The 115,343-nt window shown below is 54.3% G+C and carries 86 protein-coding genes, 1 other RNA gene and 1 pseudogene (2 of these 88 cut by a window edge); 51 read left to right on the top strand and 37 right to left on the bottom strand.

Annotated features, from left to right (window positions below):
* The 3 genes from uxuA to FCN45_RS15835 form a co-directional block, all read right to left on the bottom strand.
* On the bottom strand, window positions 1–414 hold the 5' portion of the coding sequence (gene uxuA / locus FCN45_RS15845; RefSeq protein ID WP_137386444.1) for a mannonate dehydratase. It extends 651 nt beyond the left edge of the window; the window shows 414 of its 1,065 coding nt (coding positions 1–414); the start codon lies at window positions 412–414; its stop codon lies beyond the left edge, outside the window.
* Window positions 415–532: 118 nt separating this feature from the next.
* Complete coding sequence (locus FCN45_RS15840) at window positions 533–1,237, bottom strand: response regulator transcription factor (RefSeq protein ID WP_137386443.1); 705 nt, start codon at window positions 1,235–1,237, stop codon at window positions 533–535.
* Window positions 1,234–4,458: a transporter substrate-binding domain-containing protein gene (locus FCN45_RS15835; RefSeq protein ID WP_246862533.1), complete on the bottom strand. Its 3,225-nt coding sequence runs from the start codon at window positions 4,456–4,458 to the stop codon at window positions 1,234–1,236. Before FCN45_RS15835 ends, FCN45_RS15840 begins: the two co-directional genes overlap by 4 nt.
* Before the next feature lie 350 nt (window positions 4,459–4,808).
* On the opposite strand from FCN45_RS15835, the gene FCN45_RS15830 reads away from it, so the two are divergent.
* Complete coding sequence (locus tag FCN45_RS15830) at window positions 4,809–5,756, top strand: sensor domain-containing diguanylate cyclase (protein ID WP_137386441.1); 948 nt, start codon at window positions 4,809–4,811, stop codon at window positions 5,754–5,756.
* A gap of 123 nt (window positions 5,757–5,879) precedes the next feature.
* On the opposite strand, the gene treF is transcribed toward FCN45_RS15830, so the two are convergent.
* Window positions 5,880–7,538 (bottom strand): alpha,alpha-trehalase TreF, encoded by a 1,659-nt coding sequence (gene treF, locus FCN45_RS15825; RefSeq protein ID WP_210421284.1) that lies wholly within the window; start codon window positions 7,536–7,538, stop codon window positions 5,880–5,882.
* A 464-nt stretch (window positions 7,539–8,002) separates the two neighbouring features.
* A complete protein-coding gene (locus FCN45_RS15820; protein ID WP_137386439.1) occupies window positions 8,003–8,857 on the bottom strand; it encodes an SDR family oxidoreductase in 855 nt (284 codons plus the stop codon).
* Window positions 8,858–8,954: 97 nt separating this feature from the next.
* Here FCN45_RS15820 and FCN45_RS15815 point away from each other — a divergent pair, with 97 nt between their 5' ends.
* Window positions 8,955–9,317 carry a helix-turn-helix domain-containing protein gene (locus FCN45_RS15815; protein ID WP_101761882.1) on the top strand — a complete coding sequence of 121 codons (363 nt, stop codon included), beginning with the start codon at window positions 8,955–8,957 and terminating at the stop codon, window positions 9,315–9,317.
* A gap of 33 nt (window positions 9,318–9,350) precedes the next feature.
* On the opposite strand, the gene yghX is transcribed toward FCN45_RS15815, so the two are convergent.
* On the bottom strand, window positions 9,351–10,241 hold the full coding sequence (gene yghX, locus FCN45_RS15810) for a YghX family hydrolase (RefSeq protein WP_137386438.1): 891 nt from the start codon (window positions 10,239–10,241) through the stop codon (window positions 9,351–9,353).
* A 565-nt stretch (window positions 10,242–10,806) separates the two neighbouring features.
* Between yghX and FCN45_RS15805 the strand changes: the two genes are divergently transcribed.
* From FCN45_RS15805 to FCN45_RS15790, 4 genes are all read left to right on the top strand, one after another.
* The gene (locus FCN45_RS15805) at window positions 10,807–12,228 is read left to right on the top strand and encodes a cytochrome ubiquinol oxidase subunit I (protein WP_101761884.1); all 1,422 of its coding nucleotides are present in this window, start codon (window positions 10,807–10,809) and stop codon (window positions 12,226–12,228) included.
* A gap of 1 nt (window position 12,229) precedes the next feature.
* The gene (gene cydB / locus FCN45_RS15800; RefSeq protein WP_064738586.1) at window positions 12,230–13,234 is read left to right on the top strand and encodes a cytochrome d ubiquinol oxidase subunit II; all 1,005 of its coding nucleotides are present in this window, start codon (window positions 12,230–12,232) and stop codon (window positions 13,232–13,234) included.
* A 1-nt stretch (window position 13,235) separates the two neighbouring features.
* Window positions 13,236–13,403, top strand: coding sequence for a DUF2474 domain-containing protein (locus tag FCN45_RS15795; RefSeq protein ID WP_101761885.1), 168 nt, complete (start codon window positions 13,236–13,238; stop codon window positions 13,401–13,403).
* Between the two features lie 223 nt (window positions 13,404–13,626).
* Entirely contained in the window at window positions 13,627–14,493 is an 867-nt protein-coding gene (locus FCN45_RS15790; RefSeq protein ID WP_101761886.1) for a helix-turn-helix domain-containing protein, read from the top strand.
* A gap of 195 nt (window positions 14,494–14,688) precedes the next feature.
* Here the strand turns inward: FCN45_RS15790 and FCN45_RS23895 are convergent, their stop codons facing one another.
* Window positions 14,689–14,745: an SEC-C metal-binding domain-containing protein gene (locus tag FCN45_RS23895; RefSeq protein ID WP_137386906.1), complete on the bottom strand. Its 57-nt coding sequence runs from the start codon at window positions 14,743–14,745 to the stop codon at window positions 14,689–14,691.
* On the opposite strand from FCN45_RS23895, the gene FCN45_RS23635 reads away from it, so the two are divergent.
* The 3 genes from FCN45_RS23635 (at window position 14,746) to FCN45_RS15775 (ending at window position 16,575) form a co-directional block, all read left to right on the top strand.
* Window positions 14,746–14,889 carry a hypothetical protein gene (locus FCN45_RS23635; protein ID WP_167391184.1) on the top strand — a complete coding sequence of 48 codons (144 nt, stop codon included), beginning with the start codon at window positions 14,746–14,748 and terminating at the stop codon, window positions 14,887–14,889.
* Window positions 14,890–15,163: 274 nt separating this feature from the next.
* Entirely contained in the window at window positions 15,164–15,946 is a 783-nt protein-coding gene (locus FCN45_RS15780; protein ID WP_137386437.1) for a siderophore-interacting protein, read from the top strand.
* Window positions 15,947–16,035: 89 nt separating this feature from the next.
* A complete protein-coding gene (locus FCN45_RS15775; RefSeq protein ID WP_137386436.1) occupies window positions 16,036–16,575 on the top strand; it encodes a PadR family transcriptional regulator in 540 nt (179 codons plus the stop codon).
* A gap of 69 nt (window positions 16,576–16,644) precedes the next feature.
* Here the strand turns inward: FCN45_RS15775 and FCN45_RS15770 are convergent, their stop codons facing one another.
* Window positions 16,645–16,932 (bottom strand): SelT/SelW/SelH family protein, encoded by a 288-nt coding sequence (locus FCN45_RS15770; RefSeq protein WP_101761890.1) that lies wholly within the window; start codon window positions 16,930–16,932, stop codon window positions 16,645–16,647.
* Between the two features lie 331 nt (window positions 16,933–17,263).
* Between FCN45_RS15770 and FCN45_RS15765 the strand changes: the two are divergent.
* From FCN45_RS15765 to FCN45_RS15745, 5 genes and pseudogenes are all read left to right on the top strand, one after another.
* Window positions 17,264–19,486 (top strand): annotated as a pseudogene (locus FCN45_RS15765) (TonB-dependent receptor domain-containing protein); the annotation flags it as partial.
* 48 nt (window positions 19,487–19,534) lie between these two features.
* On the top strand, window positions 19,535–20,557 hold the full coding sequence (locus tag FCN45_RS15760) for a hemin-degrading factor (RefSeq protein ID WP_137386434.1): 1,023 nt from the start codon (window positions 19,535–19,537) through the stop codon (window positions 20,555–20,557).
* On the top strand, window positions 20,554–21,396 hold the full coding sequence (locus tag FCN45_RS15755; RefSeq protein ID WP_137386433.1) for a hemin ABC transporter substrate-binding protein: 843 nt from the start codon (window positions 20,554–20,556) through the stop codon (window positions 21,394–21,396). The genes FCN45_RS15760 and FCN45_RS15755 overlap by 4 nt, the downstream gene beginning before the upstream one ends.
* A gap of 95 nt (window positions 21,397–21,491) precedes the next feature.
* Window positions 21,492–22,493, top strand: a complete 1,002-nt coding sequence (locus tag FCN45_RS15750; protein WP_101761894.1) for an iron ABC transporter permease — start codon at window positions 21,492–21,494, stop codon at window positions 22,491–22,493.
* Window positions 22,486–23,265, top strand: a complete 780-nt coding sequence (locus FCN45_RS15745; RefSeq protein ID WP_137386432.1) for a heme ABC transporter ATP-binding protein — start codon at window positions 22,486–22,488, stop codon at window positions 23,263–23,265. The genes FCN45_RS15750 and FCN45_RS15745 overlap by 8 nt, the downstream gene beginning before the upstream one ends.
* Window positions 23,266–23,337: 72 nt before the next feature.
* On the opposite strand, the gene FCN45_RS15740 is transcribed toward FCN45_RS15745, so the two are convergent.
* The gene (locus tag FCN45_RS15740) at window positions 23,338–24,321 is read right to left on the bottom strand and encodes an MDR family oxidoreductase (RefSeq protein ID WP_137386431.1); all 984 of its coding nucleotides are present in this window, start codon (window positions 24,319–24,321) and stop codon (window positions 23,338–23,340) included.
* 303 nt (window positions 24,322–24,624) lie between these two features.
* Here FCN45_RS15740 and FCN45_RS15735 point away from each other — a divergent pair, with 303 nt between their 5' ends.
* Window positions 24,625–26,775, top strand: coding sequence for an ornithine decarboxylase (locus tag FCN45_RS15735; protein WP_137386430.1), 2,151 nt, complete (start codon window positions 24,625–24,627; stop codon window positions 26,773–26,775).
* 140 nt (window positions 26,776–26,915) lie between these two features.
* On the opposite strand, the gene mltC is transcribed toward FCN45_RS15735, so the two are convergent.
* The 3 genes from mltC to mutY are packed head-to-tail and all read right to left on the bottom strand — an operon-like array spanning window position 26,916 to window position 29,407.
* Window positions 26,916–27,995 (bottom strand): membrane-bound lytic murein transglycosylase MltC, encoded by a 1,080-nt coding sequence (gene mltC, locus FCN45_RS15730; RefSeq protein ID WP_101761898.1) that lies wholly within the window; start codon window positions 27,993–27,995, stop codon window positions 26,916–26,918.
* 54 nt (window positions 27,996–28,049) lie between these two features.
* A complete protein-coding gene (locus tag FCN45_RS15725; RefSeq protein WP_007890330.1) occupies window positions 28,050–28,322 on the bottom strand; it encodes an oxidative damage protection protein in 273 nt (90 codons plus the stop codon).
* Window positions 28,322–29,407 (bottom strand): A/G-specific adenine glycosylase, encoded by a 1,086-nt coding sequence (gene mutY / locus FCN45_RS15720; protein ID WP_137386429.1) that lies wholly within the window; start codon window positions 29,405–29,407, stop codon window positions 28,322–28,324. Before mutY ends, FCN45_RS15725 begins: the two co-directional genes overlap by 1 nt.
* Before the next feature lie 154 nt (window positions 29,408–29,561).
* On the opposite strand from mutY, the gene trmB reads away from it, so the two are divergent.
* The 4 genes from trmB to FCN45_RS15700 all read left to right on the top strand — a co-directional run bounded on the left by trmB (window position 29,562) and on the right by FCN45_RS15700 (window position 33,418).
* On the top strand, window positions 29,562–30,281 hold the full coding sequence (gene trmB, locus FCN45_RS15715; protein WP_137386428.1) for a tRNA (guanosine(46)-N7)-methyltransferase TrmB: 720 nt from the start codon (window positions 29,562–29,564) through the stop codon (window positions 30,279–30,281).
* Window positions 30,281–30,607, top strand: a complete 327-nt coding sequence (locus FCN45_RS15710) for a YggL family protein (protein WP_008107231.1) — start codon at window positions 30,281–30,283, stop codon at window positions 30,605–30,607. Before trmB ends, FCN45_RS15710 begins: the two co-directional genes overlap by 1 nt.
* A 156-nt stretch (window positions 30,608–30,763) precedes the next feature.
* Complete coding sequence (locus FCN45_RS15705; RefSeq protein WP_137386427.1) at window positions 30,764–31,480, top strand: DUF2884 domain-containing protein; 717 nt, start codon at window positions 30,764–30,766, stop codon at window positions 31,478–31,480.
* A 174-nt stretch (window positions 31,481–31,654) separates the two neighbouring features.
* Window positions 31,655–33,418, top strand: a complete 1,764-nt coding sequence (locus FCN45_RS15700) for an Ig-like domain-containing protein (protein ID WP_137386426.1) — start codon at window positions 31,655–31,657, stop codon at window positions 33,416–33,418.
* A 40-nt stretch (window positions 33,419–33,458) separates the two neighbouring features.
* On the opposite strand, the gene hemW is transcribed toward FCN45_RS15700, so the two are convergent.
* The 4 genes from hemW to FCN45_RS15680 are packed head-to-tail and all read right to left on the bottom strand — an operon-like array spanning window position 33,459 to window position 36,491.
* Entirely contained in the window at window positions 33,459–34,610 is a 1,152-nt protein-coding gene (gene hemW, locus FCN45_RS15695; RefSeq protein WP_101761903.1) for a radical SAM family heme chaperone HemW, read from the bottom strand.
* Window positions 34,603–35,196 (bottom strand): XTP/dITP diphosphatase, encoded by a 594-nt coding sequence (locus FCN45_RS15690; RefSeq protein WP_137386425.1) that lies wholly within the window; start codon window positions 35,194–35,196, stop codon window positions 34,603–34,605. The genes hemW and FCN45_RS15690 overlap by 8 nt, the downstream gene beginning before the upstream one ends.
* 20 nt (window positions 35,197–35,216) lie before the next feature.
* Complete coding sequence (locus FCN45_RS15685) at window positions 35,217–35,771, bottom strand: YggT family protein (protein ID WP_008107240.1); 555 nt, start codon at window positions 35,769–35,771, stop codon at window positions 35,217–35,219.
* Between the two features lie 12 nt (window positions 35,772–35,783).
* Entirely contained in the window at window positions 35,784–36,491 is a 708-nt protein-coding gene (locus FCN45_RS15680; protein ID WP_137386424.1) for a YggS family pyridoxal phosphate-dependent enzyme, read from the bottom strand.
* 16 nt (window positions 36,492–36,507) lie between these two features.
* On the opposite strand from FCN45_RS15680, the gene FCN45_RS15675 reads away from it, so the two are divergent.
* Entirely contained in the window at window positions 36,508–37,500 is a 993-nt protein-coding gene (locus tag FCN45_RS15675; RefSeq protein WP_137386423.1) for a type IV pilus twitching motility protein PilT, read from the top strand.
* Between the two features lie 145 nt (window positions 37,501–37,645).
* Here FCN45_RS15675 and ruvX read toward each other — a convergent pair whose 3' ends face one another.
* The 8 genes from ruvX to metK all read right to left on the bottom strand — a co-directional run bounded on the left by ruvX (window position 37,646) and on the right by metK (window position 44,945).
* Window positions 37,646–38,062, bottom strand: a complete 417-nt coding sequence (ruvX, locus tag FCN45_RS15670) for a Holliday junction resolvase RuvX (protein ID WP_101761907.1) — start codon at window positions 38,060–38,062, stop codon at window positions 37,646–37,648.
* Window positions 38,062–38,625, bottom strand: coding sequence for a YqgE/AlgH family protein (locus tag FCN45_RS15665; protein ID WP_137386422.1), 564 nt, complete (start codon window positions 38,623–38,625; stop codon window positions 38,062–38,064). Before FCN45_RS15665 ends, ruvX begins: the two co-directional genes overlap by 1 nt.
* 82 nt (window positions 38,626–38,707) lie before the next feature.
* Window positions 38,708–39,652, bottom strand: a complete 945-nt coding sequence (gshB, locus tag FCN45_RS15660) for a glutathione synthase (RefSeq protein WP_101761909.1) — start codon at window positions 39,650–39,652, stop codon at window positions 38,708–38,710.
* A gap of 77 nt (window positions 39,653–39,729) precedes the next feature.
* A complete protein-coding gene (rsmE, locus tag FCN45_RS15655) occupies window positions 39,730–40,461 on the bottom strand; it encodes a 16S rRNA (uracil(1498)-N(3))-methyltransferase (protein ID WP_008107252.1) in 732 nt (243 codons plus the stop codon).
* A gap of 73 nt (window positions 40,462–40,534) precedes the next feature.
* Window positions 40,535–41,242, bottom strand: a complete 708-nt coding sequence (gene endA / locus FCN45_RS15650; protein WP_137386421.1) for a deoxyribonuclease I — start codon at window positions 41,240–41,242, stop codon at window positions 40,535–40,537.
* An 88-nt stretch (window positions 41,243–41,330) separates the two neighbouring features.
* Window positions 41,331–41,843 (bottom strand): SprT family zinc-dependent metalloprotease, encoded by a 513-nt coding sequence (locus tag FCN45_RS15645; RefSeq protein ID WP_137386420.1) that lies wholly within the window; start codon window positions 41,841–41,843, stop codon window positions 41,331–41,333.
* 82 nt (window positions 41,844–41,925) lie between these two features.
* On the bottom strand, window positions 41,926–43,320 hold the full coding sequence (locus FCN45_RS15640) for a sugar porter family MFS transporter (RefSeq protein WP_110868021.1): 1,395 nt from the start codon (window positions 43,318–43,320) through the stop codon (window positions 41,926–41,928).
* 470 nt (window positions 43,321–43,790) lie between these two features.
* Window positions 43,791–44,945 carry a methionine adenosyltransferase gene (gene metK, locus FCN45_RS15635; protein WP_137386419.1) on the bottom strand — a complete coding sequence of 385 codons (1,155 nt, stop codon included), beginning with the start codon at window positions 44,943–44,945 and terminating at the stop codon, window positions 43,791–43,793.
* A 782-nt stretch (window positions 44,946–45,727) separates the two neighbouring features.
* Between metK and speA the strand changes: the two genes are divergently transcribed.
* The 10 genes from speA to FCN45_RS15580 all read left to right on the top strand — a co-directional run bounded on the left by speA (window position 45,728) and on the right by FCN45_RS15580 (window position 77,041).
* Window positions 45,728–47,707 carry a biosynthetic arginine decarboxylase gene (speA, locus tag FCN45_RS15630; RefSeq protein ID WP_101761914.1) on the top strand — a complete coding sequence of 660 codons (1,980 nt, stop codon included), beginning with the start codon at window positions 45,728–45,730 and terminating at the stop codon, window positions 47,705–47,707.
* Window positions 47,708–48,421: 714 nt separating this feature from the next.
* The gene (locus FCN45_RS15625) at window positions 48,422–49,111 is read left to right on the top strand and encodes an EAL domain-containing protein (protein ID WP_137386418.1); all 690 of its coding nucleotides are present in this window, start codon (window positions 48,422–48,424) and stop codon (window positions 49,109–49,111) included.
* A gap of 307 nt (window positions 49,112–49,418) precedes the next feature.
* Window positions 49,419–65,513: an Ig-like domain-containing protein gene (locus FCN45_RS15615; protein ID WP_137386417.1), complete on the top strand. Its 16,095-nt coding sequence runs from the start codon at window positions 49,419–49,421 to the stop codon at window positions 65,511–65,513.
* A gap of 74 nt (window positions 65,514–65,587) precedes the next feature.
* Window positions 65,588–67,039 carry a TolC family outer membrane protein gene (locus tag FCN45_RS15610; RefSeq protein ID WP_137386416.1) on the top strand — a complete coding sequence of 484 codons (1,452 nt, stop codon included), beginning with the start codon at window positions 65,588–65,590 and terminating at the stop codon, window positions 67,037–67,039.
* Window positions 67,036–69,207 (top strand): type I secretion system permease/ATPase, encoded by a 2,172-nt coding sequence (locus FCN45_RS15605; RefSeq protein ID WP_137386415.1) that lies wholly within the window; start codon window positions 67,036–67,038, stop codon window positions 69,205–69,207. Before FCN45_RS15610 ends, FCN45_RS15605 begins: the two co-directional genes overlap by 4 nt.
* Window positions 69,204–70,430, top strand: coding sequence for an HlyD family type I secretion periplasmic adaptor subunit (locus tag FCN45_RS15600; RefSeq protein WP_137386414.1), 1,227 nt, complete (start codon window positions 69,204–69,206; stop codon window positions 70,428–70,430). Before FCN45_RS15605 ends, FCN45_RS15600 begins: the two co-directional genes overlap by 4 nt.
* A gap of 489 nt (window positions 70,431–70,919) precedes the next feature.
* Window positions 70,920–72,068 (top strand): capsule biosynthesis protein, encoded by a 1,149-nt coding sequence (locus FCN45_RS15595; RefSeq protein WP_137386413.1) that lies wholly within the window; start codon window positions 70,920–70,922, stop codon window positions 72,066–72,068.
* A 23-nt stretch (window positions 72,069–72,091) separates the two neighbouring features.
* Complete coding sequence (locus FCN45_RS15590; RefSeq protein WP_110868012.1) at window positions 72,092–73,768, top strand: polysaccharide biosynthesis/export family protein; 1,677 nt, start codon at window positions 72,092–72,094, stop codon at window positions 73,766–73,768.
* A 12-nt stretch (window positions 73,769–73,780) separates the two neighbouring features.
* A complete protein-coding gene (locus FCN45_RS15585) occupies window positions 73,781–75,811 on the top strand; it encodes a capsular polysaccharide biosynthesis protein (protein WP_137386905.1) in 2,031 nt (676 codons plus the stop codon).
* A 3-nt stretch (window positions 75,812–75,814) separates the two neighbouring features.
* Complete coding sequence (locus tag FCN45_RS15580) at window positions 75,815–77,041, top strand: capsule biosynthesis protein (RefSeq protein WP_137386412.1); 1,227 nt, start codon at window positions 75,815–75,817, stop codon at window positions 77,039–77,041.
* Between the two features lie 96 nt (window positions 77,042–77,137).
* On the opposite strand, the gene FCN45_RS15575 is transcribed toward FCN45_RS15580, so the two are convergent.
* The 6 genes from FCN45_RS15575 to FCN45_RS15550 all read right to left on the bottom strand — a co-directional run bounded on the left by FCN45_RS15575 (window position 77,138) and on the right by FCN45_RS15550 (window position 83,861).
* Window positions 77,138–77,779, bottom strand: a complete 642-nt coding sequence (locus FCN45_RS15575; protein ID WP_168197467.1) for an acyltransferase — start codon at window positions 77,777–77,779, stop codon at window positions 77,138–77,140.
* A gap of 83 nt (window positions 77,780–77,862) precedes the next feature.
* Window positions 77,863–78,981 carry a Stealth CR1 domain-containing protein gene (locus FCN45_RS15570; RefSeq protein ID WP_246862532.1) on the bottom strand — a complete coding sequence of 373 codons (1,119 nt, stop codon included), beginning with the start codon at window positions 78,979–78,981 and terminating at the stop codon, window positions 77,863–77,865.
* 57 nt (window positions 78,982–79,038) lie between these two features.
* Window positions 79,039–79,959, bottom strand: a complete 921-nt coding sequence (locus tag FCN45_RS15565) for a hypothetical protein (protein WP_137386410.1) — start codon at window positions 79,957–79,959, stop codon at window positions 79,039–79,041.
* Window positions 79,956–82,358, bottom strand: coding sequence for a glycosyltransferase (locus FCN45_RS15560; RefSeq protein WP_137386409.1), 2,403 nt, complete (start codon window positions 82,356–82,358; stop codon window positions 79,956–79,958). The genes FCN45_RS15565 and FCN45_RS15560 overlap by 4 nt, the downstream gene beginning before the upstream one ends.
* Window positions 82,359–82,404: 46 nt before the next feature.
* Window positions 82,405–83,088, bottom strand: a complete 684-nt coding sequence (locus FCN45_RS15555) for an ABC transporter ATP-binding protein (protein WP_137386408.1) — start codon at window positions 83,086–83,088, stop codon at window positions 82,405–82,407.
* Window positions 83,085–83,861 carry an ABC transporter permease gene (locus tag FCN45_RS15550; RefSeq protein ID WP_137386407.1) on the bottom strand — a complete coding sequence of 259 codons (777 nt, stop codon included), beginning with the start codon at window positions 83,859–83,861 and terminating at the stop codon, window positions 83,085–83,087. The genes FCN45_RS15555 and FCN45_RS15550 overlap by 4 nt, the downstream gene beginning before the upstream one ends.
* Window positions 83,862–84,344: 483 nt before the next feature.
* On the opposite strand from FCN45_RS15550, the gene speB reads away from it, so the two are divergent.
* The gene (gene speB / locus FCN45_RS15545; protein ID WP_137386406.1) at window positions 84,345–85,265 is read left to right on the top strand and encodes an agmatinase; all 921 of its coding nucleotides are present in this window, start codon (window positions 84,345–84,347) and stop codon (window positions 85,263–85,265) included.
* A gap of 54 nt (window positions 85,266–85,319) precedes the next feature.
* Window positions 85,320–85,724, top strand: a complete 405-nt coding sequence (locus FCN45_RS15540; RefSeq protein ID WP_137386405.1) for a YidB family protein — start codon at window positions 85,320–85,322, stop codon at window positions 85,722–85,724.
* Window positions 85,725–85,885: 161 nt separating this feature from the next.
* Here FCN45_RS15540 and FCN45_RS15535 read toward each other — a convergent pair whose 3' ends face one another.
* A complete protein-coding gene (locus FCN45_RS15535) occupies window positions 85,886–86,638 on the bottom strand; it encodes a M48 family metallopeptidase (protein ID WP_101761934.1) in 753 nt (250 codons plus the stop codon).
* A gap of 273 nt (window positions 86,639–86,911) precedes the next feature.
* Between FCN45_RS15535 and tkt the strand changes: the two genes are divergently transcribed.
* The 6 genes from tkt (at window position 86,912) to argO (ending at window position 94,481) form a co-directional block, all read left to right on the top strand.
* Window positions 86,912–88,903 (top strand): transketolase, encoded by a 1,992-nt coding sequence (gene tkt / locus FCN45_RS15530; protein WP_137386404.1) that lies wholly within the window; start codon window positions 86,912–86,914, stop codon window positions 88,901–88,903.
* 343 nt (window positions 88,904–89,246) lie between these two features.
* A complete protein-coding gene (epd, locus tag FCN45_RS15525) occupies window positions 89,247–90,266 on the top strand; it encodes an erythrose-4-phosphate dehydrogenase (RefSeq protein ID WP_137386403.1) in 1,020 nt (339 codons plus the stop codon).
* A gap of 51 nt (window positions 90,267–90,317) precedes the next feature.
* Window positions 90,318–91,481: a phosphoglycerate kinase gene (gene pgk, locus FCN45_RS15520; RefSeq protein ID WP_101761937.1), complete on the top strand. Its 1,164-nt coding sequence runs from the start codon at window positions 90,318–90,320 to the stop codon at window positions 91,479–91,481.
* Between the two features lie 104 nt (window positions 91,482–91,585).
* Entirely contained in the window at window positions 91,586–92,665 is a 1,080-nt protein-coding gene (fbaA, locus tag FCN45_RS15515; protein ID WP_110868001.1) for a class II fructose-bisphosphate aldolase, read from the top strand.
* 188 nt (window positions 92,666–92,853) lie between these two features.
* On the top strand, window positions 92,854–93,729 hold the full coding sequence (gene mscS, locus FCN45_RS15510; protein ID WP_101761939.1) for a small-conductance mechanosensitive channel MscS: 876 nt from the start codon (window positions 92,854–92,856) through the stop codon (window positions 93,727–93,729).
* Between the two features lie 128 nt (window positions 93,730–93,857).
* A complete protein-coding gene (gene argO, locus FCN45_RS15505; protein WP_137386402.1) occupies window positions 93,858–94,481 on the top strand; it encodes an arginine exporter ArgO in 624 nt (207 codons plus the stop codon).
* Here argO and FCN45_RS15500 read toward each other — a convergent pair.
* A complete protein-coding gene (locus tag FCN45_RS15500) occupies window positions 94,478–96,736 on the bottom strand; it encodes an FAD-dependent oxidoreductase (RefSeq protein WP_371419604.1) in 2,259 nt (752 codons plus the stop codon). The genes argO and FCN45_RS15500 overlap by 4 nt on opposite strands.
* Before the next feature lie 57 nt (window positions 96,737–96,793).
* Here FCN45_RS15500 and FCN45_RS15495 point away from each other — a divergent pair, with 57 nt between their 5' ends.
* Window positions 96,794–97,492 carry an IclR family transcriptional regulator gene (locus tag FCN45_RS15495; protein ID WP_137386400.1) on the top strand — a complete coding sequence of 233 codons (699 nt, stop codon included), beginning with the start codon at window positions 96,794–96,796 and terminating at the stop codon, window positions 97,490–97,492.
* On the opposite strand, the gene FCN45_RS15490 is transcribed toward FCN45_RS15495, so the two are convergent.
* Window positions 97,479–98,786 carry an MFS transporter gene (locus FCN45_RS15490; protein ID WP_137386399.1) on the bottom strand — a complete coding sequence of 436 codons (1,308 nt, stop codon included), beginning with the start codon at window positions 98,784–98,786 and terminating at the stop codon, window positions 97,479–97,481. The genes FCN45_RS15495 and FCN45_RS15490 overlap by 14 nt on opposite strands.
* A 216-nt stretch (window positions 98,787–99,002) precedes the next feature.
* Here FCN45_RS15490 and FCN45_RS15485 point away from each other — a divergent pair, with 216 nt between their 5' ends.
* A complete protein-coding gene (locus FCN45_RS15485; protein ID WP_101761944.1) occupies window positions 99,003–99,731 on the top strand; it encodes an oxidative stress defense protein in 729 nt (242 codons plus the stop codon).
* A gap of 38 nt (window positions 99,732–99,769) precedes the next feature.
* On the opposite strand, the gene FCN45_RS15480 is transcribed toward FCN45_RS15485, so the two are convergent.
* On the bottom strand, window positions 99,770–100,675 hold the full coding sequence (locus tag FCN45_RS15480; protein ID WP_007890292.1) for a LysR family transcriptional regulator ArgP: 906 nt from the start codon (window positions 100,673–100,675) through the stop codon (window positions 99,770–99,772).
* A gap of 182 nt (window positions 100,676–100,857) precedes the next feature.
* Here FCN45_RS15480 and rpiA point away from each other — a divergent pair, with 182 nt between their 5' ends.
* On the top strand, window positions 100,858–101,517 hold the full coding sequence (rpiA, locus tag FCN45_RS15475; protein ID WP_137386398.1) for a ribose-5-phosphate isomerase RpiA: 660 nt from the start codon (window positions 100,858–100,860) through the stop codon (window positions 101,515–101,517).
* 279 nt (window positions 101,518–101,796) lie between these two features.
* A complete protein-coding gene (gene serA / locus FCN45_RS15470; RefSeq protein WP_137386397.1) occupies window positions 101,797–103,035 on the top strand; it encodes a phosphoglycerate dehydrogenase in 1,239 nt (412 codons plus the stop codon).
* A 38-nt stretch (window positions 103,036–103,073) separates the two neighbouring features.
* Here serA and FCN45_RS15465 read toward each other — a convergent pair whose 3' ends face one another.
* The 3 genes from FCN45_RS15465 to zapA form a co-directional block, all read right to left on the bottom strand.
* Complete coding sequence (locus FCN45_RS15465) at window positions 103,074–103,670, bottom strand: 5-formyltetrahydrofolate cyclo-ligase (RefSeq protein ID WP_137386396.1); 597 nt, start codon at window positions 103,668–103,670, stop codon at window positions 103,074–103,076.
* Window positions 103,671–103,750: 80 nt separating this feature from the next.
* Window positions 103,751–103,934, bottom strand: a non-coding RNA gene (ssrS, locus tag FCN45_RS15460) — 6S RNA.
* Window positions 103,935–103,974: 40 nt separating this feature from the next.
* The gene (gene zapA / locus FCN45_RS15455; RefSeq protein ID WP_007890288.1) at window positions 103,975–104,304 is read right to left on the bottom strand and encodes a cell division protein ZapA; all 330 of its coding nucleotides are present in this window, start codon (window positions 104,302–104,304) and stop codon (window positions 103,975–103,977) included.
* Between the two features lie 170 nt (window positions 104,305–104,474).
* Between zapA and FCN45_RS15450 the strand changes: the two genes are divergently transcribed.
* The 9 genes from FCN45_RS15450 to FCN45_RS15410 form a co-directional block, all read left to right on the top strand.
* A complete protein-coding gene (locus tag FCN45_RS15450) occupies window positions 104,475–105,056 on the top strand; it encodes a YecA family protein (protein ID WP_137386395.1) in 582 nt (193 codons plus the stop codon).
* Window positions 105,057–105,106: 50 nt separating this feature from the next.
* Window positions 105,107–106,429: a Xaa-Pro aminopeptidase gene (gene pepP / locus FCN45_RS15445; protein WP_137386394.1), complete on the top strand. Its 1,323-nt coding sequence runs from the start codon at window positions 105,107–105,109 to the stop codon at window positions 106,427–106,429.
* Window positions 106,426–107,604: a 2-octaprenyl-6-methoxyphenyl hydroxylase gene (gene ubiH / locus FCN45_RS15440; protein WP_137386393.1), complete on the top strand. Its 1,179-nt coding sequence runs from the start codon at window positions 106,426–106,428 to the stop codon at window positions 107,602–107,604. Before pepP ends, ubiH begins: the two co-directional genes overlap by 4 nt.
* A 20-nt stretch (window positions 107,605–107,624) precedes the next feature.
* Complete coding sequence (gene ubiI, locus FCN45_RS15435) at window positions 107,625–108,827, top strand: FAD-dependent 2-octaprenylphenol hydroxylase (RefSeq protein ID WP_101761951.1); 1,203 nt, start codon at window positions 107,625–107,627, stop codon at window positions 108,825–108,827.
* 422 nt (window positions 108,828–109,249) lie between these two features.
* Window positions 109,250–110,347, top strand: a complete 1,098-nt coding sequence (gcvT, locus tag FCN45_RS15430) for a glycine cleavage system aminomethyltransferase GcvT (protein WP_137386392.1) — start codon at window positions 109,250–109,252, stop codon at window positions 110,345–110,347.
* 24 nt (window positions 110,348–110,371) lie between these two features.
* Window positions 110,372–110,758, top strand: a complete 387-nt coding sequence (gcvH, locus tag FCN45_RS15425; protein ID WP_137386391.1) for a glycine cleavage system protein GcvH — start codon at window positions 110,372–110,374, stop codon at window positions 110,756–110,758.
* 99 nt (window positions 110,759–110,857) lie between these two features.
* Window positions 110,858–113,731, top strand: coding sequence for an aminomethyl-transferring glycine dehydrogenase (gene gcvP / locus FCN45_RS15420; RefSeq protein ID WP_137386390.1), 2,874 nt, complete (start codon window positions 110,858–110,860; stop codon window positions 113,729–113,731).
* A gap of 185 nt (window positions 113,732–113,916) precedes the next feature.
* Entirely contained in the window at window positions 113,917–114,660 is a 744-nt protein-coding gene (locus tag FCN45_RS15415) for an SDR family oxidoreductase (protein WP_137386389.1), read from the top strand.
* Between the two features lie 207 nt (window positions 114,661–114,867).
* On the top strand, window positions 114,868–115,343 hold the 5' portion of the coding sequence (locus FCN45_RS15410) for a hemolysin III family protein (protein ID WP_110867988.1). 178 nt of this gene lie beyond the right edge of the window; only the first 476 of its 654 coding nucleotides appear in the window; its start codon is at window positions 114,868–114,870; its stop codon lies beyond the right edge, outside the window.

Below are 115,343 nucleotides of genomic sequence, written 5' to 3'. Positions count from 1 at the left end.
GCTCTTATCAATGCCTTTCTTCTCGAACGCCATGGTGAGCGAGCCGTCTGGCAGCACGTAGTTCATGTCGGTCTTCATCCAGTCAAACACCGGCATGAAGTTGTAGCAAATCACTTTCACACCCGCTTCGGCCAGGTTACGGATGCTCTGCTGATAATTTTCGATGTAACGATCGCGGCTTGGCAGACCGATTTTGATGTCGTCGTGAATGTTGACGCTTTCGATCACTTCCACGGTCAGCCCGGCGGCATGCACCTGCTCAACCAGCGCGTTAATTTTCTCTTTCGGCCAGGTTTCACCTACCGGCACGTCATACAGCGCGCCCACGACGCCGCGCACGCCCGGCACCTGACGAATATATTCCAGCGAAACTTTATCTTCTTTCGGACCAAACCAACGCATTGTCAGCTGCATAATGTCATCCACCGTTATCGTGTCTGTGATAACTGATAAACTACCATTCTAGTAAACATCATGACAGCGCAGCGCGGCCAATAAGCCTTGATCCGCGTCACAGAACACAATTTATGCATCAGTGATGCAGCACAATTTCACCGAAATGCTCTTTGTATTTGAATAATTCCAAATCAGATCGCAGACCCAATTTACGCAGTGCAGTCTGTTTTTGCCCGCTGATGGTTTTACGGCTGCGCGCATATTTTCCGGCGATTTGCGTAATGCTTAATCCATCCAGATAGCAACGGATCACCTCGATCTCACGTGGGCTGAGATTGCGCAGCAGCAGCGTGATATCTTCGCCAGTTTGACGCGGCAATAAATAGTCATGCATTTCCCGATCGCTTTCCTGGAACTTATCCATCTCCAGCAGCATATCGGCGGTGAGAAAACGCTTGTTACGGCATACCTGATGCAGGGCGGTAATCAGCACTTCCTGATCTTCACTTTTACCCACAAAGCCATGCACACCCGCTTTTAACAGCAGTTGCACTATTGCCGGTTTTTCTACTGCCGAGGAGATCAGGATTTTTAAATCGGGATATCGCGCGCGCAGCTGTTTCACCATCTGCAGGCCGTCGAGTTCGTCTTCGCCAAGCATGTAGTCCAGCACCAGCACGTCCACTGAATGACGCTGTAAAAATGCCATCAGCTGCTGGCGTTGCGAAAAGGCGCCAGCCAGCTCCAGCAGCGCTTCCTGCGCCAGACGATACTGAATTGCTTTGCCGATCAGTGGATGATCGTCTAATACGGCAACCTGCCAGATTGCATCTTGTTTCATGGTTTCACCTCATTATCAGGATTATTTTTTAGTGCGTGAAGGAAGATCGCTTCCAGTTCGGCCACTGCTGTAGCGACTGCGGGAATCAGCTGCTGCAGAAACGCACTCTCTCGTTGTTCGGCTGCCTGCTCGGCGGCAAGGCAACTCTGTTGTAAGCTTTCAGCGCGCAGTAATTTGGCGCTGCCAAGTAATTGATGTGCAGCGTGGTGTGCGCTTGAGAAGTCCTCCGCCATGGCCGCTTGCTCCAGTTGTGCAAGATCGCGCGCATTTTGCTGCTGAGCGGTGGTGACCAGATCGCGCCAGGCTTGCGGATCATTGGCTGCGAGGTTTTCCAGGGTAAGCAGGGTTTCATTACGCATGCTGCTGGCAGCGCTGCCGGTGACCACTCGCAGCAGCTGGGTGCGCTCCAGCGGTTTAAACAGGCAACCATCCATGCCAGCCTGCGTCGCGAGTTGTGCAACGCGCTCTTCTGCCATCGCCGTCAGGCCATAAATCGGGACTGCGCGGCGATTCATTAGCTTCTCCTCAATACGTAACTGGCGGGTAAATTCAAAGCCATCCATGCCTGGCATATTGCAATCGGTGATCACACGATCAACGTCATGTTCGCGCCACAGTGCCAGCGCCGTTTCACCGTCTTCTGCCACCAACACATGATGCCCGGCGTAACGCAACTGTTGTGCCAGCAGCAGGCGATTGGTGGCGTTGTCATCCACAACCAGCATTCTTAAGGATGCGTGCACAACGTCATCAACTGGCTCAGCTTCTGCTTCAGTCAGCGTGGCGGGCTGGGCGATGAAGCGCAGCATAAACACGCTGCCCTCATCGGGCTCGCTCTCTACATGCAGCTCGGTTCCCAGCATCACCGCCAGACGGCGACAGATATTGAGACCCAGTCCGGTGCCACTGACGCGATTAGTGCCCTGATCCACCTGAACAAAGGGCTCGAAAATCGCCTTTTGCTGTTCTGGTGTGAGACCAACCCCACTGTCGCAGACTTCCAGTACGTATTCGGGTTTAGTGATATCTGCCTGGTAAAGCGCCACTTCAACTTCACCCCGCGCGGTAAACTTAATGGCATTGCTGACCAGGTTCGCCAGGATCTGCTTCAACGCCACGGGATCAAACAGCACGCTGTCCTGATCGATATCCAGCATGACATTGAGCGCCAGCCCTTTATTTAGCGCCACCTGACGGAATAGCGCTTCAGTGTCGTAAACCACATCGCTCAGTGACATCGGCATGTGGCGAATGCTGAAATGACCGGATTCGATTTTCGCCAGGTCGAGAATATCGCCGACCAGCGAGAGCAGTGAACGGGAAGATTCCCACGCCAAATCGATATTCTTTTGCCGCTGCGCTTCGTCGCTCTGACCTAAATGTTCAATCTCCAACAGGCCAATCAGTGCCGCCAACGGCGTGCGGATTTCATGGCTCATATGTGAAAGGAAAGTACTTTTCGCCTCGCTGGAGCGCAGTGCCGCACGCTTCGCTTTACGCACGTCCTCTAACAAGGTTTCGATCGTGTGCAGTTGGTTGCTGATTTCGCGCTCGTGCTGGCGCTGCCTCGCCAGCGACGATTTCAGCAGATGGTTGCGCCACAGGAAAAACAGCAGGCAAATGCCGGCCACCGCAGCAATACGCAGCACGTAACTGCGATAGCTCTGCCAGGACGTGCTGGTGGCGGGCGGCGTGTACTTGATCCAGCGCTCCATCAGTGACTGCATGGTTGGCTGCGGAATATCTGACAGCGCTTTATTCAGGATTGAATTCAGATGCTCATCCGCCAAATTGGTGGCCATCGCCATGCGAAACATCGGCAACGGTGCGACAAACGCCACTTTGAAGCGATCGTTGAAGTGGTTATTCAGCAAATATTGCGCCGATTCGTAGGGCACGATAAAGCCGTCAACCTCTTTGTCCTGCAGCTGCCCGAGGGAGTCGAGCGAAACCGCATTTTCACTAAAATCGATGGTTGGCCAGCGGCGACGCAGATCAAAGCGATAATAAGAACGCTCGTAGATGCCGATGCGTTTCCCTGTCATCTCATCGAAACTGTGCCAGTTACTGTCGCTGCGGGTCATCACCACCCAAGGCGAATAGACATAAGATCGCGTGTATTGAATCTGCGGGCTCTGCTTTGACGCGCCGTCACTCACCACAATCAGGGAATCGCGTTGATTAACCAGCGCATCGCGCATATTGCTCAAGCCCCGCATTGGATTGTAATGAAAACGAATACCGGTGCGTTGCGAGATGAGATTTAACAAATCGACGCTGAGTCCGGCGACACGCTGTTTGCTGTCGAGAAAGGTGAAAGGCAGATGTGTAGGGTCGTAATTCACCGTGATGTCGCGGTGCTCCGCCAGCCATTTTGCTTCGGCTTCGCTAAGGTCCAAAGGATGATTCTTCACCACCGACCGGTAATCAAGCCCCCAGGCTTCGGCAATTTGTACGGCATTACGTAGCGGGATATTTTTAAGAATTTCATTAATGGCGTCGATTAGCTCAGCATTGTCCGCGCGGGCGGCAAAGCGTGCATCCACATCGTTCGTGTAAGGCGTGCTATGGCCTTCAATGATGTTCTGCAAGCCGCGCTGCGACAAATAGCGCTGCGTGGCGGAGTTACTCCAGAACACCATGTCCTCATTGAAAGCGGTATCGGTATAGGCCCAGAGCGGCGGTGAGGCGGGCGCTAATGTGGCTTCGGGATAGCGTTTATGCAGCAGCGCTTTCAGTTCGTCGTCACCGTAGTACATCAGGCGATAGCGGTTGTCATTGAGCTGACGATCAAATTTTGCCTGGCGGCGGCTAATCAACACGCTTTGCGCCAGCGAATAGGGAATACTCAGCGCCAGTTTGGTTTCATGATTAGCAGCCTGCGGGTAGTAAGGAATTAAATCGACTTGCTTGTTATCGAGCGCGGTAACCAGATCGAGACGGGTGTTATAGCGTTTAACTTCGACCGGAAGATTCAGTGTTTTCGCGATGATGGCCAGATAATCGGCGGACAGTCCTTCAAAGGTGTCCTCTTCAAATTCAACCGAATAGGGCGGTAACGTATGGCTCCATACGCCAACGCGCAGCACCGAATGACGTTTTAGCCACTGTTGGCTCTCTGCATTTAGCGTCACTTCAGGGGAAACCAGACCGTAACGCGGCGTGAATTTTAAGGTGGTGGCGCTCCAGGCCGACAGGCAAAAGCCCAACAAAAAAATCATGCTAAAAATGCGTTTGACCACGAATTGATTCTCAGTTTTCTTTGCTGCTTTAAGCACTGCCGTGCGGCGGTGCGGTTCTCTGGCTGCGCTTTAATACGCCAGTGACCCTTCACAGCGGCACGAAACTCAACGGTTATTAAATGCTTTTTAAGAAATTTCTTACGTCTGTAGGCGAGGCTTACTACAGGCTGGTACTTAAGTAAGTTAAGTCAGCTGTTTTGACAGGAAACTTTCGACGTAACTCCTGAAGTTTCTCCAATTTGCCGCTGCTAATCGGCTTTTCATTTGTTTTATTTACAGAAACTTCCCGGCAGGCAAAATAGCGCTTATTTCCTCTCCTTCAGCCAACCATGTCAGAAGAAGCGCTGCGTCAGCAGATTCAGAACCTGAAAAAGCATAATGCGCGGTTAAAGCGTATAGCGCATGACGCGCGTAATAAGCTGAGTGCCGCGCTGGATGGAACCGGTTTATGTTTGTGGCAGCTGGATATTCCCAGCGGCAAGCTGGTGATTTTTAATCGTCGCTGGGGTGCGATGCTGGGTTTTCAGCCGAAAGAGACCAAAGCGCAGTTCGATGTGTGGCGCGAACGCCTGCATCCGGATGACGCCGACGAAGTGCTCAAAGCTTTTTACGATCACATTGAAGGGCGCGCGCCTTATTACGAAGCGCTGCACCGTATGCTGGGCAAAAACGACAACATTAAATGGGTGCTGGATCGCGGACGCGTTACCGAATGGGACGCAGCGGGCAATCCGCTCAAAGTCACCGGCACGCACATCGATATGACCAAAGAGAAGCAGTACGAAGCGCAGCTCTCATCGCTGGCGCATCACGATCCGCTAACCGGACTGACTAATCGTCATGCGCTCAATACGCAGTTCAGCAGGATGAAAGCGCTTGGCCCGCTGTGCGTGGCGTTTATCGATCTCGACAACTTCAAACACGTCAACGATACCTTGGGACATCGCAGTGGTGATGAGGTGTTGATTCAACTGAGCCAGCGCATCATCGACGTGGTGCCGCCAAACGTGGTGATTGGCCGACTCGGCGGCGACGAGTTTGTGCTGCTAATGCCGTTCCTGATCGACTATCCGAAAGTGCGCATTATGATGCAGGCGGTGCTGGATGCCGCGCTGACGCCGTTTGATATTGAGAATGGACATGCGCAGATTGGTGCGTCAATTGGCATTGCGCAGGTGCAGGAACGCGACAGCTTCGATGAAGCGCTGACGCGGGCCGATGAGGCGATGTATCAGATTAAGAAGAATGGTAAGCAGGGTTTTGGGTTGGCGGGGTAGTTTTTACCCTCACCTTAACCCTCTCCCGCAGGCGGGAGAGGGGACTGATCGAGCTTACATATGGCAGCGTTTCCCTCTCCCAGTGAGAGAGGGCCAGGGTGAAGGCATCAAGCCGCCCCAATCTCAATCCGCCAGCAAATGCCCATACATGGTCATCAATCTGCGGGTGACGCCATTAGTCCAGCCGAAGCCGTCCTGCAGCGGATACTCGCCACCACCACCCGGACGGGCGCGATCGCCGCTGATGTCATACTTCTCCACCAGCTTATGATGCAGTGAATAGAAATTATTCACCGTATTCAGCCAGTTAACGGCAATTTCTGTCGCCAGCGTCTCTTCACCGTAGTGATTTAAACCGACCACCGCCATCCACTGCAACGGTGCCCAGGCATTGGGTTTATCCCATTGTTCGCCGCTCTCCACCATCGAGGTTAACAAACCGCCTTGCGTCAGTAACAGATGACGCAGCGCAACGGCCTGCAGGTGCGCCTGCTCGGGCGAGGCGAGGCCGAGGAACAGCGGCACTACCGCAGCAGCGGTGAAGGCGCCAAAGCGTTCGCGACGCCAGTCGTAATCGCGGTACACCCCGGCAGTGTTATCCCACAGATAGCGATGAATCGCCTGCTTACGCGCATCGGCTTTTTTCTGCCACGCCAGCGCCGTGAGCTCTTCACCTTTGGCATGTGACAGCGTCGAAATCATCAGCTCCAGCTTGTAGAGGAACGCGTTGAGATCGATCGGAATAAATTGCGTGGTGCGGATACTCGCCAGACGCTGCGGATCGCGCAGCCAGCGTGAAGAGTAATCCCAGCCCGATGCAGCACCGGCACGCAGATCGCGATAAACCTCGTTGGCCGGACGACCTGATTTCTTCGCAGTTTCAATATCTTCCAGCCACGACTCATCGCGCGGCGTGTCGCGATCGTCCCAGTAACGGTTGAGCAGCGAACCATCTGGCATGCGCACCACGTGGCGATAGGCCTGATGCGGCATCAGCTCACCCGCGCCGTCCATCCAGAACTGGTACTCTTTCATCAGCTGATCGAGATAGCGTTTCGCGCCGCGAATGCCATCCTCTTCAAACAGTTCTACCATCAGCGCAAACACCGGCGGCTGCGAACGGCTGAGGTAGTAAGTACGGTTGCCGTTCGGCACGTGACCGTAGTTATCAATCAACCAAGCGAAGTTATCCGCCATATGACGCAGCAGGTCGTCGCGGCCTGCATCGGCGAGGCCGAGCATGCTGAAGTAGGAGTCCCAGTAATAGGTTTCTCCAAATCGGCCGCCGGGCACCACGTAAGGTTTCGGCAACGGCAGCAGCGATGAGTGTGCTAAATGTTGCTGTGGCATTTTGGTTAACACCGGCCACAGATCGTCAATATGTTCGGTTAAGGTTTTATCTGGATTAGAAACATAAAAACTCTCATTCACCTGAGGTGAATAAAAATGTTCGTGCACGAATGCTTCCAGATCAAAACCCGCTGCGCGTTTACGGCGACGAAAACGGATTAAAATATCCAGCGGATCGAATTTTGGTGCGCAGTCCGGAAACGTTTTGCTGTCAGCAAATATGTGCGATGTCTGTACCTGCTCAAACAGTTCCATGTAGCGATCGGCAGGCGTCAGCGCATCCGGCGCGGGCAAACCTTCAATCAGCTCGGGTTCCGGCTCCGAATCATGCATACCTTCGCGAACGAACTCGTGAGGATTATATTGATACTCCAGTTCAGCATCAGCGCGTCGATCCTCGAAAGCGTTATATTGCTGTTGGTTAGTATTAATAGCAGCCTCCTGGTAAATTCTTGAATGCGTAAAGAACAAATTATAGAGCTCTGAACGGGCGAAACAACAATGCGATTTATCTATGAACGTAATAAATCATGTCGATGGATCCGGTTTTTTTATGATTTTTCAGTGATTACAACGGACTATATTTCAGGAAATGAAAGCGGCTTTTAAGATGGATGTTTAAATAGCTGCACAGAAATATCTGTATTTAAGAAAATCGCTAAAATTTGCGCAAAAAAGCGTGGAATGGCTTGATCAATTTATGGCAAACGCAGCGGAAATAGAGCTGTATTTCCCTCACCCTAACCCTCTCCCGCAGGCGGGAGAGGGAACCGATCGAGTTAACATGTGGCAGCGCCTCACTCTCCCACAGGGAGAGTGAATCGATCGAGCTAACATGTGGCAGCGTCTCCCTTTCTTTATGGGAGAGGGTCGGGGTGAGGGCATCAGGCCGCACCTTACTTCTGCAACGCCGCCTTTATCACGTCCGCATACGGCGTGGTGGGGCGGCCAATCAGTTTGCTTAGCGTATGGCTATCGTCAAACAAACCGCCTTTTTCGGCGCCGGCATCTGAATCTGCCAGCATCTCTGACAAGCCATCTGGCAAACCGGCACCTTTCAGCGCGGCGGCAAATTCGGCTTGTGGCAGATTGATGTAATCCACTTGCTCGCCAGACTGTTTAGCAATCTCGGCGCTGAACTGCGCCAGCGTGTAGCTGTCGTCGCCAGCCAGTTCATACACCTTGCCCGCCTGATCGTCACGGCTGATCACTTCGGCCGCTGCCGCCGCATAGTCAGCGCGCGCCGCGGAAGCGATGCGACCTTCGCCGACCGCACCAATAAAGGCATGATGCGCCAGCGCGGGCGCAATACTCGCCGCGTAGTTTTCGGTGTACCAGCCGTTACGCAGCAGCGCGAAAGGAATGCCCGAGGCTTTCAGCTGGGCTTCAGTCGCACGATGCTCAACGCCTAAACCCAACGGCGAGGTATCGGCATGCAGTAAGCTGGTGTAGGCGATAAAGCCAACGCCAGCGGCTTTTGCCGCATCGATCACCGCCTTGTGCTGCGCTTCACGCTGGCCGACTTCACTGGAAGAGATCAGCAGCAGTTTATCGACACCGGCAAAGGCGCTTTGCAGCGTTTCCGGTTGGCTGTAATCCGCCGCTCGCAGCGTTACGCCCAGCGCCTGCAGATCGGCCGCTTTCTCGGGCGAACGCACCGCCGCAATGATTTCGCTAGCCGGCACTTTTTTCAATAACGCATTAATCACCAGACGGCCCAGTTGGCCTGTGGCACCTGTAATCGCAATCATGTTGTTCTCCTTTTGAACTGGTATGAAAACAGCCTAAGCGATAAACTAACTTTTAGTAAGTACTTACAGATTGGTTAGTTTGGAGAAGCTGAGTTAAATGTCTGAAAAGTTGAGTGAAAAATTTACGCGCGGTGAGTTGCTTAACGTGAATTGCCCGTCACGCGACGTGTTGAAGCGCATTACCAGCCGCTGGAGCGTACTGATTTTGCTGGCGCTACGTGAAGAAACCCTGCGTTTTAGCGAGCTGCGCCGCAAGATTGGCGGCGTCAGCGAACGTATGCTGGCGCAGACGCTGCGCTATATGGAAGAGGATGGTTTTGTTGAACGCATTGCCTATGACGTGGTGCCACCGCACGTTGAGTATCGTTTGACGTCGTTAGGCCGCGAAGTGGAAGGGCAGGTGACCGGACTGGCGGATTGGCTGGAGAGCAATGTGCATCGGATTTTGAAGGCGCATTGAGAAGGGCCGCCATTTATGGCGACCGCCGCACCCTCAAGCGCGTAAATACTTCTCAAACCAACCCAGCGTGCGGCTCCATGCTAATTCGGCGGCGGCTTTGTCGTAACGCGGCGTCGAATCATTATGGAAGCCATGATTCACACCGGGATAAACATAGCCTTCATAGATTTTGTGATTGGCTTTCAACGCCTCTTCATAGGCTGGCCAACCTTCGTTGATGCCTTTATCCAGCGCGGCGTAGTGCAGCAACAGCGGCGCTTTGATGCGCGGCACATCTTCCGCTTTAGGCTGACGGCCGTAGAACGGTACCGCGCAGGCCAAATCAGGAAACGCGACGGCCGCCGCATTGGCTACGCCGCCGCCGTAGCAGAAGCCGGTGATACCCACTTTGCCGGTGCCCTCTTCGTGGTGCATCAGGAAATCAATCGCGGCGAAGAAGTCATTCATCAACTTGGTGGGGTCGACTTTGGCCTGCATCACTTTGCCTTCATCATCATTCCCCGGATAACCGCCCAGCGAGCTCAAACCATCGGGTGCCAGCGCGATGTAACCGGCTTTCGCTACCCGTCGCGCCACATCTTCGATATAGGGATTGAGGCCACGATTCTCGTGCACCACTACCACCGCAGGCACTTTGCCGGATGCATTGGCCGGTCGCACCAGATAGCCGCGCACCTCGCCGTGACCTTGCGGTGACGGATAGTGAATGTATTCCGGTTTGATCGCCGGATCGGTAAATTCCACCTGCTGCGCCAGCGCATAATTGGGGCTCATGGCGCTGAGCAACGTGGCGCCGGTCATGCCAGCGATAGTGAATTTCGCCGCCATCGCGATAAATTCGCGTTTGCTGATTTTGCCGTGCGCGTAGTAATCGTAAAGCTCGAGCAGTTCCTGAGGGAAATCCTGTGCAGTAAGACGGGCCATAACCTCTCCTTCGCTGTTTAACTGGTTGATTAATGCTCTAAAAAAGCACAGCTTGTCGCCGCTGGCAAATACCATGCCGCAGTAGGTTAACGTCACTGCGTTTACATCACCTGTTTAATAAACAGCAGAAATATATCTTTTTGTTCTAAAAATATTAGCTTTTAATTAACAATCCTGATCATCCTGCGCTGTCCGGAAATATTTACATGCTCAACGTATTTACCGTAAATAACGCCATTTTTCTTCGCACTAAAAAATAAATAAATGAAGTGCTTACCTGATAAGCACAGCGGGAATAGGCGGAAAACAATAACAATATTGTCACAATGAATGAGGGTGATTAACCTTAACGTCGTGATTTTTAAAGTGTTAGTTTCTGCTGAAAACAATGATCGAAATCAAAAAACACTGTTATAGTTTTACCGACTTCCCCTGTATCTTTTTGTTCGCACCACTTCCTTTTACATTGGCGCGACATTTCTTTAAGCACGGCGAAATAACCGCTGCGCTCTGCTTGTTAATTATAAGTAAAAATTCGGTGTAATTTGTGGCAATGAGGTAAGCAATGTTTGGATTAGACGCCTTTCATCTGGCCAGGATTCAGTTCGCATTTACTGTTTCCTTCCATATTATCTTTCCAGCCATCACCATCGGTCTCGCCAGTTTCCTGGCGGTGCTTGAAGGGATGTGGCTGAAAACCCGTAACGAGACCTATCGCGATCTCTACCATTTCTGGTCAAAAGCGTTTGCCGTTAACTTCGGCATGGGCGTGGTATCCGGATTGGTTATGGCGTACCAGTTCGGTACTAACTGGAGCGGTTTCTCACAGTTTGCTGGCAGTATCACCGGCCCGCTGCTCACCTATGAAGTGTTAACCGCCTTCTTCCTTGAAGCGGGCTTCCTTGGCGTGATGCTGTTTGGCTGGAACCGCGTCGGTCCGGGCTTGCACTTCTTTGCAACCTGCATGGTCGCGCTCGGCACCATCTTCTCCACCTTCTGGATTCTGGCGTCAAACAGCTGGATGCATACGCCGCAGGGCTACATCATCCAGAACGGCATCGTGGTACCGGAAGATTGGCTGAAAATCATCTTCAACCCCTCGTTCCCTTATCGCTTGTTCCACATGTCGGTCGGTGCCTTCCTGGCCAGCGCCTTCTTTGTCGGCGCGTCGGGCGCATGGCATTTACTGCGCGGTAACGACAATCCAGCGATTCGTAAGATGTTCTCGATGGCGCTGTGGATGGCGCTGATCGTGGCACCGATTCAGGCGATGATCGGTGATGCGCACGGCCTGAACACCCTTGAGCATCAGCCAGCGAAAATCGCGGCAATTGAAGGACACTGGGAAAACAAGCCGGGTGAAGCCACGCCGCTGATTCTGTTTGGTGTGCCGGATATGGAGCAGGAGCGCACCAAGTACGCGCTGGAAATCCCGTACCTCGGCAGCCTGATTCTGACGCACAGCCTGGAGAAGCAAATCCCTGCGCTGAAGAGCTTCCCGAAAGAGGACCGTCCAAACTCCACCATCATCTTCTGGTCATTCCGCGTGATGGTGGCGCTGGGCCTGCTGATGATTACGCTCGGCGTGGTGTCTTTGTGGCTGCGTTTTAAAGGCCGTTTGTATCACTCGCGTCCGTTCCTGTGGTTCACGCTGCTGATGGGTCCATCGGGTTTGATCGCCATTCTGGCCGGTTGGTTTACCACCGAGATTGGGCGTCAGCCGTGGGTGGTATATGGCGTGCAGCGCACCATTGATGCGGTCTCGGCACATGGCGATATGCACATGAGCATCAGCCTGCTGGCGTTCATTCTGGTCTACTCGTCGGTGTTTGGTGTCGGTTACCTCTACATGATGCGTCTGATCAAAGAGGGTCCGGTGACCGGCGAAGGTAAAGAGGTTGATCACGGTGGTCCGGGTCAGCATCACACGCCAGCGCGTCCGTTGTCGGCGGCCAAAACCCATAGCGAAAAGAGTGGGGAGCACTAAGATGATCGACTTTTCAATTATCTGGTTTGCCATCATCGTGTTTGGCACCTTGATGTACATCGTGATGGATGGTTTCGATCTCGGCATTGGCCTGCTGTTACCGTTCAATAAAGATCCCATCGAACGCGACATGATGGTTAATACCGTTGCCCCGGTTTGGGATGGCAACGAAACCTGGCTGGTGTTGGGCGGCGCGGCGCTGTATGGCGCGTTCCCGCTGGCCTACTCGGTGCTGCTGGATGCATTGTCGATTCCTTTGACGGCGATGCTGATTGGCCTGATCTTCCGTGGCGTAGCGTTTGAGTTCCGCTTTAAAGCCACGCTAGAACACCGTGCGTTCTGGGATAAGTCATTCATTGCCGGTTCACTGCTGGCCACCTTCAGTCAGGGCGTGGCCGTGGGCGCTATCCTGAATGGTTTCCCGGTGGTTGGCCGTGAATATGCGGGTTCAGCGATGAGCTGGTTAGCGCCGTTCCCGCTGTTCTGCGGCGTCGGTCTGGTCATCGCCTATGCACTGCTGGGTTGTACCTGGCTGATCATGAAAACCGAACACGATCTGCATCGTAAGATGTCTGCGCTGGCGACGCCGCTGACGCTGACGCTGCTGCTGGTGGTGGGCATTATCAGTATCTGGACGCCGCTGACGCACGCGGATATCGCGCAGCGCTGGTTCTCGCGTCCGAACCTGTTCTGGTTCCTGCCGGTTCCGGTACTGGTGGTGCTGTGTTCGTGGGGGATTGTGCGCGCCATCAAACGTGAAGCGCATTACTCGCCGTTCATCCTGACATTGGCGCTGATTTTCCTTGGCTTCTCGGGCCTCGGTATCAGCATCTGGCCGAACATCATTCCACCGTCAATCACCATCTGGCAGGCGGCGTCTCCGGCGAGCAGCCAGGCGTTTATGCTGGTGGGCGGCCTGCTGATTATTCCGGTAATTCTGGGTTACACCTTCTGGAGTTACTACGTATTCCGCGGAAAAATCAAAGCCGACGAAGGATACCATTGATATGAAAACCGAGGTCAGCAACATGAAAACTCACTCTGAAACGAAGATTCCGTGGTGGAAGCAGGTGATGTGGCTGGTAGTCATTTACGGCGCAAGCGTGCTGGCACTCGGTGTGGTGGCATCACTGTTTCGTATGATGATGACGGCAGCAGGCATGCGTTCGCACTGAGCCCGCGCACCGCTTCAAGCAGTTGATATCACCGCAAGGTCGTCATGCGTGACGACCTTTTTTCTTTTCGTGCGCGATAAAAACGTTAGTAACCTAAGCAATTAATGCTTTTCCCGTTGCGCTACCTTTACTCTTCCTTACGTTGGTAATACGTTTTTGTTATATTTATGTGACGAATAACGCAAATTCATGACGTTAACCACCTCATTCGACTATCAAAATCATGCTCAGCCTGAATGTAAAAAAACAGTACATCAACGATCTGGTGGACTGGATAGAAGCGAACCTGACCGACGAGCTCAACATCGATCTGATTACCCTGAAATCCGGTTACTCCAAATGGCACATGCAGCGCATGTTCAAAGAGATGACCGGACAAACGCTGGCGTCCTACACGCGCAAACGTCGTCTGACCATGGCGGCGATGGCGCTGCGTCTGACCAGCATGCCGCTGATCGATATTGCGGTGCGCTTTGGTTTTGATAATCAGCAGAATTTTACCCGTGTGTTTAAAAGCCACTTCTCGATGACGCCGGGTGCTTATCGTCGCATTCCGGAAATGCTGATGAAGGATTTCCACAGCCGCATCTCCACGCAGCGTGAGTGGGTCAATGCGCGTCTGGCGCAGAAGCCGGAGATTCAGCTGTGTGGCGAAGTGATTGAGTGGGAATGCCGTTTCGGGGAATACATCGATCATCAAAATCATGTGGTGGCGCAGCATACGCGCGATTTCATCGCTTTTGCCGGTCAGCATGTGAACCGCGGCTGGCTGGGCTTTCAGTTTAGTCCGGGCGTGCATTCTGCCGACCAGCAACACATCAGCCTGTTCCAGGCGCTGGAGAGTCAATACGCCGACGTGCTGCCGCGTAACGTGCAGAACTGGACCGGCGAGAGGGGTTTGTATGCGGAGATTGACTGGCACGGCGCGCCGGAAGAGATCAACGCGTTCACCGCGGAGATTTACTACAACCACTTGCCAGCGCTGGGCGTGGCACGCCGTGCGGGTAAAGATTTGCTTAAGCTGGATTTGAAATACAGCACGCCCGATCTGCTGCAAGGCACCTTCTATATTCCGGTGACGGATAAGTAATGCATAATTCGTGCGGTAAACCGTGACAAACCGCACGATTTTATAAACTCACTGGCGTAATGAGCGTAAAATTCTTCATTGAAACCTGATTGGCCGCGTAAATCACCAGCCGCCACACATCAGGCTGGATAATCACCTGCATTTCTGGTCCATTCCGGGCCGCTATAGTGAACAGACAAAAAAATTATGCGACTTCTACCGTTGTTCCTCATGACAGCGCTTGTAGCGTTTTCTTCGCTGGCAAGTGCACAAATGGCTGAGCCTTTTTCACCGCCGGGCGGACTGCATCCGCATCAACCGCATTGTGCGCAGCATGAAATTCTGGGCGACAATGTGCTGCCGAAACATAGCCAGGATGATGGCAGTTTCGTGACCTGCGGCAATCGCCAGGCGTAATCGGCTTTTAAAATCCGTGACCGCTGCAATCTAAGCGCGGTCTCGGCAGTCAAACGCATTTATGTATTGCGCAATAAATTGCGCCGCTACACTTCCTGCTTGTAATCTGCACCTTATCCCTGACTGCTCTTCATCGTAGCGGCGCGATTTATCGCGCTGTTTTGACATGCCAATTTTCCAATAGCATTTTTCGGCATTGCGTCGAAGATATATCATAACTATTCTCTCCCCATCAGATGAGAATGACTTTCACTATCTTTTAGGGAGACACCACTTGCAAACTCACCCTTCCGAACGCGCGCCACGTCGTGTGCGCAATGAACTGCGTTTCCGCCACATCAGCGTGGTCAGCAAGACGCTGAGTGCCGGTGAATTCTGGCGCATTGTTTTCAACGGCAGCGATCTGGCCGGCTTCAACTCGCCATCGTTTGACGATCACATCAAAGTGTTCTTCCCGGAACATGCCGGTGCAGAGCTGGCGCTGCCGCAGATCACCGATGAAGGCATCGTTTGGCCGAATGGCGTGCGTCCTGCCGCGCGTGATTACACGCCGCTGGAATTTAACGGCGTCGATTCTCTGACCATCGATTTCTACATCCACGATGGCGGCGTTGCCAGCAGCTGGGCAAACCAAGCCAAAGTGGGCGATCAAATCGCGATGGGCGGCCCGCGCGGTTCGTTGGTGATACCGGCGGATTACGCCTGCCAGATTTACGTCTGTGATGAGACCGGTCTGCCCGCCTTTAAACGTCGTTACAGCGAAATCCAGGCGCAGGAAATTCATCTGCTGGCCTATGCCGATGAAGCCACCGGCCGCGATTATCTCGGTGATCTGCCAAATGTGCAGGTGAGCTGGTTGGGCAGCGGCACCATGCAGGCCGATAACCTGGCACCGATTAAGGCGCAGCTGGATAGGATTGCGCTGCCTGCCACTGAATACTTCATCTGGCTGACGGGCGAGGGCGAAGCGGTGAAACTGTTGAGCGATTACTTCACCCAGGGACGCGGTGCACATACCGATTTCGTGCGCGCAGTAGCTTATTGGCATCAGAAATAACGCCAACGCCGCGCGCGCTGCCGCCTGTGTTGAATTTTGCCAGGTGGCAGACTACTATCAACCTCCCTTAATTAGCGCTCAGGAAGGCAATGAAACAGCAGCGGGATTTTCCATGGCAGTCCGATCACGCACAGCGCACAGTCTGTGCAGGCGCACGCAAGAAGCGTCGGGAGCGGATGCTGGATGCCAGCGATATCCGCTTGTTAATGCTGCACTTTCTCGCCATCAGCTCTGCGCATGGGTATGAGCTGATTAAATCGGTTGAAGAGCTCTCCAAAGGGGAATATTCACCCAGCCCCGGCATTATCTATCCCAACCTTACGTTGCTCGAAGAGATGGATGCGATTCGCGTGGTCGATGCGCAGGCATCGCGTAAAGCCTATGCGCTGAATGAAGGCGGCGAGGCGCTGCTGGCGGAGAATCGTGACAACGTGAATGCGATTATCGAGCGATTAACCTCGCTGGCGATTTTGGTGAATAACCGCAGCATTCCGCAGGTCGAACAGGCGATTCATCTGATCAAACACACCTTGAATCATCGTCTGGCGCAGGAAGAGATTTCGGATGAGGCGCTGGAGATCGTGATCAGCGCGCTGCAGGAAGCGGCGGAAAAAATCGCTAAAAGTTAGCAGGTCGCCATGAATGACGACCTTAGGTGCGTGTACATCCGTTTATTCCGATAACGCACGAACCCCAAATCAACTCTTCTTCTTATCCACATGCCCCAACGCGCGATCCGGCCAGCAGAGGTCGCGCACGCGCTGCTTCAGCGCTGCCGCATCCGGGAATCCGCCTTCCTGCTTACGCTCCCAAATCACCTGACCATCAATGGTAATCTCAAACACGCCGCCGGTTCCCGGCTGTAGCGTTACCGCGCTTAAATCCTCGGCAAAGGTATGCAGCAACTCCTGCGCCATCCAGGCGGAACGCAGCAGCCAGTTACATTGTGTGCAGTAATGAATGGTAATCGCTGGTTTCTGTGACATAACGTGTCTCATTTAAATAATGAAGTTAACAAAATGTGCGGTCCAAGATACATCTTAGCTTACTGCTAGTTGATAATGATTACCACTTGCATTACATTCCTTTCGACATCATTTATTACAAAAAATAAGTCCATAATTTTTACGGTCTTTTAACCAAGGTCCTTACTTTCCGGCAGCAAGCAAGTGAGCGAATACTAACAATTAACCAGGTATTTCGCGCATGTCTTCACTCTTTCAGGGAACAGCCCAGCAACGTCTTTTCAAAGTTGCCATCATATCTTCAGCTATTCATGCCGCTTGCAGCTTTGCCGCCAGCGATAGCACCAGCAATGAACCGGTTCTCACCGTCACCGCGCCAAAACAGCAGGCCGGCAATAAAACCACCATCACAGTACAAGAGCTGCAAAAACGCGGTGCGAACGACTTCGGTTCGATCATGCGTTATGAGCCGCTGATCAGCGCCACCGGATCCAGCGGCGGATCCTCTGCCGGCAAAAGCGGTTTCGACCGCGCGGGTTACACCGGTTACAACATTCGTGGTCTGGAGAGTAATCGCGTCGGCATGGATATCGACGGCATTCCGATTCCGGATGCCACCGGCCGCCCTTATGTCAGCCGCACCGGCAACAACACCTTTGGTATTGGCCGCGATTACATCGATCCCTACCTGTTCGGCAGCGTTGATATTGAGAAGGGCGCCACGGCGGTGGATCAGCCGAATACCTCGATTGGCGGTAACGTCTCGTTCCACAATAAAACCGCTGACGATTACCTTAGCAGCGACAAAAATAGTTACTTCGGTTACCAGAGCGATTACGACTCATCGAATCGCAGCTGGCACAACGGCATCACCGCCGCTGCTGGCGATGACGAGCTGCGCGGCCTATTTGTTTACAGCCGTCGCGACGGCCAGGAAACCCGCAACAACAGCGACGTGAAACAGGCTTATCCGGCCAACTGGCACTCTGACGCCTTTATGACGTCCGGGATCTGGCAGCCGAACGATCAGCACAAGCTGAGCGCCACCTTTGATTACTATCACAAAACCAACCACAGCCATTACGATACCTGGGATACCAGCGGCAACACCGTTTGGGGCACCGCGCAGCAGCAGAGCGATACGCGCCGTTGGGGCATCAATCTGGCGGATGAGTGGACGCCGTATAACGACTTTATCGATACGCTGACCACGCGCCTTTACTGGCAGCAAACTCAGGCGCACGACAATACCTATCTGCCGACCAGCGCCAGCCAGTACGGCTTTGTCTATTCCGATTTCAACGTCGATAGCTATGGCTTCGACACGCGCGGCACCAAAACGCTGGGCCGCCACGAGCTGAGTGCCGGTGTCAATGCGCGCCTGGACAACAGCGAGCGTCCGTTCCGCCAGGAACCAGCGCCGAGCGCCTTTAGCGCCATCACCCAACCGCAGTCTGACAGCCGCACTTTCGCGCTGGCAGGATACCTGCAAGATAAGATCAATTTCGATCTTGATAGCCACAACTTCGCGGTCATTCCCGGCGTGCGCGTAATGTATCAAAGCACCAAGCCGAAAAATCTCGGCGATCTCACCACCGGCAGCACGGTGCTGACCGAAGAGCAGGTTGATGTGCTGTATGGCAAAACTAACTCCGATACGCAGGTGCTGCCATCGCTGACCTTCCAGTACGATTTAACGCCAGCGCTGACCACCTATCTGCAATACAAACGCGGCGTGCAGTTCCCCACTACCAGCCAGCTGTATGGCTCATGGAACCTGGGTTCCAGCTATGCGGGTAGCGCGCAATATGCGCTGATTGGTAACACCGATCTGAAAACCGAAACCAGCAACAACTTTGAGTGGGGCCTGAAAGGCCAGGCGACAGAAGGCGTAACGGTCAACACCTCGGTGTTCTATAACCAGTACAAAAACTTCATCGCCTACACCCGCTACCGCCGCGCCACCAATCCGGAGATGTTCGTCAACGTCCCGAGCAACATCTACACCAGCTATCAGGCTGAAAACCGCGATAAGGCCTACATTTATGGTGCTGAGATATCCACCAAAGTGAATTACGGCACCTGGTTCCCGCAGGTCGATGGCCTGAGCAGCACCTTTGCGCTGGGCTATAACGAAGGTAAATCCAAGTCCAGCTACGCCGGTGACAAGTACATCGATCTCGATAGCGTCGCGCCACTGAAAGCGATTGTTGGCCTGGCGTGGGATGACAAAGCGCGCGGCTACGGCGCAGCGCTGACCGCCACCTTCGTGAAAGGCAAGCAGGCCACGGCGACCAACCGCGAAAGCTACACCAACACCGGCACGGCGATCACTGATTCCACCACGGAATATATGCGCGTGCCGGGTTACGGCATGGTGGATGCAACGGCTTACTGGCAGGCGACGAAAAACGTCAAGCTGAGCGGCGGTATCTACAACATTACCGATCGCAAATACTGGGATTACACCAGCAGCCGCACGCTGACCAGCAGCAACGCCCAGGAACGCAACGACATCAACCTGGCGGTGATGCCAGGCCGCACCTTCCAGTTGGGTGTGAACGTCGATTTCTAATCCCTTTTCGCCCTGCGGCAGCGCAGGGCATTTTCATGGAGCAAGGCAATGAACTCACGTTACGATCACTATCTGGCGCTGAAAGGCGAGCATCCGAAAAAGTACGCGCGCGATCTCGCCGCGCTGATGGGCATTGGCGAAGCGCAGCTGTGTGAAGCGCGTGTCGGCCAGGATGCAAAGGCGTTAAAAGCTGATTTCCCTGCGCTGCTGGCAGCACTGGCGGCGGTAGGTGAAACCAAAAGCATCACCCGCAATGAATATGCGGTTCACGAGCAGGTGGGCAAATATGAAAACCTGCACCTCGGCGAACACGCCGGACTAATTCTCAACCCGCGCGCGCTCGATCAGCGTCTGTTCCCGCATCAGTGGCACAGCGCGTTCTTCCTGCGTGAGCAGAGCGCCCACGGTGAACGTCAAAGCATTCAGATTTTTGATCGCCACGCTGATGCGGTGCTGAAAATCTACACCACTGAAAATACCGATCGACCCGCGTGGGATGCGCTGATTGCGGCGTTTGTGCTGGAAAACGCGGCGGCGTTAGATCCGCAGCCCGCCAGCGCGCCGCTATACAGCAGGGCGGTTGATGCCAGCAAAGTGGAAGCCGAATGGCGCGCCATCACCGATGTGCATCAGTTCTTTGGTCTGCTGAAGCGCCACAACATCTCGCGCCCGCAGGCGTTCCGCGCGGTGGCGGACGATCTGGCGCGTCAGGTAAGTAATGACTCGCTGGCGCAGCTGCTGGATCTGGCGCAGCAGGATGGCAACGAAATCATGATTTTTATCGGCAACCGTGGCTGCACGCAGATCTTCACCGGCGCAGTGCAGAAGCTGATGCCGATGGATAATTGGATCAACATCTTCAATCCCTCCTTCACGCTGCATTTAATGGCGGATCACATCAGCGAAAGCTGGGTGACGCGCAAACCGAGCGGCGACGGCTTCGTCACCAGCCTGGAACTGTTTGCCGCCGACGGCACGCAGATCGCGCAGTTGTACGGTCAGCGCAGCGAAGGCACGCCGGAGCAGGCGCGCTGGCGCGAGCAGGTGATGTCGCTGGAGGCGTCAGCATGAGAAAACTTCTGTTGCTGCTAACTGCGCTGGCGCTGCCCGCTGTTGCGGCCGAGCGGGTGATCTCGATTGGCGGTGACGTCACGCAAATTATCTATGCCTTGGATGCGCAGCAGGATCTGGTAGCGCGCGACAGCACCAGTCAGCATCCGGCGCAGGCCAACAAGCTGCCGAATGTCGGTTATATGCGGCAGTTGAATGCCGAAGGGATTCTGGCGCTGAAACCGACGCTGGTGCTAAGCAGCGAGCTGGCAAAACCGTCGCTGGTGCTGCAGCAAGTGGCGCAAGCTGGCGTAAAAGTGGTGGATGTCACCGGCAAAAACAGCCTCGACGCCATCGCGGAAAAAATCGCTACCATCGGCAAGGCGCTGCATCGTGAAGAGGAAGCCAACGCGCTGATCGAGAAGGTCAACAAGCAGCGCGCGCAGATCCCACAAAAACCGTTGCCGATTAAAGTGCTGTTTATCATGGCGCACGGCGGCATGCGCACTCAGGCGGCGGGCGCACAAACTGGCGCGGACGGCGCGATTCGCAGCGCGGGTCTGATCAATGCGATGGCGGCGGTGCCGCACTATCAGCAGCTGTCGCAGGAAGGTGTGATTGCGGCGGCACCGGATTTGATCGTGGTGGGTGAAGATGGCCTGCGTACGCTGGGCGGCGAAGAGAAAGTGTGGTCGCTGCCCGGTTTGGCACTGACGCCAGCCGGTCAGCATCGCGCGTTGCTGGTGGTGGATGAGATGGCGCTGCTGAGCTTTGGCCTTGATACGCCGGGCGCGATTATCAAACTGCGCCACGCAGCCGAAGCGGCTTCCCCGTCATACTTCAAGCCGCAGGCGCGTTAGCTGCGTGTTCTCACCCCAGTCACTTACTTGTGTAAGCTCCTGGGGATTCGAACACTTGCTGCCTTCCTGCACCTTGAATTATTTAGGGGAAAAATATGGCAACTACATCCGTGATGCGCTGGCTCGGTTTGATGGCCATCTGCATGCTGATAGTGATGCTGATGGCGGCCAACTTCGGCGCGATGCCGCTTTCAATGCGCACTTTGTTGCGTGCGCCGCTCAGCGATATGGCGTGGCAAATCTGGATCAACATCCGCCTGCCGCGCGTGCTGCTGGCGGTGCTGCTCGGCATGGCGCTGGCGGTGTCCGGCGCGGTGATGCAGGGATTGTTTCGCAATCCGCTGGCCGATCCCGGTTTGCTCGGCATCAGCAGCGGAGCGGGTTTAGCGGTGGCGATATCGATCGTTATCCCGCTCGGCTTGCCGCCGCTGCTGGCGCTGTGGCTGCCAACACTCGCCGCCTTTATGGGCAGTTTGGTGGTGACGCTGCTGATCTTCAGCTTTAGCCGTCTGGCGCTGGGCAATTTGTCGCGCTTGCTGCTGGTTGGTATCGCCATCAACGCCTTATGCGGCGCGGCGGTCGGCGTGCTGTCGTGGCTGAGTAACGATCAGCAGTTGCGTCAGCTGGCGCTGTGGGGCATGGGCAGTTTGAGTGCGGCGCAGTGGCCGAGCCTGGCGGTGTGCGCGGTGCTGATTCTGCCGGCGCTGATAGCGATTCAGCTGCGCGCGCGTCGTCTCAATTTGCTGCAGCTCGGCGAAGAGGATGCACATTACATGGGCATCGACGTTAAGCGCACGCAGCGTCAGCTGCTGGTGTTGAGCGCGTTGCTGGTAGGCACCGCCGTGGCGGTGAGTGGCATTATCGGCTTTGTCGGTTTAGTGGTGCCGCACCTGATGCGTTTCTGTCTCGGCAGCGATCATCGCTGGATGCTGCCCGGTTCGGCGCTGGCGGGCGCGATTTTGCTGCTGCTGGCCGATACGCTGGCGCGCACCGTGGTGGTGCCGGCGGAAATGCCGGTGGGCCTGTTAACCAGCCTGCTGGGCGGCCCGTGGTTTCTCTGGCTGATTCTGCGTGAGCAAAGGGGGATGAATGAATGACTGCATGCAGGCGCGCGGGCTGCGATTTAGCCACGGCTCACGCGCGTTGATCGACGACGTTTCCCTGACTTTGCAGCCTGGCGAAATGATCGCGCTGATCGGCCCCAACGGCGCGGGGAAATCCACGCTGCTGCGCTTGCTGACCGGCTTTCTCACGCCGCAAGCGGGCGAGTGCTGGCTCGGCGATCGTCCGCTAAACAGTTGGCCGCGCGAACCGCTGGCGCAGCGCCGCGCGGTGATGCGTCAGCAAAATAGCGTCAGTTTTCCGCTGCCCGCCGCCGATGTGGTGGCGATGGGCCGCGCGCCCTGGCCGCGCGCTCAAACCAAAGCGGTGATTGACGAGGTGATGCACATTACCGGCAGCCTTGAGCTGGCACAGCGCGATTATCGATCGCTTTCCGGTGGTGAACAGCAGCGCGTGCAGCTGGCGCGCGTGCTGGCTCAGCTGTGGCACGATGACGGGCCACGCGGCTGGCTGTTTCTCGACGAACCCACTTCCGCGCTGGATCTGTTCTGGCAGCAGCACAGTTTGCGTTTGCTGCATCGCCTGACGCGCAACGGACACTTCAGCGTCTGCACCGTGCTGCACGATCTTAACCTCGCGTCGCTGTGGTCGGATCGCGTGCTGTTGCTGCATCAGGGCAAGCTGGTGGCGGAAGGCGCACCCAATGAGGTGATGACCGAACACACGCTGACGCGCTGGTATCAGGCGGAGTTGGATGTGGTGATGCAGGATGAGAAGGGCAGGCCGCGGATTCAACTGCGTGCCTGAGACCGTAGCGGCGCGATCTATCGCGCTCTGTGAAAAGACGCGCCATAAATTGCGCCGCTACGTGATGTGCGATTATCTGCAATCGATGATCAGTCTGCCGCGTACTTTACCGGCCAGCAGCTGCTCGGCACCTTCGCGCGCTTCGCTCAGCGGAATCACCTTGGTTAACTGCTGTAGCAGGTCGCCATCCACCAGTTCCGCCAGGCGCTGCCACGCCTGCTGCCGCAGCGGTTTTGCACACATCACGCTATCCACGCCCGCCAGCACCACGCCGCGCAGGATGAACGGCGCGACGCTGGTCGGCAGATCCAAACCTTGCGCCATGCCGCACGCCGCGACCACGCCATCGCGCTTGATGCCCGCTAACACATTGGCCAGAGTGTGGCTGCCGACGCTATCAATCGCCGCCGCCCAGCGCTCTTTCGCCAGCGGTTTGCCCGGATCGCTCAGCTCTGCGCGATCGATAATCGACGTCGCGCCCAGCGTGTTAATCAGGTAATCGCTATCGCTGGCGCGACCGCTGGAAGCAATCACCTCATAGCCGAGACGTGCCAGCAAGCTGACGCTGAAGCTGCCAACGCCGCCGCTCGCGCCGGTGACTAAAACCGGGCCGTGCTGCGGCGTGATGCCCTGTTTTTCCAGCGCCAGCACGCACAACATGGCGGTGAAGCCCGCGGTGCCAATTGCCATGGTTTGCAGCGGGCTCAGTGCGGCCGGCACTTGTACCAGCCAGTCGCCCGAGACGCTGGCTTTCTGCGCCAGTCCACCCCAATGCTTTTCGCCTACGCCCCAGCCGGTGAGTAGCGCCACATCGTCCTGCTGCCATTCAGCATGGCGGCTGCTGATCACCCGACCAACAAAGTCGATGCCCGGCACCATCGGGAATTGCCGCACAATCGGGCCTTTGTTGCAGATGGCGAGCGCGTCTTTGTAGTTGAGCGTGGAGTAGCTTACTTCGAGGGTGACATCCTGATCGGGCAGTTGTTTTTCTGACAGATCTTTCAGGGATGTGCGATATCCCTGTTCATCATTTTCAATGACCAATGCCTTGAACATGCAGCCTCCGGCTGGTTGAGGAAAGTGGGGGTATAGTACTCCTTTTTTGCCCTCACCCTAACCCTCTCCCACAGGTGGGAGAGGGAACTGATCCAGCATACCTTAACTCTCGCTCGGACGGCGCCCTCGCCCGCTTGCGGGAGAGGGCTGGGGTGAGGGGCCAGCGCAGCGGTTGTTCCGGCAAAAAAAAGATGACATGATTGCGCCCCAGTTAGTGTTCAACTCCCAGATTGACTTCGCCGAGGAAACCTCCTCATTGCTGTGCCATCGGCACCCACTCATCCTCTCTCAGGGATTTGTGTTATGAACCCATTGAAAATTGCTGCCAGCGTTGCTGTAGCTCCAACCCTTAGTCTTAACACTGCGCGCGACGTGGTGACGCTGGACAATACCGACTTTACCGATGTCGCTGCGGTCGTGATCACCTTGTCGGACACGCGCAGTGGCGTGCTGACGCTATTGCGCAAGGTCGGCTTTAATCTGCCGGTGTTTGTCGCCAATGCGTTCGATGAAGAAGTGCTGAAGCTGCCGGGCGTCACCGGCGAAATCAACGGCGCGCCAGAAGAGTGGAACGCGCTGGAGGACGCCGCGCAGGCGTATGAAGCCGAGTTGCTGCCGCCATTTTTCGACACGCTCACACGCTACGTCGATATGCAGAACAGCACGTTTGCCTGCCCGGGACATCAGGGTGGTGCCTTCTTCCGCAAACATCCGGCGGGACGTCAGTTCTATGAGTTCTACGGCGAGAACGTCTTCCGTTCGGATATGTGCAACGCCGACGTCAAGCTCGGCGATCTGCTGATCCACGAAGGCTCAGCCAAAGATGCGCAGAAGTTCGCGGCGAAAGTGTTTAACGCCGACAAAACCTACTTCGTGCTTAACGGCACCTCCAGCGCCAATAAAGTGGTCACCAACGCGCTGCTGACGCGCGGCGATCTGGTGCTGTTTGACCGCAATAACCACAAATCCAACCATCACGGCGCACTGATTCAGGCGGGCGCCACGCCGGTGTATCTGGAAGCGGCGCGTAATCCGTTTGGCTTTATCGGCGGCATTGATGCGCACTGTTTTGACGATGCTTATCTGCGTGATCAAATTGCCAAAGTGGCGCCCGATCGTGCCAACGATCAACGTCCATTCCGCCTGGCGATTATTCAGCTCGGCACTTACGATGGCACGGTGTACAACGCGCGTCAGGTGGTTGATCGCATCGGACATCTGTGCGATTACATCCTGTTTGATTCAGCGTGGGTGGGTTACGAGCAGTTTATTCCGCTGATGGCCGGCTGTTCGCCGTTGACGCTGGAGTTGAACGAGAACGATCCGGGCATTTTTGTCACGCAGTCGGTACACAAGCAGCTGGCCGGTTTCTCACAGACGTCGCAAATCCATAAGAAAGACAATCACATCCGTGGGCAGCAGCGTTTCTGTCCGCACAAACGCCTCAACAATGCGTTTATGCTGCACGCCTCAACCAGCCCGTTCTATCCGCTGTTTGCCGCGCTGGATATCAACGCCCGCATGCATAAAGGCGAGGCCGGACGCAGCATGTGGCACGAGTGCGTCACCATCGGCATTGATGCGCGTAAAGCGATTCTGGAACGTTGCGAAATGATTCAGCCGTTCCTGCCGGAGAAAGTGCACGGCAAGCTGTGGCAAGCGGCGGAAACGGAAGCTATCGCCGCCGATCCCGCTTACTTCAGCCTTGAACCGGGCGCAAAGTGGCACGGTTTTGAGGGTTACGCGCAGCAACAGTATCTTGTAGATCCCTGCAAGCTGCTGCTCACCACCACGGGGATTGATGCCGCCAGCGGTGAGTACACCAGCTTCGGCATTCCAGCGACCATTCTGGCCAACTATCTGCGCGAGAACGGCATCGTGCCGGAGAAATGCGACCTCAATTCGATTCTGTTCCTGCTGACGCCAGCAGAAACGCCGGAGAAGATGGCGCATCTGGTGGCGATGCTGGTGCAGTTTGAGCAGCACGTGCGCGAGGATGCGCTGCTGGCGGAAGTGCTGCCGAGCGTTTATCGCAAGAATATTGAGCGTTACAAAGGCTACACGCTGCGCCGCTTGTGTCAGGAGATGCACGATCTCTACGTCAGTTTTGACGTTAAGGATCTGCAAAAAGCCATGTTCCGCTCAGCCTGTTTCCCACCGGTGCAAGTGAATCCGCAGGATGCACATCAGGCCTATATTCGTGGCGAAGTGGAGTTGGTGAAGATTGCCGATGCTGAAGGGCGCATAGCGGCTGAAGGCGCGTTGCCATATCCGCCGGGCGTGTTGTGCGTGGTGCCAGGCGAAGTGTGGGGCGGCGCGGTACAGCGCTATTTCCTCGCGCTGGAAGAGGGCATCAATCTGCTGCCGGGCTTCTCGCCAGAGCTGCAAGGGGTTTACACCGAAGAAGATGAGCACGGGCGTAAGCATCTGGTGGCGAATATGATAGTGAGCTGATTGCACTTGCCCTCACCCTAACCCTCTCCCGCAAGCGGGAGAGGGAATGTTTAGAGGGCGCTCATTGTTACGTACGTGCTGGATCGGCCCCTTCTCCCGCGGGCGGGAGAAGGTTGGGATGAGGGACAAACCGCACCAGCTTAATACCGTCGATAACTGCGCTGCGCCTGGCTCACTTTATACAGATAACGCCGTGATTCTGCCGATGGATGGTTGGTGGTCAGCGTCTGGTAAACTTCCGTCGGCGACATACTATTTATTGACGAGAACGCGCGATCCTTATCGCTGGAGAACACGCGTAGCACGCTGCCCGCGCCGCCGTTGTACGCCGTAATCACCGCATAACGCCGTGATGTCGGATCCTGAATCCCACCTAAATAACTTCTCTGCAGCAGCGACAAATACGCGGTGCCCGCATCAATATTATTCTCAGGATCAAGCAGATAGCTGCGGCTCGGTTTGCCACCTTTGCCCTTCATACGGAACACATCAACACCGGCGGTATGCTGCACCACCTGCATTAACCCCAGCGCATCAGCGTGGCTCACCGCATACGGGTTGAAGCTCGATTCAATCTGCATAATCGCCAGAATCAGTGACGCATCCACGCCATATTGTTCAGCGGCTTTACGCACCATTGGCAGATATTTGTGCGCACGTTTGTCGAGGTGGTTTGGCACCATCGGAATGGTAACCGACCAGATGACGTGCAATCCGGAGGTGCGTTTCTGCAGTTTGTTTTGAATCAGATAATCAGCAAAGCTGCCGGCGCGGCCCTGCCAGCGGATCGGCTGGCCGGTATTATCCAGCACCTGGCCGTACAGCAGCGGCTCTTTACTGATTTGAATATCATTGGCATCGGAGTAGAGATCGACATTGCCCGGATCTTCGCCAATCAACAGCGTGGTGATGATCGCCTGACGCAGGCTGGCCATCGGATCGGTGCCGGAAATGGTCTCAATGGTGATGCTACCGCTGTCAAAGTTGATGTGACTGCGGGTGTAATAACCGTCGCTATATTTGACGTAATCTTTCGGTCCGGCGATCAGAACTTCATTGATTCCCCAAATGTTTTCAATATTGTGGGCAAACTGGCCCATCAAAATATCGAAACCGTTGGTGTCCTTGACCCACTCTTCATGAAACTGCGATTTTTTTTGTCCGGAGCAGGAGACCAAAAGTGGTGCAATCACCAAGAGCGCTATCAGTTTTTTATTCATTGTTAATGCGTGCCTGAATCGAAAAAGAGGGCCTCAAAGGGAAGCCCTGAACGGTTATTTTTCTGGCGGGGTGTAACCTTCAATGTGCACATCTTTGCCTTCGAACAGGAAATTGATCATCTCCTTCTCCAGCACTTTGCGATCTTCCGGGTTCATCATGCTCAATTTCTTCTCATTGATCAGCATGGTTTGCTTGGACATCCACTGTTGCCAGGCCTCTTTGGAGATCTCATTAAAGATGCGCTTACCCAATTCGCCAGGATAGAGCTGAAAGTCCTGACCTTCAGCGTCGCGTTGCAGATAAGTACAAAAAATGGTGCGGCTCATTACTCTTCCTCTTCGGTCACGTCTGCTCGACGCGTAAGCTGCTGGGGATGGCGCAATTCATGCAGCAAGCGCTCAACCGGCGCCGCCAAACCCACTGACGGTGGTTGCGCTAAGTTATACCAGAGACCGCCCGCTTCATCCATCAGCGACCCAGTGGAAGGCTTTGCGAGCCACATAGGCACAATGTCTAAGTGGAAATGGCTAAAGGTGTGGCGGAATGCGGTGAGCTGCTGCGGTTTAACATGAATGCCGCGCTCAGTTAGCCAGTCAGTTAGCGCTTGCTCACTTGTAAACTGCGGGAAGCAGAACAGTCCGCCCCACAGGCCAACCGGCGGGCGCTGCTCTAACCACACGTCATCGCCATCCTGCATCATCAGCATCCAGCCGCTACGTTCTGGCAAGGTCTGTTTGGGTTTCTTACCGGGATACGCCGCCCAGCTGTTGTTGGCATAAGCAACGCATCTGCTATTAAGCGGGCAGATTTCGCATTTAGGGCGTGAGCGAGTACATACTAATGCGCCAAGGTCCATCATCGCCTGATTGAACTGGCTGACGCCTGCCGCTGGCGTCACATCTTCGCTGATCTCCCACAGCCGTTTTTCAACCTCCTTTTTACCCGGCCAGCCGCCCACCGCGTAGCAGCGCGCCAGCACGCGTTTTACGTTGCCATCCAGAATTGGGAAGTGCAGACCGAGCGACAGCGATAACACCGCGCCCGCGGTAGAACGGCCAATGCCCGGCAGCGCTGCGACATCGTCGAAGTTTCGCGGGAACTCGCCGCCGTGCTTCTCCACCACCTGTTTCGCGGCTTTGTGCAAATTGCGCGCGCGCGCGTAATAGCCGAGACCGGTCCACAGATGCAGCACTTCATCCAGCGGTGCCGCTGCCAGATCGGCCACCGTCGGGAAGCGCGCCATAAAGCGTTCAAAATAGGGAATGACGGTAGCAACCTGGGTTTGCTGCAGCATCACTTCAGAGAGCCATACCTTGTACGGCGTTTTCTCCTGCTGCCACGGCAGGGTTTTGCGACCAAAGCGCTGATACCAATCCAGCACTTGTTGCGCGAACGTCGGCGCTTGCATCATAAGAAGGAAATTTTCCGTGTTTACTCTACAATCAGGCAGGAATTCCAGCACAGAGACCTCAGGGTGTAAACCGGAACATTGCAAAGGCTTGCTTCTGCTTCCTAACTTTGCATAATGCCCGTTTCCCAGAACAGGCTAACCAGCAGGCTTCAACATGATTAATGACGTCATCACCCCAGAATTTGATGAGAACGGGCGGCCATTACGCCGTATCCGCAGTTTTGTGCGCCGTCAGGGGCGCTTAACGAAAGGACAGCAGCTCGCGCTCGATAATTTATGGCCGGAGATGGGCGTGGAGTTCCAGCAGGAGCCGCTGGATCTGGTGACGCTGTTTGGCCGCGACGCGCCGGTAGTGCTGGAGATCGGTTTCGGCATGGGCGCCTCGCTGGTGACCATGGCGCAGAACAATCCACATCAGAATTTCCTTGGCCTGGAAGTGCATGCGCCGGGCGTGGGTGCTTGCCTGGCGTCGGCGAAGGAAGCGGGCGTGGAGAACCTGCGCGTAATGTGTCACGACGCGGTAGAAGTGATGCAGAAGATGATTCCGGATAACTCGCTGCGCATGGTGCAGCTGTTCTTCCCGGATCCGTGGCACAAAGCGCGCCATAACAAACGTCGCATCGTACAGGTGCCGTTTGCTGAGCTGGTGATGCGCAAATTGAAGCTGGGCGGCGTGTTCCATATGGCGACCGATTGGGAAGCCTACGCCGAACATATGTTGGAAGTGATGAGCAGCATCGACGGATATAAAAATCAGTCGGAAAGTAACAATTACGTGCCGCGTCCGGAAACGCGTCCGTTAACCAAGTTTGAGCAGCGCGGGCAGCGACTGGGCCATGGCGTATGGGATCTGATGTTTGAGAGGGTGAAATAATGGCCGTACAGCGTAGCCGTCGTTTGCGTAAAAAACTGCATATTGATGAGTTTCAGGAATTAGGCTTCTCCGTCGCCTGGCGTTTCGCCGAAGGCACCACCGAGGAGCAAATCGACGCCACTGTTGATCAGTTCATTAATGAAGTGATCGCGCCGAATGGTCTGGCGTATGACGGCAGCGGTTATCTGGTGTGGGAAGGTCTGGTGTGCTTGCAGGAAACCGGCAAATGCACCGACGAGCACCGCGAACTGGTGCGTAAGTGGCTGGAAGCTCATAACCTGACGGATGTGCAGGTGACTGAACTCTTCGACGTTTGGTGGGACTAAAGATCGTATCGGGCTAGCTTACTTGCCCTTTTTGCACCGGGCAGTGCTCGCATTCCTCACGTACTTATGTACGCTCCGGATGCTGCGCGCTGGCCGCCACAAAAATGGCTGCGACGCTCAACGCCCGACCTTTCAGCGCGTAAAAAGGGAGATTTCATGGTTCGTAAGGCACTTATCGCCGCGCTGCTGCTGGCGGCAACTCAGGCTCAGGCTGCATACGAGTGCAGTGTCAAGCCACAGGATGATGTGATCATTAAACCGCAGAGCGTGCAGGTGGTGGGAACCAACGGCAACCTCGAAATCACTCCGCAGGGTGACGTGCAGTTTAATGGCCAGAAGGTCAACGTTGATAACGCCGCGCGCCAGAAAGCCATCGACTACCAGACCGCGCTGCGTCGCGATTTGCCGTGGATCGATAGCGGCGCAACCTCGCGTCTGGAACGCAGCCGCGTGGCGCTGGATAAAGTGATTGTCGACAAGCTCGGCGCGAACAGCAATGTGCGTAATCGTCTCACCAAACTGGATGGCCAGCTCAAGCAGCAAATGAACCGCATTATTGAGCATCGTCCAGACGGACTGACGTTCCATCATCAGGCTATCGATCAGGTGCGCGCGGAAGGCGAGAAGCTGGTGCAGAGCACGCTAGGCGGCATCATGCAGGATAGTCTCAACGAAATGGGCAGCAGCCAGGCGGCGAGTGGCAGCAATCCACTGCAGGCCATTATGGGCAACATTGGCGGTTTACAACAGTCGGTACAGGCGGAGTGGAATAAGCAGGAGCAGGATTTCCAGAACTTCGGCCACGAAGTATGCAACCGCGTAACCGTGCTGGAAGAGCAGCGCAAAGGACTGATGCAGAACGTTAAAAGCTAATGATTTGCTTCAGCTAACAAAGCCAGCCCAATCGGCTGGCTTTTTGCTTTTAAGATGCACTGCATTTAAGAACCTTAGATTCGGGACGAATCTGATAACCGTAAAAACACCAAAATAATAAAGATGAAAGTGAGTTAGCAACTCATTGAAATCATTTATTTTTAAGGAGTTTTTATGTTATTTTTTAACACCTCTGCTTCCAGTAATATCCCTTCACTTCACACCGTGCATTTTCAATCCGACTGGTATAACGATGCGCAGAAGCGATGGGAAGGCAGTGCGCATTCGCCAGATACCGTTGCAGTCATCATCATGGTCAATGGTAAAAACCCAATAAGTGTGCCAGTGAGTGGCGGCCGTTTTTCCTGGGCGCCTTCTCAACCCATGCCTGACGGTGAACACGTGCTGACCTTTGTTGCCGTTGATCGCGCTAATAACCAAAGTGATATCGTTTCGGTCAATTACAACATTGATACTATCGCGCCTGACAAGCCGCAAATTACTGCAATCGAAGACTATGCAGCGGGTGGAATACATAACGGCAATAGCATTAAGCGACATGGTTACACCAACGACGCAAATCCTGTCGTGCGTGGCGAGGCAGAGGCAAATAGCCTGGTATACATCTACAACAAAAACAGCAAAACGCCCCTGGCTTCGGTAACCGCTAATCAGCATGGCAAATGGGAGGTGGAAGTGAACCTGCCTAACGACGGTGCATATGAGTTGAGTGCCGTGGCAGAAGACCGGGCAAATAATCGCAGCCAGCCGTCGCTAAAGTGGCCATTTCAGCTTGATACCGAGAAACCGGATAGCGCCACCATCAATTACTTTGAGGATGATGTTGGTTTGTATCGCGGACAGTTTGATCTCATCCGGGCCACTGACGATCGCCGCCCTGAGCTGTACGGCACTGGCGACCCTAATGAATATGTACGCGTTCAATACGCCAGCAAAAACGGCAGTTGGGTAACAACCGCGACCGTTGCGGTAGACAGTGATGGCACCTGGCAGTGGACTCCACCGCAAAATCTCTCCGATGGCGAATGGAATTTTCGCGTGCGTAACATTGATCATGCTGGCAACGTCAGTAAATGGAGCAGCACCGTCACGTTGCTGATTGATACCACAACAATTCAGCCCCTCATTATGCAGGTGCTCGATGATAGGGGACCCATTGAATCGGTATTCCCAGGGCAAAATACCGACGATGCACGTCTGGATTTTATCGGTAAGGCCGAAGTTAACAGCCTGGTGATTCTGTATCAGGATGGTACGGCGGTGGGATCGGCTTATGCAAATAGTCAGGGTGACTGGAGAATGACTCCGCAGCAAGATATGCGTGCAGGGCTGAATAATTTTGGTGTGAAGGCGATAGATGAAGCAGGGAATGAAAGTTCCTACTCTGCAAATTATCCGGTGAGATTCATCCCGTCACCCCAATATCAAGCCAATTATGAAAGTGAATCAAGAGATGATGGGAATGGGACGAGCTATTTGCCCATCCCAGGAGAACGCCACATTTATGATGTCGCGAGCTGGTTAAATACTTATCCGTCTCATTATCTGGTGAAAGCGGCAAATATTATTTTTTCGGGTGAAAACCAGATAATTGATTTTGCTGCGCTAAGTGCACGTGTGGAAGGTTTGCAGAAAATAGATATAAGTGGCAAAGGTAATAATCTGCTTAATCTCGATCTGCACTCGTTACTGAATGAAGGCGGTGAGGGGCTATTTATTAACGACGATAGTCAGCAATTGATGATTGATGGCGACATGGGCGACCGCATCACGCTTGATCGCACGCAATTCAGCGACGGCTGGTTAACTTCGCAGAATAAAGTCCAGATCGGCGGGGAAAACTGGACACTGTTAACCAATAGCCAGGCGCATTACACACTGTTAGTGAATCAGGAAATTGAAATTACTTACGGCTAATACGCAAAAAAGATGCCCGGTATAAGCCGGGCATTTTTCATTACTCTTCCGTCAGGAACAGTTCCAGCAGCGAGTTCAGGAACAGTTTGCCTTTCTCAGTGATCTGCCAGCTCTCCGTGGTTTCCTCCACGTATCCTGCACTTATCGCCGCATCGATTTGCGGGCGAATCACCTGCTCATCCATGCCGGTATAGCGGCGGAAATCGGCGCGCGGTGCGGCTTCCAGCAGACGAAAACGGTTCATAAAGAACTCGAACGGCTTGTCGTTCTCGGCCACGACGTGCTGCTTATCGAGATAGTTGCCTTTCATAAAGCCGCGCGGATGACGGGTTTTCACCGTGCGCACGATGCGACCATCGGCTTGCGTCAGCTTACCGTGGGCACCACAGCCAATCCCGAGGTAATCCCCGAAGCGCCAATAGTTGAGATTGTGCTCGCAGCGATAACCCGGTTTGGCATACGCCGAGGTTTCATATTGCTGATAACCTGCGGCGCTCAGCAGTTGATGACCTTGCTCAAAAATATCCCACAGCGCATCGTCATCAGGCAGTTTTGGCGGGCGCGAACCGAATAAGGTGTTCGGCTCAATCGTCAACTGATACCACGATAGATGCGGCGGATTAAGCGCAATCGCCTGGCGCAGATCATCCAGCGCTTCCTCCAGTGACTGATCCGGTAAGCCGTGCATCAGGTCGAGGTTAAAACTGCGCAGGCCTAATCCTTCAGCCAGCTGGGCGGCGCGCACGGCTTCTTCCGGCCCGTGAATGCGGCCTAAACGCGCCAGCTTCTGTGGACTGAAACTCTGCACGCCAATCGAAATACGGTTGATGCCGGCTTTCTGGTAGGCGCTAAAGCGATCGGCTTCAACGGTGCCTGGATTGGCTTCCATGGTGATTTCCGCATCGGCCGCCAGCGGCAAACGCGCACGCACGCCGTCCATCAGCATCTGCATCGCATTGCTGCTCAACAGGCTTGGCGTGCCGCCGCCGATGAAAATAGTGCGCACTTCACGGCCGCCGGTCAGCGGTAAATCCTGTTCGAGATCGTTGAGCAGGTGCTGCACATACTCAATGTGCGGCACCTCGCCTTTTAACGCGTGAGAGTTGAAATCACAGTACGGACACTTCTGCACACACCACGGAATATGGATGTACAGGCTTAATGGCGGCAACGTAGGTGAAAACTCAGGCATTGCGCATCGCTTCCAGCAGCAGCGTTAGTGCTTTACCACGGTGAGAGACGGCGCGCTTTTCGTCTTTACTCAGCTCTGCCGCCGTTTTACCTAATTCAGGGACATAAAAGATGGGATCGTAACCAAAACCGCCTGCGCCCGCTGCCGCGCGGGTGATTTCCCCGGCCCAGCTACCGTGGAACACCAGCGGCGTGGGATCGGCAGCGTGACGCAGGTAAACCAGCACGCAGTGGAACTGAGCCTGACGTTTGCCATCCGGCACGTTTTCCAATGCCACCAGCAGCTTATCCAGATTCTGCTGGTCGCTGGCATCAACGCCCGCAAAGCGCGCGGAGTAGATCCCCGGCGCGCCGCCAAGCGCATTGACCGCCAGACCGGAATCGTCGGCAATCGCCGGTAAACCGGTAATCTCAGCCGCATGACGCGCCTTCAGGATGGCGTTTTCGATGAAGGTCAGGCCGGTTTCTTCCGCTGACTCAACGCCGAGTTCGGTTTGCGCCACGATATCAAGTCCGAAGGCCGCTAACAGATCGGCCAGTTCGCGGACTTTGCCGGGATTTCCGGTCGCGAGTACAACTTTTTGCATAACAGTTCCAGATAGACGAATTACAGCAAATACCAGAGACCTGGGAACAGGTCCATGCCGAGGAAATTCAGCGCGTACAGCACCAGAATCACAATCATGGCAGAGAAATCGATACCGCCCATCGCCGGCAGAATACGGCGAATCGGTGACATCAGCGGTTCAGTCAGCTGCATCAGAACCTGATCCACCGGGCCGCGACCCTGGCTGATCCAGCTCATCAGCGAACGAATGATGATCACCCAGAACACCAGATAACCGGCGGACTTCACCAGCGACAGCAGGCCAACCAGCAGGTTGGTGGGATCAACGGAGAACACGCCGACCTGAATCAGCAGCAGGATCGGATATTTCAGCGTGGTCAGCACAAAGGCCAGCAGCAGCGATGCGGTATCAATCGGGCCAATGGCCGGGATGACACGGCGCAGCGGCTTGATAATCGGTTGGGTGATCTTCACGACAAACTGCGCCAGCGGGTTGTAGAAGTCACAGCGCGACCACTGCATCCAGATGCGCAGCAGCAGCACCATCACGTACAAATCGATCAGCGTTTTGACTAAAAACGTCAGTGTTAACATGAGGTTCCTCAATTATTGTTGTGAAGGTCGCGCATAATCCCGCGCGCCAAAAACGGCGGTGCCAATACGCACCATGGTGCTGCCCGCGGCGATTGCCGCGTCCATATCGTCGCTCATTCCCAGAGAAAGCGTATCGACGTCAGGATAGTCCTGTTTTAAGGTTTGAAACGCGGCGGCCATCTGCTGACACACCGCCAGTTGCCGTACGTATTCTGACTCTGGCGCCGGAATCGCCATCAGCCCACGCAAGCGCAAATTCGGCAGTGCGGCGATCTGCTGCGCCAGCTCCGGCAACGCCTCCAGCATGATGCCAGATTTGCTGTTCTCGTCACTGATATTTACCTGAATTAACACGTTGAGCGGCGGCAACGACGCCGGGCGCTGATCGTTCAGACGCTGCGCGATGCGCTGGCGGTCCACGGTGTGGCACCAGGCGAAGTTTTCCGCCACCAGACGGCTTTTATTGGATTGCAGCGGGCCGATAAAGTGCCATTGCAAATCAGGATGTGCGGCCAGCTCAGCCACTTTTTCAACCCCTTCCTGCACGTAATTCTCACCGAACGCGTGTTGTCCAGCGGCAATGGCTTCTGCGACCGCGCTCGCAGGTTTGGTTTTGCTCACTGCAAGCAGCGTAATTTCTTCTGGCGCGCGGCCGCAACGTGCGGCGGCGGCGGCGATACGCTCACGCACTTGCTGTAAGTTGTGCTCAATGGAAGTCATAGTCAGGAGAAGCTAAATGGAGTTGGATGAAATAGTGGCCCTTAGTGTAAAGCATAACGCCGCCGATCTGCACCTTTGCAGCGGACATTTGCCGCACTGGCGGCGACAAGGCGTGCTGGAGCCGATTCCGCAGCAGAGCGCGCTGGATGGCGGCTGGCTGGAAGCCTTTATGCAGCAGTGGCTCACGGCGTCGCAGCAGGCCGAGCTGGAGGAGAACGGCCACGTTGACTTCGCGATTACGCTTGCCAGCGGCATACGGCTGCGCGCCAACCTGTTTATGCAGCGTCACGGCTTATCGCTGGCGCTACGGCTGATTGCCAGCCAGGTGCCCGATCTCAGCAGCCTGCATCTGCCCGAGGTGGTGAGCCAGCTGTTACAGCTGGAAGAGGGGCTGATTTTAATTACCGGCGCCACCGGCAGCGGCAAATCCACCACGCTGGCGGCGATGGTAGATTGTCTGAATCGTCAGCAGGCGCGGCACATTCTGACGCTGGAAGATCCGATTGAGTTTGTGCATCGCAGCCAGCGCTCGCTGATTCAACAGCGCGAAGTGGGTGCGCACTGCGCCTCGTTTCAACACGGGCTGAAAGCCGCGCTGCGTGAAGATCCTGATGTGATTCTGCTCGGCGAACTGCGCGACAGCGAAACCATCCGCCTGGCGCTCACAGCTGCAGAAACCGGGCATCTGGTGCTGGCTACGCTCCATACGCGCGGCGCAACCCAGGCGGTTGATCGGCTAGTGGATGTCTTTCCCGCTGAAGAGAAAAACCTGGTGCGCACTCAATTAGCGGGCAGCCTGAAAGCGGTGCTGGCGCAACGTTTAGTGCCGGCAAAAGCGGGCGGGCGTATTGGCTTGTTTGAAGTGTTGGTGGCGACGCCAGCGGTGGCGAACCTGATCCGCGAAGGCAAGATGCATCAGTTGCCTGGCGTGTTGCAAACCGGCGCGCAGGCTGGCATGCAAACCTTTGCGCAGAGCGAGCAGGGGCGTCAGGCGGCGGGGATGATTTGAAGAGAGCCAGATAGGCGCTCAAAGGCGGAAAACCAACTCATTGTAGCGGCGCGATTCATCGCGCATATTTATGCCGCTGCCCTGCTCATCCGTGGCAATGCGCAATAAGTTGCGCCGCTACGCTATGTGCCAGATCTGGATGGCTTTAATGCGTATCAAACCAATCTTCGAGGATAATCACCGCGGATTGGGAATCAACCTGGCCTTTCTGCAACGCGCGAAAGCCGCCGCGTTCAAACAGATCGGCACGCGCTTCAACGGTGCTCAGGCGCTCGTCCTGCAGCTCGACGCGTACGCCAAAACGACCATGCAGGCGATTGGCGAACTTACGTGCGCGCGCAGTAAGTTCCTGTTCGGTGCCATCCATATTCAGCGGCAAGCCCACCACCACATAATTGGGCTGCCACTCTTTCAGCAGCTTTTCGATCAGCTTCCAGTCCGGCGTGCCATCCTGCGCTTTTAGCGCAGTCAACGCGCGCGCGGTGCCCGTTAATTGCTGACCGACAGCAACGCCGATGCTTTTGGTGCCGAAATCGAAGCCCAGTAAGGTTTCACTGGCCATCAGGCGTGTCCTGCATCGGTGGCAATGTTGTGAATATCGACGCCCAATCCGCGTGCCGCTTCACGCCAGCGTTCAGCGATGGGCGTCTGGAACAGAATATTGGTGTTAGCGGGCGAGGTGAGCCAGGCATTCTCCAGCAACTCCTCTTCCAGCTGACCTTTCTCCCAGGCGCAATAACCCAGCGCCACTAGCACGTTATCGGGCTGTGATGTGGTGCCGATCGCTTCCAGCACATCACGTGAGGTGGTGATCACCGTGGTGTCTGAAATACGAATGCTTGAGGAGTAAATGCGCTGCGCCGAGTGCAGTATGAAACCACGATCTTCCGCCAGCGGACCACCGGCAAACACTGGCTTGTCCAGTTTGATGGCAGGATCGCGTTCGGATGCGCTAATTTTAAGCTTTTTAAGGATGCCTTCGACCGTCAGGTTGTCCATTGGCTTATTAACGATCAAACCCATGGCGCCATCTTCATTGTGCTCGCAGATATAGACTACCGAGCGTTTGAACAGTGGGTCCTGCAGCGACGGCATCGCAATTAGAAAATGATGCTGTAAATTCATTATCACTCGTATACCAAAAATAACCGGCGCAGCCGCGGCAGCGCCGGTTTTGGGTGTTCACGGAGTGGAGACTCCGACGGCATCAGCCCAGGCGTTTCTCAATGGCATCCATCAGCATGCCAGTGATCGATATCGGGAACGCGGCCTCGATTTCACGTACGCAGGTTGGGCTGGTCACGTTAACTTCAGTCAGTTTATCACCGATAATATCCAGGCCGACAAAAATCAGCCCTTTGGCTTTCAGCGTTGGGCCAACGCGACGCGCAATTTCCCAGTCGCTGTCGCTCAGCGGACGCGCTTCACCACGGCCACCGGCTGCCAGATTACCGCGCGTTTCGCCGCCTTGCGGAATGCGCGCCAGGCAGTAAGGTACAGGTTCGCCATCCACCACCAACACGCGTTTGTCGCCGTCTTTGATTGCCGGCAGATAGTTCTGCGCCATGCAGAAGTACTGGCCGTGATTAGTCAGGGTTTCGGTGATCACGCCGAAGTTGGGATCGTCCTGTTTAACGCGGAAGATCGAGGCGCCGCCCATGCCGTCCAGCGGCTTAAGGATCACGTCGCCATGCTCCTGCCAGAAGGCGCGCAGCTGCTCTTTATTACGCGTGACCAGCGTATCTGGCGTCAGGTCGGCGAACCATGCGGTATACAGCTTCTCGTTGCAGTCGCGCAGGCTCTGCGGTTTGTTCACGATCAGCGTACCTTGCTCTTCTGCGCGTTCCAGCAGGTAAGTGGCATAGATAAATTCGGTGTCGAACGGCGGATCTTTACGCATCAGCACCACGTTAAGATCGGCCAGCGGGATATTCTGCTCGCTGCCAAACGTGTACCAGTTGTCGTAGTTCTGCTCAACGCTCAGCAGACGCGTGCGTGCGTAAGTCACACCGCCGCGCAGGGAGAGATCGCCCATCTCCATGTAATGAATTTCGTAACCACGGCGCTGTGCTTCCAGCAACATGGCGAAGCTGGTGTCTTTTTTAATATTGATGGACGAAATCGGGTCCATAACGATGCCAAGCTTAATCATTATTCTCTCCTAAATGGGGAAGCATTTACCCCGAAAGCGTTGTGCTGTGAAGTTACGTTCGAACCCGAAAGTATCGCTTAACCGAGGTCACCAAACCTCACCTGAAGTGCCGTAATGGCGGTGAGTGCGGTAGTTTCGGTGCGCAACACGCGGGGTCCAAGCAGAATATCGGTAAAACCCTGCTGCGCGGTCATGGCAATTTCATCGGCGGTTAAGCCACCTTCCGGCCCAATCAGCAAGCGCAGGCGCTCTACCGGCTGCGGCAGCGTGTTGATGCTGTGGCTGGCGCGCGGATGCAAATTGAGCTTCAAACCGTCTTCGGCTTCCGCGCACCAGGCTTGCAATGTCATCGGCTCGCGAATTTCCGGCACACGATTACGGCCGCACTGTTCACAGGCGGCAATCGCGATTTTCTGCCATTGCTGAATTTTTTTTGCCAGCCGCTCGGCATCCAGCTTTACGCCGCAGCGTTCAGAAAACAAGGGCGTAATCACATTCACGCCAAGTTCGATCGATTTCTGGATAGTGAATTCCATTTTTTCACCGCGCGACATCACCTGACCGAGATGTAAATGCAGCGGGGATTCACGGTCATCAGCCTGGCTGGCAAGGACCCTTACTTTTACACGCTTTTTATCAGCCTGGGTGATTTCGGCGCTAAAAGTCAGATTACTGCCATCAAACAGCTCAATTTGCTGACCGGCCGTCATGCGCAGCACGCGTCCAACATGGTTAGCGGCATCTTCATCGAGGAAGACTTCACTGTTAACTTCGAGAGATTCGGGATGATAAATGCGAGGTATACGCATGCGGTTCCTGCCAGCGTTATGCCGTGTCAGCGGACACGGCGCAATCGAAAAAAACTAGTTTAGGGTAGCGCTTTTAGCGCTGGCAAGCCTGCTGTACGTAGGAATTGTGATTTCCCTGCACTTTGGCGATGCGATTGTCGCGCTCACACTCCCAGCTCGTCACCGGATATTGCGTATCCCACGCGGTAAACAGCTGGGTTTGCTGACGCGACAGGCGCAGGTGATATTGGTCGCGCATATAGAAGTAAGTGCGGGCAATGGCGCCACGCGCACGCTCCGGCGGCTGCGCCAGTTTCTGCTTAAAATCGACCTTCATGCTGCATTGACCGTATTGCTGTTCGCCCCCGTTCCATTGGCTGTACTGGAAATTATTGCGGTCGCCGTTCACTTCGCCAATCGCTGGCTGCAGGTTATGCAGATCGCTCTCGATGCGGCGGTAATCGGCATCTTTGCTGCAGCTTTTGCGGCCGCCGTTTTGCCAGCACTGACGCTGATGGCCGAACTCCCACGCGGGCATCACATGTTCCCACTCAATGCGTTCGGCGCGATTGGCGTTCTTACGCACGCTGTAGCCGCAACTGCTTAGATCCGGTACGCCCTTTTTGCCGTGCCAGCTGATTTTGCAGCCGCAGTAAAAGTCGGCGGGCGCATCAGCATTGATCTGCGCCGCATACGCTTTGGCCTGACTAAAATTGTTTTGATGATAGTGAGTGAAACTGAGGCTGTAAGCGCTAAGCGGGGCAACTAACAAGGTAAGTAACAGCAACGTTTTGCGAGACATATTCCAAAAATTAACCTGGTCCTGAAAAAGGGCGGCAGGGTAACAGAATGATGACGCACGGGATATGAGATTAGGCTAGGTTGCTGAACTAATTCGATAAAAATTCACCGGGTTGCAGCAGGGATTTGCAGTGCACACAGCGATATTCGCTTTCTCCACGCAGCACACGATTATGGCGCCGTACGGTGAGCTGATGCTGCTGACAGCGGCAGCGATAGGGGAAGGTGTTGCTGCGCACCGAGGCGATTTCAAACTGGTGGGTGCGGCGCGCAGGCACGCCAAGCACGCTCTCCATCATCCATTTCCACTCTTTGCCGTGTGGCGGCACGCGGCCAAAGGTTTTCCACACCAGCAGATGCGCCAGTTCGTGCGGCACCACTTCATCAACGAATGCCTGCTGATTCTCCAGCAGCAGCACCGGATTGATGCGGATTTCCCACTTCTCCAGCCATGCGGTGCCCGCAGCGGTGCCGCGCTGCTGATAAACCAGCGAGGGCTCATCAAAGCGACGTTCCAGCTTCTCGTTGGCCAGCTGTAAATAGTGGCGCAGCGAGCGCATAACGGCTTGCTGTAAGGCGATGGGAAGGCGCGGTGTTTTCATGGGGGGCAGCATAAAAGGTTGCCAGAACGATCTCAAATAAAAAGGGCTGCCAATTGGCAGCCCTTGCATTCGCTCATCGGGATTACTTCTGACCGATATCGCGCAGTTTTTTGCCGGACATAAGGTTGCGCTCGATGTGCTCCAGCGAGACGTTTTTGGTCTCTGGAATCAGCGCCAGCGTCAGCAGAATGAAGAACACGTTGAGACCGGCGTAAACCCAGAAGGTTGGCGCGTTGCCCAGCGTATTCAGCATAGTCAGGAAGGTCGCACCGACAATCATGTTGGCAATCCAGTTGGTCGCGGTGGACACCGTGATACCGAAGTCGCGGCCTTTCAGCGGCTGAATCTCGGAACACAGTACCCAAATCAGCGGGCCAGCAGACATCGCAAAACCAATGATGAACATCAGCAGCATCGCCACCGCGAAGTATTGCGCTTCTTGAGAATGGATGCCGATGTGCAGCATGGTGCCGAGAATGCCCATACCCAGCGCCATCACCAGGAAGCCCAGCAGCAGCGTAGGTTTACGGCCCCAGCGATCCACCAGACCGATAGCAATAAAGGTCGCCAGCACGTTTACCAGACCAACAATGACCGTGCCCCACATTTGCTGCGTGGTGTTGGCAAAGCCAGCGATTTCGAAGATCTTCGGTGCGTAGTACATGATGACGTTCATGCCGGTGAACTGCTGCATCACCTGCAACAGCACGCCAAGGAACACTGCGCGGCGGAAGTTGCTGTTGCTCTGGAACAGCTGCCAGCCCGACTGTTTAATTTTCAGGCTTTCACGGATTTCATCCAGTTCGCGTTTGGCTTGTTCACTGGTATCACGCAGACGCGATAACACGCGCTCAGCACTGCGGAAATCACCTTTAGCCGCCAGCCAGCGTGGGCTGTTGGGCAGGAAGAAGACGCCAACCAGCAGCAGTACCGCAGGAATAGTGATGATGCCCAGCATCCAGCGCCATGCGCCAGCGTCGCTGAACGCGGTATCCGAGAGATACGCCGCCAGAATACCGATGGTAATCATCAGCTGATACAGCGAAATCATACTGCCGCGAATCTTCTCTGGTGCGATTTCCGAGAGATACAGCGGCGCGGTGTAAGAGGCAACACCCACGGCCAGGCCAAGCACCACACGCGCGGCGATCAGCATTTCCGGGCTGGTTGCACCCGCAGACCACAGTGAACCGATAACGAAAAGAATCGCACCGGCCATCAGGCTCTTTTTACGACCCAGACGCGATGACATCCAGCCGCTGCCCACCGCACCGACGGCAGCACCAAACATCATTGAGCTGACGATCCACTCTTGCTGGTGGGCAGTGACGTTAAAATCTTTCGCGATGAAAGGCAGAGCACCGGCGATAACACCGATATCCAGACCAAACAGCAAGCCGGCCAGCGCCGCTAAGAAGCAGACAAACAAGGTCATGACCTTATTTGAAGTTCTGCTCTTGTGATTATTACCAGGCATGAAGCCTCCAAAGTTTATCCATCGTTGTTGTTATCAATGTTATGAAACCTGTCGGCGGAAAAAAGTGAGTAAGATCACACCAGTGTAATCGGTTACACACGCTGAAACCCTGCAATCCAGCATTTTCCGCCCGAAATAGTTACGTAACCAGTAAGGTATAGCACCCTTTAAGTTTCTGACATCGCACTAAATACCGGCTATCAGACGACGCTGAAAATAACGCATTTTCAGAGTAATAACTACGCTGAAAAATCTCTAAATTGCCGATTGATAAAGGATTTCAAAATGTAATCGTTATCACTAAGTTGTAAGCGAGGTGAAAGAAGTGTAGACGGCGGAGAAAAATGTGCCTGACGATGCAAAGGCATAAAAAAAGCCCGCCAAAGCGAGCTTCGATGTCAAATTGTGCAGCGTCGCCCTCTCCCGTGGGAGAGGGCCGGGGCGAGGGCATCAGCCCGCAGAGGAGTCTGTTACTTCAAACCCGCCGCTTCGCGCAGCTGCGCGGCTTTGTCAATCTGCTCCCACGGGAAGTGCTCACGACCAAAGTGACCGTATGCTGCGGTCTCTTTGTAGATCGGTTTCAGCAGATCCATCATCTGAATCAGGCCGTATGGACGCAGGTCGAAGAACTCGCGCACCAGCAGCGTCAGCTGCTCGGTGGAAACTTTCTCGGTACCGAAAGTTTCAACCATGATCGAGGTTGGCTCAGCCACGCCGATGGCGTAAGAAACCTGGATTTCACAACGGTCAGCCAGGCCAGCCGCGACGATGTTTTTCGCCACATAACGTGCAGCGTAAGCGGCAGAACGGTCGACTTTTGACGGATCCTTACCTGAGAACGCGCCGCCACCGTGACGCGCCATGCCGCCGTAGGTATCAACGATAATTTTACGACCGGTCAGACCGCAGTCGCCCATTGGACCACCGATGACAAAACGGCCAGTTGGGTTGATGTGGTATTTGGTGCTGGCGGTGATCCACTCAGTCGGCAGAACCGGCTTGATGATCTCTTCCATCACCGCTTCACGCAGATCGGCGGTGGTCACATCTTCAGCATGCTGGGTCGAGAGTACAACTGCATCGATACCGACAATTTTGCCGTCATCGTACTGGAAGGTAATCTGGCTTTTTGCATCCGGACGCAGCCACGGCAGTGAACCACTTTTACGCACTTCAGCCTGACGCTGCACCAGACGGTGCGCGTAGGTGACCGGCGCTGGCATCAGCACATCGGTTTCGTTGCTGGCGTAGCCGAACATCAGGCCCTGATCGCCCGCGCCTTGTTCCAGCGGATCGGTACGGTCAACGCCCTGATTGATGTCTGGAGATTGCTTACCAATCGCGCTCAGCACTGCGCAAGAGTTCGCATCAAAGCCCATATCGGAATGGACATAGCCGATTTCACGTACGGTATTACGGGTGATCTCTTCGATATCCACCCATGCGCTGGTGGTGATTTCACCGCCAACCAGCACCATACCGGTCTTCACGTAAGTTTCGCAGGCCACGCGCGCTTTAGGATCCTGCTCGAGGATCGCATCCAGCACGGCATCGGAAATTTGGTCAGCGATTTTATCAGGATGTCCTTCTGATACGGACTCAGATGTAAAAAGGTGTTTAGCCATTCTGTTCTTTACCTTAAAAATGGTTTGAATACGACTGCATAGCGTAAGCGGGATCAGACCGACTCGACGCCCCTTCAGGCAAAGCCGCAAGCAGTGGCAGCGAGAGCATTAACTCACACCGCCTGGATGTTAATCAGTTTAGATGGAAAACCATCTGGACGGCTATTCTAGGTTACTCAGTGAGCACTTTTCCAGTGCTTTTTCCGATCCCGCATTTTCCGCAACATCCTAAGTGGAATCATTTCCTGACACCGCGCGCAGTTACTGACAAAGATTTTGCAATTTACCCCGCGTGGCTGTATAAAACGCCGCTGCTGTCGACCACAGCCGCAAAGGATGACGCCGCCGTGCGTCGCGCCGTCAGATGCCATTTAATCTGACCTTCACCCAAGCCGTTTCTCGCATGCTTTAAGCAGGCGATGGAGGTGATTAAAGTAATGAACCACTCTTTCTCTCGCTTTGGTTCACTGCGCTGTTCCGGCGCGCTGGCACTCCTTTCACACTCCAAACCCGTTTTTTTCTCTTATCGACGTTGTGTTCATTCTCCCGACACGCGCGCCGGTTAACATTTCTCTGCATCTATTACTCTATTTCGCTGTCTACTGACCGTGGAAGTCTCAGGCTATTTGCCCCGACTTTGGCGCGGTGTTTTACACTTAGAGTCAGCATTGCACAGTGCAACCTTACAGAGGCAGCAAGCAGGATGAGGCAATTTTTACCTGGCGCCACCATGACAAAACTCGGTAACAAATTCATATTTCAACGGAAAATTGAGGTTCGCGATGTCTGACGACATGAAGAATATCAAGGGTTCGTCAGCTGGCGAACAAGGTGTACTCCGCTCCATGCAGGAGGTGGCGATGAACGATCAGGAAGCGAGCAGAATGCTGCGTACCTACAACATTGCCTGGTGGGGAAACAACTATTACGACGTCAACGAGCTGGGGCACATCAGCGTGTGTCCCGATCCGGATCAGCCGGAAGTGCGCGTTGACTTAGCGAAGCTGGTGAAAGAGCGCGAAGCCGACGGTCAACGTCTGCCGGCGCTGTTCTGCTTCCCGCAGATTCTCCAGCATCGTCTGCGTTCGATTAATGCCGCCTTCAAACGCGCGCGTGAATCTTACGGCTATAAAGGTGATTACTTCCTGGTTTACCCAATCAAGGTGAATCAGCATAAGCGCGTGATTGAGTCGCTGGTCAACTCTGGCGAACCGCTGGGCTTGGAAGCCGGTTCGAAAGCCGAGCTGATGGCTGTGCTGGCCCACGCCGGCAAAACCCGTTCGGTGATTGTCTGCAACGGCTATAAAGACCGCGAATACATTCGTCTGGCGCTGATCGGTGAAAAGCTCGGCCACAAAGTCTATCTGGTGATCGAGAAGATGACCGAAGTGCGTCTGGTGCTGGAAGAGGCCGAGCGTCTGAATGTGATTCCGCGTCTTGGTATCCGCGCGCGTCTGGCGTCGCAGGGCTCAGGCAAGTGGCAGTCAAGCGGCGGTGAAAAATCGAAATTTGGCCTGGCGGCATCGCAGGTATTACAGCTGGTCGATATCATGCGCAAAGCGGGCCGTCTCGATAGCCTGCAACTGCTGCACTTCCATCTCGGTTCGCAGATGTCCAACATCCGCGACATCGCGACCGGCGTGCGTGAGTCGGCGCGTTTCTACGTGGAGCTGGCGAAGCTGGGCGTTAACATCAAATGCTTCGATGTGGGCGGCGGTTTGGGCGTGGATTATGAAGGAACCCGCTCGCAGTCAGATTGCTCGGTCAACTACGGTCTGAACGAATACGCCAACAACGTGATTTGGGCGATTGGCGATGCCTGTGAAGAGAACGGGCTGGAGCATCCAACCGTGATCACCGAGTCAGGTCGTGCGGTGACGGCGCACCACACCGTGCTGGTGTCCAACATCATTGGTGTTGAGCGTAACGAGTTCAGCACGCCGGTGGCACCGGATGCCGATTCACCGCGTCCGATTCAGAGCCTGTGGGATACGTGGCAGGAGATGCACGAACCCGACGTGCGTCGTTCGCTGCGCGAATGGCTGCACGATAGCCAAATGGATCTGTTCGACATCCATACCGGTTATTCATCAGGCACCTACGATCTCGGCCAGCGCGCCTGGGCAGAGCAGCTTTATCTGAGCATCTGCCACTACATTCAGCAGCATCTCGATCCCAGCAACCGCGCGCATCGCCCGATCATTGATGAGCTGCAGGAGCGCATGGCGGATAAGATTTACGTCAACTTCTCGCTGTTCCAGTCAATGCCGGATGCGTGGGGCATCGATCAGCTGTTCCCGGTGCTGCCGTTGGAAGGGCTGAATAAAATGCCGAAGCGTCGCGCGGTGTTGCTCGACATCACCTGTGATTCCGATGGCACCATCGATCACTACGTCGATGGCGATGGCATTGCCACCACCATGCCGATGCCGGAATACGACATCGACAATCCGCCGATGCTCGGCTTCTTTATGGTGGGCGCGTATCAGGAAATTCTCGGCAACATGCATAACCTGTTCGGTGATACCGAAGCGGTTGATGTGTTTGCGTTCCCGGATGGCAGCGTGGAAGTCCAGTTGTCGGATGAGGGCGATACCGTAGCGGATATGCTTGAGTACGTGCAGCTGAATCCTAACGATTTGATGACGCTGTTCCGCGATCAGGTAACGCAACAAACGGATATAGATGAAGAGCTGCGCGCGCAGTTCTTGTCTGAATTCGAGAGTGGCTTGTACGGTTATACCTATTTAGAAGATGAGTAATTAATTGTTCTTAAACCGAGCTCGCAAGGGCTCGGTTTTCGCTTTTCCTGCTATATCCGCGCCTGAAAATAATAATTTAATTTGATTTGTGAAGACGATCACCTTTGGCTTATTTGTAACCCGCCACGTAAATCCCACATTTACCTCCCCAAATGTTATCTCCTTCTTTTCTCTAATAAAGCGAGTCGGCAACGCTGATTATTTTCTTAATATCCTTACCTTACTTACTGATTCATCATGGATTAAGCAGTTATTCTGTTATGTATTCTTTGCAATGCATAATAAAAATTTAAACATTAAGGTTTTAATAGTCACCATAGAAATTAGTGGTTATTGGCGCTTTTTGGAAGCATAGATTCCAGATAAAACATTTTGCAATTTGAGTTAAGGAGAGCTATTAAATCGCGCAGAATCTTTTTTTATCGTTATTTTTCAATTCGATAAGGTTTTTACAGATCTCTTAAAGTAAACGATAAGTTAAATTAGATTAAGAATTTTCTGAGCTTTTGTGAATTTTAGAGAAATTTACTTACGTTATTGATTGATTTAAACGATTGAAGTTACCTAAAGTGTTTACTGAAATCTATTTCTCAAAGTGTAAGTAGTACGTTAACCTTCAGTTAAGACATTAAGTTTTATCAATGTTTGCCTTACTTCTTACATGAGAAATCCTGATAGTTTAAGGCTATCAGGCAGTTGCAGTAAGGATATGAAATGAGCAATCAACCGAAGACAGTGTTCTTGTTGGAGCCGGTTTACGATTTATCCGGCCAGGTGATTGCCAGGGAATTGTTAACGCGTCTTGCAGACGACGCAGATATCAATAATAAGCGTAACCCTGAAAGGGATGTTGGGTTCTTCAGTCAGCTTTCTGCTGACGTTAAATGGCAGTTATTCCTCCACCAGATCGAAAAACTTATTCAGCTATACCAGAAAGGGTTCGACCAGATTGTCAGTATCAATGTTGATAGAGATATCGTAGCCAGCATTTTTAAAGATGCTGAAATACAAGAAAAACTGGCTCAACTGACGCTGTTGCGTCTGGAAATATCAGCATTCTTTACTGCGCGATTTAATAGCGCCGATCTGTTGATTTTAAAAGGTGTCGCGAAAGTGACGCCGGCCCCTTTATGGCTCGATGACTTTGGCCCGGGTTATTCCAACCTTTCCATGTTTGATAGCGGAATATTTGAAATCGTCAAGATTGACAAAGAATTTTTTTGGAAATTTGGCGACGGTCGCACCTTTGACATTCTGCTCGACCATCTCAACGAATTATGCAACGGCGTCATCGTTGAGGGTGTTGAAAATCAACAACAGGTCGACCTGCTGTCGCATAAAGCAATTTATGGCATGCAGGGCTATTTGTGGCAGAGCGTCTATCTCGATGATTTATTAGCTTAATCCTGAAATTATTGGGTTGGTTTCATCCCTCGGGGAAGTAAAAAAATGTCAAAGCCTGGGCTTTATGCGTTTCACGTCATTTGTGCCCGGCCGCTTGAGAATAAATATATTTTTCCCGTGGTGATTTTAAGAAATAAAACCAATCAGTTATCAGGATGGCGGCTAAACAAAACTCAACGCGATTTCATTCTCAGCCTGTATGAAATCGATCAAGAGAAGAAGTGAATAATCGTCGCGATTATTCGCTGTAAAAGCCGGTGTCTGCTGATACCGGGCGTGATTATGGAAACTGCGGGATCTCGATAACATGAATAATATCTCAGTAACCCCAAAAGGTGGGACCGTTGCTTCTGAGCTGAGTGGAAATCAAGTTAATTTGACCGCTCCGAGTTTGGTGAAGCTGCATCTTAATCAGTCTGATATTAAGTCTTTCACACGCAATGGTAATGATTTAGTCGTCACCACGAAGTCTGGTGAAGTGGTTGTTATTCATGATTTTTATAGCCCGAATGGCGATAGCGATCTGGTTCTGCAGGACGATCGCGGCGCCATGTGGTGGGTTGAAGATCCCGGTACAGAAGGTTTCCAGTACGTTTCAATCGACAGCACCGAAGGGCTGTTAGCGGAAAACACCACCAATAACGGCACCATTGCCGCCTTTGGTATCGGTGGTGCGGCGCTGGCGGGCTTAGGTGCGCTGTTTGCCGGTTCAGGTGGTGGTGGCGGTAATGCCTCGCCGACCAATCCCGATGACGGTAACAACGGCGGCAATCCCACCAACCCAACTAATCCCACCAACCCAACCAATCCCACCGATCCCGGTGAAAACGACACTACGCCGCCAACCGCCATCACGGATTTGGTGATCAACGACGCCGTAGGTCCGTACCAGGGCGCGATTGGCGCGGGTGCCATTACCGATGACAACACACCCACGCTGAGCGGCACCGCTGAAGCGGGCGCGATTGTCAGCATCTACGATGGCAGCACGCTGCTCGGCACCGTGACCGTTGGCGCCGATGGCCGCTGGAGCTTTACCACGCCAGCGCTGGCGGAGGGTCAGCATAGTTTGACCGCTACCGTCACCGACGCGGCGGGGAACACCAGCCCAGCGACCAATCCGGTGGATTTCACCGTGGATACCGTGGCACCCGCAACGGTTGGCGACCTGAGCGTTATTAACAACAGCGGCTCGACTGCGCAGCCCATACCTAACGGCGGCGCGACCAAAGACACCACGCCAGTGCTGAGCGGAACGGCGGAAGCGGGCTCGATTATCACCATCCGCGATGGCGATACGGTGCTCGGCAGTGTCATCGTGGGCAGCAATGGCGCATGGAGCTTTACCAGCCCAGCGCTGGGTGAGGGCAGCCATACGTTGAGCATCACCGCCACCGATGCGGCGGGCAACGTCAGCACGCCAGCGACCATCACTTTCACCGTGGATACGCAAGCGCCAGCAGCAGTCATCGACCTGCAGGTTAACGATAATTCAGGCGGCAGCGGCGGCACCGTAACTAACGGCGGGACAACCGATGACAATACGCCGACGCTTACCGGCAGCGGTGAAGTGGGCGCGATTGTCAGCGTTTATGATGGGCAAACGCTGCTGGGTACGGCGGTCGTGGGTTCCGATGGCAGCTGGAGTTACACCACCAGCGCCCTGAGTAATGGCAGCCACAGCCTGACTGTGACCGTGACCGATGCGGCTGGCAACGTCAGCGCGCCATCAGCCCCTTATGAAATCACCGTGCAGGCCGCTATTCCGCCGGCCACAACGTCGCTGGAAATCACCGATGACTCCGGCAACACGCTGGTGCAGCTCAGCAACGGCGCCAGCACTCAGGATAACACGCCAACGTTGAGCGGCCTGGCGACGGCGGGTGCGCTGATCACGCTGTATAACGGCACCACGGTGCTGGGTAGCGTGGTTGCGGGCAGCGATGGTCAGTGGACCTTTACCCCAACTGCGTTGGCTGACGGTGCCTACGCGCTGCACGCCACCGTTGATAACAACGCGGGCAGCGTGACGCAAACGCCAACCATCACCATCACGGTGGATACCGTCGCACCTGCTGCGGCCGGTGGCGTAACGCTGAGCGATAACGATGGCAGCACGCTACAACCGATTGCCGCCGGTGGCGCGACCAATAACACCACGCCGGTGCTGAGCGGCACCGCTGAACCGGGCAGCACCGTCACCGTGCGTGATGGCGATAGCGTGCTCGGTACGGCAACCGTGGGCAGCAATGGGTCATGGAGCTTCACTGCGCCGACCTTAACCGAAGGCGGTCACAGCCTGACCGCCACGGTCACCGACGCGGCAGGTAATGTGGGTCCAACCTCGACGCCGATCGCCTTCACCGTGGATACTCAGGCACCTGCGGGTGCCAGCAATGTGGTGATCAGCGATAACGTCGGTGCTGCAACCGGCCCAATCACCGCGGGCGGCACCACCGACGACAGCACACCCACGCTATCCGGTAACGGTGAAGCCAACGCCATCGTCAAAATTTATGATGGCAGCACGCTGCTCGGCAGCGTCACCGTTGGCAACGACGGTACCTGGAGCTTTACCACGCCAACGTTGAGCAACGGTAGCCATTCGCTCAGCGTAACGGTGACCGATGCGTCAGGTAACGTCAGCCCAGCGACAACCGGTGTTGGCTTCACCGTCAACGCTGGCGTACCGCCAACCACCAGCACGCTGGAAATTACCGATGACAGCGGCAACACACTTCGCCTGTTGCCAGAAGGTTCCAGCACGCAGGACACCACGCCAACCTTGAGCGGTCTGGCCTCGGCGGGCGCGCTCATCGAGTTATATAACGGTACCACGCTGCTCGGCAGCACCGTCGCGGGTGCGGATGGGCAATGGAGCTTTACGCCAGCTACCGCGCTGGCTGACGGGACTTATGCCTTCCACGCCACGGCCACTGATACCAATGGCAATGTGACCGATTCCGGCACCCTCAACATCACTATTGATAACACCGCGCCGGCAGCGGCTGGCGACTTGCAATTGAGCGATAACAGTGGCAGCACCGTGGTACCCATTGCCTCTGGCGGCACCAGCAATGACAACACGCCAACCTTGAGCGGCACCGCAGAACCGGGCAGCACCGTTACCGTGCTGGATGGCACCAACGTGATCGGCAGCGCAACGGTGGGCAGCGACGGCAGCTGGAGCTTCACCTCGCCAACCCTGAGTGACGGCAACCACAGCCTCACCACCACCGTCACCGATCCGGCCGGCAACACCGGTCCGGCGTCGCCTGCCGTTACTTTAACAGTGGATACCACGCCGCCAGCCGTTATTGCCGATCTGGTGATCGAAGATAGCGTCGGCGCGGTACAAGGGCCGTTAACGTCCGGCGATACTACCGATGACCGCGCACCAACCCTGAGCGGCACCGGCGAGCCGAATGCCACTATCAGCATTTACGATGGCACCACGCTGCTGGGTAACACCACCGTGGGCACCGACGGAACCTGGAGTTTCACCACGCCAGCGTTGAGCAATGGCAGCCATACCCTCACCGTCACCGCCACGGACAGCGCCGGTAACGTCGGCCCAGCCAGTCCGCCGATTGTGATCAACGTTGATGCGGCTATCCCGCCAGCCACATCGTCGCTGGAAGTGACGGATGAAAACGGCAATACAGTGGGTCAGCTGACTGACGGCGGCAGCACCAACAATGACAGCCCGGTATTAACCGGTTTGGCGGGGCCCGGCAATATCATAACCCTGTATGACGGCACCACCGTGCTGGGCAGCACCACGGCGGGCAGTAACGGTCAGTGGATTTTCTATGTCACCGGTTTAGGCAATGGTCCGCATGCGTTGCACGGCACCATTACCGATGCCAACGGCAACGTCACTGATACCGCCACCATCAACATCACCGTCGATACTGTTGCGCCAGATGCCGCAACCGACGTGGAACTCACCAACGATGCGGGCAGCATTACGCAGCCAGTTACCGCCGGCGGGGCCAGCAATGACGCGACGCCAGTCTTAAGCGGCAGCGCGGAAGCGGGCAGCACCGTTACTATCCTTGATGGCACCACCGTGTTGGGTACCGTGACGGTCGGCAGCGACGGTAACTGGAGCTTTACCACACCGACGCTGGCGGAGGGCAATCACAGCCTGAGCACCACCGTGACCGATGCGGCGGGCAATGTCAGCCCGGCGACCACACCGATCGCCTTCAGCGTAGACACCACCGCGCCAGCGCCGGTCAGCGGTTTGGTGGTAAACGATAACGTCGGCGGCAGCACCGGTCCGTTGACTTCGGGCACCATCACCGACGACAGCACGCCAACTTTGAGCGGCAGCGCCGAAGCGGGATCGGTGGTGCGCGTCTATGACGGCACCACGCTACTGGGCTCGGCGACAGTGGGCAGCGACGGTAGCTGGAGCTTCACGCCAGATGCCGCGCTGACTAACGGCCAACACAGCCTGACCACCACCGTCACCGATGCGGCAGGCAATGTTAGCCCGTCGTCGCCGGTATTTACCCTCAATGTCGATGCTGGCGTTCCGGCGACCAGCAGCCTGCTGGTGGTGACCGACGACAGCGGCAGCACGCTGGTTGAACTGCCAAACAACTCCAGCACTAACGACACCACGCCGATTCTTAGCGGCCAGGCGGGCGCGGGCGATCTGATCACGCTGTATAACGGCACCACCATCATTGGCAGCACGGTCGCGGGTAGCGATGGGCAGTGGAACTTCACGCCTGCGGCGCTGGCCGATGCCACTTACGCTTTCCACGCGGTCGCCACCAACGCCACAACCGGCGTGGAGACCGATTCGCCAACCATCAACATCACCATTGATACCGTGGTGCCGACCGCGCCAACCGGCGTGGCGCTGGAAGATGGTGCAGGTGTGCCGATCCCGGAAGGCAGCAGCACCAACACCAACACGCCAACCTTGAGCGGTAGCGGTGAAATTGGCAGCACAGTGACCATCTCGGATGGCACCACCGTGCTCGGCACCACCACGGTGGGCAACGATGGCAGCTGGAGTTACACCACGCCACCGTTGAGCGATGGCGATCATAGCCTGACCTCAACCGTTACCGATGCCGCCGGTAATACCGGCCCGGCTTCTACGCCGGTGACGGTGACCATCGATACCCAGCCGCCTGCCGCAGCGGGCAATGTGCAGTTCACCAACGATGATGGCACACCGCTGGCTTCAGGTAGCACTACCGGCGACACCACGCCAACCCTGAACGGCACCGCCGAACCGGGCAGCACCGTGACGGTGAGCGATGGCACTACGGTGCTGGGCACCGCAATCACCGGCATCGACGGCAACTGGAGCTTTACACCAACCGATCCGCTGAGTGAAGGGCAGCACAATCTCACCACCACCGTCACCGATACGGCCGGTAACGTCGGCCCTGCGTCGTCGGTGGTGATTGTGATTGTGGATACCACGCCACCGGCAGCGGCGACCGATTTGCAACTGAGCAACGATGGCAGCGGCACGCTGGTGCCGGTCGCGGATGGCGGCACCACCAACGATGTTACGCCGGTGTTGAGCGGTCGTGCGGAACCGGGCAGCGTCGTGACGGTGTCTGATGGCAGCACGGCGTTGGGTTCGGTGACCGTCGGCAACGATGGCAATTGGAGCTTTACCTCTCCGGCGCTCGGCGATGGTTCACACAGCCTGACCACCACCGTGACCGATGCGGCGGGCAATACCGGCGCGGCCAGCACGCCATTGACCTTCACCATCGATACCACGGCACCGCCAGCACCGGGCGGTGTGCAGCTGAGTAACGACAGCAGCGGCACGTCTGTTCCTATTCCCTCAGGTGCGGCAACCAATGATGCAACGCCAGTATTGAGCGGCACCGCAGCAGCGGGCAGCACCATTACCGTTTCTGATGGCGCTACCGTACTCGGTACCGTCACCGTCGGCAGCGGCGGAACATGGAGCTTCACCACGCCAGCGCTGAACGAGGGCAATCACAGCCTGACCGCCACCGTTACCAGTCCGGCGGGCAACACCGGTGCGCCCTCTGCGCCCATTGTGGTCACCGTGGATATCACGCCACCTGCGGCGGCAACGGGTCTGCAACTCAGTAACAACGAAGGAGCGACGCCGGTACCGATTGCTGCGGGCGGCACCACTAATGACACCACACCTGCGCTGAGCGGCATTGCAGAAGCGGGCAGCATCGTCACGGTGAGTGATGGCACGACCGTGATCGGCAGCGCAGCCGTTGGCAGCGATGGCAGCTGGAGCGTGATCCCCACCGCACCGTTGACGGCGGGAGAGCACACGCTTACTGCGACCGTCACCGATCCGGCCGGTAACGTTAGCCCGGCATCGGCCCCCATCGTCGTCAATATCGACACCGCCCAGCCGCCAGTCGCAGCTGACCTTGAGCTGAACAATGACAACGGCGGCACGCCAGTTCCGATTGCGTCCGGCGGCGCGACCAATGACACCACGCCGGTGCTCAGCGGTAGCGCAGCGGCGGGCAGCACCGTCACCGTACTGGATGGCACCACCGTGCTCGGCACCGTTGTGGTTGGCAGCGGCGGCAGCTGGAGCTTCAGCACACCGGCGTTGAGCGAAGGCGCGCACAGCCTGACCACCACCGTCACCAGCGCATCGGGTAATGTCAGCGATCCGTCTGCGCCGATTAACTTCACCGTGGATACGCAGCCACCGGCAACCTCAACCGGTCTGCAACTGAGTAACGACGGCGGTACGGCGATTGCCGCTGGCGGTATCACCAACGACAGCACGCCCGTGTTGCGCGGCAGCGCCGAAGCGGGCAGCACCGTCACGGTACTGGATGGCACCACCGTGCTGGGCACCGCCACGGCGGACACCGACGGCAACTGGAGCTTTACGCCAACGATCGCGCTGAGCGAGGGCGCACACAGCCTGACCACCACCGTCACCGATGCGGCGGGCAACAGCAGCGGCGCATCCGCGCCGGTTACCTTTACCGTGGATACCACACCGCCAGCCGCCGCCACCGATCTGCAGCTCAGCAATAACAACAGCGGCACGGCGATTCCTGTTGATACCGGCGGTCGCACCAACGACACCACGCCAGTGTTGAGCGGCAGTGCCGAAGCGGGCAGCGTCGTCACGGTACGTGATGGCACCGAGGTACTGGGCAGCACCACCGTCGGCACCGATGGCAAATGGAGCTTCACTCCGGCCAATCCGCTGGACGAGGGCGCGCATAGCCTGACCGCTACCGTCACCGATCCGGCCGGTAACGTCGGCCCGGCCTCTACGCCGTACGCGGTTACCATCGATATCACCGCGCCGCCAGCCGTGATTACGGTAGCACTCAGTAACGATCAGGGCAGCACGCCAACGCCAATCGTCTCGGGCGGAGCCACTAACGACACCACGCCGGTGCTGAGCGGTACCGCCGAGGCGGACAACATCATCATCGTGCGTGACGGCACCACCGTGCTGGGCTCGACGATTGTTGGCACCGATGGAACCTGGAGCTTCACCTCGCCAGCACTGAGCCAGGGCGCGCACAGCCTGACGGCAACCGTCACTGACGCCGCAGGCAACAGCAGCGCTCCGTCTACGGCAATCGCCTTTATCGTCGATACCGAGGCGCCGAATGCGGCGACAGGGCTGCAACTGAGCAATGATTCCGGCCAAACGCCGGTACCGATTGCTGCAGGCGGCGCCACCAACGACACCACACCGGTGTTGAGCGGCAGCGCTGAAGCAGGCAGCATCGTGATTGTTTCTGACGGCAGCAACGTGCTGGGCTCGGTTGTGGTCGGCAGCGGCGGCAGCTGGAGCTTCACTTCGCCGGAGCTGGGCGAGGGCGATCACAGCCTGACCACCACGGTGACCGATGCCGCAGGTAACGTCAGTTCGCCGTCCGCGGCCCTGAACTTCAGCATTGATACCACGCCACCAGTGGCGCCGGGCGCGATCGCGCTGAATAACAACAACGGCAGTTCACCGGTTACGATTGCCGCAGGCAGCACCACCAACGATGCCACACCGGCGATCAGCGGTACCGCTGCAGCCGGCAGCACCGTGACCGTGCTGGATGGCGCTACCGTGCTGGGCACCGCGATTGTTGGCAGTAACGGACAGTGGAGCTTCACCACGCCAACGCTGGGTGAAGGTGCGCACAGCCTGACGGCGACCGTCACCGATCCTGAGGGTAACGTCGGTCCTGCCTCCGCAGCCATTGCCTTTAACGTTGATACCGTTGCGCCTGTTGCGGCAACCGGACTGGTGCTGAACAACGACAACGGCGGTTCGCCGGTGCCGATTGCTAACAACGGCACCACCAACGACAACACGCCAGAGTTGAGCGGTACCGCAGAAGCCAACAGCATTGTGATTGTGTCTGACGGCACTACCGTGCTGGGCAGCGCCGTCGCCGATGCGCAGGGTGCCTGGAGCTTCTCACCCAATCTGACCGATGGCACGCACAACCTGAGCGTGACGGTGCGTGACGCCGCAGGTAACACCGGACCGGCAAGCAGCACCATCACCGTCACCGTGGATACCGTGGCACCGCCAGCGGCGAGCGGCCTGACGCTGACCAACGATATTGGTACACCCGTTAGCATTCCGAACGGCGGGCTCACCAACGACAGCACACCGGTGCTGAGCGGTTCTGGACAAGCGGGCAGCATCATCACCGTGTCCGATCAGAACGGCGTGTTGGGATCCACCACCGTCGGGGCGGGCGGAACCTGGACCTTCACGCCGGCGAGCGCGCTGGCGGATGGAACCCATACCTTTAGCGTCACGGCCAGCGATGCGGCAGGAAACGTCAGTGCGCCGAGCACCATTGGCGTCGTGATTGATGCCACACCGCCAGCGGCAGCGCTGAACGTGGTGGCCAGTAATGATGAAGGCACGTCGCCGGTGGCTATCACCAACGGCGGCTTCACCAACGACAACACGCCATTCCTCACCGGTACCGCCGAAGCGGGCAGCACGGTGATTATCCGTGACGGCACAACCATCATCGGTAGCGCTTCGGTGGGCAGCAACGGCCAGTGGAGCTTCACCTCACCCACGCTGGATGAGGGCGCGCACAGCCTGAGCACCACCGTGGTGGATGCGGCGGGCAATTTGAGTACAGCGTCACCGGCGATTGATTTTACCGTCGACAGCGTGGTTCCAGCGCCAGCCACGCTGGTGGTGAACAATGACAACAGCGGGACGCCCGTACTGGTGCCGAACGGCGCCACCACCAGCGACAACACGCCGTTGCTGAGTGGCACAGCGGAAGCGGGCAGCCTGGTCACTCTTTATGATGGCACCACCGTTATCGGCTCGACCACCGCAACGGCGGGCGGAACCTGGAGCTTCAGCTCACCGACCTTAACTGAGGGTTCGCATACGCTGACCGCTACCGTAACCGACGAGGTCGGCAACGTCAGTTCGCCATCCTCGACCTTTACCGTGGTGGTGGATGCCACCGCACCGCAGCCGGCTGACGATCTGCTGCTGCAAAATAACAATGGTGGCTCACCGGTGACCATTGCCGATGGCGGCATTACCAATGACAGCACGCCAGCCATCAGCGGCACGGCGGAAGCCAACGCGATCGTTCGCGTCTATGACGGCACCACCTTAGTGGGTTCAGCCGTAGCAGGCAGCAACGGCGCATGGAGCATCACCACCAGCGCGCTGACGGACGCAACGCATACGCTGAATGTCACCGTGACCGATGCGGCGGGCAACGTGAGCGCCAATGCCTCGGTATCATTGACGGTGGACACCTCTACGCCGGCAGCGGTGTCGAGCTTTGCTATTTACAATAATGCGGCCACTACCACCGTGCAGGTGGCGGATGACGGTGACTCCAACGACAACACGCCTTTGCTAAGCGGAACCGGTGTAGCGGGCACCATCATCAACATCTACGAGGGCAGCGATCTTCTTGGCACTACCACGGTAGGCGACAACGGCGAGTGGCGCTTTGAAACCGCGGCTTTAGATGATGGCCAGCACAGCTTCACCGTTTCAGTCACCAACGCTGCGGGCACGACGGGCCCGGAAGCGATACCGATTACGATTAATATTGATACGGCTGCACCGGCAACGGTCAGCGATCTTGTCGTAACAGACGATGAGGGGGGCAGCACCGGTCCGTTGACGTCGGGTCAAACCACCGATGACAGCACGCCAACGCTGAGCGGCTCCGCTGAAGCGGGCAGCCGAGTGTCGGTTTACGATGGCACCACGCTGCTGGGCACCGTGATCGCTACTGGCGGCACATGGAGCTTCACGCCGGGCAGTGCGCTCTCTAACGGCGAGCATAACTTCACCTTCACAGTGACCGATGCAGCAGGCAACGTCAGCGCGGCAAGCAGTCCGGCGTTTACGCTCAATATCGCAGCGGATCTGCCGCCAGCGGTCAGTACGCTGGTGATCACCGACGATAGCGGCAATTCACTGGTTACCGTGAATGACGGCGCCAATATCAAGGACGGCACGCCGGTATTAACCGGCGCGGCAGATGTGGGGGATGTGATTACCATTCACGATGGTGCTACCGTGTTGGGTAGCGTTACCGTCGGTGCGACCGGGCAATGGACCTTCACGCCAACGCTGAATGATGGACCGCACGGCATCTATGTCACCACGGTCAATTCAGTGGGTAATCCGGGCGCAACCTCGCCAACGGTGAACTTCACTATTGATACCGTGGCACCGCTTGCAGCAACTAACCTCTCTGCCGCTAATAACAACGACGGCGTAACCGTGCCGATTGCTAACAACGGATCGACCAACGACAGCACTCCGCAACTCACCGGCACCGCTGAAGCCAACGGCATTGTCACTGTTTATGATGGCAACACCGTCATCGGCTCGACCACCGCCAATGGCCTCGGCGCATGGAGCTTCACGTCGCCAACGCTGAGTCAGGGCGGACATGCGCTGAGCGTCACCGTGACGGATGCGGCGGGTAACGTCAGTCCACGCTCTGATGTTGTGAACCTCACGGTCGATACCGTGGCACCCAACGCTTCGACGCTGGTGGTCACCAACGACGTCACCAGCACAGTGGTGCCAAATGGCGGTTCGACCAACGACAACACGCCGACGCTGAGCGGTACCGCAGAAGTGGGCAGTGTGATCACCGTTTACGACGGTACGACCTTGCTCGGTTCGGTTGCTGCCGGAACAGGCGGAGCATGGAGCTTTATTTCACCGGTACTGGGCGAAGGCAGCCATTCGCTCACCGTTCGCGTAACAGATGCCGCCGGTAACACTAGCGCGGCATCCAGCACCGCAACGGTGACTGTGGATACCGTCGTACCAACGGCGGTGAGCGGTTTGACTGCTGCCAACAACAACGGCAGTTCGCCGGTGACCATTGCTGCGGGGGGGAACACCAACGACAACACGCCAGCGCTGAGCGGTACGGCGGAAGCGGGTAGCGTGGTGGTGATCCGTGATGGCGTCGACATTATTGGTTCTGTCACCGCAGGCAGCAACGGCGCATGGAGCTTCACGTCACCCACGCTGGCTGATGGTCTGCATACCCTGAACGTGACGGCGACCGATCTCGCCGGTAACGTCAGCCCGAATGCGGCGATCAGCTTCACTGTGACCACGGCAGCACCAACGCCAGTCACCGATCTGGTGGTTTCTGACAACGTAGGTGCAACACAAGGGGCACTCACCAGCGGTGCGGCGACCGATGACAACACGCCAACGCTGAGCGGTAATGCCACCGCTGGCAATATCGTGATTATCTCGGAAGGCACCACGGTGCTGGGTTCTGTGGTGGCGGGCAGCAATGGTGCGTGGAGCTTTACCACTGCCGCATTGAGCGACGGATCGCATCCGTTGAGCGTGACGGTGCGCGATGCAGCCGGTAACACCAGCGCGGCGACCAACTTCACGGTCAATGTCGATACGGTGGCGCCAGCCAACGCAACCTTGTTAATCACTAATGATCTTACCAGCACCACGGTACCGAATGGTGGTGCAACTAACGACAGCACGCCAACGCTGAGCGGTACGGCGGAAGCCGGCAGCCGCGTGTCGATTTACGATGGCAGCACCCTGCTGGGTACGGCGGTGGCAGGCAGCAACGGCGCATGGACCTTCACCACCGACGTCCTGACGCAAGGCGCTCATTCACTGAGCGTCACGGTCACCGATGCGGCGGGTAACGTCAGCGGCAGCACCTCGGCCACGGTAATTATTGATACCGTCGCGCCGGTGGCGGTAACCGGTCTGGCCGCGGCCAACAACAACGGCAGCACGCCGGTGGCGATTGCCAATAACGGCAGCACCAATGACAACACGCCAGCGCTGAGCGGTACGGCAGAAGCGGGCAGTCTGGTGATTATCCGCGATGGCACCTCGATTATCGGTTCTGTTACCGCAGGCACTAACGGCGCATGGAGCTTCACCACGCCAACGCTGGCGGAGGGGGCGCACACCTTCAACGTCACGGCGACGGATGCAGCGGGCAACGTCAGCCCGAATGCAACGCTGACTCTGACGGTGGATACCGTGGCACCGGCGCCCGTCACTAACCTGGTGATCAACGATAATGTGGGCGGCATTCAGGGGCCACTGGCGGACGGTGCGGTGACCGATGATGCCACGCCAACGCTGAGTGGTACGGCAGAAGCGAATGCGATTGTCACTATCTACGACGACACCACGGTGCTGGGTTCAGTGGTGGCTGGCGCGGGCGGTGCATGGACCTTTACTACTGCTACGCTAGGCAACGGTGTGCATCCGCTGAGCGTGACGGTGAAAGATGCGGCGGGTAACACCAGTGCCGCCACCACGCCGGTTTCCATCACGGTAGACACCGTGGCGCCAGCGGCCTCAACGCTGGTGATCACCAATGACATCACCAGTAGCACGGTGCCGAGTGGTGGCTTCACCAACGACAACACCCCAACGCTGAGCGGTGTGGCGGAAGCGGGCAGCCGCGTGTCGATTTATGATGGCGCGACGTTGCTGGGGACGGCGATTGCGAATGGCACAGGCGCGTGGACCTTCACCACCGACGTACTCTCCACCGGCACGCATCCACTCAGCGTTACGGTCACCGACGCGGCGGGTAACGTTAGTGGCAGTACCTCGGCCTCGGTAACCATCGATACCACGCCGCCAGCGGCAGTCACCAATCTGGTGGCCGCTAACAATAACGGCAGTACAGCGGTGACCATTCCGAACAACGGCGTGACCAACGACAATACGCCGCTGTTGACCGGATCCGGCGAGATTGGCGCGAAGATCAGCGTTTACGATGGCACCACGCTGCTGGGCACCACCACGGTGGGCAGCGGTGGCACATGGAGCTTCGTCTCGACGGCGCTGAGCAACGGTGTACATACGCTGAACGTCACGGCAACCGATGCGGCGGGTAACGTGAGCCCGAACGCCTCAACCACCCTGACGATTGATACCGTGGCGCCGAATCCGGTGACTAATCTGGTGATCAATGATGACGTCGGCACTCTTCAGGGGCCGCTGGCGAACGGTGCCTTTACCGATGACGCCACACCAACCCTGAGCGGCACGGCGGAAGCCAACGCGATTGTGACCATCTACGACGGTACCACCGTGATAGGTTCCACCACCGCCAATGGTTCAGGTGCATGGAGCTTCACCACCGCGACCCTGAGCAACGGTAGCCATCCGCTGAGCGTGACGGTGACCGATGCCGCGGGTAACACCAGTGCGGCATCGGCGACGGTTTCCATTACGGTGGATACCGTGGCACCAGCGGCGTCAACGCTGGTGATCACCAATGATGTCACCAGTACCGTGGTACCGAGCGGCGGTGCTACCAACGACACCACGCCAACGCTGAGCGGCGTGGCGGAAGCGGGCAGCCGTGTATCGATCTACGATGGTGGTACCTTGTTAGGCACGGCGATTGCGGGTAGCACTGGCGCATGGACCTTCACCACCGCCGCGCTCACGCAGGGCACGCATCCATTGAGCGTGACGGTAACGGACACGGCCGGTAACGTCAGCGGGACGACGTCGGCGTTGGTCATTATCGATACCACGCCGCCAGCGGCGGTCACTAACCTGGTTGCCGCCAATAACAACGGCAGCACGGCGGTGACCATCCCGAATAACGGCATTACCAACGACAGCACGCCGCTGTTGACCGGTAACGGCGAAGTCGGGGCACGGATCAGCGTATACGACGGCACCACACTGCTGGGCACCACCACGGTGGGCAGCGGTGGCACATGGAGCTTCGTCTCAACTGCGCTGAGCAATGGCATCCATACACTGAACGTGACGGCAACCGATGCGGCGGGCAACGTCAGCCCGAACGCCTCGACCACGCTGCGCATCGACACTGTGGCACCAACGGCCAGTACGCTCACCATTACCGACGACGCCGGCAGCACGCCGGTGGCGTTGACCAATGGCGCGTACACCCGTGACACCACGCCGGTGTTGAACGGCACGGCGGAAGTGGGCGCGATTGTCACCATCTACGATGGCACCACCGCACTGGGCTCAGTAACCGTTGGCGCGGGTGGCAGCTGGACTTACACCCCCAGCGCACTGGCGAACGGTGCGCATCCGTTGAGCGTAACGGTGACCGATTCGGCGGGTAACGTCAGCACCGGTAACACGGCGGTGACGGTGAACGTCGATACTGTGCCGCCTGCGGCGGTAAGTGGCCTGGCAATCAACGGTGCCGGTACCACGGTCACCGGTAGCGGTGAAGTGGGGGCAACGGTAACGGTACGTGATGCGGGCGGTAACGCGCTGGGTACAACGACGGTAGGCAGCGGCGGTTCATGGTCGGTGAGCCTGAGTACGGCGCAAACCACCGGTGCTTCGCTGTCGGTGATTCAGACTGACCGCGCAGGCAACGTATCAACCAGCACCCCGCTGACCGGTGCGATTCAAATCGTGGCAGCGAATGATGTCAACGAAGTGGATTACACCACCCAAATCGGCACCATCACCAATGCCAATACCAGTTCTACCAGCGTCGCATTGCTGAGCGTTAACCTCGGCAGCGTACTGGGTGTGGGAGTATTGAGCAGCACTAACGCCTATATGTTTAACGTTGGCGCAGGGGATACGCGCACGGTGACATTACACGCCTCGGCCACCAGCCTGGCGGCGCTGACATCGACTTATACCTTGTACCTCTATCAACAGCAGGCGAACGGCACCTGGGCGCTGAAATCCAGCAACGCCAACTACATCACCACGGTTCTGACCATTGGTACACAAACCGGTGGCAACGTGACTTACAGCAACCTCGGAACAGGTAACTATGCCGTGCTGTTGGGCACCAGCAACGGCGTTGGCGTGTTGCCATCGACTACCGTCACCACCACGTCGGATATTACGACGCTGGCGTTGACCGTGGCGGCAACTGTCACCGGCAACCTGTTGACCAACGATACCAGCTCCGTCGCCGGTACGGTGCCGAACGGTACGGTGGTCACCCAGGTGACTGGCAATGCGATTGCGGCCACCGGTAACACGGTGATCACCAGCAGCTACGGTACGCTGACCATCGATTCGCACGGTAACTACACCTATACGCTGAAGGCGGGACTGGATGCCGATCTGGTGCCAGCCACCGACGTCTTCACCTATTCGGTGCGTGATGCCAGCGGCGCGGTGACCTCGGCCAGCTTGACGGTGAACCTGCACAACGGTGCATCCACCAGCACGCTGCTGGCGACCAACAGTCTGGTGGCCGAAGCCACCAATGACCATGACGCCAGCGGCAGCATCTACGGTTCAGCATCGGGCACGCACACCGGAACCTTGAGTATCACTAATGAACACGGCGATATCACCACGGTTCACAGCGTGGGTACGACGTCGATTGCCGGCGACTTTGGTGTGCTGAGTATTGCCGCCAACGGTAACTACACCTATTCACTGAATGCGGGCGTGGATGGACAATCCATTACCCATAAAGAGGTGTTCAGTTACACCCTGGCGGCGAGCGATGGCACCATCACCACGCAGTCGTTCACCATTGAGCTGCATCCAACTATCACAGGAACCACGGGGGCTGACACGCTAACCGGCGGTGCCTACGACGACACCATCACCAGCGGTGCCGGCGCAGATACGTTGGTGTATCACTTACTGGCGAGTGCGGATGCTACCGGCGGTAACGGTCACGATACCTGGACCGACTTCAATGTCGCGCAAGGCGACAAAATTGACGTCAGTAACTTGCTTATCGGCTGGAATGATTCCACAAGTAATATTAATGATTTCGTGAAAGTGGATCATACTTCAGATGGCAATACGGTGCTTTCCATTGACCGTGATGGTACCGGTACGGGTTACAGCACCACTCAGCTGATTACGCTGGAAGGCGTGAACGTTTCTCTGGAGGAGCTGCTGCAACAACCGCACCAAAACCACACGGCGTAATCGCTCTGTGATGCAGGGATGCAGTTAGGGCACAGGGATGTGCCCCTTTCTCTTTATTGACTGGTGGACTATCGATGGAACTGATGCACTCAGGCGCAACTTTTCGCCGTTCGTTTAAGCTCAGCGTTCTCTGTGCGGGCATGGCTTTACTTTACAGTTCTCCACTTTTAGCGGCCAGTGACGCGTTAACCCGGGCGGGGCACATCACCTCAGCAGGTTTAGCGCAACAGCAAGAACTGCCTTCATTAACCGGTGAAGTGGCGGAACCCGCTCTTGCCAACGTCCCCGACTTTCTCACCATCAACCAGGCGGTACAGCGCGCCGTTCAGTGGCATCCCGATATTGCTCAGGCGGTGGGAAAAATGCTGGAGCAGGCTAATCAGGTTGATGTGGCGAAAGCCAAATACTATCCACAAATCAGTGCCGGCATGAACAACGGCTACAGCAATGCCTACAGCGAAAAGGGCTTCAGCCCGTCGTTTGTGCTGTCGGTTTCACAGATGCTGTATGACTTCGGCAAGGTCAGCAGTTCGGTGCGTTCCGCCGAAGCGGGCGTGGCGCAGGAGCAGGCCAACGTGCTGGTGAGCATTGATACCGTGGCGCACGATACGGCCGCGGCGCTGGTGGAAGTGCAGGGTTATCAGCAACTGGTCAAAATTGCGCGTGAGCAGCTCACGGCGCTGAGTAAGATTGGCGATCTGGCGCGCCAGCGTAATGAAGAGGGCGCGGCGTCGCTTTCGGATGCCACCCAAACCGATGCGCGTATCGAAGGCGCGCGTACCACCCTAACGCAGTATCAAGCCAACCTCGACCGCTGGCGCGCCACGCTGGCAACCTATCTTGGCTGGCCGCTGGTGAAAAAGGTCAGCGACGATTTTCCCACCAAACTCACCCAGTCCTGTCAGGTGGCGAAAGCCGATGACAAGCTCAATCCGTCGGTGCTGGCGGCCTGGGCGCAGGCCAATCAGGCGCAGGCCAAACTCGATAATGCTAACGCGCAGAACATGCCAACTATCTCGCTGGAACCGCAGGTGACGCATTATCTCAATAATCACTACTCCGGCAGCGAATCGCTGGATCGCACCCAATATTCGGCGTTTGTGAAAGTGGAAATGCCGCTCTATCAGGGCGGCGGCATCACCGCCAGCCGGGACGCGGCCGCCAATGCATTGCAGGCCGCCAATGCGGCTGTCAACTCGGCGCGGCTTAAAGCGCGTCAGCAGCTAAGCGAGTCGCAGAACGCGTCGCAAAGCCTGGCGCTCAGCCTGGCGATCATGGGTCGGCAACAGACGCTGGGCGAGAAAACCCAGTCGCTCTATCAGGATCAGTATCTGCAACTCGGCACCCGTCCGCTGCTGGACGTGCTCAACGCCGAGCAGGAAGTGTTCCAGACCCGTTTCACATTGCAGCAAACCATCAGCCAGTTACGCTCACTGCAGCTCGATTGTCTCTACAGCACCGGGCATATGCGGTCGGCGTTTGCTTTGAATAATCAGCGGATCCAGTCCGTGGAGATCCAGCCATGACGCAATTACAGATTCCCGACGCGCCTGATAGCGCGTCCGGGGGAAACGTGCCCTTACACGGATGGGCCACCGCAATCATCCTGATCGCCAGCCATTATCGCTTGCCCTGTTCGCCGGGCATGATCATGGCCGCTGCCGAATGGCAGGGCAAACAGTCGCGCGATAAAGCGTTACGCCATCTGGCGCGCCAGGCCGGCTTATCGCTGCAATTATATGAAGAGAATAAGTGGGAGATCACCAGCTGGCGCTTGCCGCTGGCGATCGAGCTGGCCGACGGTCAGGTGGGCGTTATTACCCAGTTTGATGGCGACGATGACGTGCGGGTGCATTTTGCCGGTGATGAACAGCCAGCACCAATTGCGCTGGAGACGTTGCTGCCGGAAATCCGCTTTGCCGCCGCGCTGCGTCCGGTTACCGCCGCCAAAGATAGCCGCGTCGATCGTTATCTCGCCACGGTAAAACCGGATTGGCTGCGCCGTCTGGTGCTGCACGATCTGCGGCCGTACGGCTACGTGATGCTCGGATCCTTCCTGATCAACCTGCTGGCGCTGGTCGGCATTATCTTCTCAATGCAGGTGTACGATCGGGTGATTCCGGCGCAGTCCTATCCCACGCTGTATGTGCTGTATATCGGCGTGATCATCTCGGTGGTGTTCACTTATATTCTGCGCGTTGGGCGCGATCACGTGACCGATCTGCTGGGCAAGCGTGCCGATATGCGCGTCTCCGATCGGGTATTTGGTCACGCGCTGCGGCTGCGTAACAGCGCGGTGCCGCGCTCGACCGGCACCTTTATCTCGCAGTTGCGCGAGCTGGAGGCGATCCGCGAAATGGTCACGTCCACCACGGTCACCTCGATTGTCGATATGCCGTTCTTCCTGCTGTTCATGCTGGTGATGGCGATTATTGCGCCGCAGCTGGCGTGGATTGCGCCGGTGGCGGTGCTGCTGATGATCCTGCCGGGCGTGCTGAGCCAGAAGAAGCTGGCGAAGCTGGCGCAGCAGAACCTGAAAGAGTCGACGCTGCGAAATGCGGTGCTGGTGGAGAGCGTGCAAGGGCTGGAAGATATCAAGCTGATGCAGGCGGAAGATCGCTTCCTGCAACAGTGGAACAGCTACATTCGCATTACCGCGCAATCCGGCGTGGAGATGCGCAAAGTAATGCACTCGCTGATTACCTGGGGCGTAACGGTGCAGGGTTTGGTATACGCCAGCGTGATTGTGATCGGTGCGCCGATGGTAATCAACGGCGATATCACTACCGGTGCGATTGTGGCGGCGTCGCTGCTCTCCTCGCGCATGATTGCGCCGATGGCCACGCTGTGTGGCGTGCTGGCGCGCTGGCAGCAGGTGAAAGCGGCGAAAGGCAGCCTCGATGCGCTGATGAATTTGCCGGTGGAAAACAGCAAAGACGAAACGCGGATCCACACGCCGGTGCTGTTTGGTCACTATCAGTTCACCGACGCAATGTTCCGTTACTACACCGATTCGATGAACATCGCGCTGCGCATTAAAAGCCTGACCATCAAACCGGGCGAGCGTATTGCGGTGCTGGGACGCAACGGTTCGGGTAAATCGACCTTGCTGCAGGCGATGATTGGCGGCATCGATCTGGTCGGCGGTGAACTGCGGCTGGATAACCTCAGCCTGCCGCACATTGATGTGGCCGATGTGCGGCGTAACGTTGGCCTGCTAACGCAAAACGCGCGGCTGTTCCACGGCACGCTGCGCGAGAATCTCACCATGGGCGCGGCGCACGCCACCGATGATGCCATCTTTGGCGCGCTTACCGTCAGCGGCGGCGCGGATTTCATTCGTCGGCTGCCGCTCGGCCTCGACCATCCGGTCATGGAAGGCGGCGTTGGGCTTTCGGGCGGACAGCGTCAGTCGCTGCTGCTGGCGCGTATGCTGCTGCGCGATCCCAACATCATCCTGCTGGATGAACCGACGGCGGCGCTCGACGATCACACCGAGAAAGAGTTTATCGAACGTCTCGGTCAGTGGCTCAACGGGCGCACCTTGATCGTGGCGACGCACCGTGCGGCGATCCTCGCGCTAGTGGATCGTGTGCTGGTGCTGAAAGAGGGACAACTGGTGATGGACAGCCCGAAAGAGAACGCCTTGCCGGCACCGCGTGCTAACGGCAGCCTGCCGGAGGCGCAATCATGATCAAACAATTACCGGCAAGACTGCGCTTAGTGACGGCGGCAGGAGTGGATTCCTCGGACGATCTGCTCGGCGAGCTACGATCAGAAACCCATTACACCGGCGCGGTGCGGCTGATCGTCATCAGCACCGCGCTGATCCTCGTTACGGTGATCTGGGCCTGGTTTGGCGTGCTGGATGAAGTCTCAACCGGCACCGGCAAAGTGATCCCCAGCTCGCGCGATCAGGTGCTGCAATCGCTGGAAGGCGGCATCCTCACCGAGCTGTATGTGCACGAAGGCGATCAGGTGCAGGCCGGGCAAGTGGTGGCGCGCCTCGATGCCACGCGCTCGCAATCCAACGTCGGCGAAAGTGCGGCACGCTATCGTGCGGCATTGGCTGCCGCCGCGCGTCTCAATGCGGAAGTGAACGATCAGCCGCTGAGTTTCCCGGCAGAGTTGAATAAGTTCCCCGATCTGATGGCGTCAGAAACGCGGCTGTATAAAACCCGCCGCGCACAGCTCACGGATGCGACTGCGCAGTTTAAAGAGTCGCTGGCGCTGGCTAACCGCGAGCTGGCCATCACGCAGCGTCTGGCCAAAACCGGTGCCGCCAGTAGCGTGGAAGTGCTGCGTTTGCAGCGCGATAAATCAGATCTGGAGCTGAAACTCACCGATATGCGTTCGCAATATTATGTGCAGGCACGTGAGGAGCTGGCGAAAGCCAACGCCGAAGCCGACAGCATGGCGCAAGTGGTGAAAGGGCGTGAAGACACGGTGACGCGACTGACCATCCGTTCGCCGATGCGCGGCATCGTGAAAAACATCAAAGTCTCCACCGTGGGCGGCGTGGTCCCACCGAATGGCGAGCTGATGAACATTGTGCCGATGAACGATCGCCTGCTGATTGAAGCGCGTTTGTCACCGCGCGATATCGCCTTTATCCGTCCCGGCCAGCGGGCGGTGGTGAAGATCTCGGCGTATGACTACGCCATTTATGGCGGCCTGAACGGCGTGGTGGAGAGCATCTCGCCGGATACCATTCAGGATGAGGTGAAACCGGAAATTTACTATTACCGCGTGTTTATCCGCACCGATAACGACTACGTGCAGAATAAAGCCGGTAAGCGCTTCTCCATCAGTCCCGGCATGGTTTCTACCGTGGATATTAAAACCGGTGAGAAGACGGTGATGGATTATCTGATTAAGCCGTTTAACAAAGCGCAAGAGGCGATGCGCGAACGCTAATTGGAACGGTATAACGCTTTAGTTTAAAACCGCTGTTTTCCTCAGGAAACGGCGGTTTTTTATTTGGGTGATTGATGAGGGCACCATGAAGTTTTGGTAACTATTACACGAACCGTTAAATATCAAATCCCGCACTTATATAATTAATTACAGCAAGAAATGTCTTGAGCTGGCTTGTTATTAGAGAAAAGGGTTTCCCGAAGTGAACGATAACAAGCCGTTTCTCAAAGGCGCTAAGTGCGCTTAACGCTAAGCTGAGCGCTTTGATACGTTACGCACATGAAATTATGAACAAATCAATGTGGTTTTATTTTCGAGCGCGGAAAGACGGACGCGGTACTTTTATTTAATGCGCTGCAATTTGTCACCAAAAAACATCCCGAAATATTGGATTTTCCTCGAGGGCGGCAGGGTTATTAATGCGCAGAGCCGCAGGCCGAACCTCAATGATGTGCTACGGCACGCTTATGAATATTTGATGATTGCTCCATGTTAATAAAAGAGAATTCCACCTTATCAAAATTTGAAAAAAGATTAGGCGTTGTTTCTTTCGCCAATCTTAAACGGCACCTCGGAAAAGCGATCATTTTTCTCCCAATGACGTTGCTGATTATTTATCTGGCAATATTCAGTCAGCCGCGTTTTGTGAGCGAATCCAAAGTCGCGATTAAACGCTCAGATGATCTTGCCAGCAATAGCGTGAATTTTGGCTTGTTGTTAGGGGCGATTAATCCCAGTTCGGTGGAAGATGCACTCTACTTAAAGGAGTACATCAATTCGCCGGATATGCTGGCAGTGCTAGATAAACAACTTAATTTCCGTCAAGCCTTCAGCCAAAGCGGGCTGGATTTCTTGCACCATCTGTCTCCTGATGAAACTGCCGAAAAATTCCTGCGTTATTATCGTGAACGTATCAGCGTAACGTATGACGATAAAGCGGGATTGCTGGCTATTCGCACGCAAGGCTTTACGCCGGACTTTGCCCTTAACTTTAATAAAGCGGTGCTGAAAGAGTCCGAACGCTTTATTAATGAGTTGTCGCACCGTATTGCGCGTGATCAGCTGACCTTTGCGGAAAAGGAGATGGAAAAGTCCCGCTCACGCCTGAATAAAAGTAAATCCGAGCTACTGGCGTATCAGAACAGCAACAATGTGCTGGATCCTGAAGCGCAAGCGTTAGCAGCCAGTTCACTGGTTAACACGCTGATGGGGCAGAAGATCCAGATGGAAGCGGAGCTGCGTACTCTGCTGACCTATCTGCGTGATGACGCTGCGCAAGTTGTCAGCGTACGTAACGCCATTGCCTCGATGCAGGCGCAGATCGATAACGAGAAAGGCAAAATCACCGCGCCGCAGGGCGACAAACTTAACCGCATGGCGGTGGAGTTTGAAGAGATTAGATCGCGTGTCGCCTTTGATAATGAGCTTTATAAGCTTGCGCTGACCTCTATCGAAAAAACACGCGTGGAAGCCGCTCGCAAACTGAAAGTGCTTTCGGTGATCAGTTCACCGCAGCAGCCGCAAGAGTCCACTTTCCCCAATATTCCGTATTTGATCGCCTGCTGGTTGCTGGTGTGCTGCTTAATGTTTGGCACCCTGAAACTGATATTGGCGGTGATTGAAGATCATCGGGATTAATGCTGTCGCAGAATGAGTCTGTTATGAAAATTTTAAAATCATTTGTAATGATCGCAGCTTGCTTCACTGCGCAGGCCAATGCGGCCTTGAATATTAACGCTGATGCAAACTTAACCGGCGTTAAAACACAATCTCTACTCAACTCGGCACCGGCAAATATCAGCAGCAATAACAGCGGATTTGATGATACGCCTCTGCCAGCCGCACCTGTGGTACTTAGCCGTATGTTTGGTGCTCAGCTGTTCAATGGCAATAGCGGAGAGAACGGGGCAAGCGTAGGTTTCAATCCCGGCTATATCCTTAATCCAGGAGATAGCGTTCAGGTGCGTTTATGGGGCGCATTTACTTTTGACGGCGCGTTGCAGGTTGATCCCAAAGGCAACATTTTCCTGCCAAATGTGGGGCCGGTAAAAGTCGCTGGCATCAGTAACAGCCAGCTAAACGCGTTAATTACCAGCAAAGTGAAGCAGGTCTACCAAGCCAACGTCAGTGTGTATGCATCGCTATTACAGGCGCAGCCTGTGAAAGTCTACGTCACCGGTTTTGTCCACAGCCCGGGTTTATATGGCGGCGTGACGTCGGATTCCCTATTGAACTATTTGATTAAAGCGGGCGGCGTTGATCCTGAACGTGGTAGCTACGTCGATATTGCAGTGAAACGTGGCAATAAAGTGCGATCCAATATCAACCTGTATGATTTTTTGCTTAACGGTAAATTGGGATTATCACAATTTGCCGATGGCGACACCATTGTGGTCGGGCCGCGTCAGCATACGTTCAATGTGCAAGGCGATGTATTCAATAGCTATAACTTTGAATTTCGCAACAGCACTATTCCTGTCACCGAAGCTTTGAGCTGGGCGCGAGTCAAACCGGGTGCGACGCATATTACTATTGTGCGCCAGCAAGGTTTAGCAAAGCGCAGCGAATATTATCCAATTCGCGAGGCGAACGGCCGCTTCCTGCAAGATGGTGACAGACTGATTGTGAGCACCGATCGCTATGCCAGCACGATTCAGGTCCGCGTTGAAGGCGCACACTCAGGTGAACACGCGATGGTACTGCCTTACGGATCCAACATGCAGGCGGTGTTGAAGCAGATTCGACCTAATAGTATGTCGCAGATGAGTGCCATCAAGCTGTATCGTCCCTCCGTGGCCTCCCGCCAGAAAGAGATGATGAACCTGGCGTTGCAGAAGTTAGAGGAAGCCTCGCTTTCTGCGCAATCATCCACCAAGGAAGAGGCTGGCCTCCGCTTCCAGGAAGCGCAATTGGTCAGCCGATTTGTGGCGAAAGCGCGTCAGGTCGTGCCAAAAGGTGAAGTCATTCTGAACGAGAAAAACCTCGCGGCCACCCTGCTGGAAGATGGTGATGTGATTAGCATTCCTCAGAAAACCTCACTGGTGCTGGTACATGGTGAAGTGCTGTTCCCGAATGCAGTGAGCTGGGAGAAAGGCTTACGCGCGAAAGATTACATCGCCAAAAGCGGTGGCTTTACGCAGAAGTCCGGTAATGCGCGCGTCATCGTTATTCGCCAGAACGGCGCGGCCGAAGACGCGGAAGATGTCGGTGCGCTGAATCCAGGTGATGAGTTAATGGTGCTGCCGAAGTATGAATCGAAGAGCATCGAAGTGACGCGTGGCATTTCCACCATCCTGTATCAATTAGCCGTTGCGGCGAAAGTGGTTCTTACGCTGTAAGGGTGCATCGTGATGATTGGTATATTCTCTTCGGGCATCTGGCGAATTCCATTTTTGCGTAATTTCCTGGCCCAGCCGTGCCATAAATTATCGCTGCAACGGCCTGTCGCCGATGCCGTGACCACCATTGCAGTGTGGGGATATCGTCCCAACACACGTCAGCCGGTGGCGTGGGCGCGTAGTGTAGGAAAATCAGTGCTGCGACTGGAAGATGGCTATATCCGCTCGCTGGATCTTGGCGTTAATGGCGCGCCACCTTTTTCACTGGTGCTGGATAGATTGGGGATCTATTACGATGCTAACCGGCCCAGCGAGTTAGAGAAGATGATCCAGGAAAGAGAAGTTAATCAATGGCTTGCCGATGACGCCAAACGAGCAATGAGCATCATCGTTGAGCAAGATTTATCGAAATATAATCAGGCTCCGGCTTTTATTGCAGGAGCATGTGCAACCAGCAATGTGGTATTGGTTATTGACCAAACGCTAGGTGACATGTCCGTAACCTATGGCAATGCGGGGCCGAATAATTTTGTCCTGATGTTAGAGGCGGCGATACGGGAAAATCCTGGTGCCATGGTTTGGATAAAGGTCCATCCGGACGTACTACAAGGCAAGAAGTCGGGATATTACCACTCCTTTCAATCCACGCATCGTATACATCTCATGGCTGATGATGTGAGTCCACAATCTCTGTTGCGGCATGTCTCACGTGTCTATGTCATGACTTCGCAGTATGGATTTGAAGCATTGATGGCAGGTAAACCGGTGACGTGCTTTGGCCAACCCTGGTATGCCGGTTGGGGATTGACCGACGATCGCCATCCACAAGCTAAGCAGCTAAGTGAACGGCGTGGCAACGCTACGCTTGAGCAACTGTTTGCGGCGGCCTACTTGCGCTATAGCCGCTATATCCACCCGTTGACCGGCGAGCCCGCAACGCTGTTTGATGTTTTGCATTGGATCCAATTGCAACGCAACTATCAGTTACCACGTATCGGACATCTCTGGGCGCCGGGTCTATCGATGTGGAAATACACCATCCTTAAACCGTTTTTGCGTACCGCTACCAATACGTTGAGTTTTTCAAAAAGTAATAAGCTGGCTACCGCGTGTGTGGTATGGGGAATTGCTGGCGAGCAGCGTTGGTTGGAAAAAGCGCAAGCCCAACAATTACCTGTTTGGCGGATGGAAGATGGTTTTTTACGCTCTTCGGGCCTGGGTTCAGATCTTCTGCCGCCGTTGTCCTTGGTATTGGATAAACGTGGTATTTATTACGATGCCACGCGACCCAGTGATTTAGAGATGTTGCTCAATGAAAGTGAATTAACCGATGCTCAATGTTCGCGGGCGAGGAAGATTCATCATCGGCTCGTAAATAACAGAATCAGTAAATACAATCTTGGCGCTGATTTTACTTTGCCAGCCGATTCAAAAGGTAAACGCGTATTATTGGTGCCAGGCCAGGTAGAAAATGATGCATCTATTCAGACTGGCACCTTTACAATCTGTACTAATCGGGATTTGTTACGAACCGTACGGGAGCGTAATCCTGCGGCATACATTATTTACAAGCCACATCCAGATGTAGTAGTAGGCAACCGCAAAGGGCATATTACTGATAGAGAAATTAATCAATATGCTGATTATCAGGCGCTGGATGCAGACATTATTCAATGTATTCAGGTTTCCAATGAAGTACATACGATGACATCGCTTTCAGGATTCGAAGCTTTATTGCATGGCAAACGCGTGTACTGCTACGGCATGCCATTCTATGCTGGATGGGGATTAACATATGACGAGCATGATTGTTTCCGCCGAGTGAAACAATTAGGACTTTACGATTTGATCTATCAAGCATTAATTGCCTATCCGACTTACATTCATCCGTTACGACTGGATGCTATTTCAGTAGAAGAAGCCATTGAAATTCTCATCAATACGCCACGAGCAAATATGGTGATTGATAAAAATTGGCGAGACAGACTTATGCGGATGGGAAAAAAGTTATCAATGTTTATTAAGGTTAAATTAGCATTTTAAACCATGAGTGAAGCTATTAAAAAACTGCTAAAAGGAAAGCAGTTCCTATTGTTGCAAGGGCCAATGGGACCTTTCTTTAATGACATGGCTTATTGGCTGGAGTCATTAGGGCGTGAAGCCGTGAATGTCGTATTCAACGGCGGCGACCGCTTCTATTGCCGTAAACGTAAATACCTCGCGTTCATGCAAACAGAAAAGGAGTTTTCGGCTTGGCTCAACCAAGTTAAGCGGGATTATGACTTTGATACGATTTTGTGCTTTGGCGATTGCCGGACGCTGCATAAGGCAGCGAAGGGCTGGGCGCATACGCAAGGGGTAAGATTTTTCGTATTCGAAGAAGGATATCTGCGACCAAATTTTATTACGCTCGAGGAGGGCGGTGTCAATGGCAACTCTTCATTGTCGCGCGATGCTGAGTTCTATCGACAGCTACTGGCGCAGCCAGCAGCGAAAATAGAGGCATGTTATCCATCTAAAATCCGCAGGATGGCGCATGCCAGTTGGTATTACTTCATTAGCTGGTATTATCGACATACCTTTGACCAATATTGTCACCATAAACCATTTTCACCTTGGCGCGAAGCCACATATTGGTTTCGTGCTGGGTGGCGCAAGACATTATATCAGTTTAAGCAGAGATATATACTTAATAGATTAACGATTGAGCTAGATCAGCGCTATTACCTGGCGATTTTACAAGTTTATAATGACAGCCAAATAGAGCATCATAGCCCTTATAATGATGTGCGGGATTATATCCTTGAGGTAATGTGCTCTTTTGCGCAGCATGCACCAGCGGATACTTATCTGGTGATTAAACATCATCCAATGGATTGCGGGCATCGCAATTACGCAGCGCTGATCAACGAGCTCTGCAAGCGTTTAAATATTATAGATAGAGTAGTTTATATTCATGATCTCCCTTTGCGGGAATTAATTTCACATGCTCAAGGTGTGGTAACGATTAACAGTACCGCAGGGATTTTAGCGTTGATGCATGGTAAGCGGCTAAAAGTGATGGGCGAGGCATTGTACGACATTCGAGGAGTAACGTTTCAGTCGGGATTGGATTTTTTTTGGCGGGATCAGTTTATTACAGATGATTATTTATTCAAAAATTTTATGTCACATTTGACCTGCCAGACGCAAGTTAATATCCATTATTACCAATGGAACGTTTTTTCGAGTAAAGTTTGGTGTGAATTAGAAGACGTGCAAAACTTTAAATGAGCTCAATTTCAGCGTTGTTAATTAACGCCATGCTGACACTCAGGCGCAGCATGGTTCGTCAATTGCGGGTTCCCATTCAATATTAGTCCATGTTGTTTAGTAAGGTTCTGCTGGCAGGAAGTCCATAGGAATGAGTGTACGCTGCCACCTGACGTTTTCTCTGATTATTTTTGCAGGAATACCAACGGCTAAACTTCCTGGTGGAATGGTTTTTGTCACTAAAGCTTTTGAGCCAATTATACTATTCTTTCCAATCGTAATGCCTTTTTGAATTGTGACATTCTCACCCAGCCATACTGAATCCTCAATGACAATACATTTGGCAGGATTTATTCTTTCTCCAGTCATATCATCAATGATCGAATGCCAATCTGTCGTAGACATCGTTATGTCCGAGAAAAGGCAATCCTTGCCTATGGTGATTGATGCGCCTTCAGTAGCAACAATAAGTACATGACGATTCATTGCTGTTTGATCTCCGATTTCAATTTTAGATCCAGCACCAATAAAGTAACGTCCGCGAATGTAGGTTTTTTTACCAACTTTCCATTCACCGTTACCATTTTCCATATTAATAGATACATTATTTAATATGCATCCTTCGCTGAAAGTAATGCTGGAGTTCTTACCTGATTGGAAATTTAGATTGAAATCACCTAAAACTTTTTCGGGTTTACCTATAACAACATTCCCTGCTGCAATGAAGCTTGCAATCTGTTTCTCATAACTATCATTCATAACAACGTTGTTCCTATTCATTTTAAGTGTTTTCGATTGCAATCACTATAAAGAAAATTTGCCATTATTTTTATATCATGACTTTACGAGATAAAAAATGATGATAGAAATTCATTCAATCTTTCACTATAACTATCATGATTAAATTCATTAGAGCTAAAGTCATTCGCACAAAATGAATGTGGGAGATTATTGTCTTTTTTGCCATTAATAAGCGCTCGATAGAAACTTCCTGATGCAGGAGAACGGATGTTAAAATAAAAACAGATGTCCAGATTCGGCGCGGATTTACCCAGAATATATTGATGATAAGGAACAAGGAAGGTAGCAACATTTAAGTCATTCTTCGCTCTGAATTTGTTTTTGGAAAATGCAGCGATTTCATGTTGAAACATATACGCACTTTCTTCAAAAACAGATTTAATCAAAGGTACATACGTATGAGTCAGTGTATTGTCAAATCGAACAGCAAAGTTTGATTCGAAAATATTGTTACAATTCTGACATGCTGATAAAGTTGCTGTTGTTCTTTCTTTCCCTGGAGAATATGAAGTGCTTTTGTTACTAACAAATAAACTCGCTATCCCATTTGACTTGAAGAAATGCTCAGGGTTGTTTTTTTGAGCAACAAAGAAGTCATCGTTAAAGTAAATAAAGTGTTCTGATAATCCCTTAATTTTGTATAGGTAAGCTTCAATTACATGTGAGTTAAATGTAGGCAAATATTGTTGTGGAATGATTTCGGAATGGTCAACTAATACCACTCTATCTTTGAGGCTATCTGGAATTAATGGTGTTTGATTGTCAGTGACTATGAATATCCTGTTTACCCACGGTATGTTTTTTTCAATACTGAGTAGAGAGTAATAGAGTTCATTATGATTACTGAATCTCGATTCTTCAGTTGCATAAAGTGCATATGATATGTCTGGATTGCTGTGCAGCCTTTTTTTTTGCAACCATGCTGAATCATTTGCATCGACCCAGGTGTATACAACATCGATTTTGAAAGCAGGTTTGAAGGAAGTCATTGAGTTTTGTAAAGCACTGACAATAATACCTTCGGTTGTATTGATTATATTGTTATGATTTAAAATCAAAGGGTGTCGTTTTAATAGATAATCTCTAAAAAAGAGTATTGGTGCTCTTTTGAATTTCCTGACTTTTCTAAGGAGAATAGTTAGCATCTTATTGGTTTTCATTTTTCAAATTAATCCACCCTGTAATTTTTAAGAATGGATTAATTTGTTTCTTTTATTTTAATGACTTAATTCCTGCTTCACGGATAAATAGTGTTCGTCACGCGAAACATGAGGAACAATCGTATCTAAAAACATAGCATAGTCATCGTTTTTATCATTCATCTTGTTGAATGTTACGGCGAGAGGACATCGTTTCGAGCCATGCACAGATTGTATCCAGATGAATTTTTCTTCATATCCTCTATCAAGCAGGGCAAACTGAATGGGTGATTTAATTATACTTTGCTCTCCCTTAGTCATAGTGTTGGAAATGGGTAAGAACTCGAATAAGTAATCATGTGGGTTACTGACAGACTCAAGTATGTTGTTGTAATGACAAAGTTGCATATTATCAACGCAACAGAATTTTTCAGCGGGTGAAAAATTATAATCAAATTCACAGAAGTGTTCTGCGAAGGTGTTTTTTACTCGGTCGATGTTTCTTTTTTTATTCTTAATAAAAGTATAAGGGATACCCGTTGGAGATATAAAATCTTTATTCGTAACCTTCTTAAGGAATAGAAAGTTCAAATCTATAAATATAAATAATTCTCGTTTTGGACTGATGTTTCTTATCTTATTTTTGAAAGCCTCACTGTAGTTTTTAAAAACACTTATGTCACTGTTGTTGCTTATTATACTTTGGCTAATGTATGAGAGACTTTTAAAATTAGTGTACTTAATAATACTACGATACTGATACCTCACTAAGCTTTCTTTGAATTTTATTTTATCACTTATAGTGTCGATGACTATTAAATGAATGTTTAATTTTTCATTGTCATATTTTAGTAATGGAGGCTCAGTGATTGTTTCAACCGTTGGCGTTGTGTTTACTGCATTAATTATTTCTTTTGATCTTCCACCCAGAATATTCTTAAAAGCATCCTTAACGAAAAGACCGGGGGTATTTAATAATTTTGATGTTTTAGTCATCATTCACACTCCTTTAATAGCTTATCCATAACTTTAGATATTTCGTATTTTTCAAGATAGGTTTTTCGACTGTTCTCTCCAAGTTGACTGAGTAAGTTCTCATCAGCCATAAGTCTTTCCATGTTCATGGCAAAGTGTTGAGTATCAAAACAGGGAGAAACTAAAGCGTTATATTCATTCACCAGGAAATCTTTAGGACCATAGCCTATATCATAACTAACCACAGGTTTGCTCATGCTAAAGCTTTCAATATAGACCATCCCAAAAGCTTCTTTAGCAGATGTGAGTGCGCAGAATGCACTATTGTAGATCTCTTCATAAACTAATGATGTCGGTGGATGAATGGTAACTTGCGATGTTAAACCTAGCGTTGAAATCTGATTGATAAGGTTTTCTTTTTCATCACCGTCACCAAAAATGTCTAAAATCCAATCTGGGAATTTTTTTGCTATTTTTGCAAAAGATTCTATTAATAAATTGAATTGTTTTAGCTCAACCAAACGACCAAAAGAAACAATTCTTTTCTTCTGGATATCCCTGCCCGATTGTGAAATTAGTGGGAACTTATCTTCGAGTCCATTTGGAATGGGGGTAACCTTACTAATTCCTTGAGCATTGTACTCTTCTTTTTGAAAAGAGGTGAGAGTAAGTACCTTGTAAGCTTTAGGATAGTTTCTTAATAAAGTTATCTGTATTTCTTTAGAGTGTGAGCTAAATTCACGATGTTCTTGAACAATGACTTTATTCGACTTATGGGCATGCTTGATGATATTCACACATAGGCCTGGGAATGTGCCTATAATTATTGCGTTCTTAATAGTTTTTAAAATGCTTACCAGTTTGAAGTCTGTCAACAAAGATAAGCCATTATAAAGATCTTCTGATTTTTTAAAAATCTTTGAAGAATATTGAGCGAGGTGATTATCCATCTTTGTGCGGAACTTGCCATTGCAGCGTGCGTCATTGAGATATTCAATACGTACACTGGGATCAAGTTGTAGCTTAGGTGTATCACTGGTGCGCCGCATTGAGATAATGGATACCTGATAGCCAACAGAAACCAGATAATTTGCCTGGTTTATAACTGTTTGTACTGTTCCACCTACGCCATAGATATTATAACAGCAGTAAACAATGTGCTGTTGTTTATCGGCAATCACGTTATCCAGAAATTTATTAGTTTTATTAAAATTTTCATAATCACGGATGACTTTAAGGAAATCCTTTCTGGCTCGATGTTTGATCTTGAAATCAATGCTTTTGTCTGAAAATAGGTCTTCAAGTTCATCAATAGTACGCACGACTGAACCGTTGAATTCATAGGGGGATTTTAAAAAATGACCTCGTTCAAACTTGTAATTATCATAGTCAAATTGTAGGAAAATAACCGGTGTTTTTATCAGGTTAAATTCAAAGGCAATTGATGAGTAATCTGTTATGCAAACAGCAGTATCTTTTAATACTACTGAAAAGTCATCGTGCCCGACAAATGAAATAGCCCCATCAAAGAGTTTTTCTATCATTGGTTTAAGATGGAGTATTTTTTCATGCAAATAAAATGCAATGTTTAAATTTCTTTTATTTGCATAATCTATTATTCCTTGGCTGTTTTTAATCTGCTGGACTATGTCTAAAAATGGATTGTCATCGCCAGGTTTTGTCCACTCTTCACGCCAGGTAAAAAAGAATAATATGTTTTTTTCATTTTTCTTCTTCATTGGTAGTAGCTCATGTCGCGACAAGCCACTATTGATCACTCTTTTGTCGAGGAAACCAATATTCAGTATGAGTTTCTTTAGCGCCTGTAAATCATCTACCTCAACAGAATTTTTGTTAACGTAATAGCGCTGGAGTAGCAAGATATAGAAATCTTCCAGGTTATTCCTGGAAAAAAAGTCATCGTAGTGTGGTATTTTGTATTTGATGGCTAATCTTTTTGTTTGGTTAATATCTTTTTGTGTTTGTAGTGTATTGATAACGATATTTTTCTCTGACTTCAACGAAGTGCTAAAATATCTTATTCTACCGTTGTAGTGACCTTTAAATATGAATATTCTCTTGTAAGATATGATTCCGTGTTGGAGGTATACGATGGGAGCCCAGCCCTTTTCTAATGGTTTTTTATTAAAAGAGGGGAAAGTATCAAGATATCCGTCATTAAGCAGGAGGTAATCTGCATCAAAAAATATCTTATAATGCTTTTTGCTATCCTTAAGTATGATGTTTTTATTAAAAGGTAAAAGTTTTTCTATGTCGACATTCTGTTTGCTATATATGAAAAAAGTGTTTTTAAATCCTGACTTCATTCTATGCTGAAAATAACAAAAGCCATTATCACGGGCCTGCAACCCTCCTTTTTCTCCAATGAGTATCAACAAATCTTGATGTTCGATTCCCTTCATTTCTCTTACCTAAAATAGATTGTTGTAAAATGATCAGCGGTGTTATTTATATTGGAATAGTATTTTTGTTATTTTCACTTCTTAAGTAAGCTTCAATAGCATCATTTACCGAGTCATAATAATTGACATGATTATCCCTACCAATGAAAATAGCTGCGTCACAATACTCTTTGAGCGTATTTAAGCTATGCGACACCATCAAAAAACTCGCATTTTTATGTCGTTCCTGGAACATCTTTGAGCATTTTTCTTTGAAGCGCGCATCACCTACCGCGGTGACTTCATCCACAAGATAATAATCAAAATCAAAAGCCATGCTTAAACCAAAACTTAATCTTGATTTCATTCCGGATGAATAAGTTTTGAACGGCATATTGAAGTATTTACCCAATTCAGAAAATGACTCAACAAAATCTATTTTCTCTTTCATCTCATTATGTTTGGCATATAAACGCGCGACGAATTTAACGTTTTCCCTACCGCTAAGACTGCCCTGAAAACCGCCAGTAAGGCCTACCGGCCAGGAAATCGTTTTATTAGTAGTGATTGCGCCGCTATCAGGCCGGTCAATACCACCAATCATGCGCAGTAATGTTGATTTACCTGCGCCATTTCGGCCAACCAACGCCACACTTTTTCCACTTGGAAGGGTGAGGTTCAAATCTTTAAACACGAAGTGCCGGCCTGATGAGGTGCGGTACGACTTTGTGAGATTTTCAATCTTAATCATGAGGTCAGCATTGCCTCTTCACGGGTGCGATAGATGGCAAGCCCCAAAAATAATGTCGTTAGTGTGAGAATGGCGAGATAAACGAGGCTGACGCCTTCGCTACTATAGCCCGGCATCACGGCTGCTCGGCTAAGTTCCACCACATGTAGAATGGGATTCCAGAGTAGAAATGGCCAGTAATCTTTCGGCACTGCGTGCAGTGGAAACATTATTCCCGAGATGAAATAGAGCGGTTTAAGGAGAATTGGCAAAAGCTTCTGCGTTTCTGTGTAGGTTTTACCTATCACCATAAAAATGAGTCCAGCGCCACATGAGAAAATAATCAAAAGACTCCATGCACCGACTAATTGCAGTAGATTTGCCACAGAAAAATACTCCCCGGCAGCCCAAACAATCAACATCAGAAATATATAGACAGTTACGTAGATAATCGTCTCTAACATCGCCCTTGCTAAAACAGTATCGATGGGTTTAACCGGTCGATAATTAAATAAGCCTTGGTTCGCGTCAATTGCTCCAAGTGATCGAGTAGAGATATTAGAAAAAATGAAAAAGGGAATGATCCCATTAAGTAAGAATACAGGGAAGGAAATGTCTGGCATTGTCCTATGCATGATGAAGCCAAAAATGGCCATCAATATTAATAAATGGGCTGATGGTTCTAGTATCGCCCAGAGATACCCCAAACGGAACTTACCGAATCTGGTTCTTATCTCTCTAAAAAACAATGCGTTAATCGTGGCGCTTTGTACATTTAATCCACTTCTTGCCATTTAAAACTCACAGTATTCTTGATTAATAGATATGCTACCGCCCTTGGCTTAACAGTTACCAATGCGCTGAAGATAATAGATAATAAGCAGACTCGAATGGTCGCGTTGATTTGCCATCTACAGTTAGCTGATTAAATGGGTTGTTATTTGATTTGTATCGTATTTGCTACTTTTCTATCGATGAAATTATTGCCTGCCTTCCTATGAAGATAATTGAGAAAAGGCTCAATTTTCCTTATTCACTTCGCCACAATCATTCGTGATTAAATTATTATCGTTTATGGTTTTAAGCTCTCTCCAGCCGAAATGATTGACCCTGATTTATCTGGAGGCTTACCGCGTCAAAGCATTGATTGCGCCCAACTTCAATCTTCGTAATAATCACGCCCATCTATCCCTTCCTCGTAGTGTTTACGTTGAGGGGATTTTTTTCATCTATACCTAAACAGACCTATCGACTTACGGATCTTAAGAGGACCAGTTATGCATAACACCTTGGGCAATCAGTATGATAACTCATTGGTTTCTAACGCTTTTGGTTTCATGCGCTTCCCCCTCAACTTCCAGCCTTACGACAGTGACGCTGAGTGGGTGATCACCGGTGTTCCTTTCGATGCCGCGACCTCCGGTCGTCCAGGCAGCCGTTTAGGTCCGGGGGCAATCCGCCAGATTTCCACCAACCTGGCGTGGGAAGGCTGTCGCTGGCCGTGGGATTTCGATCTGCGCCAGCGTTTGAACGTGGTGGATTGCGGCGATCTGGTTTATGCCTTTGGCGATTCACAGGATCTCTCTGACAAACTGCAGGCGCACGCCGAGAAACTGCTAGCGAACGGTAAGCGCATGCTGACCTTTGGCGGTGACCACTACGTCACGCTGCCGCTGCTGCGTGCACACGCTAAGCACTTCGGCAAAATGGCGCTGGTGCATTTCGATGCGCACACCGATACCTATTCCAATGGTCCTACTTTCGATCACGGCACCATGTTCTTCACCGCGCCAAAAGAGGGTTTGATCGATCCGCAGCACTCTGTGCAGATCGGGATTCGTACCGAATTCGATAAGAGCTTGGGCTTCAACGTGCTGGATGCCGCGCAGGTTAACGATCGCAGTGTTGATGACATTCTGGTGGAAGTGAAGCGTACCGTTGGCGATCTGCCGGTGTATTTGACCTTTGATATCGATTGTCTGGATCCCGCCCACGCACCGGGCACCGGCACGCCAGTGATTGGCGGCTTGAGCAGCGATAAAGCCACCAAGCTGATTCGCGGTTTGCAGGGCATGAATATCGTCGGTATGGATTTGGTGGAAGTGGCGCCGGGCTACGATCACGCCGATCTGACCTCACTGGCCGCAGCCACACTGGCGCTGGACATGCTGCACGTGCAGGCGGCAAATAAAGGTTAATCCTTTCTTCTGCGGCTACACTTATTGGCGGTTAATTAATCTGCGGAGGCGACTATGGGTTTACTGGACGATTTAGTAGGATCGCTAGGAAACAGCAACGGAAGCGGGCAGGGCAACCAGATGCAACAGCTGATGGCCATCTGGAACTGGGTGCAGGAACAGGGCGGCGTTGAAGTGCTACTACAGAAGTTTCAACAGGGCGGACTCGGGCAGGTGCTGAATAGCTGGCTTGGCAGCAGCAGTAACATGTCGATTGATGGCGGCGAGATTCAAAATGCGCTTGGCAATGATCAGCTGCAGTCGCTGGCGGATAAGCTCGGCACCGATGTACAGGGTGCGTCCGGTACGCTGGCTGCCTTATTGCCGCAGGTGATTGATAAGCTATCGCCGCAGGGCCACATTAAGACGTCGAATACCCAGGATTTGGGTGCGATGGTGGATGGATTGTTTAAGCGTTGAAGATTGTTTGCTTTGATCTTTGCTTACTGTCCCCCATCCCGGCCTTCCCCCATGAATGGGGGAAGGAGACGCAGCTAAATGCAGCTTCCTCACTGACATGTGGCAGCATCTTCCTCCCCCATTCATGGGGGAGGACCGAGGAGGGGGACAGCAAGCACGATCTATTTCCCAGCCGCAATACGCTCACGAATATGCTGGGCGCGGGCTTCCGAATCCGGATGCGAGTCAAACATCGAACTCTGCCTTCCTTGCTCCAGTTTCGCTAGCTTCTCAAAGCTGGTCGCTAATCCCATCGGATCGATGCCGCGCTTTTTCAGCAGGTCGAACGAGTAGTCATCGGCTTGTGTTTCCTGAGTTTGCGAGAATTGCGCATTCACCAGCTTCTCACCCATTTCACCCAATTGTGATTGTGACAGCGAACCAATCACGCCGCCGACGGAAGCCGCAGCGGTGCGCGTTGCGGTGGTCGTCAGCGCCACCTGCATCGCTTTACGCGTATGGCCCAGCGCGACGTGGCCCATTTCATGGCCCAGTACACCTTCGACTTCGTTATCGGTCATCATATCCATCAACCCGCTATAGACGCGGATACAACCGTTCGCCATCGCCCAGGCGTTAACGTCTTTGGTCTGATAAACCTTGTAGTTGGCAGGCACGCCGTTGATGTTGTCGCCTAGCGCCGCAGCGATTTTGTTCAGGCGCTGCTGGTATTCACTGTTAGCGGGCGCAACCTGATTGTCTTTATCCATCTGCGCACAGGATTGATCGCTCAACTCTTTCACCTGCGTATCGTTCAGCGCATAGGCCTGATAAGCCTGCGCACCCGATTGTAGCAGCGCGTTGTTATCAAACCCTTCGCAGCCGCTCAGCAGCGAAGCCATTCCCAGAGCAACAATCGTGGCTCTCATTTTCATATCGGCATCCTTTGGGTAACAAGGTAAAGAAAACAAACACCTGAAACTGGCCCAGATGTTTAAACGCTTAGGTTATAGCTCGCATGTTGTTCAATGACTAGCAGACAAGCCCGGAAATGCAAACGGTTACCCGTGATTTAGCACCCAGATGCATGTACTTTTGTCCTGATTTTCATGTACATTGATGTGCGACTTTTTTCTCGCTTCGCCTTATAACTGATTAATTACAATAAGTTAAGCGTGGCGGAGCATTAATCCGACCTGGAGTAGAAGATGCCCTCTCGTAAAGAGCTTGCCAACGCCATTCGCGCGTTAAGTATGGATGCAGTACAGAAAGCCAATTCGGGACATCCGGGTGCCCCAATGGGCATGGCGGACATTGCCGAAGTGCTGTGGCGTGACTTCCTGAACCATAACCCTACTAACCCGCTGTGGGCAGACCGCGACCGCTTTGTGCTGTCGAACGGTCACGGCTCAATGCTGATTTACAGCCTGCTGCACCTCACTGGCTACGATCTGCCAATGAGCGAGCTGCAGAACTTCCGTCAGCTGCACTCTAAAACTCCAGGCCACCCGGAATACGGCTACACCGCAGGCGTTGAAACCACCACCGGCCCGCTGGGTCAGGGCATCGCTAACGCAGTGGGTTTTGCCATTGCCGAGCGCACGCTGGCAGCGCAGTTCAACCGTCCGGGTCATGACATCGTAGACCATAACACCTATGTGTTTATGGGCGACGGCTGCATGATGGAAGGCATCTCACACGAAGTCTGCTCCATCGCCGGTACCCTGAAGCTGGGCAAACTGGTTGCCTTCTACGATGACAACGGCATCTCCATCGACGGTCACGTTGACGGCTGGTTCACCGACGATACCGCCAAACGTTTCGAAGCCTACGGCTGGCACGTGGTGCGCGGCGTTGACGGTCACGATGCCGACGCGATTAAAAAAGCGGTGGAAGAAGCCAAAGCGGTTTCCGACAAGCCTTCACTGCTGATGTGCAAAACCGTGATTGGCTTCGGTTCGCCGAACAAAGCCGGTACGCACGACTCGCACGGCGCGCCGCTGGGTGCCGATGAAATCGCGCTGACCCGCAAGCAGCTCGGCTGGAACCACGGTCCGTTTGAAATCCCTTCAGACATCTACGCGCAGTGGGATGCCAAAGAAGCCGGCCAGGCGAAAGAGTCCGCATGGGACCAGAAGTTTGCCGCCTACGCCGCCGCGCATCCGGAGCTGGCTGCCGAGTTCAAACGTCGCGTGAACAATGAGCTGCCGGCGAACTGGGCCAGCGAGTCGCAGAAGTTCATTGAGCAGCTGCAGGCCAGTCCGGCGAAAATTGCCAGCCGTAAAGCCTCGCAGAACGCCATCGAAGCCTTCGGTAAAATCCTGCCGGAATATCTGGGCGGCTCCGCTGACCTGGCGCCGAGCAACCTCACCATGTGGTCCGGCTCGAAGCCAATCAACGAAGATGCGGCGGGTAACTACATCCATTACGGCGTGCGCGAGTTCGGTATGACCGCCATCGCCAACGGTATCGCGCTGCACGGCGGCTTCCTGCCGTACACCGCCACCTTCCTGATGTTCGTCGAGTACGCGCGCAACGCCGCACGCATGGCCGCGCTGATGAAGATCCGTCAGATCATGGTGTACACCCACGACTCGATTGGTCTGGGCGAAGATGGCCCGACGCACCAGCCGGTTGAGCAGATGGCCAGCCTGCGCGTGACGCCAAACATGAGCCTGTGGCGCCCGTGCGACCAGGTTGAGTCAGCGGTGGCGTGGAAGTACGCGATTGAACGCGTGGACGGCCCGTCGGCGCTGATCTTCTCGCGTCAGAACCTGGCGCAGCAGGATCGTAGCGCTGAGCAGCTGGCTAACGTGGCGCGCGGCGGTTACGTGCTGAAGGACAGCGAAGGTACGCCAGAGCTGATCCTGATCGCCACCGGTTCAGAAGTGGAACTGGCGGTAGCTGCGTTTGATCAGCTGACGGCGGAAGGCCGCAAGGTGCGCGTGGTGTCTATGCCATCCACCGACGCCTTCGACAAGCAGGACGCGGCGTACCGTGAATCCGTGCTGCCAAAAGCCGTTGCCGCACGCGTGGCGATTGAAGCGGGTATCGCGGATTACTGGTTCAAATACACCGGCCTGAACGGCGCGATCGTCGGCATGACCACCTTCGGTGAGTCAGCGCCTGCGGAGCAGCTGTTCAAAGAGTTTGGCTTCACCGTTGAAAATGTGGTGAAAACGGCGAAATCGATTCTGTAACTTTGTGCAGTAATTTGCGCCGCTACCGGTTATGCATCGCCTGTAGCGGCGCGATTCATCGCGCACACCTGCAATGCCGGCGTATCTAACCTGAAACGGTTGAATTATTCCTGCAGTAATAATCCGCCAGTGGAAAATTTGTGACGTAGATCCAATATTCAGCCACTCACTTGATCGCAATCATTCCCGTTATTCCTCTCTTGCATTACTCTAGCTGAACCGTTTCAGTTGTGAACAAAATCGTGCATCTCACTCGTGCGGGTAAGCAATAATTCCCTGTACAAAACGGTGTGAAACGCTCAGGCTAATCGGCACGTTTTTTCGGGTGTGGTTGAAGGTAGAGATGACCGTTCGCGTAGCAATAAATGGTTTTGGTCGTATCGGGCGTAATGTGTTGCGTGCCCTGTATGAAACCGGTCGCCGGGCTGAGATCACCGTGGTCGCCATTAACGAGCTGGCAGACGCCGCCGGTATGGCGCATCTGCTGAAGTACGACACCAGCCATGGACGTTTTGCCTTTGATGTACGCCAGGAGCGCGATCAACTGTTTGTTGGCGACGATACCATTCGCATCCTGCATCAGGCTGAAATTGATGTGCTGCCGTGGCGCGAACTGAATGTGGATATCGTGCTGGATTGTACCGGCGTGTACGGTAGCCGCGCTGATGGCGAAGCCCATTTGGCGGCGGGCGCGAAGAAAGTGTTGTTCTCGCATCCGGGCGGCAACGATCTCGATGCCACAGTCGTATTCGGTGTTAACGAACAAGCTCTTAAACAAACTGACCGCATTGTCTCCAACGCATCCTGCACCACCAACTGCATTATTCCGGTGATCAAGTTGCTGGATGACGCCTTTGGCATTGAGTCGGGCACCGTGACCACCATTCACTCGGCAATGCACGATCAGCAGGTGATCGACGCCTATCACAGCGATCTGCGTCGTACCCGCGCCGCCAGCCAATCGATCATTCCGGTAGATACGCGTCTCGCTGCTGGCATTACCCGTATTTTTCCGAAATTTAACGATCGCTTTGAGGCGATTGCCGTGCGCGTGCCCACCATCAACGTGACAGCCATTGATCTGAGCGTGTCGGTGCGCGAAGCGGTGAAGGCGTGTGAGGTCAACGCGTTGCTGCAAAACGCGTCAGAAGGGGCGTTTCGTGGTATAGTTGACTATACGGAATTACCGTTAGTCTCAATAGATTTTAACCATGATCCGCACAGTGCCATAGTCGATGGCACGCAAACGCGGGTCAGTGGTCATCACCTTATCAAAACGCTGGTTTGGTGTGACAACGAATGGGGCTTTGCTAACCGCATGATCGACACCACGTTAGCAATGGCCGCAAGCGGTTTCAGGTAAGACGCGGACTGCGTCTGGCAAAACTTATGAGAATCAACGAGAGGGTTCACCATGTCTGTAATTAAGATGACCGATCTGGATCTTGCTGGTAAACGCGTTCTGATCCGTGCCGATCTCAACGTGCCAGTGAAAGAAGGGAAAGTGACGTCAGATGCACGTATTCGTGCTTCTCTGCCTACCATCGAAGCGGCGTTGAAACAGGGCGCGAAAGTGATGGTTACCTCTCACCTGGGTCGTCCGACCGAAGGTGAATACAACGAAGAGTTTTCCCTGCTGCCGGTTGTTAACTACCTGAAAGATAAACTGAACGGCACCAACGTTACCCTGGCAAAAGATTACCTCGACGGCGTTGAAGTCGGCGCGGGTGAATTGGTTGTGCTGGAAAACGTGCGCTTTAACAAAGGCGAGAAAAAAGACGAAGAAGGCCTGTCGAAGAAATATGCCGCACTGTGCGACGTGTTCGTGATGGATGCCTTCGGTACCGCGCACCGCGCACAGGCTTCTACCCACGGCGTGGGCAAATTTGCCCCAATCGCATGTGCCGGTCCGCTGCTGTCAGCTGAGCTGGAAGCGCTGGGCAAAGTGATGAGTAATCCAGAGCGTCCGCTGGTTGCTGTGGTTGGTGGTTCTAAAGTGTCGACCAAATTTGATGTGCTGCAGTCGCTGGTGAAGATTGCTGACACCGTGATTGTCGGCGGCGGTATCGCGAATACCTTCGTGGCTATCGATAACAACGTCGGTAAATCACTGTACGAGCCAGACTTCGTCGAAGCAGCAAAAGGTCTGCGTGATCAGTTTGGTATCCCAGTTCCTACTGATTCTCGCGTAGGCACGGAATTCTCTGAAACTGCCCCGGCAACCGTGAAAAAGGTTTCCGAAGTGGCGGATAACGAAGAGATTATGGACTTCGGCGACGAAACCGCACAGGCGATGGCCGCGATTCTGAAAGGCGCGAAAACCATTCTGTGGAACGGTCCGGTTGGCGTGTTCGAGTTCCCGAACTTCCGTAAAGGTACCGAAATCGTGGCAAATGCAATCGCCGATAGCGATGCATTCTCAGTGGCAGGCGGCGGCGATACGCTGGCTGCAATCGATCTGTTCGGTATCGAAGATAAGATCTCTTACATCTCAACCGGCGGCGGCGCATTCCTCGAGTTCGTGGAAGGTAAAAAACTGCCAGCAGTTGCTATGCTGGAAGAGCGCGCGAAGCAGTAAATCTTTGGGGGCGACGCTTGGGCGTCGCCTGAAGGCCAGCCCTTTATGGGGCAAACAAATCGCAATCCCTTCGGGGATGAACGGTAACGAAACGGGACACAAACATGTCTAAAATTTTTGATTTCGTAAAACCCGGCGTTGTCACTGGTGACGACGTTCAGAAAATTTTCCAGGTAGCGAAAGAGAACAAATTCGCTCTGCCAGCAGTTAACTGCGTCGGCACGGATTCTATTAACGCGGTATTGGAAGCTGCGGCCAAAGTGAAAGCGCCGGTCATCGTTCAGTTCTCCAATGGTGGTGCTGCCTTCATCGCCGGTAAAGGTTTCAAAACCGACAAGCCGCAGGGCGCGGCTATCTTCGGCGCTATCGCGGGTGCATACCATGTGCATCTGATGGCTGAACAGTACGGTGTGCCAGTAATCCTGCATACCGACCACTGCGCCAAGAAACTGCTGCCGTGGATCGACGGTCTGCTGGACGCGGGTGAAGAGCACTTCAAGAAAACCGGTAAGCCGCTGTTCTCTTCTCACATGATCGACCTGTCTGAAGAGTCACTGGAAGAGAACATCGAGATCTCTTCTAAGTATCTGGCGCGCATGGCCAAACTGGATATGACCCTGGAAATCGAACTGGGTTGTACCGGTGGCGAAGAAGACGGCGTGGACAACAGCCACATGGACGCTTCTGCGCTGTACACTCAGCCAGAAGACGTTGATTACGCTTACACCGAGCTGAGCAAAATCAGCCCACGTTTCACCATCGCTGCTTCATTCGGCAACGTGCACGGCGTGTACAAGCCAGGCAACGTGAAACTGACGCCGACCATCCTGCGTGATTCTCAGGAATACGTGACTAAAAAACACAACTTGCCGCATAACGCGCTCGATTTCGTGTTCCACGGCGGTTCAGGTTCATCTCCAGAAGAAATCAAAGAATCAATTGGTTACGGCGTAATTAAAATGAACATCGATACAGATACCCAGTGGGCAACATGGGACGGTATTCTGAAGTTCTACAAAGAAAACGAAGCATATCTGCAAGGCCAATTAGGCAACCCTAAAGGCGTGGATAGCCCGAACAAGAAATATTATGATCCACGCGTATGGCTGCGCTCAGCGCAGGCTTCCATGGTGACTCGCCTGGAGCAGGCTTTCAAAGAGCTTAACGCTGTCGACGTACTATAATTTTTCGGTACAGTACAAAAAAGGCCCGCAAGGGCCTTTTTTTATGCGTCTCATCCAGAAAATCCCACGAATTCAGGCCATTTTTGGCGCTTCGCCTTATTTTTGTTTACCCTTGTATTCGGAGTGTCGGAGTCAATCTGGCAGTTTTTGGCAATTTCCCGCGGGAAACTCAACAACAGGGCTAACAAATGGAAGATTTACATGTCGTTGATGGCATTAATAGTGCTGGTGGATGGCTGATACGTAATCAGGCGTTGATCCTGAGCTATGCGGTCAATATTGTGGCGGCGATTATTACCATCATCATTGGTATGTTCATTGCGCGCATCGTCTCCAATGCGATTAACCGCGTTCTGCTAGCGCGTCATATTGATGCCACTGTGGCAGATTTCCTTTCTGCAATGGTGCGCTACGGAATTATCGCTTTTACCGTCATTGCTGCACTGGGACGCGTTGGCGTACAAACCGCCTCTGTGATTGCCGTGCTGGGTGCTGCTGGCTTGGCTGTGGGTTTGGCGCTGCAAGGTTCGCTGTCCAACCTGGCTGCTGGCGTGCTGTTGGTGACCTTCCGCCCGTTCAAAACCGGTGAGTTTGTCGATCTCGGCGGCGTGATGGGTACCGTACAGAACGTGCAGATTTTCTCCACTACGCTGAAAAGCGCTGATGGTAAAATCGTGGTGGTGCCTAACGGTAAAATTATCGCCGGCAATATCGTTAACTATTCACGTGAACCGATCCGTCGCAACGAGTTCATTATTGGTGTGGCTTACGATGCGGATGTCGATCAGGTTATTAGCCTGTTGCGTGAAGTGGTTGATGCGGACGAGCGCGTACTGCAAGACCTCGGCGTACAGATCGGCCTAAATGAACTGGCGGCTTCATCGCTCAACTTTGTGGTGCGTTGCTGGAGTAAAAGCAGCGATCTGCAAAACGTCTATTGGGATCTGATGAAGAACTTCAAACGTACGCTGGACGCGAACGGCATCGGCATTCCTTACCCGCAGATGGATGTGCATCTGCATCAGGTGAAGAGCGAGCAACAACAGCCTGCACGCAGCGAATAATAGAGAACGGCACCTGCGGGTGCCTTTTTTATTACTCATTCTAATAGCCTATTAAATATTTCAATTTCCTCTAATATCTTCGCGTCACTATACTGCATCGCACCTCCCCAGTAATTAAGGTTATTTCCGTGTTATCTGTTTATTTACAAGGGCTTGCCCTTGGTGCTGCGCTGATTTTGCCGTTAGGCCCGCAAAATGCTTTTGTGATGAATCAGGGCATTAAGCGCCATTACCACCTGATGACCGCATCACTGTGTACCCTTAGCGATATTGCGCTGATCTGTGGTGGGATTTTTGGCGGCAGCGCGTTGCTGAATCAATCGCCTCTCTTACTGATGCTGATCACTTTGGCGGGCGTGGCGTTTTTGCTGTGGTACGGTTGGGGCGCGCTGCGCGCTGCATGGCAAGGTGATGTGTCGCTGGCATTTGATGCGCAGATAAAGCAAGGTCGCTGGCGCATCATCGCTACTATTCTGGCGGTGACCTGGCTCAATCCGCACGTCTATCTCGACACCTTTGTGGTGCTCGGCAGCCTCGGTAGCCAGCTTCCGTCTGAAGATGCGCGTCGTTGGTTTGCATTTGGCACCGTGAGTGCCTCAATTATTTGGTTCTTCGGCCTGGCGCTGCTGGCAGCGTGGCTGTCGCCGCGGCTGCGCACCGTGCGGGCGCAGCGCATTATCAATTTGCTGGTCGGCGGTGTGATGTGGTTTATCGCGATTCAGCTGGCGCGTCAGGGCATTGCTGCACTCTAATGCAGATGTAATCCGTACAGTGCGGGCAGCGCGCCCGCACTGGCGAGCAACTCCAGTCGTATCTGGCTAAAACTCACGCCTTCTGGCACCAAGTGATGACACAGCGAGTGATGATTTTCCGTCACGTCTGCCAAAAGCATCTCATCCAGCCATACGCGATAATGTGTGGTGCAGTGCGGCGTCACAGCCTGTGCGTGGCCCATTTGCACCGTTTCCATCGCATGGTCGAAGTCGTTGTCAAACAGCAAGGTAATGTGTTTCGCCTGCTGCGGTTCATTCCAATGCCAGCTGACGTTGGGATGCGTGTCATCCTGCGCCGGCACCCAGCAATTAGTGTGCTGTTCCGGGCGCAGCTTGCCGTTGAGCAGATAGTCGCCGTGCCACAGCTGCAGCGGCGTTTCCAGCGCAAAGGCCAGCAGGATTTGCTGTGGAGCCCGGCGCGGCAGCCAGAAATCAAACTCATCAACGCCGTAATCGCCATCGTTAATCTGGCGTGTGCGTTTCGCTACGCGCGGATTGAGACTGTTGAACACCATCATCACGCCCGGCAAACGCTGGCTGGTTAATGCAACCTCAATCGCAGCGTTCTCCTCAAAGGCGATAAATACATAGCGATCGCATTCGGCGCGATAATCAAAGCTCAGTCGATAAGTGCCTTGCTCAGTAACCGTGATACTTTGCGTGCTCAGTTGGCAGTCGCCGCAGGTATTGGCCGGATTAGCGCTGGTGAGCAGCGATACCTGTAATTTCTGCGCGTTGGCGGCGCGCAGCTGCACGCTGATTGCCGGCAAGCGTTCGCCCGCTTTGAGCGGCAGCAGCAACGCACAGCGAGATTGCAGCGGCTGCCAACCGGCATCGGCGGGCAGGGCGCGCAACTCTAAGGTGCTGCTCACCGTGACATGCGCCTGGCGCGCTGGGTTGGCCAACGGATGTCGCGGGATAAACGCACCCTGACGCAGCAGATGCTGCTGCAGCTGCCCAACGCGCTCTGGCTGCGCCAGTTCGGCGGGCGTGATCTGCTGTTGCTGGCACAGCGCCGCCGCGCGGCCCACCACTTCACCCAGCACGCCGCAGGTACACATGACGCGTGCGCTGCCAAAGGCGACGTGCGTAGCGGAGATCAGTCGGCCGGTGAGCAGCAGATTGTCCAGCGACTGGCTGTAGAGCGCGCGGAAGGGAATGGTGTAAGTCCCTTTGCTGTGGAACTGACGGCAGCCATCGTGTTCGCTGTAGACGCCGTCGGCCGGATGCAGATCAATCGACCAGCCTCCATAGGCCACCGCATCGTAGTGGTCGCGCTGTTCGATGATGTCCTGTTGGCACAGCATCGTCTCGCCGAGAAAACGCCGGCTCTCGCGCTTGCCGGGAATCAGGCCCACCCATTCGATGGTGAGGTTATCGGCATCGGGAAATTCGCCGGAGTTTTTGATGTAATCCCACACGCCCCAGACAATTTTCCACAGCTCCCACTTGATGGTTTCGCTCTCGTGCACGGTATCAAGCCGTCCGCCCCACTCCAGCCACCATAAATCGCAGCCGTTCAGCTCTGAGCTCAGCCGTTTATAGCGCGGAATGGCGGTGATCTCTTTTAGTGCGAAAGAGGGCGCAACGAAGCGTACCGGTTGTGCCGTGCGCTTGGTGTAGAAGTAAATGGAATGACCGAGCTTGTGGCCGAAATTCTCGCCCGGCGCCATCTTCTCGCCAAACTCCTTCACCGATTCCGCGCCCACGCGATGTGCCGCACCGGCCAGATAGCCCAATACGCCATCGCCGCTGGCATCGATAAATTGTGTAGCCGAAACCTGATAATGCGTTTGATTAATGGCATTGAACGCCTGCACTGACAGCAAGCGGCGGCCAGATTTTTCGATATCGGTCACCACCGTATTGAGCAGCAAAGTCAGGCCGGGCTGCGCCTGTACGATGTCCAGCAGCACCATATCGAACAGTACCGGATTGCCCTCTTTATTGCGCCACAGGTTCTCCTCCATGATCTCGCCCATGATGCCGCCTTCGCGCGCCCAGCGATTGTTATTGCCCATGTGTGAGGTCGCACCGTTGGCCCACAAGCGCACTTCGCTGGAAGCGTTGCCGCCCAGCACCGGGCGATCCTGAATCAGCACCACATCAAGGCCATCGCGTGCGGCGGCCAGCGCGGCACACACGCCCGCCAGTCCACCGCCGACGATCAGTAACTCCGCTTGTAGTCGTTGTTGCGGAAAGTGGCGCTCATTTTGCGTAGAGAAAGTCTGCATCATTTCATTCCTCTGACTCTAAGGCTAAGATTGGAGTTTGCCCGCCGCAGGTGATCTATGTCTTCTCAACCGAACCAAAGCCTGATTGACGGTATTCGCTGTCTGCAATATCTGGTGTCCAGTGATAAGGCCGTGGGTTGCCGTGAACTGGCGCGCCAGATGGGGATGAACAGCACGCGTGTGAATCGACTGCTGATGACCATGGCGTCGATTGGACTGACGACGCAGGATGAGCATCGACGCTATCTGCCTGGCCCCGGTATTCACGCGCTGGCGGCACAGGCGATTCGCGGATCTTCGCTGTTCGCGCAGGCGTTGCCGCAGCTGGAACGCTACGCGCCGCGCGATATCGTGGTGGCGCTGGGCGTGCTGTGGGAGGATCAGGTGATCTATATCTGGCACTCGGAACCCGGTGAACGCATCAACGCCAGCCAGGCGCTGGCCGGTTTCCGCATGCTGCCCGCGTGGCAATCGGTGATTGGCGTGTCGTTGCTGGCGGCGGAAAGTGACGAGGCGCTGCGCCCGCGTTTTAGCGAAGAACAGTGGCTGCAAATCGCGCCGCTGCTGGCGCGTAAGCGTGCTGAGGGTTACCTGATCTGGCACCGCGATGATGGCGAAATCAGTATGGCGCAGCCGATTGATCACAATCGCGCGGCATTGGCGTTCGCCAAAATCTGGCAGGACGATGAGGCGCACCTCGCGCAGCGCCTGCAACAGTTGCAATCGCTGGCGCAAACCGTGTTCACCCCGCGCTAACATGATCGATTTTCCCGACAATAAATAGGTAACTGCAGATGCCAATCGCGGCCAGCACGGCGATAAATGCCAGGGCTGGCGCGAAGTTATCGCCGTCGATTAATGCACCAATGGCAATCGGCACCACGATGGATGACAGCGCACCGGTAAAGTTAAATACGCCGCCCGCCAAACCAATCAAGTGGCGCGGCGCCAGCGCCGTGACAAACACCCAGGTAATGGTCGCCAGGCCGTTGCCGAAGAACGCCAGCGACATAAACAGAATAATCAGCGTGGAATCGTTGGTGTAATTGGCGCCAAGGATAAACAGCGTCAGGAACAGGCCGAGAATCACCGGTAGCTTGCGTGCCACGCTGGCGGAAATACCGCGACGTACCATGCGATCTGAGGCAAATCCGGCCAGCAGCACGCCACAGAAGGCGGCGAAGTAGGGCACCGAAGCAACATAGCCGCTCTTGATGAAGCCCATGTGGCGATACTCCACCAGATACGTCGGAAACCAGGTGAGGAAGAACCAGAAGGTGGCGGAAATGGTGAACTGGCCAATGTAGATGCCGACCAATTTACGACTGCGGAACATCTGCGCCAAATCGCCCCAGCGCGCTATGGACTGCTGCGAATGTTGTCGACTCTCCAGCAGCGCACCGTTGTCACGCAGATAGCTGAGCTCAGCTTTTGACACGCCTTGATGTTGATTCGGCTCGCGGTAGAGCCAATACCACACCAGCGCCCAAATCATCCCCGCAAGTCCGGTGATCAAAAACAGTCCGCGCCAGCCAAAAGCATCCTGCAGATGAAACAGCAGCGGCGTCATACACGCCAGGCCGACAAACTGCGCTGAGGAGTAAATGCCGATGGCACTGGCGCGCTCTTGCTCCGGGAACCAGCTAGAGATCACCCGGTTGTTGGAGGGCATCACCGGCGCTTCAAAAGCACCGACGCCGAGCCGCAGACCAAATAGCGCGCCAAAGCTGTTGGCAAGCGCGTGCAGCGCGGTGATCAGCGACCAGGCAAATAAACCGACGCCATAAACGACGCGCGCGCCAAGGCGATCGATGAGGAAGCCGCCGGGAATCTGTAGCGCAGCGTAGATCCAGCCAAAGGCGGAAAAGATCAATCCCATCTCCATGGGCGAGAAGCGCAATTCGCCAGCCATTGCCGTAGCGGCAACCGACAGGTTAGTGCGATCCATATAGTTGATAATGATGTTAATAAACACCAGACCGAGCATCAGAAAGCGCGTACGTCCCGCGCGAGCGCTGGCAACGGTTTGGCTAAGTGGCTGTTCTGTCATTGGCAACTCTCCCGAACTCAGGGGTGTTTCTTTAATAGAAACGAATAAGTGTTTTATTGGCGAATCCGTACAGCTAAATTTGCGATCGCGGCTACGTTAAAAAGGAGATTGCCGAACTTTTGAGCCGTTTACTAATCAGATAAGCACACATGTTAATGTGTTTTGGGTTTAGCCATAATGGCGACCTGCAAATTGAATCCCTCAAGGAGGACTTTCGTGAAACTGAAAGCACTGGCGCTGGCCGCCGTAATGAGCACGGGCGCACTGTCCGGTTTAGTTCAGGCAGGCGAATTGCCGAATGGACCGCATGTGGTGACTTCTGGACAGGCAAGCGTTGATGCCACGCCAGATCTCGCGACGCTCGCGATTGTGGTGAATGTTTCGTCGAAAGACGCGGCAGAAGCGAAGAAACAAGCTGATGATCGCGTGGCGCAATATTTCGATTTCCTGCAAAAGAACGGTATCGAGAAAAAAGATATTGATGCGGCAAACCTCAGCACGCAGCCAGAGTACGATTACACCAAAGAAGGTAAGTCGGTACTGAAAGGCTATCGTGCCGAGCGTCAGGTACAGGTAACGCTGCGCCAGCTGGACAAGCTCAACGAGCTGTTGGATGGCGCGTTAAAATCTGGCCTGAATGAAATTCGTTCGGTCGAGTTAGGTGTGGCGAATCCGGACAGCTACAAAGAGAAGGCGCGTAAAGTGGCCATCGCTAATGCTACGCAGCAGGCTAACGCGCTGGCAGAAGGGTTTAACGCTAAGTTAGGTTCGGTTTACAGCATCCGCTATCACGTGGCGAACTATCAACCGATGCCGATGGCGCGCATGTATAAGGCCGCCGCAGTACAAGCTGATACCACCGCGCAGCAAACTTACGAGCAGCAGAGCATTCACTTTGACGATCAAGTGGATGTCGTCTTTGAAATCAAACCAAACACGCCGTAAGGTTTGATATCAGGTCGCCATGAAGGGCGACCTGATCTTTACGCTGGCAACACATCCTGACGCAGCACGCGATGTCCGTGCGCAATCAGCGCGTCGGTCACGCTGCGCATCAAACGACTTTCCGGCGCAAACCGGTGCCAGTACAGCATACGACGCTGATACAGGCCTGGCGTCAAATCCACCAGTTCACCTTGCGCTAACTCGCGCTCAATCTGCAGATGCGGAATCATACAACACACCGAACCCTGACGCGCCAGCTGCACAAAGGCTTCTGACGAGTTAACGATGTGGCAAGGCACGCTGCCCGGCGACAGGTCAAAGTTCTGCTGTAAAAACGCCTGATGCATATCGTCCAGATGATCAAATGCCACCGCCGGCGCTTTCAGCAGCGCAGAGCGTGTTACGCCGTTCGGGAAATAGCGAGCAGCAAAATCAGGTGAGGCGCAGAACAGATAATCGAGCGCACCCAGTTGATCCACCAGACAGCTTGGCAGCGGCTGCGGCTGAATACTCACCGCGCCGACCACTTCACCGCGACGTAGACGTTCCTGCGTGCGGGTTTCATCTTCCACCTGCAAATTCAGGCGCACTGGGGAATCGGCCAGCACGTCTTTCAGCGCGGGCAGCAGCCAGGTGGCCAGGCTGTCGGCGTTGACCGCCAGCGACAGCAACAGCGGCGTGGTTCCACCGTTATCATCACCCAGCCACTCCTCTTCCAGCAGTTCAACTTGATGCAACAACGCCAGTAACTTTTGTCCCTGCTCGGTCGGACGCGGCGGCACGGTGCGCACCAGCAGCGGCTGACCAAATAAATTTTCCAGCTGTTTAATACGCTGCGAAACCGCCGATTGGGTAATGCAGAGTTTTTGTGCCGCACGCTCAAAGCCGCGCTCGCGAATCACAGCATCCAGCGCCTGAAGCGTTCGATAATCCGGGCGTTTCATTGTTGTTCTCTCTCGTTCAGGGTGGACATTACTATGCCATAAAACTGTCAAATTGTGCTGCGGCGCATTTTTTGCGGGCTGGCTTCCAAAGCGTTAATTCGGCTGTCTAACAGTCGCGCTTTTTTACAGCGCCTTGTTTTATACTACGCGCACTTCGATGTCGCACAGGTTTTAAACATACCATGACCCAGGATGAACTGAAAAAAGCGGTAGGTTGGGCAGCCCTGCAGTACGTAGAACCCGGCACCATTGTCGGCGTAGGCACGGGATCGACAGCAGCGCATTTTATTGATGCACTCGGCACCATGAAGAATCAGATTGAAGGTGCGGTTTCCAGCTCGGAAGCCTCAACGGAGAAATTGAAAGCGCTGGGCATTCACATCTTCGATCTCAACGAAATTGATGAACTGTCGGTGTACGTTGATGGCGCCGATGAGATCAATCCGCAGATGCAGATGATCAAAGGCGGTGGCGCAGCGCTGACGCGTGAGAAAATCGTTGCGGCGGTGGCGAAGAAATTTGTCTGCATTGCCGATGCATCGAAAGAAGTTGATGTGCTGGGCCGTTTCCCGCTGCCGGTTGAAGTGATTCCGATGGCGCGTTCGTATGTGGCGCGTGAACTGGTCAAACTCGGCGGCTTGCCGGAGTATCGCCAGAACGTCATTACCGACAACGGCAACATTATTCTCGACGTGCATAATCTGCGTATTCTCGATCCCATCGAGCTGGAAAAAACCATTAATGCGCTGCCGGGCGTAGTGACCGTTGGCCTGTTTGCGGGACGTGGTGCGGACGTCGCACTGATTGGTACCGCAGAAGGCGTGAAAACCATCGTAAAATGATCTGTCCGGCGCGCGTAATGCGCCGGTTATTTCCATCCGCAAAACATCTTTTCTCACCAGGCTGAAATTTGGTGACTTATGTCACAAAAGATTCATCAGCAGTAAGTTCGTACTTCGTCCATTAAGGATGTCACGATTTTGTACGGCATTGTGCTGTCTCCGCGTGGGCGCGTGCTGGCTCCCAGGCAATCGTTTGTATTGCTGCGCACGAAATTTTTGATATTTTGACAGAAGGCTACCTTATGGTAGTCCTCATTGAATTCTGAATAGGGTCGGGAAATGGCAAAGGTATCACTGGAAAAAGACAAGATTAAGTTCCTGCTGGTGGAAGGCGTTCACCAGAGTGCGCTGGAAAACCTGCGTGCAGCAGGCTACACCAACATCGAGTTTCACAAAGGGGCGCTGGATGCGGAGTCGCTGAAATCCTCCATCCGCGATGCGCACTTCATTGGTATCCGTTCCCGTACCCAACTGACTGAAGAGATCTTTGCTGCCGCTGAAAAGCTGGTAGCAGTCGGCTGCTTCTGTATCGGTACCAACCAGGTTGATCTCGGTGCAGCGGCGAAACGCGGTGTGCCGGTGTTCAACGCGCCGTTCTCCAACACCCGTTCTGTTGCAGAGCTGGTGATTGGCGAAATGCTGCTGATGCTGCGTGGCATTCCGGAAGCCAACGCCAAAGCGCACCGTGGCATCTGGAATAAAGTCGCCAACGGTTCGTTTGAAGCACGCGGCAAGAAACTGGGCATCATCGGTTACGGCCACATCGGCATGCAGCTGGGTGTGCTGGCAGAAAGCCTCGGTATGCATGTGTTCTTCTACGATATCGAAAGCAAGCTGCCGCTGGGTAACGCCACTCAGGTGCGTCATCTCTCCGATCTGCTCAACATGAGCGACGTGGTCAGCCTGCACGTTCCTGAAACGCAATCCACTCAGAACATGATTGGCGCGGAAGAGCTGGCGCTGATGAAGCCGGGCGCGCTGCTGATCAACGCCGCGCGCGGTACCGTGATCGATATTCCGGCGCTGTGTGATGCCCTGGCGAATAAACATCTGTCCGGTGCCGCTATCGACGTCTTCCCGGTCGAGCCAGCGACTAACAGCGATCCGTTCAACTCTCCGTTATGCGAGTTCGATAACGTGATCCTGACGCCACACATTGGTGGTTCGACCCAGGAAGCGCAGGAAAATATCGGTATCGAAGTGGCTGGCAAGCTGGCGAAATACTCCGACAACGGTTCTACGCTGTCTGCGGTTAACTTCCCGGAAGTCTCACTGCCGATGCATGCGGCAAGTGCTAGCCGTCTGCTGCACATCCATGAAAACCGTCCGGGTGTGCTGACCGCTATCAACCAGATTTTTGCCGAGCAGGGCATCAACATCGCCGCGCAGTATCTGCAAACCACGCCAATTATGGGCTACGTGGTGATCGATATTGATGCTGAGCAGGATGCAGCGGATAAAGCGCTGCAGGCGATGAAGGCGATTCCGGGCACCATCCGCGCCCGTCTGCTGTACTGATTAAACAGGGCGCCATTGGCGCCCTTTGTTTTTCCTGCTCACGCTTCCCACTGCCATAGTTTCGATGGCGTCAGAATCGCGGGGAGCGGCACATCCCAGGCGGCGACCGGCAATGCTTCTACGCGCTGACAATCATGTGCGATGCCCACCGGAAGAAAACCATGCTGCTGCCAGTTTTGCAGCGTGCGATCGTAGAATCCGCCACCCATTCCCAAACGTTGGCCAGCATAGTCAAACGCCACCAGCGGCACCAGCATCACATCCAGCTGATCCAGCGTGGCCAGTTGCGTGATATCCAGCGGCGGTTCCGGGATGCGAAGTTTATTTGGCGCGAGTGGCGTTTCTGGCGTGTAACGGATAAACAGCAGATTGCCCGGCGAGAAGGGATGAAGCACCGGTAAGTAAACCTGCTTTTTTTGCTGCCAAAGTTTGGCGATCAGCGGGCGGGTGTTGATCTCTCCATCGACAGATAAAAACAGCGCAATGCGTTGGGCATTAGCGATCGGTGCAATGTTGATGGCGTGTTCAGCCAACTGATCGGCGGCTTGTTCCTGTTGCTCAGACGTGAGATTACGGCGCAAATGGCGCACATGCTGACGGATGTCTTGACGGTCGAGAAGGGAGGGCGCTGGCATGATATCTAAATCCCCGGAATAATCGCTTCTTAAAAGCGATTATATCATGCGAACCGGGGAAACAGACTTGCTACTAAATGGAGATCTCCGAGATGCCGCCGCAGGCTGTAACCCTTGAACCCTTGGTTCAAGGTGAACATGCCGTCACAACTATTAGGCTTCTCGGACGAACCGAGCATGCGCACAAATTGTGGAGCGTCACATTCTGTTGGTATGAAATATCGGCTCAGGGGACTGGCCCGCTTGCAAACATCTCAGAGAAAATTTACTTCACCGTCACTATAGCATGAGTGACCATGAAGCTTTATTCAAAATTAGGGCCCTGGCGGTCAGTTATGCGACCTTGCTCTACTAACGCTTGTTCAATGGTCTGCTGCAGCATGCGGATACGTTGTTCCATGTTTGCTGCATAGTCGCGCGTCTTACCTTTCTCTTGTGCCAACTCGTGGCAGATGTTTAACGCGGCGATGAACACCAGTTGCTCTGTATTGGTGACTCTAGTGCGAACTTTTAAATCTTGCAACCGTTGATTGAGATCCTCTGCGGCCAGATTCAGCGCATCTTGCTGTTCAGGCGGGCAATTCACTCTTAACGAACGACCAAAAATTTGAATATCTACTGGTTGTGCAGACATGCCACCATCCTAACTGATTACTTCGATCGCATCTCCCTTACCGGTCAATGGGTTGGGAGGTGCGAAACTATATATACCCGAGTTATAAGTTACAACCCCTTTTCTGGAAACCCAGAGGCACCTGGTGGTAGCATAACACGAACTTATTCTGCCAACGACGACCAAAGCTTATGTCTTTACAGAACGCAACGCCGAGTTACAACGCGCTGGCCGCGGCCCTTTCACAGCAGGGCGTGGGCATGACGCCAGCCGAAATGCATGGTCTCCTTTCCGGGATTCTGTGCGGCGGCAATCAGGATACCAGCTGGAAAACCATGGTTCACGATCTCACCAACGAAGGCATGGCGTTTTCGCAGAGCCTGTCTCAGCCGCTGCAGGCGCTGCATGAAAGCCTGGCGACCACGCTGGAAGACGAAGGTTTTATGTTCCAGCTGATGTTGCCGGAAGACGATGACATCACGGTATTCGATCGCGCGGATGCGCTGGCCGGTTGGGTAAACCACTTCCTGCTCGGTTTGGGTGTCGCGCAGCCGAAGCTGGAGAAAGTGACCGGCGAAACTGGCGAAGCGATTGACGATCTGCGCACCATCGCACAACTTGGCTATGACGAAGATGAAGATCAGGAAGAGCTGGAGCAGTCACTCGAAGAGGTGATTGAGTACGTGCGCGTTGCCGCTCTGCTGTGCCACGACACCTTCACGCGTCCGCATCAGCCAACGGCACCAGAAGTACAGAAACCTACGCTACATTAAGCGCGTCAATGCGGGTGCGTTGTGGCCCGTCTTCAACAGGGAGTGCAAACATGATTACCTTGGATACGTTTCAACAACGTCGTCAGGCGCTGATTGCCCGCATGGCGCCAGGCAGTGCGGCGTTAATTTTTGCTGCACCTGAAGTGACGCGCAGCAACGACACCGAATACAGCTTTCGTCAAAACAGCGACTTCTGGTACTTCACCGGTTTTAATGAACCGCAGGCGCTGCTGGTCTTAATCAAAAGTGATGATAAGCACAATCACAGCGTGCTGTTCAATCGCGTGCGTGACCTGACGGCCGAAATCTGGTTTGGTCGCCGCCTTGGCCAGGATGCCGCACCGGCGAAACTGGGTGTTGATCGCGCTTTGCCGTGGGATGACCTCGGCGAGCAGCTGCATCAACTGCTTAACGGCCTGGATGTGGTATACCACGCGCAGGGCGAATACGCAGAAGCCGATCAGCTGGTGTTCAGCGCGCTGGACAAACTGCGTCGCGGCTTCCGTCAAAACCTTAGCGCGCCCAACACAGTTACCGACTGGCGTCCGTGGGTGCACGACATGCGCCTGTTCAAAAGCGCAGAAGAGATTGAGATTCTGCGCCGCGCCGGAAAAATCAGCGCGCTGGCGCACACGCGAGCGATGCAAGCCTGTCGTCCGGGCATGTTTGAATATCAGCTGGAAGGCGAAATTCATCACGAATTCAATCGCCACGGCGCGCGTTTCCCCTCGTACAACACCATTGTCGGTTCGGGCGAAAACGGCTGTATTCTGCACTACACCGAAAACGAATCGGAAATGCGCGATGGCGACTTAGTGCTGATTGACGCAGGCTGTGAATTCCACGGCTACGCGGGCGATATCACCCGCACCTTCCCGGTCAACGGCACCTTCAGCGAGCCGCAGCGCGCCATCTACGACATCGTGCTGGCTTCGCTCAACAAAGCGTTGTCGATGTTTCGTCCGGGCATCAGCATCCATGACGTCAACGACGAGGTGGTGCGCATTATGATTACCGGCCTGGTCGATCTCGGCATTCTGGATGGCAACATCGATACGCTGTTTGAAGAGCAGGCGCATCGTCCGTTCTTCATGCACGGTTTGAGTCACTGGCTGGGGCTGGATGTGCACGATGTCGGCCATTACGGCACGCCAAGCCGCGACCGCGTGCTTGAGCCGGGCATGGTGCTGACGGTTGAGCCTGGCTTGTATATCGCGCCAGATGCCAAAGTACCGCCACAATATCGCGGCATTGGCATTCGCATCGAAGATGACATCGTCATCACCGCCGACGGCAACGAAAATCTCACCGACAGCGTAGTCAAAGACGCTGACGCGATTGAAGCCTTGATGGCGGCGGCACGTCACGCATGAGCATTTTGATTGCCGGCGGCGGCATGACCGGTGCGACTCTGGCGCTGGCGATTTCACATCTGACGCAAGGCCAACTGCCGGTTACCCTGATTGAGCGCAGCCAGCCCGACAGCCGCGCACATCCTGGCTTTGACGGACGCGCGATTGCCCTGGCGGCTGGCACCTGTCAGCAGTTAGCGGATATCGATCTGTGGCGCTCGCTGGCCGATTGCGCCACGCCCATCACCGATATTCACGTTTCCGATCGCGGTCATACCGGCTTTGTTTCGCTTAAAGCGCAAGATCATCAGGTGCCTGCGCTCGGTCAGGTGGTTGAACTGTTTGATGTCGGCCAGCGGCTGTTTCAACGCCTGCAAAAAGCGTCAGGCGTCACGCTGCGCTGCCCGGATCATGTAACTTCGGTAGCGCGTACGGCGGATAATGTGAAGGTGATGTTGAACAGCGGCGAACAGCTGGCAGGCGCATTACTGGTGGCCGCCGACGGTTCGCGTTCACCTTTAGGCGCGTCCTGCGGTATCACCTGGCAACGCGACGATTATCAGCAGTTGGCGGTTATCGCCAACGTGTCGACGCAGTTGCCGCATCAGGGCCGCGCCTTTGAGCGCTTTACCGAATACGGCCCGCTGGCGCTGTTGCCGATGTCTGGCAACCGCATGTCGCTGGTGTGGTGCCACCCGCTTGAGGCGCAAGCAACGATTAAGCAGTGGGATGATGCGACCTTCCTGCAAGAACTGCAGCGCGCATTCGGCTGGCGTCTGGGGCGCTTCACGCATACCGGTCAACGCGAGCATTATCCGCTGGCGCTGCAAACCGCTGAACGTCAGGTGACACATCGTCTGGCGCTGGTGGGCAACGCGGCGCAAACGCTGCATCCAATCGCCGGACAAGGCTTCAACCTGGGTCTGCGTGATGTGATGTCGCTGGCGGAAACGCTGGCAGGCGCATATCGTCAGCAGAAAGATCCCGGCAGTTTCGCGGTATTACAGCATTTTGCCGCGCGACGTCAGCCCGATCGTGCCGCCACTGTTGGCGTCACTGACGGTTTAGTCCGACTGTTTGCTAACCGCTATGCGCCGTTGGTAGCAGGACGAAATCTTGGGCTGGTGGCGATGGACCATCTGCCTTGGCTACGAAATCCACTTGCCGCGCGCACGCTCGGCTGGGTTAAGCGTTAAGCACGAATTAAGGGGCAGCAATGCAAACTTTTGATGTGGCAATTGCCGGAGGCGGCATGGTGGGTTTGGCCGTCGCCTGCGGACTCCAAGGCAGCGGCTTACGCGTTGCCGTGCTGGAAAAAGCACCCGAGCCACAGTTTGATCCGGCGGCCAATGCGTCGATTCGCGTCTCCGCCATCAACGCTGCCAGTGAACGTCTGCTGCAAAAGCTCGATGTCTGGTCGAGCATTCTGGCGCTGCGCGCCAGCGCCTATCACGGCATGGAAGTTTGGGATCAGGACAGCTTTGGCTCAATCAGCTTTGATGACGAGCAGCAGGGTTTATCGCATCTTGGCCATATTATTGAAAACGAAGTGATTCATAGCGCGTTGTGGCAGCGCGCCAGTCAGAGTAGCGATATCACGCTGTTTGCCCCGGCGCAGCTGCAGCAAGTAGCGTTTGGCGACAACGAAGCCTTCATTACGTTGCAGGATGGCAGCATGATGAGCGCACGTTTGCTGGTGGCGGCCGACGGCGCGAATTCGTGGCTGCGCGATAAAGCGGATATTCCGCTGACTTTCTGGGATTACGAGCATCACGCGCTGGTGGCGAACATCCGCACCGATATGCCGCATGATGCGATTGCGCGTCAGGTGTTTCACGGCGACGGTATTCTGGCGTTCCTGCCGATGCAGGATCCACACTTATGCTCGATCGTCTGGTCGCTCGCGCCACAGGAAGCGGCACGCCTGCAATCGATGCCGGAAGCGCTATTTAATCAGCAGCTGTCGGTGGCGTTTGATATGCGTCTTGGCTTGTGTCAGGTCGAGAGTGAACGTAAAACCTTCCCGTTGACGGCACGTTATGCGCGTAACTTTGCCGCGCACCGTTTGGCGCTGGTCGGCGATGCCGCCCACACCATCCATCCGCTGGCCGGGCAGGGCGTAAATCTCGGCTTTATGGATGCGGCTGAATTAATTGGTGAAATTCGTCGATTGCATCAGGAAGGCAAAGACATTGGTCAGCATCTCTATCTGCGTCGCTATGAGCGCAGCCGCAAGCACAGTGCGGCGATGATGCTGGCGGGGATGCAGGGTTTCCGCGAGCTGTTTGCTGGCACCCATCCCGCGAAAAAGCTGCTGCGTGATGTTGGCCTCAAGCTCGCCGACACGTTACCTGGCGTTAAACCGCTGATGCTGAAACAGGCGATGGGGCTTAACGATCTACCCAGATGGATACGCTAATCATCTCAGCTGACGGCGCCCAATTGGGCGCCGTTTTTCTTTCCTGCACCCCAATGATGCAGCGATGCACCGCGATCGCGCCTCGTTTGATTTATTCTAATTTGACGCCTTAATTCGCATTAGATTAATTTATGTCATAGCCCTGCGCATGCCGGACCATTTCTTAATCCTGTGGCGTGTATTCCCTAAATTTGCTGCATGAAAGTAATTTAGTCGTATTTTGTGCGAGGCTAATCACAATAATGCAGTGATTTATGCTGGGCGTTGTTCGATGATTTGATGAAAGGTGGTAGTGTTTCGCCCTCGTTTTCCTCATGGTTAATTGCCACATTAGGTGATAACTTCAGCACAAAGAGAACGTTTGCGTCAGCCTCATTAGGCGACGCAGGCGCGTCACACTCACTTGTCTTCACAGGATGGTTATGACTCAGCAAACGCCTCTATTCGAACAGCATCAGGCAAGCGGTGCACGCATGGTGGACTTCCACGGTTGGATGATGCCGCTGCATTACGGCTCGCAAATGGATGAGCATCACGCGGTGCGTAACGATGCCGGCATGTTTGATGTTTCCCACATGACCATCGTCGATCTGCACGGCGCACGCACCCGCGAATTCCTGCGCTATCTGCTGGCAAACGATGTCGCCAAGCTGACCCAGCCGGGCAAAGCCCTGTATACCGGCATGTTGAATGCCTCTGCTGGCGTCATTGATGATTTGATTGTTTACTTTATGAGCGAAGATTTCTTCCGTCTGGTGGTGAACTCCGCTACGCGAGAGAAAGATTTAGCCTGGATTAAACAGCATGCGCAGCCGTTTGGTGTTGAGCTGACCGAACGTGACGATCTGGCGCTGATTGCGGTGCAAGGTCCAAACGCGCAGCAGAAAGCACAAATGCTGTTGAGCGCCGCTCAGCGTGATGCCGTTGCCGGCATGAAACCCTTCTTTGGCGTGCAGGCCGAAAACCTGTTTATCGCTACCACCGGCTACACCGGCGAAGCGGGTTATGAGATTGCCATGCCAGCGACTGAAGCCGCCGCTTTCTGGCAGCAGCTGTTGGCCGCAGGCGTTAAACCGGCTGGACTCGGTGCGCGTGACACGCTGCGTCTGGAAGCGGGCATGAACCTGTACGGTCAGGAGATGGATGAGGGCGTTTCGCCGCTCGCCGCCAATATGGGCTGGACCATCAGCTGGGAACCTGCCGATCGCGATTTCATTGGCCGTGATGCCCTGCAAGCGCAGCGCGAGCACGGAACCGAAAAGCTGGTTGGCCTGGTGATGACCGAGAAAGGGGTGCTGCGTAACGGGTTAACGGTGCGCTTCACCGATCAACAAGGTCAGCCGCAGCAAGGTATTATTACCAGTGGTTCCTTCTCACCAACCCTGGGTTACAGCATCGCGCTGGCGCGTGTGCCAGCCGGCATTGGTGAGCAGGCGATTGTGGAAATCCGCAACCGTGAAATGCCAGTGAAAGTCACCAAACCGATTTTTGTTCGCGCCGGTAAGCCGGTTGCCCAGTAATTTTTTTTTCAGGAGAAATGGCCAATGAGCAATGTGCCAAATGAATTGAAATACCGCGATAGCCACGAATGGGTCCGTAAAGAAGCCGACGGCACCTTCACTGTGGGTATCACCGCACACGCACAGGAACTGCTGGGCGATATGGTGTTTGTCGATCTGCCAGACGTCGGTGCCACCTTCTCGGCCGGTGATGACTGCGCCGTTGCGGAGTCGGTGAAAGCGGCTTCAGACATCTACGCGCCACTGAGCGGTGAGATTGTGGCGGTGAACGACAATCTGGGCGATTCGCCAGAGCTGGTCAACAGCGCGCCGTACGCCGATGGTTGGCTGTTCCGCATCAAAGCCAGCGACGAATCAGAACTCGACGCGATGCTGGATGCCGATGCCTATAAAGCCGCAATCGACGAGTAACCGGTAGTGGCAGAAGGTGGCGCGCTGCGTCGCCTTCTTTTTTATCTGCCTGATTTAACGCCATTTTTGTAACCCAGCCCGATTCAGGATTTACTGCAAATGACCCAGACTCTCAGCCAGCTTGAACACAACGGTGCTTTCATTGAGCGCCACATCGGTCCTACGCCGGAACAACAGGCCTTAATGCTGGAAGCGATTGGTGCCAGTTCGCTTTCCTCATTGATCAGTTCTATTGTGCCTGCCGACATCCAACTGCCAGGCCCGCCTGCAGTAGGCATTGCGGCGACCGAGCAGCAAGCGCTGGCAGAGCTGAAAGCCATTGCCAGTCAGAACCAACGCTACAAATCCTGGATCGGCATGGGCTACAGCGCGGTGATCACGCCGCCCGTCATCCTGCGCAATATGCTGGAAAATCCAGGCTGGTACACCGCGTATACGCCGTATCAGCCAGAAGTGTCGCAGGGCCGTCTTGAGGCGCTGCTCAACTTCCAAACTCTGACACTGGATCTGACCGGTCTGGACATCGCTTCCGCGTCACTGCTGGACGAAGCGACCGCTGCTGCCGAAGCAATGGCGATGGCCAGGCGCGTTAGCAAACTGAAAACCGCCACCAAATTCTTCATCGCCGATGACATCCATCCACAGACGCTGGATGTGGTGCGGACTCGCGCAGAAACCTTTGGTTTTGAACTGATTATTGATCGTGCTGACAAGGCGCTGGATCACGACGATCTGTTTGGCGTGCTGTTGCAACAGGTGGGTACGCACGGTGAAGTGCATGATTACCGTTCACTGATTGCCGAGCTGAAAAGCCGCAAAGTGGTGGTGAGCGTCGCCGCAGATTTCATGGCGCTGGTGCAGCTAGAAGCGCCAGGCAAGCAGGGCGCAGATATCGTCTTTGGTTCTGCCCAGCGTTTCGGCGTGCCGATGGGTTACGGCGGACCACACGCCGCGTTCTTCGCCAGCCGCGACGAGCACAAACGCTCGATGCCTGGTCGCATTATTGGTGTATCGCGCGATGCCGCCGGGAACACCGCGCTGCGTATGGCGATGCAAACCCGCGAGCAACATATTCGTCGTGAGAAAGCCAACTCCAACATCTGTACATCGCAGGTGCTGCTGGCTAATATCGCCGGTCTCTACGCGGTGTATCACGGTCCGGTTGGCCTGAAACGCATTGCCTCACGTATTCACCGTCTGACCAGCATTCTGGCCGCGGGCCTGCAAAACGGTGGCCTGAAGCTGCGCCACAACAGCTGGTTCGATACGCTGACGGTTGAAGTGGCCGATAAAGCGGCGGTGCTGAACCGCGCGCAGAGCTTCGGCGTCAACCTGCGCAGCGATATCCACAATGCGGTTGGCATTACGCTGGATGAAACCACCGCCCGTGAAGATGTGCTGGCGCTGTTCGCCATTCTGTTGGGCGATGCGCACGGTCAGGACATTGATGCGTTGGATGCCGCTGTTGCTGCAGAAAACAGTGCGATTCCGGCTGGTCAGGTGCGTGAAAGCGCCTTCCTGACGCACCCGGTGTTCAACCGTCATCACAGCGAAACTGAGATGATGCGCTACATGCACAGCCTGGAGAAAAAAGATTTGGCGCTGAACCAGGCGATGATCCCACTCGGTTCGTGCACCATGAAACTTAACGCCGCGGCGGAGATGATTCCAATCACCTGGCCGGAATTTGCCGAACTGCATCCATTCTGCCCGGCTGAGCAGGCGTCGGGTTATCTGCAGATGATTGGCCAGTTGTCGCAATGGCTGGTGCAGTTGACTGGCTACGATGCGCTGTGCATGCAGCCCAACTCAGGTGCGCAGGGCGAATACGCCGGCCTGCTGGCGATTCGTCGTTACCACGAAAGTCGTAACGAAGGCGGCCGTAATGTTTGCCTGATCCCGAGCTCGGCGCACGGCACCAATCCGGCATCGGCGCAGATGGCGGGCATGTCAGTTGTGGTGGTGGCGTGTGATAAACTAGGCAACATCGATCTTGGCGATCTGCGTGAGAAAGCCGCGCAGGTGGGTGAGCAGCTGTCGTGCATCATGGTGACCTATCCGTCAACACACGGCGTTTATGAAGAAACCATTCGCGAGGTGTGCCAGATCGTGCATCAGCACGGCGGCCAGGTGTATCTCGACGGCGCCAACATGAATGCGCAGGTCGGTATCACCACGCCAGGTTACATCGGCGCGGATGTATCGCACCTTAACCTGCACAAAACCTTCTGTATCCCGCACGGCGGTGGCGGTCCGGGTATGGGCCCAATCGGCGTGAAAGCGCATCTGGCACCGTTCGTGCCAGGTCACAGCGTGGTGCAAATTGATGGCGTGCTGACACAGCAGGGCGCGGTATCTGCCGCACCGTTTGGTAGCGCATCGATTTTGCCAATCAGCTGGATGTATATCCGTATGATGGGCGCAGAAGGTCTGAAGCAAGCGAGTTCGGTGGCGATCCTGAACGCCAACTACATTGCCAGCCGTCTGCAATCGGCCTATCCGATTCTGTATGCCGGCCGCGATGGCCGCGTGGCGCACGAATGTATTCTCGACATTCGTCCGCTGAAAGAGCAGACCGGTATCAGCGAGCTGGATATTGCTAAGCGTCTGATCGATTACGGTTTCCACGCACCAACGATGTCATTCCCGGTTGCGGGAACGCTGATGGTTGAACCCACGGAATCGGAAAGCAAAATCGAGCTGGATCGCTTTATCGATGCGATGCTGGCTATTCGCATGGAAATCGATCGCGTTGCCGATGGCGAATGGCCGCTGGAAGATAACCCGCTGGTGAACGCACCGCACACGCAGACAGAAATCGTCGGCGACTGGGCGCATCCGTATACCCGTGAGCTGGCCGTATTCCCGGCCGGTAGCGCCAACAAATACTGGCCGACGGTGAAACGTCTGGATGATGTATTTGGCGATCGCAATGTCTTCTGTTCGTGTGTACCAATGAGCGAATACCAATAATTTAGCCGTCATACTTTGAGCCACAGCGGCGTTGGCTGCGCTCATTCACCCCGGTCACTTACTGATGTAAGCTCCCGGGGATGAACGAACTTGCCGCCTTGCTGTATCTCAAATTATTTAGGCTAAAGTTGCGGGTGATATTTATGAAAGGGCCGATTGTTCGGCCCTTTTTTGTGGAGGCAAAAATGGATCTGGCTTTGATTACCGGCGGTAGCCGCGGCATTGGACGCGCAACCGCACTATTGCTGGCGCAGGCGGGTTATCGCGTGGCGATCAACTATCGTCAGCGTGCAGCCGAAGCGGCAAGCGTGGTGGCAGAGATTGAAGCGCAGGGCGGCAGTGCGTTTGCGCTGCAGGCCGATATTGGCGATGAAGCGCAGGTCATACGTATGTTTGCCGAATTGGACCAGCAAGAGGGCGCGCTGCGAGTGCTGGTGAATAATGCCGGTATTTTGTTTACCCAATGTCGGGTGGAAGATCTGGATGCCGAACGTATTCAGCGCGTGTTCGCCACCAATGTCACCGGCACGTTCATCTGCTGTCGTGAGGCGGTAAAACGCATGGGCACGCATCATGGCGGCAATGGGGGCGCCATCGTCAATGTGTCATCCGCTGCGTCACGTCTCGGTGCGCCAGGCGAATATGTGGATTACGCCGCCTCAAAAGGGGCGATGGATACGCTGACTAAAGGGTTGTCGCTGGAAGTGGCATCGCAAGGCATTCGCGTCAACAGCGTGCGTCCTGGCCTTATTTATACCGACATGCACGCCGATGGCGGCGAGCCGGGTCGAGTCGATCGCCTGGCGAGCGCATTGCCAATGGGACGCGGCGGCCAGGCAGAAGAGATTGCTGCAGCAATTGCCTGGCTAGCGAGCGATGCCGCGTCATACGTGACGGGCACCTTTATCGATGCGGCTGGCGGACGATAATCACCAAGCCGGTATCAATACCGACCCCATAAAACAGTATCCGTGCGGAGTGTCGCCATGCATGGCGACCGATTCATTCAAACCCTCGCCTGTCACACCCACTCACAGATTTATTTTAGCGTACATGTGTACTCTGAAAATTATCCCGGTTACTCTGGTTGCTCAGAAATAGCACACTCGCTTTTTCCGTTGTTCAGGAATCCCCTCATGGTACAAACCCCAGTTATTGCCCAGGGCTACTCATTGGCCGAAGAGATCGCCAATAGTATCAGCCACGGAATCGGCTGCATTTTCGGCATCATTGGCCTGGTGTTGATGTTGACACAAGCCGTTGAATCCCAAGCTAACGTTACCGCGATTACCAGTTACAGCCTGTACGGCGGCAGCATCATTCTGCTCTATCTCGCCTCAACGCTGTATCACGCCATTCCCCATCAAAAAGCCAAATACTGGCTGAAGAAATTTGACCACTGCGCCATTTATCTGTTGATTGCTGGCACTTACACGCCGTTCTTGCTGGTGGGGCTCAATTCGCCGCTAGCACAAGGCTTAATGGTGGTGATCTGGAGCCTGGCGCTGGCCGGTATTCTGTTTAAAATCGCCTTTGCCCACCGCTTTGAAGCGCTGTCGCTGGTGACCTATCTCGGTATGGGATGGTTGTCGCTGGTGGTGATTTATCAGCT

Origin of the sequence: Pantoea sp. SO10, from assembly GCF_005281435.1 — a bacterium.
Taxonomy (GTDB): domain Bacteria; phylum Pseudomonadota; class Gammaproteobacteria; order Enterobacterales; family Enterobacteriaceae; genus Pantoea; species Pantoea leporis.
Note: the sequence above shows the minus strand (reverse complement) of the source record. Positions and strands in the feature narration are given on the sequence as shown.

Bases quoted from the DNA above. Each gene is read 5' to 3' on its own strand.
- FCN45_RS15610 (WP_137386416.1), top strand. From the start codon at position 65,588: ATGGAACTGATGCACTCAGGCGCAACTTTTCGCCGTTCGTTTAAGCTC.
- yghX (WP_137386438.1), bottom strand. From the start codon at position 10,241: ATGGCCCGTCTTACTGCACAGGATTTCCCTCAGGAACTGCTCGAGCTT.
- FCN45_RS15675 (WP_137386423.1), top strand. From the start codon at position 36,508: ATGGAGTTGGATGAAATAGTGGCCCTTAGTGTAAAGCATAACGCCGCC.
- FCN45_RS15760 (WP_137386434.1), top strand. From the start codon at position 19,535: ATGAACTCACGTTACGATCACTATCTGGCGCTGAAAGGCGAGCATCCG.
- endA (WP_137386421.1), bottom strand. From the start codon at position 41,242: ATGTCTCGCAAAACGTTGCTGTTACTTACCTTGTTAGTTGCCCCGCTT.
- FCN45_RS15775 (WP_137386436.1), top strand. From the start codon at position 16,036: ATGAAACAGCAGCGGGATTTTCCATGGCAGTCCGATCACGCACAGCGC.
- gcvT (WP_137386392.1), top strand. From the start codon at position 109,250: ATGACTCAGCAAACGCCTCTATTCGAACAGCATCAGGCAAGCGGTGCA.
- FCN45_RS15755 (WP_137386433.1), top strand. From the start codon at position 20,554: ATGAGAAAACTTCTGTTGCTGCTAACTGCGCTGGCGCTGCCCGCTGTT.
- FCN45_RS15625 (WP_137386418.1), top strand. From the start codon at position 48,422: ATGAGCAATCAACCGAAGACAGTGTTCTTGTTGGAGCCGGTTTACGAT.
- FCN45_RS15585 (WP_137386905.1), top strand. From the start codon at position 73,781: ATGATTGGTATATTCTCTTCGGGCATCTGGCGAATTCCATTTTTGCGT.
- tkt (WP_137386404.1), top strand. From the start codon at position 86,912: ATGCCCTCTCGTAAAGAGCTTGCCAACGCCATTCGCGCGTTAAGTATG.
- FCN45_RS15700 (WP_137386426.1), top strand. From the start codon at position 31,655: ATGTTATTTTTTAACACCTCTGCTTCCAGTAATATCCCTTCACTTCAC.
- FCN45_RS15535 (WP_101761934.1), bottom strand. From the start codon at position 86,638: ATGAAAATGAGAGCCACGATTGTTGCTCTGGGAATGGCTTCGCTGCTG.
- FCN45_RS15685 (WP_008107240.1), bottom strand. From the start codon at position 35,771: ATGTTAACACTGACGTTTTTAGTCAAAACGCTGATCGATTTGTACGTG.
- FCN45_RS15500 (WP_371419604.1), bottom strand. From the start codon at position 96,736: ATGCAGACTTTCTCTACGCAAAATGAGCGCCACTTTCCGCAACAACGA.
- FCN45_RS15565 (WP_137386410.1), bottom strand. From the start codon at position 79,959: ATGATGACTAAAACATCAAAATTATTAAATACCCCCGGTCTTTTCGTT.
- FCN45_RS15690 (WP_137386425.1), bottom strand. From the start codon at position 35,196: ATGCAAAAAGTTGTACTCGCGACCGGAAATCCCGGCAAAGTCCGCGAA.
- FCN45_RS15745 (WP_137386432.1), top strand. From the start codon at position 22,486: ATGAATGACTGCATGCAGGCGCGCGGGCTGCGATTTAGCCACGGCTCA.
- metK (WP_137386419.1), bottom strand. From the start codon at position 44,945: ATGGCTAAACACCTTTTTACATCTGAGTCCGTATCAGAAGGACATCCT.
- mutY (WP_137386429.1), bottom strand. From the start codon at position 29,407: ATGATGCAAGCGCCGACGTTCGCGCAACAAGTGCTGGATTGGTATCAG.
- FCN45_RS23635 (WP_167391184.1), top strand. From the start codon at position 14,746: ATGGCTGAGCCTTTTTCACCGCCGGGCGGACTGCATCCGCATCAACCG.
- cydB (WP_064738586.1), top strand. From the start codon at position 12,230: ATGATCGACTTTTCAATTATCTGGTTTGCCATCATCGTGTTTGGCACC.
- FCN45_RS15805 (WP_101761884.1), top strand. From the start codon at position 10,807: ATGTTTGGATTAGACGCCTTTCATCTGGCCAGGATTCAGTTCGCATTT.
- FCN45_RS15830 (WP_137386441.1), top strand. From the start codon at position 4,809: ATGTCAGAAGAAGCGCTGCGTCAGCAGATTCAGAACCTGAAAAAGCAT.
- speB (WP_137386406.1), top strand. From the start codon at position 84,345: ATGCATAACACCTTGGGCAATCAGTATGATAACTCATTGGTTTCTAAC.
- FCN45_RS15710 (WP_008107231.1), top strand. From the start codon at position 30,281: ATGGCCGTACAGCGTAGCCGTCGTTTGCGTAAAAAACTGCATATTGAT.
- FCN45_RS15820 (WP_137386439.1), bottom strand. From the start codon at position 8,857: ATGATTGCGATTACAGGTGCCACAGGCCAACTGGGCCGTCTGGTGATT.
- serA (WP_137386397.1), top strand. From the start codon at position 101,797: ATGGCAAAGGTATCACTGGAAAAAGACAAGATTAAGTTCCTGCTGGTG.
- FCN45_RS15495 (WP_137386400.1), top strand. From the start codon at position 96,794: ATGTCTTCTCAACCGAACCAAAGCCTGATTGACGGTATTCGCTGTCTG.
- FCN45_RS15735 (WP_137386430.1), top strand. From the start codon at position 24,625: ATGAACCCATTGAAAATTGCTGCCAGCGTTGCTGTAGCTCCAACCCTT.
- FCN45_RS15665 (WP_137386422.1), bottom strand. From the start codon at position 38,625: ATGAATTTACAGCATCATTTTCTAATTGCGATGCCGTCGCTGCAGGAC.
- FCN45_RS15595 (WP_137386413.1), top strand. From the start codon at position 70,920: ATGTTAATAAAAGAGAATTCCACCTTATCAAAATTTGAAAAAAGATTA.
- FCN45_RS15840 (WP_137386443.1), bottom strand. From the start codon at position 1,237: ATGAAACAAGATGCAATCTGGCAGGTTGCCGTATTAGACGATCATCCA.
- ubiI (WP_101761951.1), top strand. From the start codon at position 107,625: ATGCAAACTTTTGATGTGGCAATTGCCGGAGGCGGCATGGTGGGTTTG.
- FCN45_RS15740 (WP_137386431.1), bottom strand. From the start codon at position 24,321: ATGTTCAAGGCATTGGTCATTGAAAATGATGAACAGGGATATCGCACA.
- zapA (WP_007890288.1), bottom strand. From the start codon at position 104,304: ATGTCTGCACAACCAGTAGATATTCAAATTTTTGGTCGTTCGTTAAGA.
- FCN45_RS15605 (WP_137386415.1), top strand. From the start codon at position 67,036: ATGACGCAATTACAGATTCCCGACGCGCCTGATAGCGCGTCCGGGGGA.
- rsmE (WP_008107252.1), bottom strand. From the start codon at position 40,461: ATGCGTATACCTCGCATTTATCATCCCGAATCTCTCGAAGTTAACAGT.
- mltC (WP_101761898.1), bottom strand. From the start codon at position 27,995: ATGAATAAAAAACTGATAGCGCTCTTGGTGATTGCACCACTTTTGGTC.
- epd (WP_137386403.1), top strand. From the start codon at position 89,247: ATGACCGTTCGCGTAGCAATAAATGGTTTTGGTCGTATCGGGCGTAAT.
- gcvH (WP_137386391.1), top strand. From the start codon at position 110,372: ATGAGCAATGTGCCAAATGAATTGAAATACCGCGATAGCCACGAATGG.
- FCN45_RS15750 (WP_101761894.1), top strand. From the start codon at position 21,492: ATGGCAACTACATCCGTGATGCGCTGGCTCGGTTTGATGGCCATCTGC.
- FCN45_RS15590 (WP_110868012.1), top strand. From the start codon at position 72,092: ATGAAAATTTTAAAATCATTTGTAATGATCGCAGCTTGCTTCACTGCG.
- FCN45_RS15540 (WP_137386405.1), top strand. From the start codon at position 85,320: ATGGGTTTACTGGACGATTTAGTAGGATCGCTAGGAAACAGCAACGGA.
- ruvX (WP_101761907.1), bottom strand. From the start codon at position 38,062: ATGGCCAGTGAAACCTTACTGGGCTTCGATTTCGGCACCAAAAGCATC.
- FCN45_RS15600 (WP_137386414.1), top strand. From the start codon at position 69,204: ATGATCAAACAATTACCGGCAAGACTGCGCTTAGTGACGGCGGCAGGA.
- speA (WP_101761914.1), top strand. From the start codon at position 45,728: ATGTCTGACGACATGAAGAATATCAAGGGTTCGTCAGCTGGCGAACAA.
- FCN45_RS15555 (WP_137386408.1), bottom strand. From the start codon at position 83,088: ATGATTAAGATTGAAAATCTCACAAAGTCGTACCGCACCTCATCAGGC.
- FCN45_RS15490 (WP_137386399.1), bottom strand. From the start codon at position 98,786: ATGACAGAACAGCCACTTAGCCAAACCGTTGCCAGCGCTCGCGCGGGA.
- gcvP (WP_137386390.1), top strand. From the start codon at position 110,858: ATGACCCAGACTCTCAGCCAGCTTGAACACAACGGTGCTTTCATTGAG.
- FCN45_RS15705 (WP_137386427.1), top strand. From the start codon at position 30,764: ATGGTTCGTAAGGCACTTATCGCCGCGCTGCTGCTGGCGGCAACTCAG.
- FCN45_RS15415 (WP_137386389.1), top strand. From the start codon at position 113,917: ATGGATCTGGCTTTGATTACCGGCGGTAGCCGCGGCATTGGACGCGCA.
- FCN45_RS15815 (WP_101761882.1), top strand. From the start codon at position 8,955: ATGTCTGAAAAGTTGAGTGAAAAATTTACGCGCGGTGAGTTGCTTAAC.
- FCN45_RS15575 (WP_168197467.1), bottom strand. From the start codon at position 77,779: ATGAATGATAGTTATGAGAAACAGATTGCAAGCTTCATTGCAGCAGGG.
- FCN45_RS15725 (WP_007890330.1), bottom strand. From the start codon at position 28,322: ATGAGCCGCACCATTTTTTGTACTTATCTGCAACGCGACGCTGAAGGT.
- FCN45_RS15790 (WP_101761886.1), top strand. From the start codon at position 13,627: ATGCTCAGCCTGAATGTAAAAAAACAGTACATCAACGATCTGGTGGAC.
- ubiH (WP_137386393.1), top strand. From the start codon at position 106,426: ATGAGCATTTTGATTGCCGGCGGCGGCATGACCGGTGCGACTCTGGCG.
- fbaA (WP_110868001.1), top strand. From the start codon at position 91,586: ATGTCTAAAATTTTTGATTTCGTAAAACCCGGCGTTGTCACTGGTGAC.
- FCN45_RS15795 (WP_101761885.1), top strand. From the start codon at position 13,236: ATGAAAACCGAGGTCAGCAACATGAAAACTCACTCTGAAACGAAGATT.
- FCN45_RS15480 (WP_007890292.1), bottom strand. From the start codon at position 100,675: ATGAAACGCCCGGATTATCGAACGCTTCAGGCGCTGGATGCTGTGATT.
- pgk (WP_101761937.1), top strand. From the start codon at position 90,318: ATGTCTGTAATTAAGATGACCGATCTGGATCTTGCTGGTAAACGCGTT.
- hemW (WP_101761903.1), bottom strand. From the start codon at position 34,610: ATGCCTGAGTTTTCACCTACGTTGCCGCCATTAAGCCTGTACATCCAT.
- FCN45_RS15560 (WP_137386409.1), bottom strand. From the start codon at position 82,358: ATGAAGGGAATCGAACATCAAGATTTGTTGATACTCATTGGAGAAAAA.
- FCN45_RS15580 (WP_137386412.1), top strand. From the start codon at position 75,815: ATGAGTGAAGCTATTAAAAAACTGCTAAAAGGAAAGCAGTTCCTATTG.
- FCN45_RS15770 (WP_101761890.1), bottom strand. From the start codon at position 16,932: ATGTCACAGAAACCAGCGATTACCATTCATTACTGCACACAATGTAAC.
- mscS (WP_101761939.1), top strand. From the start codon at position 92,854: ATGGAAGATTTACATGTCGTTGATGGCATTAATAGTGCTGGTGGATGG.
- FCN45_RS15835 (WP_246862533.1), bottom strand. From the start codon at position 4,458: ATGATTTTTTTGTTGGGCTTTTGCCTGTCGGCCTGGAGCGCCACCACC.
- gshB (WP_101761909.1), bottom strand. From the start codon at position 39,652: ATGATTAAGCTTGGCATCGTTATGGACCCGATTTCGTCCATCAATATT.
- FCN45_RS15570 (WP_246862532.1), bottom strand. From the start codon at position 78,981: ATGAAAACCAATAAGATGCTAACTATTCTCCTTAGAAAAGTCAGGAAA.
- rpiA (WP_137386398.1), top strand. From the start codon at position 100,858: ATGACCCAGGATGAACTGAAAAAAGCGGTAGGTTGGGCAGCCCTGCAG.
- FCN45_RS15550 (WP_137386407.1), bottom strand. From the start codon at position 83,861: ATGGCAAGAAGTGGATTAAATGTACAAAGCGCCACGATTAACGCATTG.
- trmB (WP_137386428.1), top strand. From the start codon at position 29,562: ATGATTAATGACGTCATCACCCCAGAATTTGATGAGAACGGGCGGCCA.
- FCN45_RS15645 (WP_137386420.1), bottom strand. From the start codon at position 41,843: ATGAAAACACCGCGCCTTCCCATCGCCTTACAGCAAGCCGTTATGCGC.
- FCN45_RS15640 (WP_110868021.1), bottom strand. From the start codon at position 43,320: ATGCCTGGTAATAATCACAAGAGCAGAACTTCAAATAAGGTCATGACC.
- FCN45_RS15450 (WP_137386395.1), top strand. From the start codon at position 104,475: ATGTCTTTACAGAACGCAACGCCGAGTTACAACGCGCTGGCCGCGGCC.
- FCN45_RS15615 (WP_137386417.1), top strand. From the start codon at position 49,419: ATGAATAATATCTCAGTAACCCCAAAAGGTGGGACCGTTGCTTCTGAG.
- FCN45_RS15680 (WP_137386424.1), bottom strand. From the start codon at position 36,491: ATGACTTCCATTGAGCACAACTTACAGCAAGTGCGTGAGCGTATCGCC.
- FCN45_RS15465 (WP_137386396.1), bottom strand. From the start codon at position 103,670: ATGCCAGCGCCCTCCCTTCTCGACCGTCAAGACATCCGTCAGCATGTG.
- pepP (WP_137386394.1), top strand. From the start codon at position 105,107: ATGATTACCTTGGATACGTTTCAACAACGTCGTCAGGCGCTGATTGCC.